The sequence below is a fragment of the Alsobacter sp. SYSU BS001988 genome, from assembly GCF_054796215.1.
This window is the reverse complement of the sequence record NZ_JBTAMK010000019.1, coordinates 1-92264: the sequence shown is the minus strand read 5'-3', so window position 1 is coordinate 92264 and position 92264 is coordinate 1. Positions and strand designations below refer to the sequence as shown.

General features: G+C 69.8%; 80 protein-coding genes and 1 tRNA gene. 32 read left to right on the top strand and 49 right to left on the bottom strand.

The window, feature by feature from the left end; translation table 11 throughout:
* Positions 1-451: 451 nt before the first annotated feature.
* Both glgC and glgA read left to right on the top strand, forming a co-directional pair.
* On the top strand, positions 452-1756 hold the full coding sequence (glgC, locus tag ACYVO7_RS23285; protein WP_460452159.1) for a glucose-1-phosphate adenylyltransferase: 1305 nt from the start codon (positions 452-454) through the stop codon (positions 1754-1756).
* Positions 1753-3195, top strand: coding sequence for a glycogen synthase GlgA (gene glgA, locus ACYVO7_RS23280; RefSeq protein ID WP_460452153.1), 1443 nt, complete (start codon positions 1753-1755; stop codon positions 3193-3195). The genes glgC and glgA overlap by 4 nt, the downstream gene beginning before the upstream one ends.
* 686 nt (positions 3196-3881) lie before the next feature.
* On the opposite strand, the gene ACYVO7_RS23275 is transcribed toward glgA, so the two are convergent.
* From ACYVO7_RS23275 to ACYVO7_RS23235, 9 genes are all read right to left on the bottom strand, one after another.
* The gene (locus ACYVO7_RS23275) at positions 3882-5207 is read right to left on the bottom strand and encodes an NAD(P)/FAD-dependent oxidoreductase (RefSeq protein WP_460452152.1); all 1326 of its coding nucleotides are present in this window, start codon (positions 5205-5207) and stop codon (positions 3882-3884) included.
* 120 nt (positions 5208-5327) lie between these two features.
* Positions 5328-5804: an Lrp/AsnC family transcriptional regulator gene (locus ACYVO7_RS23270; RefSeq protein ID WP_460452151.1), complete on the bottom strand. Its 477-nt coding sequence runs from the start codon at positions 5802-5804 to the stop codon at positions 5328-5330.
* 35 nt (positions 5805-5839) lie between these two features.
* Positions 5840-7501: an ABC transporter ATP-binding protein gene (locus tag ACYVO7_RS23265; protein ID WP_460452158.1), complete on the bottom strand. Its 1662-nt coding sequence runs from the start codon at positions 7499-7501 to the stop codon at positions 5840-5842.
* Positions 7501-8337 carry an ABC transporter permease gene (locus tag ACYVO7_RS23260; RefSeq protein ID WP_460452150.1) on the bottom strand — a complete coding sequence of 279 codons (837 nt, stop codon included), beginning with the start codon at positions 8335-8337 and terminating at the stop codon, positions 7501-7503. Before ACYVO7_RS23260 ends, ACYVO7_RS23265 begins: the two co-directional genes overlap by 1 nt.
* A 2-nt stretch (positions 8338-8339) precedes the next feature.
* Positions 8340-9290, bottom strand: coding sequence for an ABC transporter permease (locus tag ACYVO7_RS23255; protein WP_460452149.1), 951 nt, complete (start codon positions 9288-9290; stop codon positions 8340-8342).
* A gap of 84 nt (positions 9291-9374) precedes the next feature.
* Positions 9375-11024 (bottom strand): ABC transporter substrate-binding protein, encoded by a 1650-nt coding sequence (locus tag ACYVO7_RS23250; protein ID WP_460452148.1) that lies wholly within the window; start codon positions 11022-11024, stop codon positions 9375-9377.
* A 35-nt stretch (positions 11025-11059) separates the two neighbouring features.
* Positions 11060-11818: an HAD-IA family hydrolase gene (locus ACYVO7_RS23245; protein ID WP_460452157.1), complete on the bottom strand. Its 759-nt coding sequence runs from the start codon at positions 11816-11818 to the stop codon at positions 11060-11062.
* Positions 11819-12011: 193 nt separating this feature from the next.
* Positions 12012-13385 carry an aminotransferase class III-fold pyridoxal phosphate-dependent enzyme gene (locus ACYVO7_RS23240; protein ID WP_460452147.1) on the bottom strand — a complete coding sequence of 458 codons (1374 nt, stop codon included), beginning with the start codon at positions 13383-13385 and terminating at the stop codon, positions 12012-12014.
* A gap of 14 nt (positions 13386-13399) precedes the next feature.
* Positions 13400-14257, bottom strand: coding sequence for a GNAT family N-acetyltransferase (locus ACYVO7_RS23235; RefSeq protein ID WP_460452156.1), 858 nt, complete (start codon positions 14255-14257; stop codon positions 13400-13402).
* Between the two features lie 275 nt (positions 14258-14532).
* Here ACYVO7_RS23235 and ACYVO7_RS23230 point away from each other — a divergent pair, with 275 nt between their 5' ends.
* Together ACYVO7_RS23230 and ACYVO7_RS23225 are read left to right on the top strand one after the other, a co-directional pair.
* Positions 14533-15201 carry a haloacid dehalogenase type II gene (locus ACYVO7_RS23230; protein WP_460452146.1) on the top strand — a complete coding sequence of 223 codons (669 nt, stop codon included), beginning with the start codon at positions 14533-14535 and terminating at the stop codon, positions 15199-15201.
* Between the two features lie 10 nt (positions 15202-15211).
* Entirely contained in the window at positions 15212-16492 is a 1281-nt protein-coding gene (locus tag ACYVO7_RS23225; protein WP_460452145.1) for an NAD(P)/FAD-dependent oxidoreductase, read from the top strand.
* Between the two features lie 40 nt (positions 16493-16532).
* Here ACYVO7_RS23225 and ACYVO7_RS23220 read toward each other — a convergent pair whose 3' ends face one another.
* From ACYVO7_RS23220 to ACYVO7_RS23200, 5 genes are read right to left on the bottom strand one after another with little or no spacing between them, the layout of a single operon-like run.
* Complete coding sequence (locus ACYVO7_RS23220) at positions 16533-17984, bottom strand: NAD-dependent succinate-semialdehyde dehydrogenase (protein WP_460452144.1); 1452 nt, start codon at positions 17982-17984, stop codon at positions 16533-16535.
* A 16-nt stretch (positions 17985-18000) separates the two neighbouring features.
* Positions 18001-19041: a tartrate dehydrogenase gene (locus ACYVO7_RS23215; protein WP_460452143.1), complete on the bottom strand. Its 1041-nt coding sequence runs from the start codon at positions 19039-19041 to the stop codon at positions 18001-18003.
* A gap of 11 nt (positions 19042-19052) precedes the next feature.
* Positions 19053-20516 (bottom strand): aldehyde dehydrogenase family protein, encoded by a 1464-nt coding sequence (locus ACYVO7_RS23210; RefSeq protein WP_460452142.1) that lies wholly within the window; start codon positions 20514-20516, stop codon positions 19053-19055.
* A gap of 10 nt (positions 20517-20526) precedes the next feature.
* Positions 20527-20880: a cupin domain-containing protein gene (locus ACYVO7_RS23205; protein WP_460452141.1), complete on the bottom strand. Its 354-nt coding sequence runs from the start codon at positions 20878-20880 to the stop codon at positions 20527-20529.
* A 23-nt stretch (positions 20881-20903) separates the two neighbouring features.
* A complete protein-coding gene (locus ACYVO7_RS23200; RefSeq protein ID WP_460452140.1) occupies positions 20904-21827 on the bottom strand; it encodes a 2-hydroxyacid dehydrogenase in 924 nt (307 codons plus the stop codon).
* A gap of 315 nt (positions 21828-22142) precedes the next feature.
* On the opposite strand from ACYVO7_RS23200, the gene ACYVO7_RS23195 reads away from it, so the two are divergent.
* Positions 22143-22991 carry a GNAT family N-acetyltransferase gene (locus ACYVO7_RS23195; RefSeq protein ID WP_460452155.1) on the top strand — a complete coding sequence of 283 codons (849 nt, stop codon included), beginning with the start codon at positions 22143-22145 and terminating at the stop codon, positions 22989-22991.
* Here ACYVO7_RS23195 and ACYVO7_RS23190 read toward each other — a convergent pair.
* A complete protein-coding gene (locus tag ACYVO7_RS23190) occupies positions 22984-24129 on the bottom strand; it encodes an NAD(P)/FAD-dependent oxidoreductase (protein WP_460452139.1) in 1146 nt (381 codons plus the stop codon). The genes ACYVO7_RS23195 and ACYVO7_RS23190 overlap by 8 nt on opposite strands.
* 201 nt (positions 24130-24330) lie before the next feature.
* Between ACYVO7_RS23190 and ACYVO7_RS23185 the strand changes: the two genes are divergently transcribed.
* From ACYVO7_RS23185 to ACYVO7_RS23170, 4 genes are read left to right on the top strand one after another with little or no spacing between them, the layout of a single operon-like run.
* The gene (locus ACYVO7_RS23185; RefSeq protein ID WP_460452138.1) at positions 24331-26409 is read left to right on the top strand and encodes a hydantoinase/oxoprolinase family protein; all 2079 of its coding nucleotides are present in this window, start codon (positions 24331-24333) and stop codon (positions 26407-26409) included.
* A gap of 5 nt (positions 26410-26414) precedes the next feature.
* Positions 26415-28403: a hydantoinase B/oxoprolinase family protein gene (locus tag ACYVO7_RS23180; RefSeq protein WP_460452137.1), complete on the top strand. Its 1989-nt coding sequence runs from the start codon at positions 26415-26417 to the stop codon at positions 28401-28403.
* A complete protein-coding gene (locus ACYVO7_RS23175; protein WP_460452136.1) occupies positions 28400-28732 on the top strand; it encodes a (2Fe-2S)-binding protein in 333 nt (110 codons plus the stop codon). Before ACYVO7_RS23180 ends, ACYVO7_RS23175 begins: the two co-directional genes overlap by 4 nt.
* The gene (locus ACYVO7_RS23170) at positions 28723-30111 is read left to right on the top strand and encodes an FAD/NAD(P)-dependent oxidoreductase (protein WP_460452135.1); all 1389 of its coding nucleotides are present in this window, start codon (positions 28723-28725) and stop codon (positions 30109-30111) included. The genes ACYVO7_RS23175 and ACYVO7_RS23170 overlap by 10 nt, the downstream gene beginning before the upstream one ends.
* A gap of 4 nt (positions 30112-30115) precedes the next feature.
* On the opposite strand, the gene ACYVO7_RS23165 is transcribed toward ACYVO7_RS23170, so the two are convergent.
* Positions 30116-31015: a LysR family transcriptional regulator gene (locus ACYVO7_RS23165; RefSeq protein WP_460452134.1), complete on the bottom strand. Its 900-nt coding sequence runs from the start codon at positions 31013-31015 to the stop codon at positions 30116-30118.
* 644 nt (positions 31016-31659) lie between these two features.
* Here ACYVO7_RS23165 and ACYVO7_RS23160 point away from each other — a divergent pair.
* Positions 31660-31950 (top strand): hypothetical protein, encoded by a 291-nt coding sequence (locus ACYVO7_RS23160; RefSeq protein WP_460452133.1) that lies wholly within the window; start codon positions 31660-31662, stop codon positions 31948-31950.
* A 25-nt stretch (positions 31951-31975) separates the two neighbouring features.
* Here ACYVO7_RS23160 and ACYVO7_RS23155 read toward each other — a convergent pair whose 3' ends face one another.
* Together ACYVO7_RS23155 and ACYVO7_RS23150 are read right to left on the bottom strand one after the other, a co-directional pair.
* Complete coding sequence (locus ACYVO7_RS23155) at positions 31976-32146, bottom strand: hypothetical protein (RefSeq protein ID WP_460452132.1); 171 nt, start codon at positions 32144-32146, stop codon at positions 31976-31978.
* A 329-nt stretch (positions 32147-32475) separates the two neighbouring features.
* Positions 32476-32551, bottom strand: a tRNA-Glu gene (locus ACYVO7_RS23150).
* Between the two features lie 143 nt (positions 32552-32694).
* Here ACYVO7_RS23150 and ACYVO7_RS23145 point away from each other — a divergent pair.
* Positions 32695-33684: a DMT family transporter gene (locus ACYVO7_RS23145; RefSeq protein WP_460452131.1), complete on the top strand. Its 990-nt coding sequence runs from the start codon at positions 32695-32697 to the stop codon at positions 33682-33684.
* On the opposite strand, the gene recJ is transcribed toward ACYVO7_RS23145, so the two are convergent.
* From recJ to coaD, 13 genes are all read right to left on the bottom strand, one after another.
* A complete protein-coding gene (gene recJ, locus ACYVO7_RS23140) occupies positions 33681-35477 on the bottom strand; it encodes a single-stranded-DNA-specific exonuclease RecJ (RefSeq protein ID WP_460452130.1) in 1797 nt (598 codons plus the stop codon). The genes ACYVO7_RS23145 and recJ overlap by 4 nt on opposite strands.
* A gap of 79 nt (positions 35478-35556) precedes the next feature.
* Positions 35557-39042, bottom strand: coding sequence for a DNA polymerase III subunit alpha (gene dnaE, locus ACYVO7_RS23135; RefSeq protein ID WP_460452129.1), 3486 nt, complete (start codon positions 39040-39042; stop codon positions 35557-35559).
* A gap of 402 nt (positions 39043-39444) precedes the next feature.
* On the bottom strand, positions 39445-40137 hold the full coding sequence (locus ACYVO7_RS23130; RefSeq protein ID WP_460452128.1) for an ABC transporter ATP-binding protein: 693 nt from the start codon (positions 40135-40137) through the stop codon (positions 39445-39447).
* 5 nt (positions 40138-40142) lie between these two features.
* Positions 40143-41435 (bottom strand): lipoprotein-releasing ABC transporter permease subunit, encoded by a 1293-nt coding sequence (locus ACYVO7_RS23125; RefSeq protein WP_460452127.1) that lies wholly within the window; start codon positions 41433-41435, stop codon positions 40143-40145.
* A 7-nt stretch (positions 41436-41442) separates the two neighbouring features.
* Positions 41443-42765: a proline--tRNA ligase gene (gene proS / locus ACYVO7_RS23120; RefSeq protein WP_460452126.1), complete on the bottom strand. Its 1323-nt coding sequence runs from the start codon at positions 42763-42765 to the stop codon at positions 41443-41445.
* A 627-nt stretch (positions 42766-43392) separates the two neighbouring features.
* Positions 43393-43623, bottom strand: coding sequence for a DUF1467 family protein (locus ACYVO7_RS23115; RefSeq protein ID WP_460452125.1), 231 nt, complete (start codon positions 43621-43623; stop codon positions 43393-43395).
* Positions 43624-43654: 31 nt separating this feature from the next.
* Entirely contained in the window at positions 43655-44059 is a 405-nt protein-coding gene (gene mce, locus ACYVO7_RS23110; protein ID WP_460452124.1) for a methylmalonyl-CoA epimerase, read from the bottom strand.
* 32 nt (positions 44060-44091) lie between these two features.
* On the bottom strand, positions 44092-44388 hold the full coding sequence (locus ACYVO7_RS23105) for an FAD assembly factor SdhE (protein ID WP_460452123.1): 297 nt from the start codon (positions 44386-44388) through the stop codon (positions 44092-44094).
* Positions 44389-44570: 182 nt separating this feature from the next.
* A complete protein-coding gene (gene tgt / locus ACYVO7_RS23100) occupies positions 44571-45725 on the bottom strand; it encodes a tRNA guanosine(34) transglycosylase Tgt (protein ID WP_460452122.1) in 1155 nt (384 codons plus the stop codon).
* Complete coding sequence (gene queA / locus ACYVO7_RS23095; protein ID WP_460452121.1) at positions 45722-46852, bottom strand: tRNA preQ1(34) S-adenosylmethionine ribosyltransferase-isomerase QueA; 1131 nt, start codon at positions 46850-46852, stop codon at positions 45722-45724. Before queA ends, tgt begins: the two co-directional genes overlap by 4 nt.
* Before the next feature lie 173 nt (positions 46853-47025).
* Positions 47026-47493, bottom strand: a complete 468-nt coding sequence (locus ACYVO7_RS23090; RefSeq protein WP_406857460.1) for a peptidylprolyl isomerase — start codon at positions 47491-47493, stop codon at positions 47026-47028.
* A gap of 67 nt (positions 47494-47560) precedes the next feature.
* Positions 47561-48124 (bottom strand): peptidylprolyl isomerase, encoded by a 564-nt coding sequence (locus tag ACYVO7_RS23085; protein WP_460452120.1) that lies wholly within the window; start codon positions 48122-48124, stop codon positions 47561-47563.
* 95 nt (positions 48125-48219) lie between these two features.
* On the bottom strand, positions 48220-48750 hold the full coding sequence (gene coaD, locus ACYVO7_RS23080; RefSeq protein WP_460452119.1) for a pantetheine-phosphate adenylyltransferase: 531 nt from the start codon (positions 48748-48750) through the stop codon (positions 48220-48222).
* Between the two features lie 156 nt (positions 48751-48906).
* Between coaD and ACYVO7_RS23075 the strand changes: the two genes are divergently transcribed.
* Positions 48907-50682: a potassium/proton antiporter gene (locus tag ACYVO7_RS23075; RefSeq protein WP_460452118.1), complete on the top strand. Its 1776-nt coding sequence runs from the start codon at positions 48907-48909 to the stop codon at positions 50680-50682.
* Positions 50683-50742: 60 nt separating this feature from the next.
* Positions 50743-53481: a DUF2339 domain-containing protein gene (locus ACYVO7_RS23070; protein WP_460452117.1), complete on the top strand. Its 2739-nt coding sequence runs from the start codon at positions 50743-50745 to the stop codon at positions 53479-53481.
* A 6-nt stretch (positions 53482-53487) separates the two neighbouring features.
* Here the strand turns inward: ACYVO7_RS23070 and ald are convergent, their stop codons facing one another.
* On the bottom strand, positions 53488-54606 hold the full coding sequence (gene ald / locus ACYVO7_RS23065; protein WP_460452116.1) for an alanine dehydrogenase: 1119 nt from the start codon (positions 54604-54606) through the stop codon (positions 53488-53490).
* 134 nt (positions 54607-54740) lie between these two features.
* Here ald and ACYVO7_RS23060 point away from each other — a divergent pair, with 134 nt between their 5' ends.
* The 3 genes from ACYVO7_RS23060 to dxs all read left to right on the top strand — a co-directional run bounded on the left by ACYVO7_RS23060 (position 54741) and on the right by dxs (position 57847).
* Entirely contained in the window at positions 54741-55202 is a 462-nt protein-coding gene (locus ACYVO7_RS23060) for an Lrp/AsnC family transcriptional regulator (RefSeq protein ID WP_406857454.1), read from the top strand.
* Positions 55203-55513: 311 nt separating this feature from the next.
* Positions 55514-55780 carry an exodeoxyribonuclease VII small subunit gene (locus tag ACYVO7_RS23055; protein WP_460452115.1) on the top strand — a complete coding sequence of 89 codons (267 nt, stop codon included), beginning with the start codon at positions 55514-55516 and terminating at the stop codon, positions 55778-55780.
* 117 nt (positions 55781-55897) lie between these two features.
* Complete coding sequence (dxs, locus tag ACYVO7_RS23050) at positions 55898-57847, top strand: 1-deoxy-D-xylulose-5-phosphate synthase (RefSeq protein ID WP_460452114.1); 1950 nt, start codon at positions 55898-55900, stop codon at positions 57845-57847.
* Positions 57848-57849: 2 nt separating this feature from the next.
* Here the strand turns inward: dxs and ACYVO7_RS23045 are convergent, their stop codons facing one another.
* Positions 57850-58437 (bottom strand): NUDIX domain-containing protein, encoded by a 588-nt coding sequence (locus tag ACYVO7_RS23045; RefSeq protein ID WP_460452113.1) that lies wholly within the window; start codon positions 58435-58437, stop codon positions 57850-57852.
* A 107-nt stretch (positions 58438-58544) separates the two neighbouring features.
* Between ACYVO7_RS23045 and ACYVO7_RS23040 the strand changes: the two genes are divergently transcribed.
* The 3 genes from ACYVO7_RS23040 (at position 58545) to ACYVO7_RS23030 (ending at position 61593) form a co-directional block, all read left to right on the top strand.
* On the top strand, positions 58545-58907 hold the full coding sequence (locus tag ACYVO7_RS23040; protein ID WP_460452112.1) for a hypothetical protein: 363 nt from the start codon (positions 58545-58547) through the stop codon (positions 58905-58907).
* Between the two features lie 167 nt (positions 58908-59074).
* On the top strand, positions 59075-60787 hold the full coding sequence (locus tag ACYVO7_RS23035; RefSeq protein ID WP_460452111.1) for an outer membrane protein assembly factor BamB family protein: 1713 nt from the start codon (positions 59075-59077) through the stop codon (positions 60785-60787).
* 215 nt (positions 60788-61002) lie between these two features.
* Complete coding sequence (locus tag ACYVO7_RS23030) at positions 61003-61593, top strand: c-type cytochrome (RefSeq protein ID WP_460452110.1); 591 nt, start codon at positions 61003-61005, stop codon at positions 61591-61593.
* A 27-nt stretch (positions 61594-61620) separates the two neighbouring features.
* On the opposite strand, the gene ACYVO7_RS23025 is transcribed toward ACYVO7_RS23030, so the two are convergent.
* Entirely contained in the window at positions 61621-62139 is a 519-nt protein-coding gene (locus tag ACYVO7_RS23025; protein ID WP_460452109.1) for a superoxide dismutase family protein, read from the bottom strand.
* 145 nt (positions 62140-62284) lie between these two features.
* Between ACYVO7_RS23025 and ACYVO7_RS23020 the strand changes: the two genes are divergently transcribed.
* The 5 genes from ACYVO7_RS23020 to ACYVO7_RS23000 all read left to right on the top strand — a co-directional run bounded on the left by ACYVO7_RS23020 (position 62285) and on the right by ACYVO7_RS23000 (position 67792).
* On the top strand, positions 62285-63079 hold the full coding sequence (locus tag ACYVO7_RS23020) for a TlyA family RNA methyltransferase (RefSeq protein WP_460452108.1): 795 nt from the start codon (positions 62285-62287) through the stop codon (positions 63077-63079).
* On the top strand, positions 63072-64346 hold the full coding sequence (locus tag ACYVO7_RS23015) for a class I SAM-dependent RNA methyltransferase (protein WP_460452107.1): 1275 nt from the start codon (positions 63072-63074) through the stop codon (positions 64344-64346). Before ACYVO7_RS23020 ends, ACYVO7_RS23015 begins: the two co-directional genes overlap by 8 nt.
* Positions 64347-64351: 5 nt before the next feature.
* The gene (locus tag ACYVO7_RS23010; protein WP_460452106.1) at positions 64352-65758 is read left to right on the top strand and encodes an FAD-binding oxidoreductase; all 1407 of its coding nucleotides are present in this window, start codon (positions 64352-64354) and stop codon (positions 65756-65758) included.
* A gap of 91 nt (positions 65759-65849) precedes the next feature.
* Positions 65850-67517 (top strand): flagellar hook-length control protein FliK, encoded by a 1668-nt coding sequence (gene fliK, locus ACYVO7_RS23005; RefSeq protein ID WP_460452105.1) that lies wholly within the window; start codon positions 65850-65852, stop codon positions 67515-67517.
* Positions 67514-67792 (top strand): EscU/YscU/HrcU family type III secretion system export apparatus switch protein, encoded by a 279-nt coding sequence (locus ACYVO7_RS23000; protein ID WP_460452104.1) that lies wholly within the window; start codon positions 67514-67516, stop codon positions 67790-67792. The genes fliK and ACYVO7_RS23000 overlap by 4 nt, the downstream gene beginning before the upstream one ends.
* Here the strand turns inward: ACYVO7_RS23000 and ACYVO7_RS22995 are convergent.
* The 6 genes from ACYVO7_RS22995 to ACYVO7_RS22970 all read right to left on the bottom strand — a co-directional run bounded on the left by ACYVO7_RS22995 (position 67773) and on the right by ACYVO7_RS22970 (position 73619).
* The gene (locus ACYVO7_RS22995; protein ID WP_460452154.1) at positions 67773-68171 is read right to left on the bottom strand and encodes a GNAT family N-acetyltransferase; all 399 of its coding nucleotides are present in this window, start codon (positions 68169-68171) and stop codon (positions 67773-67775) included. The genes ACYVO7_RS23000 and ACYVO7_RS22995 overlap by 20 nt on opposite strands.
* An 86-nt stretch (positions 68172-68257) precedes the next feature.
* Entirely contained in the window at positions 68258-68983 is a 726-nt protein-coding gene (locus ACYVO7_RS22990) for an SOS response-associated peptidase (RefSeq protein WP_460452103.1), read from the bottom strand.
* A 48-nt stretch (positions 68984-69031) separates the two neighbouring features.
* Entirely contained in the window at positions 69032-70018 is a 987-nt protein-coding gene (locus ACYVO7_RS22985; protein ID WP_460452102.1) for a magnesium transporter CorA family protein, read from the bottom strand.
* Positions 70019-70085: 67 nt separating this feature from the next.
* A complete protein-coding gene (locus tag ACYVO7_RS22980) occupies positions 70086-70967 on the bottom strand; it encodes an SDR family oxidoreductase (protein WP_460452101.1) in 882 nt (293 codons plus the stop codon).
* Between the two features lie 10 nt (positions 70968-70977).
* A complete protein-coding gene (locus ACYVO7_RS22975) occupies positions 70978-71853 on the bottom strand; it encodes an SDR family NAD(P)-dependent oxidoreductase (RefSeq protein ID WP_460452100.1) in 876 nt (291 codons plus the stop codon).
* On the bottom strand, positions 71850-73619 hold the full coding sequence (locus ACYVO7_RS22970) for an acyl-CoA dehydrogenase (RefSeq protein ID WP_460452099.1): 1770 nt from the start codon (positions 73617-73619) through the stop codon (positions 71850-71852). Before ACYVO7_RS22970 ends, ACYVO7_RS22975 begins: the two co-directional genes overlap by 4 nt.
* A gap of 140 nt (positions 73620-73759) precedes the next feature.
* Here ACYVO7_RS22970 and ACYVO7_RS22965 point away from each other — a divergent pair, with 140 nt between their 5' ends.
* Positions 73760-74782: an L-threonylcarbamoyladenylate synthase gene (locus tag ACYVO7_RS22965; protein WP_460452098.1), complete on the top strand. Its 1023-nt coding sequence runs from the start codon at positions 73760-73762 to the stop codon at positions 74780-74782.
* Between the two features lies 1 nt (position 74783).
* Here the strand turns inward: ACYVO7_RS22965 and ACYVO7_RS22960 are convergent, their stop codons facing one another.
* Together ACYVO7_RS22960 and ACYVO7_RS22955 are read right to left on the bottom strand one after the other, a co-directional pair.
* Positions 74784-74987, bottom strand: a complete 204-nt coding sequence (locus tag ACYVO7_RS22960) for a hypothetical protein (protein ID WP_460452097.1) — start codon at positions 74985-74987, stop codon at positions 74784-74786.
* Positions 74988-75058: 71 nt separating this feature from the next.
* Positions 75059-75490 (bottom strand): DoxX family protein, encoded by a 432-nt coding sequence (locus ACYVO7_RS22955; RefSeq protein ID WP_460452096.1) that lies wholly within the window; start codon positions 75488-75490, stop codon positions 75059-75061.
* Between the two features lie 86 nt (positions 75491-75576).
* Between ACYVO7_RS22955 and ACYVO7_RS22950 the strand changes: the two genes are divergently transcribed.
* Positions 75577-76536, top strand: a complete 960-nt coding sequence (locus ACYVO7_RS22950; protein ID WP_460452095.1) for a LysR family transcriptional regulator — start codon at positions 75577-75579, stop codon at positions 76534-76536.
* A gap of 4 nt (positions 76537-76540) precedes the next feature.
* Here the strand turns inward: ACYVO7_RS22950 and ribB are convergent, their stop codons facing one another.
* The 5 genes from ribB to fabI all read right to left on the bottom strand — a co-directional run bounded on the left by ribB (position 76541) and on the right by fabI (position 85141).
* On the bottom strand, positions 76541-77848 hold the full coding sequence (gene ribB, locus ACYVO7_RS22945; RefSeq protein WP_460452094.1) for a 3,4-dihydroxy-2-butanone-4-phosphate synthase: 1308 nt from the start codon (positions 77846-77848) through the stop codon (positions 76541-76543).
* Between the two features lie 67 nt (positions 77849-77915).
* Positions 77916-79028 (bottom strand): chorismate synthase, encoded by a 1113-nt coding sequence (aroC, locus tag ACYVO7_RS22940; protein WP_460452093.1) that lies wholly within the window; start codon positions 79026-79028, stop codon positions 77916-77918.
* A gap of 284 nt (positions 79029-79312) precedes the next feature.
* The gene (locus ACYVO7_RS22935) at positions 79313-83416 is read right to left on the bottom strand and encodes a Pls/PosA family non-ribosomal peptide synthetase (protein WP_460452092.1); all 4104 of its coding nucleotides are present in this window, start codon (positions 83414-83416) and stop codon (positions 79313-79315) included.
* Between the two features lie 300 nt (positions 83417-83716).
* The gene (locus ACYVO7_RS22930) at positions 83717-84304 is read right to left on the bottom strand and encodes a histidine phosphatase family protein (protein WP_460452091.1); all 588 of its coding nucleotides are present in this window, start codon (positions 84302-84304) and stop codon (positions 83717-83719) included.
* Positions 84305-84310: 6 nt separating this feature from the next.
* The gene (fabI, locus tag ACYVO7_RS22925; RefSeq protein WP_460452090.1) at positions 84311-85141 is read right to left on the bottom strand and encodes an enoyl-ACP reductase FabI; all 831 of its coding nucleotides are present in this window, start codon (positions 85139-85141) and stop codon (positions 84311-84313) included.
* A gap of 372 nt (positions 85142-85513) precedes the next feature.
* Here fabI and ACYVO7_RS22920 point away from each other — a divergent pair, with 372 nt between their 5' ends.
* Both ACYVO7_RS22920 and ACYVO7_RS22915 read left to right on the top strand, forming a co-directional pair.
* Positions 85514-87376 carry a potassium transporter Kup gene (locus ACYVO7_RS22920; protein WP_406858555.1) on the top strand — a complete coding sequence of 621 codons (1863 nt, stop codon included), beginning with the start codon at positions 85514-85516 and terminating at the stop codon, positions 87374-87376.
* A gap of 123 nt (positions 87377-87499) precedes the next feature.
* Positions 87500-87778, top strand: coding sequence for a hypothetical protein (locus tag ACYVO7_RS22915; RefSeq protein ID WP_460452089.1), 279 nt, complete (start codon positions 87500-87502; stop codon positions 87776-87778).
* 26 nt (positions 87779-87804) lie between these two features.
* On the opposite strand, the gene ACYVO7_RS22910 is transcribed toward ACYVO7_RS22915, so the two are convergent.
* The gene (locus tag ACYVO7_RS22910) at positions 87805-88782 is read right to left on the bottom strand and encodes a DnaJ C-terminal domain-containing protein (protein WP_460452088.1); all 978 of its coding nucleotides are present in this window, start codon (positions 88780-88782) and stop codon (positions 87805-87807) included.
* 187 nt (positions 88783-88969) lie between these two features.
* The gene (locus tag ACYVO7_RS22905) at positions 88970-89329 is read right to left on the bottom strand and encodes an RT0821/Lpp0805 family surface protein (RefSeq protein ID WP_460452087.1); all 360 of its coding nucleotides are present in this window, start codon (positions 89327-89329) and stop codon (positions 88970-88972) included.
* A 185-nt stretch (positions 89330-89514) separates the two neighbouring features.
* On the opposite strand from ACYVO7_RS22905, the gene pdxH reads away from it, so the two are divergent.
* From pdxH to ACYVO7_RS22885, 4 genes are all read left to right on the top strand, one after another.
* The gene (gene pdxH / locus ACYVO7_RS22900; RefSeq protein ID WP_460452086.1) at positions 89515-90117 is read left to right on the top strand and encodes a pyridoxamine 5'-phosphate oxidase; all 603 of its coding nucleotides are present in this window, start codon (positions 89515-89517) and stop codon (positions 90115-90117) included.
* A gap of 67 nt (positions 90118-90184) precedes the next feature.
* Positions 90185-90946 carry an SDR family NAD(P)-dependent oxidoreductase gene (locus ACYVO7_RS22895; RefSeq protein ID WP_460452085.1) on the top strand — a complete coding sequence of 254 codons (762 nt, stop codon included), beginning with the start codon at positions 90185-90187 and terminating at the stop codon, positions 90944-90946.
* Positions 90927-91412 (top strand): NUDIX hydrolase, encoded by a 486-nt coding sequence (locus ACYVO7_RS22890; protein WP_460452084.1) that lies wholly within the window; start codon positions 90927-90929, stop codon positions 91410-91412. Before ACYVO7_RS22895 ends, ACYVO7_RS22890 begins: the two co-directional genes overlap by 20 nt.
* Positions 91409-92056, top strand: a complete 648-nt coding sequence (locus tag ACYVO7_RS22885) for a TIGR02301 family protein (protein ID WP_460452083.1) — start codon at positions 91409-91411, stop codon at positions 92054-92056. The genes ACYVO7_RS22890 and ACYVO7_RS22885 overlap by 4 nt, the downstream gene beginning before the upstream one ends.
* Positions 92057-92264 lie beyond the last annotated feature (208 nt).

Sequence of the window (92264 nt, the reverse complement as noted above, 5' to 3'; positions counted from 1 at the left end):
GGTGCGACCGAGCTGCTGGTCCACCGCCTCATGCGGCTGCTCGGCGTGACCCAGGACGCGATGTGGGCGCGCCACGCTAACCTGCTTTGATGACGCGGGATCGCTCTTCCGACGATCCCGCCGTGTCCGCGCGGTCTAAACCGAGGCGGCCGCAGGGCGATCCGAAAACTCGCGCTAGATTCGCTAGTGCCCGAGCTGCCGAACGAGACACTTGGCCCCAAAGCGCCGTTGCTGAAGCCAGGCAGCGGGCGGATCGTGAAAGTGCCGCTCTCGCGCTCGGCTGCGGAAGGGTCGAATGAACCTAACCGAAACTCAAGCGGCTTAGCAGCTGCATTATCCGGCGGTCGATCGATTGGTGAAGCTTCTCATCAGACACGACTGTCACCTGAGCTGGTATGCTGCCCCTGCACAGCCCGAAGGTGTCTGTGCGCGCACGAACTGGGAGGAAGCGATGGCCGTTCAGGAACTGCGGTCCGTGTCCGAGGCGCGGTGGCGCAGCGCGCCGCTGGCTCGCCACGCGATGGCGTACGTGCTCGCCGGCGGGCGCGGCAGCCGGCTGCTGGAACTGACTGACAAACGCGCCAAACCCGCCGTGTATTTCGGCTGTAAATCCCGGATCATCGACTTCACTCTGTCAAACGCGCTCAATTCAGGCATCCGGCGCATCGGCGTCGCTACCCAGTACAAGGCCCACAGCCTCATTCGACACATGCAGCGCGGCTGGAATTTTCTCCGTCCCGAGCGCAACGAGAGTTTCGACATCCTGCCCGCGAGCCAGAGGCTATCCGAGGATGTCTGGTACCGCGGCACCGCGGACGCCGTCCACCAGAACGCCGACATCATCGCGAGCTACGACCCGAAGTTCATGGTCGTGCTGGCGGGCGACCACATCTACAAGATGGATTACGAGCTCATGCTCCAGCAGCATGTCGAGCAGGGGGCCGACGTCACGGTGGCCTGTCTCGAAGTCCCCATCGTGGAAGCCGCGGGTTTCGGAGTCATGCATGTGGACGAGCATGACCGCATCATCTCGTTCTTGGAAAAGCCCAAAGATCCGCCCGCCATGCCGGGGCGCCCTGACGTCGCCCTGGCGAGCATGGGCATATACGTGTTCGAGACACGCTTCCTGATGGACTTGCTGCGCCGCGACGCTGAAGATCTCGCCTCCAGCCATGATTTCGGCAAAGACATCATTCCCTCCATCGTTGCCAGCGGCAAGGCGGTCGCCCATCATTTCGCGCGCTCCTGCGTGCGCTCGCGCGTGGAAGCGGCGCCCTACTGGCGCGATGTCGGCACCGTGGATGCCTACGCGGAAGCCAATTTGGATCTTGCCGATCCCCGTCCGGAGCTCGACCTCTATGATCGTGACTGGCCGATCTGGACGTTCAGCGAGATCGTACCGCCTGCAAAGTTCGTTCACGACGAGGACGGGCGCAGAGGAATGGCGGTGTCCTCGCTGGTGTCCGGCGGCTGCATCATCTCCGGCGCCACCCTGCGGCGTTCACTCTTGTTCACCGGCGTCAACGTGCACTCCTACGCGCAATTGGAGAACGTTGTGGCCCTCCCTTACGCCCAGATCGCTCGCTCCGTCCGCTTGCGCAACGTGGTCGTGGACCGCGGCGTCGAAATTCCCGAAGGCCTCGTCGTAGGCGAGGATCCCGACCTTGACGCCGCGCGCTTCCGCCGCACGGAGAGGGGCTTCTGCCTGATCACCCGACCGATGATTGAGCGGCTTGTGAGCGCGACGAGCGCATGAGCTTGCGTATCTTGGCCGTCGCCTCCGAAGTTTTTCCGCTGGTCAAGACGGGCGGTCTGGCCGACGTGGCCGGCGCGCTGCCGCAAGCCTTGCGAACGAAGGGCGTCGAGGTTACGACCTTGATGCCCGGCTATCCGGCCGTGCTCAAAGCTCTCCAGGGCGTCGAACCCGTGTCGGCGTCCAAGGACGTCTTTGGGGGACCTGCGCGCCTGTTGCGCGCCCGCTCAGCAGGCCTCGACCTCCTGGCGCTGGAAGCGCCGCATCTCTACGATCGCCCGGGCGGCCCGTATGCTGACGCGTCTGGACGCGACTGGCCTGACAACGCCCTGCGCTTTGGCGCGCTCTCCTGGGTGGCGGCGCAGATCGGTCTTGGCCGGACGCCGTTGCCGACGCCCCAAGTGGTGCACGCCCACGACTGGCAGGCCGGTTTGGCGCCGGCCTATTTGCACTATGCCAGCGAGGAGCGGCCGGGGACGGTGATGACCATCCACAATTTGGCTTTTCAGGGCCGCTTCGCGCCGGAGCTGCTGGGCTCCTTGCGCCTGCCGCCGGAATCCCTCCAGATCGACGGCGTCGAGTATTTCGGCGGCGTCGGCTTCCTCAAAGCCGGGCTTCGATTCGCCGACCGCATCACGACCGTGTCGCCCACCTACGCCCGAGAAATACAGCAACCCCAGGCAGGCATGGGCTTAGATGGCCTCCTGCGGCACAGGTCGGATCGGCTTTCTGGAATATTGAACGGAATCGACGTCGGCGTCTGGAACCCCGCCTGCGATCCGCATCTGCCTGAGCCTTATGACTCCACCAGGTTGGAAGGCAAGGTCAAGGCCAAGCAGGCCTTGCAGCGGCGCCTTGGCCTGAGGCCGGATCCGCATGCGTTGCTGGTGGGAGTGGTGAGCCGTTTGTCTTGGCAGAAAGGGCTCGACCTCTTGCTTGCTGTGCTTCCGCATATGGTGGCCAAGGGTGGCCAGCTCGCGCTGTTAGGCGCAGGCGAAGCGAATCTGGAGGAAGGCTATCGCCGGGCCAGCGCCACATGGCCCGGCTCGGTCGGATGTGTGTTCGGATACGACGAAGCGCTTGCCCACCTCATTCAGGGCGGGTCGGATTTCATCTTAGTTCCATCCCGCTTTGAGCCTTGCGGTCTCACTCAGCTTTGCGCGCTGCGCTACGGCTCACCCCCGATCGTCACCCGCGTTGGCGGCCTGGCGGATACAGTGATAGACGCGAATGACATGGCTCAGAGAGCCGGCGTGGCCACCGGCATCGTGGCCCGCGACATCGACGCGGGGGCCTTGCAGGACGCCATTGACCGGGCCGCAGCCATTTTTTTCAGCCCCGCTGATATGGCTGTACTGCGCGGTAACGCCATGGCGGCTGATGTTTCATGGAATCGCCCCGCCCAAGCCTATCGGCGCCTTTATGAAAAGATCATTGATTGAATCCGAAGATACGTTCAGTCAGGAAGACCGACCTGCCTCAAGCCTGCACATGCGATATCGAGCGCCCGCTCGAAGGCTGAACCGCACGAGTGTCACCGACGGTGAGACCTGGGTAACTTTGCTGAAGCTTCTGAACTGACGCCCTGACCTCGCTCGTTCGTCCGTCAAGCGCGTAGACAGCCGCAAGGTTTCGATTGATCCAGATCGCCTTAGGGTTAGTGAGACGTGCTTTCTCTAGCCACTTTGTCGAGATCCCGTAACGACCCGCGACAAAGTGAGCAATGCCAATTCCCGCATGAATACTGAACGCCTGCGTATCAAAGGGGCTCAGCCCCAGTGCATTTTCGAAATGTACGTCTCGGGGTCCTCGGAGAATTTTCGCAACCAGCCACTGCGGCTCCACGTCAGGGCCGAGTCCGATAATGCCGAGATTCGGTCGAAGCTCGTTCCCGGATTGCCGGCGCGTGGTCCCCGCCGGCAATGACAAGCGACTGAGGTTCAACCGTGACGCTTTCGCGCCCCTAGTGTCGCGGGTACCGGTTGTCTCGCAGGAACGCGGCCGCGCCCTGCGCTTGGACCTGGACGGCGACGAGTCGGGCTCCGCTATCGCGGGCCGCTTGGGTCGCGGCCGGCCAGCTCAATGACGCTGAGGTGGTACCCACGTCGCCGAAAAGTCACCATTGGAGCTAGAAGTCGGCCACCTTGCCCCTGGCCGAGGCCGCGAAACGGCGGGGGTGATAAGGTTCGGGGTCGACTAGCGGCTCCGCCCCGGTGATGAGGTCGGCGATCAGATGCCCCGCGCCGGGGCCGATGCCGAACCCATGGCCGCTGAAGCCTGCGGCGAGAATGAAACCGGGCACGGGTTCGATTTCGCCTATCGCTGGGACGCCGTCCGGCGTGCTGTCTATGTAACCGGCCCACGCGGCGGTGATCGGGGCAGATGAAAGCGCAGGCAAAAGCTCCACCGCGCGCTGGTGCGTCAGGCGGATCTGCCTTTCGTCCACGGCGGGATCCAGGATGCGGCAGGACTCCATCGGTGTGGGAGCGTCCAGCCGCCAGCGGGACAGCGTTTCGTGTCCGGCCCGCCAGGCCTGAAGGCCCCCCGGCGCGAGGCTGCGCCAGCGCTTGGCGAACATGGGTCCGAAATGACGCACGAAGCGAAGCTGTTGCAGGGTCGGGTCGACGCGCGCCCCACCGCTGATCGCAAGGGTGTAGCCGTCGTTCCCGCGACGGGTGACGGATACGGCCCTCGTGTGCAAGGCGTCGGGAATGGCCTGGTCTCCCGGCCCCACCGCGAGGATGGACGATCGGATCGTAGCCTGGGGAAATCGGACCCCAAGCTGGTTGCAGAAGGAGGACGCCCAGGCTCCGCCCCCCATCACGACCGTGCGGGTGCGGATGACGCCGGCCTCGGTGACCACTGCGCTGACCCCTCCGCCGGTGAGCTCCAGGCCACGGGCGGCGCAGCCTTGAAGCACGGCGCCGCCGTGTTTCATCACGCCAAGGGCGGTGACCGGAACGGCCCGGCTCGGATCGGCGACGCCGTCCGTGGGCGAAAACACCCCGCCCTTCCAGCGCCGCCCCGTGGCGGAGCCCCGCCGGGAGGCCTCGTCGCCGTCCAGCATTTGCGTCGTGACGCCAACCTGGCGGGCGAAGGCGCCCCACCGGGCCCAGCCCGCCAGCTCCGCTTCGTCATTGCTGAGGTACAGCAGCCCGCAACGGCGAAAGCCCACGTCCTCGCCAAGATCGGCCGCCAGTTCGTCCCAGAGCGACAGGCTCTTGGTGGCCAGGGGCAACTCGCGGGCGTCACGGTTTTGCTGCCGGCACCACCCCCAGTTCCGGCTGGACTGCTCGGCCCCGACACGCCCCTTCTCGACCAGCGCCACTTTCAGCCCGCGCCTGGCGAGGTAGTAGGCCGTGAAGGTCCCGACCACCCCACCGCCGATCACTACGACGTCCGCCTCGCGCGGTAAGGTGGGCGTGGCGTCGATCTGCTTCAACGGGGCATGCATGGCGAATCTCCGGAACAGCGCCATCCTAGCGAAACCCGGAGGGAGCATGCCCTGCAGTGAACCTGCGGCGCGGCATTTTGTGTCGACGCCTGAGCGACGAACGGCAGTTCCCACGTCCGATCAGCGATCAAACAAAGTGGCGAGCGGGACGCGGTTCTTCACCACCGGCGATTTCAGGACCACGAAGCTGAAATACTTGTCGATACCGACGTCCTGGTCGATCAGCCGCTCCATGATGGACTGGTACTCGGCGATGCTGGCCGTCACGAACTTCACCAGATAGTCGTAGCCGCCCGAGATGAGGTGGCACTCCATCACCGAGTCGAGCTTCTCGACCGTCGCGACGAAACGGGCGAAGTCGATCTGCCGGTGATTCTTGAGGGTGACTTCGGTGAAGACCGTGAGCGCCTGGCCGAGCTTGGCCACGTTGATCGTGGCCGAATAGCCCGTGATATAGCCCTCGTCCTGCAGCTTTCGGACGCGGATCAGGCAGGGGCTTGGCGACAGGTTCACGATGCCGGCCAGCTCCACGTTGGTGATGCGGCCGTTCTTCTGCAGCTCGGCGAGGATCTTGACGTCGATCTGGTCGAGTTTCATGCAAACCGCGCCACCCTGAGTGCGCCCCGGACGTGTTACCGCCTGGCCAGCGCGGCGACAAGCTCGGGGTCGCGTTCAATGGAATCCAGCCAGCTGGGATCCAGCTTCGGCACGGAGGCGAAAAGAAGTTTAGTGTAGGGGTGATGGTCGCGCGCCCCTATGTGCGACCGGGGCATCTGTTCGATCTTTTCGCCCGCAAACATCACCGCGATCTCGTCGCACACGGCCTGCACGGTGGGAAGGTCGTGGCTTATAAATACATAGCAGAGACCCAGCTCACGTTGCAGTTCCTTGAGCAGGTCGATGATCGCCGCCGCCACGACGGTGTCGAGCGCCGAGGTGATCTCGTCGCACAGGATGATCCGGGGATCGGCCGCGAGCGCGCGGGCCAGGTTGACGCGCTGCTTCTGGCCACCCGACAGCTCCGGGGGGCGGCGCTCCCGCAAGGCGCGCGGAAAGTGCACCATGTCGAGCAGGGCGTCGACGCGAGACTGAGCGTCACGGCCCTTCAGGCCATGGTAGAAATCGAGCGGCCGTCCCAGGATCTCGGCTATCGACTTGGCCGGGTTCAGGGCCGTATCGGCAGATTGAAAGACGATCTGGATCTGCCGTAGTTGCTCGCGCGTACGGTCCTTCGCGGCGCGCGGCAGTGGCTTGCCATCGAACAGGATGGCCCCGGACGCCGGCGGGAGAATGCCCGCGATAGCGCGGGCCAAGGTCGATTTCCCGCAACCGGACTCGCCGATCACGCCGAGGTTGCGCCCGGCTTGCAGGCTGAGGCTGACGGACTTGACGATGGTGATCGTCGGGGACCCGTCTGAGTTCAGGGCGCCGTAGCCTGCCACCACGTCGCGCAGCTCGAGCACGGGTTGCGCCGCCGTGGCCTCGGTGGACGCAGCTTGCGCGTCCACGCTTGGCCGAAAAGCCGCGAGGAGTTCGCGCGTGTAGGGGTGGGCTGGCGCGGACAGGATCTCCGCCGTTGCGCCGATCTCCTGGACCTGACCGCCGCGAAGCACCACGATCCTATCCGCGATCTGGGCCACCACGGCCAGGTCGTGCGACACGTACACGCCCGCGATCCGCCGCTGCTTCATCACGGCTTTGAAGGCGCGCAGCACCTCTATCTGCGTTGTGACGTCCAGAGCGGTCGTCGGCTCGTCGAAAATAACCAGCTTGGGATCGCCGATCAGCGCCATGGCGGCGGAGAGACGCTGTAGTTGCCCCCCTGAGACCTGATGCGGGTAGCGCTGGCCGATGGTTTCGGGATTGGGAAGGGAAAGCGCCCGGAACAGGTCGACCGCGCGGGCGCGCGCCTCCGCGTCGGGCATCAGGCCGTGAATGCGCGCGACTTCGACGACCTGGTCAATCACACGCATGGCCGGATCGAAGGCCGCTGCAGCGCTTTGGGGGACGTAGGCGACTTCCGTGCCGCGCACCCGCGCGCGCTCCTTCTCGCTAAGCGCCACCATGTCGCGGCCGTTCACGCGCACGGATCCGCCGTGGATCTCGCATCCGGCGCGGGCATAGCCAAGTAACGTGAGCGCGATCGTGGTCTTGCCCGACCCGCTCTCGCCGATCAGGGCGACGATTTCGCCGGGCGCGATATCGAAGTGGACGCCCTTGATGATCTCGACGCGACGGCCTGAGTCCGTGGTCGCGCCGACCTTGAGATCCCGGATTTCGACCAGATTGCCCATCATGCGCCCCGGTCCCGGATCTTCTTCGGCAAATTGTCGATCAGCAGGTTGACGCTGATGGTCAGGCTGGCGATCGCGATGGACGGGAACATGACGGCGGGCGCCCCGAACGGCAGGCCGCTGATGTTCTCCCGCACCAGCGCGCCCCAGTCGGCGTTGGGGGGCTGCACGCCAAGGCCCAGGAAGGACAGGCCGGACAGGAGCAGGACGATAAACACGAACCGCAGGCCCACATCGGCGAAGACCGGACCCAGGATGTTGGGCAGGATCTCGGACCGAATGATGTAGAAGACGCCCTCGCCTCGAGCCCTTGCTACCGTGATGAAGTCCATGGTGTTGACGTTTACAGCCAACGCGCGCGCGAAGCGATAAGAGCCCGGCGTGTAGATCACCGCCATGGTGAAGATCAGCACCGGGATCGACGAGCCCACGCCGGCTACGACCACGAGGCCGAAAAGCTTGCTCGGGATCGAATTCAGGGCGTCGAGGAAGCGGCTCAGCACGGTGTCGAACCAGCCGCCCGTCACGGCGGCCGCCATGCCTAGCGTCACGCCTGTGAAGCACGCGATGGAGACCGCCGCCAGTGAGATGCCGACGGTGTAGCGCGTGCCCAGGAGGATGCGCGAGAGCATGTCCCGGCCGAGATAGTCGGTTCCCATTGGGAATTCGCGCGACATCGGGCCGAAATAGTCCAGATCGACCATGTCGCCGACCCCGTGCGGCGCCAATTGCGGCGCTAATAGCGCCACCACGCTCCAGAACAGGATGACGGCGAACGCCAGCAGCCCGACCGGGTTGACGCGGTAATGCATCGGAAGGGTGATCGCACGGGCCATGATCAGCGCAAACGGGGGTTGGATAGGATCGCGATGACGTCCGCGATCGTGATCAGGAGCAGGTAGACGAGGCAGAAGATCATCGCGCAACTCTGAATCAAGGGCAGGTCGCGCGTCGACACGGCATCCACCATGAGCTTGGCGATGCCCGGATAGTTGAAGATCGTTTCCACGATGATGACGCCGCCCAGCAAATACGACAGGGAAAGCGCCACCGCGTTGATGATCGGGCCCAGTGCGTTGGGCAAGGCATGCCGCAGCACGATGCGGGTGGGAGACGCGCCCTTGAGGCGCGCCATTTCCACATAGGGCGTATCCAGGGTCTCGATCATGGCGGCGCGTGTCATGCGGATCATCTGCGCCGAAATCACGAATGCGAGGGTGATCACCGGCATCGCGAAGATGCGCAGCAGGTCCAGGAACGAGCTCGCCTCGCGAGCCACCGACAGCGCCGGCAGCCATTTCAGGTGGACCGCGAACAGCAGCACCGCAGAAGTAGCCACCATGAACTCCGGCACGGAGATCACCGCAATCACCCCAAACGTCAGCAGGCGATCGAACAGGCTGCCGCGCAGAACGGCGGCGCTGATCCCGAGCCCGAGCGCGATCGGCACCGAGAACAGGGTGGTCACACCTGCTAGCTTCAGTGAATTCAGCAGACGCGGCCCGATCAGTTGGGCCACCGGCATGTTGTTCGCGTAGGATCGGCCGAGATCGCCGGACGCCAGGCCGCCCAACCAGCGTACGAACCGCAGCAATGCGGGGTCGTTGAGGTGCATCGCAGCCCGAAGGCCCGCAACCGCCTCAGGCGTCGCCGCTTGCCCAAGCAGCACTTCGGCCACGTCGCCCGGAAGGATCGCGGTCGCGCAGAAGACCGTAAAGGCCACCACGACGAGCGTGAACAGGGCGACAAGCAAGCGGCCGCCGACGAGGGACCAGACGAAGCTGTTCATGAGCGGTATCGGCCTGTCTCCTGCTCGGGAAGGCGGTCCGGGAGGCGGCGACGTTGTCGCCTCCCGGCATGCAAGAGACGGACCTCAGGCCGTCAGCCAGACATACTCGGCGAAGGCGTAGCCCATCATGCCGCCGAGCGGATTCGGCTCGAGGCCACGCAATTTGGAGGAGAGCGCGTCCACGTTGGAGATCCAGACCGGAATGGCTGTGCCCGCCTCGTTGGCGATCATGGCCTGCATCTCGCCGTAGATCTGCTTGCGCTTACCCTGATCCAACAAGCCGCGGGCTTCCACCAGCATGCGGTCGAACTTCTCCGACTTGTACTGGCTTTCGTTCCAGGGGGCCGATGTGGCGTACAGCAGCGAGAACAGGATGTCGGGCGTCGGCCGCGGGTTGATGTTGCCGAAGTGGACTGGCGCCTTCAGCCAGTAGTTTGACCAGTAACCGTCGGAAGGGACCTTCTTGACGTCGAAGTTCATGCCGATGTTGGCCCCGGCCTGCTGCAGCACGACAGCCATGTCGACCGACGACGCGGCCGCGTCGGAGGCCACCACCGGGATGGACTGGCCAAGCACGCCTGCCTTCTGGAACAGTGACTTCGCCTTGTCCGGATCGAACGCTTTCGGCTTCAGTTCGGCGTTGAAGTAGGGATGCGACGGCGGCACCGGCTGGTCATTGGCGATCTCGGCCAGGCCGCGCAGCGCCGACTTCTGGATCTGCTCGCGATTGAGCAGGTGCTTCACGCCCTCGACGAAGCCGGCCTTGTCGCCGGGCGCCATGTCGAGGCGCATGTTCAGATTGGTGTAGTTGCCCGACGTCGTCTTGGACAACACCACGCCGGGCTGGCTCTCGACCAAGCGGATCGAGCGCGGATTGATCGCGCCGGCAAGCTGGATGTCGCCCGACAGGAGGGCGTTGACGCGCGCCGGGTCATCAGGAATGGCGAAGAACTCGAAGGATTCGAGATGCGCCTTCTGACTCTTCCAGTAGTTCTTGTTTCTGAGCCCGACCGAGCGCACGCCCGGCTCGAACGTTTGGCACGTGAAAGCGCCCGTGCCGTTGGCCTTCGAGAAATCCGTGGTCCCTTCGGCGATAATCATGAAGTGGTGCGTGCCCAGGATGATGGGCAGGTCGGCGTTCGGGCTGTCCAGCGTGACTTCGACCGTGAGGGCGTCGACCGGCTTGACGTCGGTGATCTGCTTGGCGATTGAGTTGACCTTGGAGCCGACTGCCGGATCGAGGTGGCGTTTGAGCGAGTAGACCACGTCGGCGGACGAGAGCGTCTTTCCGCTGTGGAAAGTCACGTCCTTGCGCAGCTTGATGGTCCAGACCTTGGCGTCCTTCGTATCAAAGCTCTCGGCGAGCTCCATCTGGGCCACGCCGGCCTTATCGATGAAGGTGAGCCGGTTATAGAACGCGCAACAGCGCACGTAGTCGGTCGATAGGGACGCCTTGGCGGGGTCGAGCGTGTCGGCCGTGGAGGACGACCAGCCCGCCGCTCTCAGGTTGCCGCCCGAAACGGGCGTCTGGGCGACGGCGGCGGTGGCGCGCCCGAGCACGGCGGCACCAGCCGCCGTCGCCATGCCGCCCGCCAGCAGCATCTGAATCAGCTCACGCCGCGTAGCGCCGCGGCGGATCGCGTTCTCGACCATGGCGTCGTCGCGCTTGGTCCAATTGGCGTTTGTGTTGTCGGTCACGAGGTTCCCCTTCCTTCTGTCGTTGACTTCCCCCATGGGGCGCGGACGCCCCCCGGCTTCTTTCGTGGCGTTCAGGCCGTCGCCATGCCGTCCACGGCGTCGGCGAGTTCGCCCAAGGACGTGAAGTGGTAGTCAGGCTCGGTGAAGCGCTCGGGTTCGATGGTGCCACCGTAGCCGGGTTGTGCGTGCCGACGCTGGATCCAGCAGTTGGTCATGCCTAGCGACCGGGAAATCCCAATGTCGTGATATTGGCTCTGGGCCACGTGGAGGATCTCGTCCCTGCGGCCGCCCTCGCCTTCCACGAACGCGAACACCTGCTCGAAGAAGGCTGGGTCCGGCTTTTCCGTGCCGGTGTCGTCCGTCGTGAACGATGAGTGGAAGGGGCGCCCGAGCGCATTCGCGAAATGCTCGTAGGCCCAACGCTGGGCGTTGGTCATGGCGATGAGCTTGTAGCGCTTGGCGAGCCTGGCGAGCGCCTGGGCGCTGTCCGGAAAGCCCTTCCACGATGCCGCGGAGTCCCGAAGCCGCTCGCCGTGGCGCTGCTCGGCCGGCAGGCCGATCTTTGGGGCGATGCTCAGGTAGACGCGGGCAAGGTCGTCAGGGAAGCGCTGCGCCTCGGGCGAGTAGCGCGCCTCGCGGTAGAAGCCCAGCGCCTTCTCGCCATCGAGCGCCACGCCGGATTCAGCCGCGATCGCCGCCAGGCAATCCTTGATGCCGCCCTCGAAGTCGATCAGCGTGCCGACCACGTCGAAAGTCATGTATCGGAATGAGCTCAAGCTCTTTGCCACGTGCAGTCCCCTGCCATTGGTTCCCGGCCGCGCCCGCCGCATAATCTGCGCAGGTCTTCGCGAAGATCTGCTCGCCAAGCCGGACCGCCCTTTGGGCGTTCGGGGCCGAGCCCGTGATGCAACCGTCAGATCAGTGTCTCAGTCAGGCGCTGCGGGAGTCGCTGAAACTGCGGAGCCCCGCAGCAGAAAATTCTGTATTCGCCCGCCCGCCGATATAACGGCGACGTAACCCAGATCAGGCCATGGCGGCCCGGACGTCCGGATCCTCCAAGGTTTCATCCAGGGTCATGCGCGTGCGCTCCACGATAGCGTCGATTTCGGCGTCAGTGCAGCACAAAGGCGGAGCATAGCCCAGCACGCCGTTCGCGAAGGCGCGGATCACCAGTCCATTGTCCCAGGCCCGGTCGAAGATCCGGCGGGCCGGCGCAGCCGCTGCGGGTAGCGGCGTTTTGCGCGCCTTGTCGGTCACGAGCTCAATGGCGGCCAGCATGCCGCGCCCGCGCACCTCGCCCACCAGCGGGTGGTCGGCAAGGCCGTTCAGGCCCGCCATGAGCCGCGCGCCCGCCTTGCGGCCGTTGGCGAGCAGGCCGCCCTCATAAAGTCGAAGCACCTCGAGGGCGACGGCGGCGCTCACCGGATGGGCCGAGTAGGTATAGCCGTGCCCCACTGTTCCGTCGCCGGCCGCGTCCGCGATCGTTTCGTAGACGTGGTCGGAGATGAACACAGCGCCCATCGGCACGTAGCCGGAGGTGAGGCCCTTGGCGGTGGTCATCAGGTCGGGCACGATCCCCTCGTCGTCGCAGGCGAAGAGCGGGCCGGTGCGGCCGAATCCCGTGATGACCTCATCGGCCACGAACAGGATGTCGAGGTCTCGGCAGAGCTCGCGCATGGCCTTCATCCAGCCGGGCGGCGGCACCAGCACGCCGCCGGAGCCCTGGATCGGTTCGACATAGAATGCGGCGACGCGGTCCTGCCCGAGTTCCTCGACCTTGGCGCGCAGCGCCGCCGTGGAGGCCGCGATGATGGCCGCCGCGCCCTGCCCGGCAGGGTTCCGGTAGGAGTAGTGCGACGGAATCTTATGCTGCCAGCTAAACGGTACGCCGAAGCCCTGGTGGAAGACCGGGAGCGCCGTCAGGCCGGCCCCGACGGTGGACGAGCCGTGGTAGCCCTGCTCCACCGAGATGAACTGGTCCTTCTCCGGCTTGCCACGCGCGATCTGGTAGTAGCGGACGAAGCGCACGGTGCTGTCCACGGCGTCCGAGCCGCCCAGCGTGAAATAGACGTGGTTCAGGTCTCCCGGCGCGCGCTCGGCGAGTTCCGCCGCAAGCCGAATGGCGGGCTCGGAGCCGAGGCCGAAATAGCCCGTTGCATAGGGCAGTTCGCGCATCTGCTTGGCGGCGGCCTCTACGATGCTGTCGACGCCGTAGCCGACGTTCACGCACCACAGGCCCGCAAAGCCGTCCACCATGGTATGGCCGGTCGAGTCCGTCAGCGTGGCGCCCTTTGCGGACTTCAGCACGCGCACGCCGGCCCGCTCGTGGCCACGGTAGGACGCCACCGGATGGACCAGGTGGAGGCGGTCGAGTTCGACCAGGGAGTTGCTGGACATAGGTGTCTCCGGTTTCAGCCCAAAGCCTGGCTGGCGAGAGCAAAAGTCTGAAATGGGGTGGCCCGGCGCGGCCGCGCATGTCGAACCATCGTGACGCCGCCGCCGACAACCGGGAGGCCCAGGCTGGCGAGCCAGGCCCCGAGTTCCGGGTCTGGCGTATCGACGCGGACGAGGCCGGCGCCCTTGCGGGCGAACGCGGCCGCGACGAGCGATCGAGCCGCGTCCTGCGATGAGGCGACAACCGGCCCGACGACTTCGCCGCGCCCGAAGGCCCGCAGGCCCGCAAACCCCAGGACGACGTCGCCATCGCGCAAGACCGCAAGGGAGCCTGCCGCGGCTAGGACGCTCAGCAGCAAGCTGCGGTCCATTCCGCAAGCGGCGCGATCGCAGGCCGCAACCCGGTCGAGGTCGCTCCCTGCGTGCAGCCATTGAACGACGTCCTCTCCCGGAGCGAACGACGAAGTGAGGCCCTGATGCTGCCAGATCTGGCCCGTGGCCTGGAAGCCGAGCTTCTCGTACAGCGGCAGGCCATCTTTCGTGGCGATCAGGCGCTGTTCGCCGCCGGCGGCGGCGTCGAGCGCCGCAGCCATCAGGCGGCGGCCTACCCCCTGCCCTCTCAGGCTCTCGTCCACGATGACCATGTTGATCGTCGCAACATCGTCTCCGTAGAGCGTGGCCAGCGCGGTTCCGACCAGACGCCCGTTCGCCAATGCGCCGAAGCCTCGGCTCAGCCACAGCACGAGCTCCCAGTCCTCGAGCCGGTGGGGCCATCCGGCCTGACGCGAAAGGGCGACCGCGCCGCTCAGGTGCTCCGGACCAAGAGCGGCGATCGTCACGGGGGGCCGAAGAGAATGTGCAGTCCGGTTCGTCATGATGCCGAAACGGTAGCGCCGAGCGACCGACTGTTTGCGCTCCATTCCGCCTTGGCGGCGCAAGGTTGCGTCTTTCCGAATGGTCCGCGCCGCAGTTTATGCCAGGCTCACGGGGCGCTCGCGGCCAAGCCTTCCGGACGCGACGCAACTCTCTGCGGCTCCGCTTTTGCGATACAGCAGGATCTGCGTTCGTCGGGCCGCTATTCCGGCGATGCCTCTTTCCGGGGGCTCCTATCCTTCCGGGGATCCGTCGGACCTAGCCAAGGACGCCCGTCATGACCAGCTTTCGGCCCAAATACATCACGTTCGACTGCTACGGCACGCTGACCAACTTCCAGATGGCCGAAGCCGCGCGCGAGATCTACGGGCCCGCGCTGGACGAGCCCCGGATGGCGCTGTTCATCAAGAACTTCGCGGCCTATCGGCTGGACGAAATCCTCGGAGCCTGGAAGCCGTACGGGGAGGTGGTGCACAACGCCGTCGAGCGGACCTGCCGCAAGAACGGCGTGCCTTTCCGCCCCGAAGACGCCCGGGCGATTTATGAGCGCGTGCCGAGCTGGGGTCCTCACCCCGACGTGCCGGCGGGCCTCGCCAAAGTCGCCAAGGAGATCCCGCTGGTGATCCTCTCCAACGCGTCCAACGACCAGATCATGCACAATGTCGAGAAGCTCGGCGCGCCCTTCCACAAGGTCTTCACCGCGCAGCAAGCCAACGCCTACAAGCCGCGTTTCCAGGCTTTCGAATACATGTTCGACATGCTCGGCTGCAATCCGGAGGACGTGATGCATTGCTCGTCCTCGTTCCGCTACGATCTGATGTCGGCCTATGACCTGGGCATCAAGCACAAGGTCTGGGTCAATCGCGGCCATGAGCCGGCCAACCCCTATTACGACTACGTCGAGATCAAGGGCATCTCCGACCTTCCCGGCGTCCTGGGCCTCTGAGGATCACGCCATGCGCTTTGCGTCCTACTGGCACGACACCGCGCCCGCCTTCACGGGCGGTACCGCCGGGCCGGCCGAGGGAACCTACGACGTCGCCGTCGTGGGCGGCGGCTTCACCGGCCTGTCGGCGGCGCGCACGCTCGCCATGTCGGGCGCGAAAATCGCGCTTCTGGAGGCCGGCACGGTGGGTTCGGGCGCCTCGGGCCGCAATGGCGGCCATCTCAACAACGGCGTTTCGCACTCGTTCGCGGCCGCCAAGGCGCATCTCGGCGGCGAGCGCGCCACCGCTCTCTACCGAGCCTTCGACGCCTCCGTCGATTTTGTCGAGGCCACGGTCGCCGAAGAACGCATCGATTGTAACTTCAAGCGCGTCGGGAAGCTGAAGCTCGCGTCCAAGCCGGCGCATTTCGCCGCGATCGCCCGCAATTTCGAGATCGTAAACCGGGAGGTCGACCCCGACACAGCCCTTCTCACCCGAGCCGACCTGGCCGGCGAAGTGCGCTCGGACGCCTTCCACGGCGCGATGCTGTCCAAGAAGAGCGCGGTCGCCCATATGGGCCGCCTCGCGGTCGGCCTCGCCGAGGCGGCCGTGCGGCGCGGCGCTACCGTGTTCGAGAACGCGCCCGTCACGGCGTTGCGGCGCGACGGCGGCAAACGCGTGCTCGAGACGCCGCGGGGCGCAGTCCGGGCCGGCGAGGTGCTGGTCGCCACCGGCGCCTACACGTCGGGCGCCTTCGGCTGGTTTCGCCGTCGCATCGTCCCGGTTGGAAGCTTCATCCTCGCCACGCGCCCGCTCACGGACGCGGAGATCGCCGCCGCCATCCCTCGCGAGCGGACATTCGTGACGTCAATGAACATCGGCAACTACTTCAGGTTGTCACCGGACCGACGCCTGATGTTCGGCGGCCGCGCGCGTTTCTCGGCGGTTTCGAACCAGCAATCGGACGCCAGGAGCGGCGCGATCCTGCAGGCCAGCCTCGCCGAAATCTTTCCACAGCTCGCACACGTTCCGGTCGACTATTGCTGGGGCGGTCTCGTCGACATGACGAAGGATCGCTTCCCGCGCGCCGGGCGCAACGATGACGGCCTCTGGTACGCGATGGGCTATTCGGGCCATGGCGCGCAGATGTCGGGCTACCTGGGGTCGCTGATCGCGGAGGCCATGCTCGGCAAGGAGGACCGGAACCCGCTCAAGGGACTGGGCTGGCCGGCGGTGCCCGGCCATCTCGGGCAACCCTGGTTCCTGCCCATGGTCGGGCTCTACTACAAGCTCCTCGACCGGTTTCAGTAGAGCCCCGTCAAAGGGGCGGCTCGCGAGCCGCCCCTTCGGGTCAGTCCAGCCCGCCCATGTGGAAGCTCTTGGTCTCGAGGTATTCCTCGATCCCGACCTGGGCGCCCTCTCGGCCCAGCCCGGACTGCTTGACGCCCCCGAAGGGCGCGACCTCCGTCGAGATGGCGCCCGTGTTGAGCCCCACCATGCCGAACTCCAGCGCCTCGCCCACGCGCCAAGCGCGCTTCAGGTTCTCCGTGTAGAAGTAGGCCGCCAGCCCGTAGGGCGTGCCGTTCGCGATGGACAGAGCCTCGGCCTCGGTTTCGAAGCGAAACAGCGGCGCCACGGGGCCGAATGTTTCCTCGCCGGCCAGCAGCATGTCCGTGTTCGCGTCCCCAAGGACCACCGGGGGGGTGTAGAAGCCGCCATTCGGCGTCGCGGGCCGGATCGAGAGCGTTCTGGCGCCCTTGGCAAGCGCGTCGGACACGTGGCGCTCGATCTTCTCCAACGCGGAGGCGTTGATCATCGGCCCGATGTCGACGCCACCCTGCGTGCCGCGCCCGACCTTCATGGCCGACACCCGCGCCGAGAGCCGCTCCGCAAAGGCGTCGTAGATGGCGGAGTGGACCAGGATGCGGTTGGCGCAAACGCAGGTCTGGCCGCCATTGCGAAACTTGGAGGCGATGACGCCGTCCAAAGCCCGGTCTAGATCGGCGTCATCGAACACGATGAAGGGCGCGTTGCCGCCGAGCTCCAGGCTGAGCCGCTTGATGGTGTCGGCGGCTTGCCGCATCAGCAGTGCGCCCACGCGCGTCGAGCCCGTGAACGAGAGCTTGCGCACGGCCGGATTGCCAGTGAGTTCCGCTCCGATGCCGGCCGGCATGCCGGTCACGATGTTGATCACGCCCGCCGGGATGCCGGCCCGCTCGGCCAGCGCGCCCAGCGCAAGCGCCGAGAAGGGCGTCAGTTCGGAAGGCTTGATCACCACTGTGCAGCCCGCCGCCAGCGCGGGCGCGACCTTGCGGGTGATCATCGCGTTAGGGAAATTCCACGGGGTCACGATCCCGCATACGCCGACCGGTTCCTTGAGCACCAATATGCGGCGGTCCGGGGTCGGCGACGGGATGGTCGAGCCGCCGATCCGGCGCGCCTCTTCGGCGAACCATTTCACGAAGGACGCGCCGTATCGGATCTCGCCCTTAGCCTCGGCCAGCGGCTTGCCCTGCTCGGTGGTGAGGATCAGCGCCAGCGCGTCGATCTCGTCCAACATCAAGGAATGCCAGCGCTCCAGCAGGGCGGCGCGCGCGGCGTGCGTCTTCGCCCGCCACGGCCCGAAGGCTGCCTCGGCCGCCGCGATCGCGTCCCGCGCGTCCGGTGCGCCGGAATTCGGTACGACGCCGATCACCTCGCCGGTGGCCGGGTCGATGACGTCGAGGGCAGCGCCGCTGCGCGCGTCCCGCCAGGCCCCGTCGATCAGGTTTTGTTGCCGCAGCAGTCCGATCTCGCTCAACATGGTCGCGTCTTTCGGTTCAAAGGGCGGCGAGCACGGCGGCCGTGATCGCCTCCGTCCGGTTCTTGCCCGGCACGGCGCCGATCCCCGAGGCCGTGGTCCGCTCGATCGCGGCCAGGAGTGCCCGCGCCGCCTCCGCTTCGCCGAGATGATCCAGCATCATTGCGCCGGACCACATGGCGGCGATGGGGTTGGCGACGCCCAGGTGGGCGATGTCAGGCGCGGAACCGTGCACCGGCTCGAACATGGACGGGGCCGTCCGGTCCGGGTTGATGTTGGCGGACGCCGCGTAGCCCAGTCCGCCCTGGATGGCGGCGCCGAGATCCGTCAGGATGTCGCCGAACAGGTTCGACGCCACGACCACGTCCAGCGTCTCGGGCGCCATCACCATCCGGGCCGCCATGGCGTCGATGTGGTAGCTCGTGACCTCGACGTCTGGATACTCGGCCGCGAGACGGTGGGTGATGTCGTCCCAGAACACCATCGAGTACTTCTGCGCGTTGGACTTCGTCACCGAGGCGAGCTTGCCGCGGCGCTTTCGCGCCTGCTCGAAGCCGTAGCGCAGGATTCGCTCCACGCCCTTGCGGGTGAACACGGAAGTCTCGACGGCGACCTCGTCGTCGCCACCCTGATGCACCCGGCCGCCGGCTCCGGCGTACTCGCCCTCGGTATTCTCGCGGATGCAGAGGATGTCGAAACCCTCCCGGCGCAGCGGTCCCTGGACGCCGGGGAGCAGCCGATGCGGGCGGACATTGGCGTATTGCACGAAGGCCTTGCGGATTGGCAGCAACAGGCCGTGAAGGGACACGGCGTCCGGCACGGTCGCCGGCCAACCCACGGCCCCGAGCAGCATCGCGTCGTAGCGGCGCAGCGTCTCTATGCCGTCGGCCGGCATCATCGCGCCGGTCTCCTTGTAGGTGGCGCAGGACCAGGGGAACCAGTCGCCCTGGAGCGCAATGCCGTGCGCCTTCGCGACGGCCTGCAGCGCCTGCCAGGCGGCCTCGGTCACGTCGCGGCCGACGCCGTCGCCGGGGATGAGGGCAATCGAGTGGGTCGTCATCGCGTCATCCGTCACTGGAGAGAAATGAGCACGCTCTTGCTGCGCCGGTTTGCCTGGTACGCCTCGCGGCCGAGGTCCTTGCCGATGCCCGATCCCTTGAAGCCGCCCGTGGGCAGGATGTGGTCTCGGGACCGGCCGTAGCGGTTCACCCACACGGTGCCGGCGTGCAGCCGCCGCGTGACGCGAAGCGCGCGGGAAAGATCGCGGGTGAACAGGCCAGCCGCGAGGCCGTAGCTCGGGTGATCGGCCAGCCGCAGCGCTTCGTCCTCGTCCGCGAAGGTCTGAACAGTCAGCACAGGCCCGAAGATCTCGTCCGTCACGGCCGGCGAGCTGGCCTCCACGCCGGCGAGCACCGTCGGGGCGTAGAAGGAGCCATCGCGGTCGAGCCGCTGGCCGCCGACGAGCGCCTCCGCGCCCGTCGCCAAGGCGCCGCGGACGATGCCGTCGATGCGTCCCAGCTGGCGCTCCGAGATGATCGGCGCAAAGGCGGTTGCGGCGTCCCACGTCGGTCCGGGGCGGATCGTGCGCAGCCGGGCGATGATCTTTTCGACGAGAGCGTCGGCCACGGGCGCTTCGACCACGAGCCGCGTGCCCGCCACGCAGGCCTGTCCGGCATTGGCCATGACGCTTCCGGCGATGCTGGCGGCGGCTAGGTCGATGTCCGCGTCGGCGAAGACGACTTGCGGGCTCTTGCCCCCGAGCTCGAGCGTCATGGGCTTCACGCCCGAGCGGGCGATGTTGGCCATGATGGCTGCGCCGGCCGCCGTGGAGCCCGTGAAGCTCACCTTGGCCACGTCCGGATGCGCCACCAGGGCCGCTCCGGTGGTCGGGCCGTCGCCGAGCACGACCGCGACGAGCCCCGGCGGCAGCCCGGCCTTAACCGACAACTCGGCCATTCGCAACGTCGCGAAAGGGGTCAGCTCCGAGGGCTTGAGCACGACGGCGTTGCCGGCCGCGATCGCCGGCGCGATCTTCCACGCCGCCATGGACAGCGGGAAGTTCCAGGGCGTGATGGCCCCCACCACGCCATGGGGCTCGCTGGTGATCAGGCCGAGGTTGTCCTCCGCGGTCGGCGCGACGGCGCCGCCCTCCTTGTCGGCGAACTCTGCGAAAAAGCGGATCTGCTCAACCGTGACGGGCAGGTCGCCGGCGAGCAGCTCGCTGATGGGCCGGGTGGAGGCGACGGCCTCCAGGCGCGCCAGGCTCTCCGCCTCAACTTCGATCAAGTCGGCCCAGCGATGCAGCGCCCGCGTCCGTTCCCGTGGTCGGATCCCGCCCCAGTTGCTTTCGGCCAGCGCGACGCGGGCCGCAGACACGGCCGCGTCGACCGTGCTGGCGTCCGCGATCGGGCATTGCGCGAAATCGCGTCCGTCGGACGGGCGTCGCAGCGAAACGACGCCTTCGGCCCGCACGATCCGGCCCCCGATGAGGTGGGCGGCCGGACATTCCACCGAGGCAGGGTCGAAGCTCGCCATTGCGCGCGCCTCAGCCAACCACGACGTAGATCTTGCGGACGGTCTCGATGGTGCGCCAAACGCCGCGGAAGCCCGGCTTCATCACGAAGCTGTCCCCCTTGCGGTAGGTGGCCGGTGCGCCATCCTCCTCGGTGATCTCCACGACGCCGTCCAGGATGTGGCAAAACTCGAAGGTTTCGCCCTTGAGCGACACCGTTTCGCCGGGTGAGGCCTCCCATACGCCCGTCCGCACGGTTCCGTCGCGCGCGCTGTCCTGGGCCCATGTGCGGAAGGCGGGATCTCCGGAGATCAGTCTTTCCGGCGCCGCCTTGGACAGGACGGCCTCGGAAGACGGGGCCGGATCAATGGTTTTGAGAAGGCTCATCAAAGGTCTCCTTGGCGGGTGGATCAGTAGCCGCGCGCCCGGTCGACGAGGCCGACCATCGCTTGGCCGGCCTCATGGCGGCGGATGTTGTCGAGCACCGCGCGCGCGGCGCCTTCGGCTTGCGTGACGCTGGCGATATGGGGCGTGACGATCACGCGCGGGTGACGCCAGAGCGGGTGCTCGGGCGGCAGCGGCTCGGGATCCGTGACGTCGAGGACCGCGCCCGACAGATGGCCGGCGTCAAGCGCCGCCAGCAGAGCGTCCTGGTCCAGCTGCGGCCCTCGGCCGATATGGGCCAATGCGGCCCCCGCCGGCAGCTTCGCGAACAGGTCCGCGTCGAGCAGGCCGCGCGTTTCGGGCGTCAGCGGCAACAGGCCTACGAGGATGTCGGTCGCAGCCAGGAAAGTTTCGAGGCCCTCTGCGCCGTGATGGCAGGCCACGCCCGGGATGCTGCGCGCCGCACGGCTCCAGCCGGCCAGCGGGAAGCCGAACGGCTTAAGGCGATCGAGCACCGCCTGGCCGAGCAGGCCAAGGCCCAGCACACCGACCCGGCGATCGGGGGCTTGCGTCGTCGCCCGGGCGCGCCATTCGCCGCGGCGCTGCTGGTCGAGGTAGCCCGGAAGGTCGCGGTGCAGCGCCAGGACGGCGAGCGTGGCGTATTCCTGCATCATGCGAACGATGCCGTCCTCGACCATCCTGACGACCCGCACGTGCTCCGGCAGCATGTCGAGTCGGAGCTGGTCGACGCCCGCCCCGATCGAGAAGAGCACTTCGAGATTCCGGTACCGGGCGATGTCCTCCGGAAGAGTCCACGACAGCAGATACCGGACTGCATCCGGATCCACCTGACTCGGGTCTGTCAGGAAGGTGAGTTCCGGCCGCCCGCGCGCAAAAAGTTCTACAAACACACGGGCCCGCTCGGCGTCCGAGGTAAAGAGAAAAGCCACAGCGAAAGCTCCCGCAGCCCGGCCGGGCGCCATTGCGGCGCCGCTGCTCGGCGACGGCGCACCTTCGCCGCTCCCGGGCGGCATATTGCTTCAAAGCACCGGCGCGGCGCGGCAGATCGCGCCGAAATAGGTCGTGATCGCAGTGGCGGAGGGCTGCAAGGATCTGCGAAGCCGAAATCAGTGCAATGTGCCGGCGCTGCGCCAATCCGCAGCGCATGATTTCGCGCCGACTTTGCTAACAAGGTTGCGGGAGCTGGGACGAAGGCAGGCCAGGCCGTGACGCTTACAACCGAACTCGCGCTCGAAACCTACAAGATGCGCATCGGGGACATCCGCGATGTCGAACTAGGACGACTACACGCACTGTCCATGGCGGTGCGCTGGCCGCATCGGGAGGCGGACTGGGAGATGCTGCTCGGCTTCGGGCATGGGCTTGCGGCCAGCGACGAGATTGGGCGCGTGCTGAGCACCGCCATGTGGTTCGCGCATGGCGAGGACTTCGCCACCATGGGGATGCTGATCACGTCGCCGCGCCTGCAGACCCATGGCGCAGGCCGCTGGCTGATGGAACACGTGATCGCCCAAACAGCGCCGCGTCGTCTCGGGCTCAATGCGACCCGCGCCGCCCAGCCGCTGTACCGCTCCATGGGCTTCAAGGACGAGGCGACCGTCTATCAATGCCAGGGCGAAGCGCGGCTTTCCGCCGACGTGAAACCGACGGGCATGCTGCGGCCCATCGCCCCCGCCGACATGGACGCGATCGCGGCGCTCGACCGAGAAGCTTTTGGGGCTGACCGCGGCAGGCTTCTCGACCTGCTGGCAGGGATGTCCGAGGGTTTGGTGCTCGAGCGCGACGGCGCGGTGGTCGGCTATGGACTTTGCAGGCCCTTCGGCCGTGGCTACGTCGTCGGTCCGCTCGTGGCCACGACCGACGAGGATGCGGTCGCGCTCGCGGCGCCGCACATCGCAGCTCATGCGGGGTCCTTCGTTCGCCTCGACACCCGGAGCGAAGCAGGCCCCTTCGCCGAACTGCTCGTTCGCGCAGGGCTGCCTGTGTTCGACACCGTGACGACCATGTCGCTCGCCTCGTCTCCCTGGCTTCCGATCGCGCTTTCGGCTGGAGCCCCGCGCATCTACGCCTTGGCCAGCCACGCGCTTAGCTAGCCGCCGCTGACGCGGCCGCCGTGGCGCTGGCGAACCGGTCGATGCGAAAATCGGCGAGCGGGATATCGGCGACGCCGCCGGTGGCGATCAGTTCCGCCATGACGTCGCCCACGCCCGGACCGAGCTGGAAGCCGCTGCCCGAAAACCCGAACGCGTGGAACAGGCCGGGCGTGGTAGCCGACGGCCCCATCACGGGCAGCAAGTCCGCCAAGTAGCCCTCGCAGCCCGACCAGGTCCGGATCACGGTGGCGTCGACCAGCGCCGGAATGAGGCGCAGGAGCGCGCGAAGCTGGCCCGGAAGGCGTGCTGGATCCGCCTTGGCCCGGCCGGGGTCCAGGTCGACATGGGTTCGCTCGGCCGCTCCGCCGAACACGATGTTGCCGCGCTCAACCTGCCGGAAGTAGCAGTCGGTCCCGGGCCTGCGCGTCCAGATGCCGACCACCGGCAAGACGCGATGGGGCAGAGGTTCCGTAACGCCCATCTGCGGGCCGCGAGCGGTGATCGGCACGTCCTCGCCGAACTGGGCGGCCACGCGGCCGCCCCAGGCGCCGGCCGTATTCAGCAGCGCCTCCGCCTCGAAGACGCCTTTGGACGTCTTCACCCGAAAGCCCGACCCCGTGGTCTCGATCGCGCCTGCCGCGCAACCCTCGACGATCGTGGCTCCCAGCCGGGTCGCCGCGTCGGCGAAGGCCGGCGCGATTAGGCGCGGGTTGCCGCAGCCATCTTGGGGCGAGAACGAGGCGCCTATTGCGTCGGGGCCGAGACCCGGAAAACGGGCCCGGATCTCGTTGGGACCCAGTTCCTCCAGGTCGAGTCCCCAGGGGCGCGAGGCCTCGGCGAAGCCCCGCATGTCGGCCAGCGCGTCCTCCTCGAAGATCAGTCGGAGGTGCCCGGTGACGCGGAATTCCACATCCCGTCCGAGCATGGCTTGCGCTTCGCCCCATAAGGCCCTGGAGCGATGCGCGAGCGGGAGTTGCGGCAGGTAGCGGCCGGTGCGGCGGACATTGCCGAACGACGCCACGGTCGCCCCGGAGCCGACGCGGTTGCGCTCCAAAACCGTGACCCGCACGCCGCGCCGGGCGAGGAAATAGGCCGCAGCCGTTCCCATCAACCCTCCCCCAAGCACGAGCACGTCCATCCGCGACCCCGACCTGCGCCTCTTTTTCAGTCGAGCAGGCTGGCCCGGTCCCGCCCGGAGGTCAAAGACAGGAACGAGGGCCGCCCATAAGCCCGGCCTATGGGCGGCGTATAAGCCGGACTTATGCCTTTGCCCCGCTTGCGTCTTGGACCCTCCCGCCGGCCGCGTGCCAGCTTTCCGGGCCCGGAACGAGGATCGGACATGAGCGAAACAGCATCCAGCGCGGAGCGGCAAAGCGCCGCCGATTGGAAGATCGGCGTGGACATCGGCGGCACCTTCATCGATTTCTGCGCGCTGGAGACCGGCTCGGGCCGCATGGCCTCCCTCAAGGTGCTGACCACCCCGGATGACCCCGGGGCGGAACTGATGACGGGGCTGGCCCTGCTCCGGGAGCGCGACGGGCTCGATCCCCAGGCGGTGACGCGCTTCGTGCACGGCACGACCGTCGGCATGAACACCGTGATCCAGCGCAAGGGCGCTGCGCTGGCCCTCTTCACCAACGCGGGATTCGAGGACGTCATCGAGCTCGCCCGGCTACGCATGCCGGAAACCTATTCGCTGTTCTGTTGCCGCTCGGACCAACTGGCCTCGCGGGACATGATCTTCGGCATTCCGGGGCGGTTGCGGGCGGATGGCTCGGAAACCCTGCGGCCGGACCTCGGCAAGGTCGCCGAGGCGGTCGTGACCGCGAAGGCGAGAGGAGCCCTCGGCGTCGTCGTCGCGTTTCTGCACGCCTGGCGCAACGACGCCCATGAGGCGCTCGTGAAGGCCGAGATCGCGCGGCTCGCGCCGGAGCTCTTCGTGTTCACGTCGGCCGAGGTCTGGCCGGTGATCCGCGAATATGAGCGCACCTCGACGGCCATCCTGAACGGCTATGTCCACCCGCGCGTCGCCGGCTACCTGACGGCGCTGGAGGAGCGGCTTGCCTCGAGCGGCGTGCCGACGCGGCCGCTGCTCACCAAGTCGAACGGCGGCGTCATGAACGCCGCCGAAGGCAAGCGTTCCTGCGTCAAGATGCTGCTGTCCGGCGCGGCTTCGGGCGTGATCGGCGCCGCGTGGCTTGCCCGTCAGGCGGGCGAAAGCCGTATTCTCACGCTCGACATCGGCGGCACCTCGTCGGATTTCGCCCTGATCATCGACGGCGAGGCCCAGTTCGGCGCCGGCGAGATGATCGGCGAGTTTCCGCTCTACATCCCCTCGGTCGCGGTGAGCTCGATCGGGATCGGCGGCGGCTCCATCGCCAGCGTGGATGCGCAGCGCGTGCTGCGGGTCGGCCCCGAATCCGCCGGCTCGACTCCCGGGCCGGCCTGCTACGGCCGCGGCGGCGTTCGCCCGACGATCACGGACGCCATGGTGGTGTGCGGCTGGCTCGGCCATAGCCAAATGGCCTACGGCCAGCTCCAGATGGATGTGGGGCTTGCCCGCGCGGCGGTCGCGAGCTTGGCGGAGCAGCTCGGCCGACCGGTCGACGCGACCGCCCAGGCGATCGTCGACATCGCGGTGTCGGAGCTGTTCGTGGAAGTCGAGAAGCTGGCCTCGCGGGCCGGCGTGGACCTGCAGGATTTCGCCCTGATGCCGTTTGGCGGCGGCGGCCCCATGTTGGGCGCCTTCCTGGCACGCGAAATCGGAATGGCGCGCGTGCTCGCGCCGCGGCGGCCGGGCGTCGTCTCCGCGCTCGGCGGCCTTGTCGCCGACCTCCGCGGCGACTTCATCCGCACTCTTGTCGCCGAGCTCTCACCCGAACTCCTGCCGTCCCTGTACGCCGCCTTCGCGGCCATGGCGGCCGAGGGACAGGAGTGGCTCAAGGCGCAGGGGCACAGCGGCCCGGCCGACCTGCTGCTCTTCGCCGACATGCGCTACGCCGGCCAGAGCTACGAAATCGAGATCCCGCTGCAGCCCGCCTGCCTTCGCGATGGCGACGTCACCGCGGTGGCCAGCCGCTTCCACGAGGGTCACGCGCGCCTCTACGATTTCGACGATCCGGATGGCCGCATCGAGGTCATCAGCCTGCGGCTGTCGGCCATCGGCGCCGGACCCGCCGTCGCGTTTGCGACCGAGGAGGAGGTCGAGGCCGTCGCCCGCCCGGTTCGCGCCATCGAGGTCCACATCGACGGGGCGAACAGGCCGGTCGACCTTTATCTTCGGTCAGACCTTCGGCCGGGCGATCGCTTCCAGGGCCCGGCCGTGGTCGCCCAAGAGGACACCACCTGCGCGATCCCGGCCGGCTCGAAGCTCAGGGTCGACCGTCATCTCAACCTTCACCTGATCTTCGCGGAGTGACGCCCATGTTCGACCGCATGAACTTGCAGGTCCTGGCCAATCACGTCCGCGCGGCGGCCGAGAACATGGCCCACACGCTGCAGCGCACCGCCCACTCGGCCTTCGTCAAGGAGACCGAGGACTTCACCGTCATGCTGATGAACCGGAAGGGTGAGACGTTCGGGGTTCCGATGGAGCTCGGCGCGACCTGGTATCCGGGCCTCACCTATGGGCGCGCCATCGCGATGGTGGAGGACTACAAGCCGGGCGACATCGCGTTCACGAACGACCCCTATTCCTGTTACGTCGCCACCCACGCGCCCGACACCCACCTGTGGAAGCCCATTTTCCACGAGGGCGAGATCGTCGCCTGGACGGGCGGGCACATCCACAACACCGACATGGGCGGCGCCGTCCCGGCCTCGCTCTCGCGCGCGCTCACGGAGATCCACCAGGAGGGCATCCGCTTCCCGCCGATGAAGCTCGTCAACGAGGGCGTCTACGACGAGCAGATCCTGCGGATCATGACCACCAACGTGCGCAAGCCGGACCTCAACGTCGGCGACATCAAGGCTCTCGTCGGCGCGCTCAATACGGGCGAGCGGAAGGTCTTGGCGATGATCGAGAAGTTCGGCCGCGACGCCTTCCTGGACGGAGTGGAGGCGCTGCTGGACCATGCCGAGGCGCAGGCGCGCGACATGCTGCGCGCCATGCCGGACGGGGTGTGGGAGTTCGCCGACTACGCCGACGAGGACTCGGTCGAGGCCAATCCCTGCCGCCTCAACGTCACGCTGACGATCCGCGGCCACGAGGCGGTGCTGGACTTCACCGGCTCCGACCCCCAGCTCGCGTCGTCGCTCAACGTTCCCTCCGGCGGCGACCCGCGGCACACGATCCTGCTGGTCGGCGTCTACTACGTGCTCTACACGCTCAACCCCAAGATCCTGCTCAACACGGGGCTGACGCGCCCCTTCACCTGCATCACCCCGGAAGGCACGGTGCTCAATCCGGTGTTCCCGGCCGCGGTGGGCATGCGCTCCCTCACCTGCGCACGGCTGCGTTCTGTGATCTTCGGCGCTTTCTCGCAGGTGCTGCCGGACCGCCTCCCGGCCGCTCCGGCGGGCAACAACTGCATCGTGAACGTCATGACGACGGACGAGCGCACCCGGCGTACCGTGATCGCGGCCGTCAACCCGGTAGTGGGCGGCGGCGGCGGCATGCCGCACCGGGACGGCGCAAACGGTTCCGGAGCGGACGCCGCCTATCTCAGGAACACGCCCATCGAGATCACCGAAACCGAAACGCCCGTCGAATTCATCCGCTACGGGTTGGCCAGGGACAGCGGCGGCGCCGGCCGCTGGCGTGGCGGGCTCGCGACCGAGATGGCGTTTCGCGTCTTCGCGCCGGACAGCCGCATCACGGCCCGCAACAGGGACCGGAGCTTCTTCCGCCCCTGGGGCGTGCTGGGCGGACGGGCCGCCGGGCTGTCCGACATGGTCGTCAACCCTGGCTCGCCCGACGCGCGGCGCCTCGGCAACATCGACACGGCCGTTCTCCAGCCCGGCGACGTGCTGGCGATCCGCTCCGCCGGCGGCGGCGGCCGCGGCGACCCTCGCGAGCGCGAGCCCTGGCGCGTCGCCCGGGACGTTGCGCGAGGCTACGTCTCGGCCGCGGCGGCCGAAACCGAGTACGGGATCGTCCTGCGGGACGGCGAGGTCGACGAGGCCGCCACGGCGGCGCTGCGCGGCGCGCAGGTTCCTCATCGCGGGCACTTCCACTTCGGTCCCGAGCGCGAGGGCTACGAGGCGCAGTGGACGCGCGATGCCTACGCCGCGCTGACCGCCATTCTGGCGGGACTGCCGATCCACTGGCGCTTCTTCACGAAGACGGAGATCTTTCGCCGCATGAAAGGCCGGGCTGGCGCGCAGGGCGTCGCGCAATCCTTTGCCGAGGCGCGGGCTCGCTTCCCGAACCTGCCCGCGCCGGCCACGACAATCCGCGAGGCGGCCGAATGAGCGAGGCCGGCCCGGCGGCCCGTCTGGTCCGGCCGGCGGCCCGTCTGGTCCGGCTTTCAGAGCTCGACCGGCCGCCCGTGAGCTTCACGCTCGATGGTGCGCCGCGCCATGCGCTCGCGGGCGACACGGTGCTGACCGCGGTTCTGTCGGTCGCACCCGCGCTGCGGCGCTCCGAGTTCGGCGGCGAGGCGCGCGCGGGCTTCTGCCTCATGGGAGCCTGCCAGGATTGCTGGGTCTGGCAGGAGCGAGGCCCCCGCCTGCGCGCCTGCGCGACCCTGCTGTCGGACGGCATGCGCCTCCTCACCGCGGCGCCCGGCCAATGGCCATGAGCGGAACGCCCCATCGCGTCGTGGTCGTGGGCGCCGGCCCGGCCGGCATCCGGGCCGCCGAGACCCTCGCCGCCGCCGGGCTCGGCCCGGTGGTGATCGACGAAGGCGTTCGCGCCGGCGGCCAGATCTACCGGCGGCCGCCGGATGGATTCAAGCGCCCGTCCGGGACGCTCTACGGCTCTGAAGCCGGCAAGGCGGTCGCCCTGCACGCCGCCTTCGACGCCATGGCGGCCGCGGGACGATTGCAGCACCGGCCCGGCAGCTCCGTTCTGGCGGTCGCGGACGGACGATTGCAGGTTCTCGGTCCGGAAGGCGCGTCCTGGATGGCGTTTGATCGCCTGATCCTCGCCACCGGGGCGACGGACCGGCTGGCGCCCGTGCCGGGCTGGGAACACGCAGGCGTCTACAGCCTCGGCGCGATGCAGATCGCCCTCAAGGCGCAGGGCGCGGCCTTTGGCCGGCGCATGGTCCTCGCCGGATCAGGGCCGCTGCTGACGCTGCTCGCCTCGCAACTGCTGAAGGCGGGCGCGGGCGTCGCCGCCGTTCTCGACACGGCTCCGCTCGGAGCGCAGCTGCGTGGCTTTCCCGGCCTTCTGTCGCGCCCGGCCCTGGCGCTGCGCGGTGCCGCCATGCGGGCCACCTTGGGGCGGCTCTACCATCCGGGCGCGCAGCTCGTCGCGATCGACACGGACGACCAAGGGCCGGCCTGCATCCGCTGGCGCGACGCTGCGGGGCGCGAGCGCCACACGCCCTGCGACGCGGTGGGGCTCGGCTGGCACCTGCGTCCCGAGACGCTGCTCGCCGAACTCGCCGGATGCGCTTTTGATTGGGACGAGGCCTGGCGCCAGTGGCTGCCCCGCGGAGACGCTTTCGGCCGGGCCGCCCCGGGCGTCTATCTGGCGGGCGATGGTTACCGGTTGCTCGGGGCCGACGGCGCCGAAGTCTCCGGCCGGCTTGCCGCGTCGGCTTGCCTGTCCGACCTCGGCCTGCCCGCGCCCGACGCCTCCCGGGACATGAAGCACCTTTCCCGGATCGAAGCCTTCGCCAAAGGGATCGCCCGCGCTTTTCCGTGGCCAGCCGGAATGGTGAGCGCCCTCCCCGACGAGGCCGTCGTCTGCCGCTGCGAGGCGGTCACGGCTGGCTCGATCCGCGAGGCTGTCGCGCATGGCGGAGCCGAAGCGAACCGCGCCAAGTCGATTTGCCGCGCCGGCATGGGGCGGTGTCAGGGTCGTTACTGCCAGTTGTCCAGCGCCGAGATCATCGCCGCGACGGTCGGCTTCAGCTCGCCCGAAGCGGCTGGACGACTGCGTGGCCAAGCGCCGGCTCGCCCCGCGCCCGTGTGGGCGCTCGCGACCGAGCCCCCGGCCGAAGGGTCCTAAGCCCCTACCGGCCAGAGCTCCAGCCCAGGGCCGCGCAGGCGCGCCTCAGATGGTCGCGCATCAGCTCGTGATTGCTGGACAGAAGGTGATCCTTGCGCGTCAGGAGCGCGATCGGCACCCGGATGCTTGGCGCAAAGGGGCGCTTGACGACCCCGGGGAAGTGCTCCCACGGCAAAAGCCCGTCCACCAGCGCAACGCCCAGTCCCTCCCGCACGAAAGGCAGCGCCGTGATCGACAGGTCGATCTCGATTGCGGGCGCATAGGTCAGCCCCTCGGCCTCGACCACCGCCGTCACGAGTCGAGCCGGAAGCGTGTCCGCCCGATAGGAAATCAGCGTTTCCTCGAGAAGGTCCCGAAAGTGGATCAATTCGCGTCCGGCGAACCGGTGTCCCTCCGGGATCACGCACACGAGCTCGGCATGGCCGATCGTCTCCACCTGGATCTCGTGCTGCGGCAGGTCGTTCATCGCGATGCCGAGCGACACCTCGTTGTTGCGCAGCATGTCGACGATGCTCGCGATCGGGGCGATGAGCGTCCGCACCACGATTTCGGGATGCTCCTCACGGAACCCGGCCAGCGCCCGCGGCAGGATCGACATCGATGGCGGGGCCGAGGCGGCGAGACGCACCAGGCCGGTGCGCCCTTGCCGCATGTCCACGGTGCGGCGACGCAGGGCGCCGAGCTGCGCGAAGATCTGCTCGGCCTGCGGGAAGATTTCATCCGCCTCCTGCGTCGGGATGAGACGGCCGCGTACCCGGTCGAACAGCTTGAACCCGAGCTGGTCCTCTGTGTGCAGCAGAATCTGGCTCAGGGCCGGCTGCGAAATGTTGAGCATCGCGGCCGCACCCGTCACGGTGCCGCATCGCATCAGGGTGCAGAAAACTTCGAGCTGTCGGGCGCGCATCGATCGGTCCGTTGGGCGCGAACGTCATACTGCGGGTCGGATAGCGCGCCAATCAGCGTAGCTTGAATCGGATCGGCCGAGCCGTCGCGTTCTATCGTCAGTCGGATAGCGCGGCGCGCGCCGCCTTACAGCTTGGAGCACAGCCGGTAGGCTTCGTGGATAGAGGAGTAGATGTCGCGGCTCGCGACGGCGTCGCCGATGCGATGCAGGTCGAAGTTCCCGGGCGCCCTCCCGGTTCGCTCAGCGCCGCTTTCGCGGCGATGAGCCAGCGGGGATCCGTGACGCCATGATTGGCCGCACGGCCGCGCAGGTCGTCGTAGACCTCCGTCAGGGGGGCTGTCCCATGTTCAACCACGACCTGCTTGGTCTTGGGTGGTCATCCGGTTCCGCTGCGCCGGCTGCCAGCGTCGAGGGGACAACCCGCCTGGCTGCCTGTGTCGCGCGTTTTGGCGCGGCTGCGACATTGGGCGAGCTCCTCCGGGTGTGGAGGTCGCGATGCCCGCGCAACTCCGAGGCAAGGCACAGGAAGCCGCAGAAGTACGGTCTGAAGTGAATTGGCACGATCGGCGACCTGGGCGACCCGCCGCCGCCCGACCTGCCGCCCAGCCTCAGGGAATGGACTGTCATCGAAGGAGGAAAGGCCGATGATGCAAGCGAAGCCAAAACAGGCCGGCGCCGCGGCTGAGGGCCGGCGCGTGACGTATTGTGTCGCGCTGCCCTTCTCGCGCGGAGAGGACGGTGAGCTCGCCGCGGGGGAAGCAGCGGAGTTTCAGAGTTCGGGGGCTGCCACCGGCGGCGCCCGGGCACTCGCGCGCAAGCACGGCGGGGCGGTCGCATTCTCCAGAACGGGAGATCCGAGCGTCGGCGAGTTCGAGGACGCATTGGTCCTTTTGCGGATCGGGGACGTTCCAGCCGATCTGACAATGCCTGAGTGATCGAATACCGGTAACCTAGAAGTCATCAGACCTCGATCGAGGTCTTCCGTTCAGTCGAGCCGCAGGCGGAGATAAGGGCCACCATCTCGGCCGGGCTTTCGATGATAACAGGAACGGCGCGTGCCCCACGGTCGCGCATCCAAGCAAACCGGTGTCTTCCGTCGTTTAAACCGAGAACCCCGTCCTGGAAGGTCACGCTCGGCATCTCGACCCGCCATCTCCCGAGAGAAGCCAATGACCGAATTTGTCGTACTTGTTGCGAGAGCCTGGCGCGCCTGTTGGCAGGTAGTAGGCCGGTCCGTCGCCGATCCACAATCGGTCAGCTTTGGCGACGTCAAGCCAAACCACGACCTCATTCTCTGCGCGCGGATCTGGCACCCACGAAACCAGCATCATGTTCGCAGACATAGTGGCTCACTCGTTCGACCGGCCAAGCGGCTTCAAGGCGTCATGCGTTATCGGCCAGCCGTCGCAGCTTGCAGCAACGATTTCGACAACGAAAACTGTTGAGAGAGGGGAAAACGTTGGCGCGCCCAACGGGACTCGAACCCGTGTTTTCGCCGTGAAAGGGCGACGTCCTAGACCGCTAGACGATGGGCGCAGCGCGAGGGGGCTTATAGGCGGGATCGGGGCTGCCGACAAGCCTTCTCGGCGAGGCCCGCGGCCGCGGGCCGGACCCTCCCCAAGCGGCCGATAAACCACTAGACAGGCGATCGGACGGGGCTGGAAACGCAGAGGATCGCCGTGGACGAGAGAGCTGGCGCGAGGCGCCCGGCGGGCGGAGGCTCCGCGGTCAACGGCGGCGCCGCGGAGGCGCGGGAGATCCCGGCCGCGGGTCGGCCCGCGGCCGAATCGGCGGGGTCGCCCGGGCTCGGCATCCTGATGATGCTGGTCGGCATCTTCCTGTTCGTCTGCAACGACGTGATGGGCAAATGGCTCGTCGCCACCTACAGCGTCGGGCAGGTGCTGCTGATCCGCAGCCTGTTCGCTCTGGTCCTCTTGGCGCCGATGATCCGCCGCGAGGGCCTGCGGCCGATCCTGAACCCGCCCCGCCCCGGGCTGCAGCTGCTGCGGATCGTCTTCTCCACCCTGGAGGTCGCGGCCTTCTACTGGGCCGTCGCCTATCTGCCGCTGGCGGACGTTGTGACGTTCTACCTCTCCGGGCCGATCTGGGTGACGGCGCTGGCCGGGCCCCTCCTCGGCGAGAAGGTGGGCTGGCGGCGCTGGACCGCCGTGCTGGTCGGCTTCGCGGGCGTGGTGATCGCCATGCGGCCGTCGCAGGCGGCCTTCGGGCTGCCGGCCCTCACGGCCGTCGCGGGCAGCCTGCTGTTCGCGCTTTTGATGATCACGACGCGGCGGCTGCGGGAGACGAGCGGCGTCACGCTGGTCACCTGGCAGGTGCTGGGCGCCCTCGCCTTCGGCGCCGTCGCCGCGCCGTTCCACTGGGTGACGCCGACGCCGAAGGACTTCCTGCTGCTCGGCATGCTGGGCGTGGTGGCCACCGTCGCGCATGTCTGCGTCAACCGGGCGCTGGCGCTCGCGTCGGCGGCGGTCGTCGTGCCCTACCAGTACACCCAGATCGCCTGGGCGATGCTGCTGGGCTGGCTCGTGTTCGGCGACCTGCCGGAGGCCGCCGTCTTCGCCGGCTCGGCCGTGATCGTGGCGGCCGGGCTCTATATCTTCCTGCGCGAGCAGGCGCTCGCCCGCAAGGCCGCGGCCAGGGATCCGTCCTAGGGACGGCTGGCCGGCCGGCCGATGTCGGCGAGGCGCAGCTGCACGCGTTCGGCCCCCTGCCAGCGGTCGACGGCGAGCTGGCCGGCGGCGTGCACCACCTCGCCGCGCGCCTCGAACAGCGCCTTGCCGAGCGGCTGGCCCACGGCCCGGAAGGCGATTCCGTCCAGCGTAGCGCCGTCGCCGGATTTGAGTCGCACGCGCACATGGCCGCGCCCCACCTCGACGGCCTCGACGAGCCGGTGCGAGGGCAGCGCGAAGGTCGGCTCGGGATGGCCAGACCCGAACGGCCCGGCCGTCTCGATCCGGCCCAGGAGGTCGAGCTTGGCGCCGCCCGCCGTGATGGCGGCGTCGATGGACAGGCCCTTGTCGGCCCGCGCCTGCGCCACCGCGTCCGAGAGCCGCTCCTCCAGGAAGGCGGCGAGGTCGGGCAGGCGCTCGCGCGCCAGGGTCGCGCCGGCCGCCATGGCGTGGCCGCCGCCCTTGACGGCGATGCCGGCCTCCACCGCGGCCCGCACGGCCCTGCCGATGTCGACCCCGGCGACGGAGCGGGCCGAGCCCGCGCCGATCCCGTTCGCCCCGAACGCGAAGGCGAAGGCCGGGCGGCCGAAGCGCTCCTTCAGGCGCGACGCGACGAGGCCGACCACGCCCGGGTGCCACGCGTCGGAGCCGACCGCGATCACCGACGCGCCCTCCTCGTCGACGCCGACCTGGCCGAGCGCCAGCCCCTCCCCTTCGGCCACCATGGCCTGCTCGATGACCTGCCTCTCGCCGTTGAGGCGGTCGAGGGTGGCCGCGATGGTCCCGGCCTCGGCCTCGTCCTCGCTCATCAGCAGGCGCGCGCCCAGCGCCGCGTCGCCGATGCGGCCGCCGGCGTTGATGCGCGGGCCGAGCAGGTAGCCCAGGTGGTAGGGGCGCGGCGGACCGTCGAGGCGCGCGACGTCCGCCAGCATGCGCAGGCCGACGCGCCCGCGCGCCTTCATGACGGCGAGGCCCTGGCGCACGAAGGCGCGGTTGAGCCCGACCAGCGGCACCACGTCCGCCACCGTGCCGAGGGCGACGAGGTCGAGCATGGCCATGAGGTCGGGCTCGCCGCCCTTCGCCCAGAAACCGCGGCGGCGCAGCTCGCGGTTGAGCGCCACGAGGGCGACGAAGACCACGCCCGCGGCGCAGAGCGAGCCCAGGCCCGACAGGTCGTCTTGGCGGTTCGGGTTGACGATGGCGACGGCCGGCGGCAGATCCTCGGGCGCCTGGTGATGGTCGATCACCACGGCGTCCATGCCGAGCCGGCGGGCTTCGCCCAGCGGTTCGTGGCTGGTGGTCCCGCAGTCCACCGTGACCAGCAAGGTCGCGCCGGCCGCCGCCAGGGAGCGGATGGCCTCGCTGTTGGGACCGTAGCCTTCGATGAGCCGGTCCGGGATGTGGATCCGCACCGGAACGCCGCAGGCCTGCAGATAGGAGGCCAGCAGCGCCGAGGAGGCGGCGCCGTCGACGTCATAGTCGCCGAAGACGGCGACGCTTTCGCGCCGCGCGACCGCGTCGGCGAGCCTGGCGGCGGCGGCGTCCATGTCGATCAGCGTCGAAGGGTCGGGCAGCAGGGTGCGCAGCCGGGGCTCGAGGAACCCCGGAGCGTCGATGGAGGCGACGCCGCGGCCCGCCAGGACGCGGGCGAGCACGTCGTCGAGGCCATGCTCCTGCACGATCGCGAGGGCGGCGGCCTGGCCGGCGTCGTCCAGCCGGTCGCGCCAGCGCCTGCCGGTGGCGGAGCGCTCGATGCCGAGAAAGGGACGGATCATGCGTCTGGCATAGCGCATGCGCCCGAGTCGGGGAATCCGCCCGCGCGGCGCGTCCACCGGAAAAGGCGGGCGCGCGCCCTCAGGCGAACTCGACCGCCACCACGCCCGGCACGGCCTTCAGCGCGCCGGCGACCTGCGGCGTCGCCTTGTAGCGGCCCGGCAGCTTGACCTCGACCTCGCGCTGGCCGTCCTCCAGCATCAGGACCAGGGCGATTTCGCCGTCGCCGCGCTCGCGCAGGCGCTCGGCGATGCTGCGGACCGGCTTGTCGTCGCGCAGGAACACCCGCATCGAGGATTTCAGCTTCTCGGCCGCGACCTCCAGCGGCTCGGCCGTGCCGATGCGCGCGCGCACCTCGTCGCCCTCGGCCGAAGCCTGCAGGGTGAGCACCACGGCCCGGCCGGGCTCCAGCAGGTCGCGATACTGGTTCAGCCCCTCGGAGAAGATGATCGCCTCGAAATGGCCGCTCTGGTCGGACAGCGCGAAGATGCCCATCTTGGATCCGGACTTGGTGCGCCGCTCGCTGCGGTCGAGCACCGTGGCGGCGACCCGCCCCATCGAGGCGCCGCCCCGCACGGCGCGGGCGAAGTCCGACCAGCGCTGCACCCGCAGCCGCTCCAGCACGTGGCCATACTCGTCGAGGGGATGGCCGGTGAGGAAGAAGCCGATGGCGTCATATTCGCGCTGCAGCCGCTCGGAGGCGAGCCAGGGCTCGTAGGGCGGCGTGCGGATGACCTCGACATGGCCGGCGCTGCCGAAGATGTCCGCCTGGCCGGCGGCCGCTTCCTCCTGGGCGCGGTTGGCGTGCGCCATGACGCCGTCGAGCAGCGCCATGCAGCGGGCCCGGTCCGGGTCGAGCTCGTCCAGCGCGCCGGCGGCGATGAGGCTCTCCAGCGTGCGCTTGTTCGCCAGGCGCGGGTTGAGGCGCCGGGCGAAGTCGGAGATGTCGCGGAAGGGCCCGTCCCTGCGGGCCGCCACCAGGCTCTCGACGGCGTGCGCGCCCACGCCCTTCACGGCGGCCAGCGCGTAGCGGATGGCGTAGCCGCCCGCGCCGTCGGGATGGACCTCGAAGGTGACGCCCGAGCGGTTGAGGCTGGGCGGCTCGACCCGGATGCCGAGCCGCTGCGCCTCGCGCCGGAATTCGGAGAGCTTGTCGGTGTTGGACATGTCCAGCGTCATCGACGCGGCCAGGAACTCCACCGGGTAGTTCGCCTTCAGGTAGGCGGTCTGGTAGGCGACCAGCGCGTAGGCGGCGGCGTGCGACTTGTTGAAGCCGTAGTCGGCGAACTTGGCCAGGATGTCGAAGACCTCGTCGGCCTTCTGTTGCGGCACGCCCTGCTTCACGGCGCCGGACACGAAGCGCACGCGCTGCGCGTCCATCTCGGCCTTGATCTTCTTGCCCATGGCGCGGCGCAGCAGGTCGGCCTCGCCGAGCGAGTAGCCCGACAGGATCTGCGCGGCCTGCATCACCTGTTCCTGGTAGATGATAACGCCTTGGGTCTCCTTCAGCACCGGCTCCAGCAGCGGGTGGATGAAGTCGGGCTCCTCCTCGCCGTGCTTGCGGGCGCAGTAGACCGGGATGTTGGCCATGGGCCCCGGCCGGTAGAGCGCCACGAGCGCGATGATGTCCTCGAACCGGTCGGCGCGCATCTCGACCAGCGCCTTGCGCATGCCGGCCGATTCCACCTGGAACACCGCGACCGTCTCGCCGCGCCCCAGCATCTCGAAGGTCTTCTTGTCGTCGATCGGGATCGCGGAGAGGTCGATGTGGATGTTGCGCTGCTTCAAGAGGTTCACGGCCGTCTTCAGCACCGTGAGGGTCTTCAGGCCGAGGAAGTCGAACTTCACGAGCCCGGCCGGCTCCACCCATTTCATGTTGAACTGGGTGACCGGCATGTCCGACTTCGGGTCGCGGTAGAGCGGCACGATCTGCTCGAGCGGCCGGTCGCCGATGACGATGCCGGCGGCGTGCGTGGAGGCGTGGCGGTAGAGGCCCTCCAGCTTCTGCGCCACCACCAGCATGCGGGCGACGACCGGGTCTTCGGCGGCGGCGGCCTGGAGCTTGGGCTCGCCCTCGATGGCCTGGGCCAGCGTCACCGGGTTGGCGGGGTTCTGCGGCACCAGCTTGGTCAGCTTGTCCACCTGCCCGTAGGACATCGACATCACGCGCCCGACGTCGCGCATGACGCCGCGGGCGAGCAGCGAGCCGAAGGTGATGATCTGCGCCACGCGGTCCTGCCCGTAGCGCTGCTGCACGTAGCGGATCACCTCCTCGCGGCGGTCCTGGCAGAAGTCGACGTCGAAGTCGGGCATCGACACGCGTTCGGGGTTGAGGAAGCGCTCGAACAGCAGGCCGAAGCGCAGCGGGTCCAGGTCCGTGATGGTCGTCGCATAGGCGACCAGCGAGCCGGCGCCCGATCCGCGGCCGGGCCCGACCGGGATGTCCTGCGCCTTCGCCCACTTGATGAAGTCCGCGACGATCAGGAAGTAGCCTGGATATTTCATCCGCTCGATGACGGAGAGCTCGAAGTCGAGCCGCTGGCGGTAGTCGTCCTCGGTGAGCCCCGGCGCGATCCCGTGCGCCTCGATCCGGCGCGTCAGGCCCTCCTGGGCTTGGCGGCGCAGCTCGGCCGCCTCCTCGGCGACGACCAGCGCGGGGTCCTCGTGGTCGCCGGTGGTGAAGCGCGGCAGGATCGGCTTGCCGGTGCGCGGCCGATAGCTGCAGCGCATCGCGATCTCGATGGTGTTGGAGGCGGCCTCCGGCAGGTCGCGGAAGATCTCCACCATCTCGGCGCGCGTCTTGAAGGCGTGGTCCGGCGTCACCCGCCGCCGCTCCGGATCCGACACCAGCCGACCGTCCGCGATCGCCAGCAGGGCGTCGTGGGCCTCGTAGTCGTCCGGCTTCGGGAAATAGGGCTCGTTGGTCCCCACCAGGGGCAGGCGCCGGGCGTAGGCGAGATCGATGAGGTCGTTCTCGACCCCGCGCTCGCTGTCGACGCCATGGCGCTGGATCTCGACATAGAGCCGGTCGCCGAAGGCCTGCGCCAGCAGGTCGAGCCGCGCGCCCGCGAGGTCCAGCTGCCCGGCCGCAATGGCCTTGTCGATGGGGCCGTCCGGTCCGCCCGTCAGCGCGATCAGGCCCTGCGAGCAGGCCAGCAGTTCGGCGACCTGGACATGCGGCGGCTCGCCGGGCGCGGGGCCCATATAGGCGCGGGACGCCAGGAGCATCAGGTTGGCGTAGCCGGCCGCGTCGGCGGCCAGCAGGACCAGCGTGGGCCTGGTCGGGACCGTCAGCCCCCTCCCCGGCTTGTCGTCGCCCATCTCCACCGAGAGCTCGACGCCGGTGATGGGCTGCACGCCGGCGGCCGACAACTTCTCGGAGAATTCCAGGGCGCCGAACAGGTTGTTGCTGTCCGTCAGGGCCAGCGCCGGCATGCGGTCCTTGATGGCGAGCTTCTTCAAATCGTCGATGCGCAGCGAGCCTTCCAGCAGCGAGAAGGAAGAGTGCACGTGCAGGTGCACGAAACCGACATCGCCCAGAACCCGACTCACGCTGAAGCCTCCCATCGCCGCGGCAGCACTCTCTCCGCCCTCGCGGGTGCGGTCCAGCGGACCGCGCGCCGCGGCTGTTGACGAGGGACGGTCCCGTTCCTTTTCCCGGCGCCCCGCTGCAACGGCGCCACCCCGCCCGCCGGCCGGCTCGTCGCAGGGGGCGCTTCATCTCAGGCAGGGAAGGCGTTGGCCCAGACCAGGATGGTGGCGGCGAAGGAGCTCAGGGCGGCGAGCTCGGCGATGTCGGCGATCAGCGTACGGACCATGATGTGCCTCCGTTCTCTTGATGAACCCATCATGTTCCGTTTTTGTTCGCTGCGCAACGGCGTCCCGCGACGACGGCCCCCTCGGGCGCGGAACTCCTCTTTCAGTGGTTAATCGGGCCGCCCGGCGGCCGTTAACGCCGGGCGGAACGCCTCAGGCGAGCTCGACCACGACGCCGTCCCGGATGGTCACGCGCCGGTCCATCTGGGCGGCGAGGTCGAGATTGTGGGTCGCCACGATGGCGGCGAGCCCCGTCTCCTTCACCAGCCGGGTGAGGATGTCGAAGACGTGCCGCGAGGTCTTCGGGTCGAGGTTGCCGGTCGGCTCGTCGGCCAGCAGAACGCGGGGCGCATTGGCCACGGCGCGGGCCAGCGCGACGCGCTGCTGCTCGCCGCCGGAGAGCTCGGCCGGACGATGCTTCAGCCGCTCGCCCAGTCCCAGATAGGTGAGGAGGCCGGTCGCCCTCTCGACCGCGTCCCGCCGGGCGAGCCCGCGGATGAGCTGCGGCAGCATGACGTTCTCCAGCGCGGTGAACTCGGGCAGGAGGTGGTGCGACTGGTAGACGAACCCGATCGCGTTGCGGCGCATCGCCGTGCGCTCGTCGTCCGCCAGCGACACCGTGCCGACCTTGTCGACATAGACCTCGCCGGCGTCGGGCTTCTCTAGCAGGCCGGCGATCTGCAGCAGGGTCGATTTGCCCGTCCCGGACGGCGCGATCAGGGCGACGGACTGCCCGGCCCACACCGCGAGATCGGCCCCGCGCAGGATCTCCAGCGCGCCGGCACCTTCCTTGAAGCGGCGCTGCACCTGGTAGAGATAGAGCGCCGGGTAGTCGTCCTTGGCCATCGCGGTCACTCGTACCGGAGCGCCTCGACCGGATCGAGCCGGGCGGCGCGCCACGAGGGATAGAGGGTCGCGATCAGCGACAGGACGAGGGCCAGGGTCACGATGGTCATGACCTCGTGCGGGTCGACCTCCGAGGGCAGCCGGCTGAGGAAGTAGAATTCGGCCGGAAACAGGTTGGTGTTGGTCATCCGAGACACGAAGGCCCGGATGGTCTCCACATTCATGCTGACCAGCAGCCCCAGCAGGAAGCCCGCGAAGGTGCCCACCACCCCGATGGCCGCTCCGGTGATCAGGAAGATGCGCATGATCGCGCCCCGCGTCGCCCCCATGGTGCGCAGGATGGCGATGTCGGCGCTCTTGTCCTTCACCAGCATGATGAGGCCGGAGATGATGTTCAGCGCCGCCACCAGCACGATCAGCATCAGGATCAGGAACATGACGTTGCGCTCGACCTCGAGCACGCCGAAGAACGTCTTGTTGCGCTGGCGCCAGTCCGACAGGATCATCGGCCGGCTGATCGACTTCTCCAGCTCCGCCTTCACGGCGTCGATCTGGTCGGGACGGGACAGGAAGACCTCGATGGCGGTGACGTCGTTGTCCCGGTTGAAATAGGCCTGGGCCTCCGTCAGCGGCATGTAGACGAAGCCCGCGTCGAACTCCGACATGCCGACCTCGAACACTGCCGCGACCGGATAGCTCTTGATCCGGGGGGCGACGCCGAACGGCGTCTCGGCGCCCTTCGGAGCGGTCAGCGTGATGGTGTCGCCCGGCCGGATGAAGAGCTGCTCGGCCAGCCTGCGGCCGATGGCGACGCCGCCCGCCGTGTCGAAGCCTTCCAGCGTGCCCTGCCGGACCGTGCCGCCGATGGCCGGGATCTGGGTGATGTCCTGCCCGCGCACGCCGCGCACCAGCACGCCCGCGGCCGCGCTCGGCGAGGAAGCCAGCGCCTGCCCTTCCACCATCGGGAACGCGAATTTGACGCCCCGGACGGCGTTGGCCTGGTCGGTGACCTCGGCGAAGTCCGTCATCGGCTTGTCGATGCCGGCGATGAAGACGTGGCCGTTGATGCCGACGATCTTGTTGAGCAGTTCCGAGCGGAAGCCGTTCATCACCGACAGCACGATGATGAGCGTCGCGACGCCCAGCATGATTCCCGCGAAGGAGAAGCCGGCGATCACCGAGATGAAGCCCTCGCGCCGGCGCGCCCGCAGATAGCGGCCCGCCACCATCCACTCGAAGCCCGCGAAGGGCCGCGTCCCGCGGGGGCCGGCTTTGGGTTCGACCGCGCCTGCCCTCATGCGCGCCTCAGGCCGTCAATCGCACGACGGCGTCCTCGACCGAGACGAGCGAGCGCTCGCCGGTCGCGCGCCGCTTCAGCTCGACCTTGCCCTCGGCCAGGCCCTTGGGGCCCACGAGCACCTGCCAGGGCGAGCCGATGATGTCGGCGGTGGCGAATTTCGCGCCCGGCCGTTCCTCGCGGTCGTCATAGAGCACGTCGACGCCGCGCGCGCCGAGCGCGCGATAGATCGTCTCGCAGGCGCCGTCCGTGCCGCTGTCGCCCACCTTCAGGTTCAGGAGCGAGACGTTGAAGGGCGCGATCGCGTCCGGCCAAACGATGCCGGCCTCGTCGTGCGACGCCTCGATCAGGGCCGCCACCAGGCGGGACGGGCCGATGCCGTAGGATCCCATGTGGACGGGCCGCTCCTGCCCGTCCGGGCCGGCGACCACGGCGCGCATCGGCTCGGAGTATTTCGTGCCGAAATAGAAGATGTGGCCCACCTCGATGCCGCGGGCCGACACCTGCCGGTCCGCCGGGACGGCCGCATAGGCGGCCGCGTCATGCATCTCGCTGGTGGCCGCATAGGGCGCCGTGTAGGCGTCGAAGATCGCCTGCAGGCCGGCCGCGTCCTCGAAATTCGTATCGGCGGGCGGGATCGGCAGGTCCAGGATGGACTTGTCGCAATAGACCTCGCTCTCGCCCGTGGAGGCCAGGATGATGAACTCGTGGCTGAGGTCGCCGCCGATGGGGCCGGTGTCGGCGCGCATCGGGATGGCGGTGAGGCCGAGCCGGTCGAAGGTCCGCAGATAGGCGGCGAACATCCGGTTGTAGGAGTGGCGCGCGCCGGCCTGGTCGAGGTCGAACGAATAGGCGTCCTTCATCAGGAACTCGCGCGAGCGCATGACGCCGAAGCGCGGCCGCACCTCGTCGCGGAACTTCCACTGGAGGTGATAGAGGTTCAGCGGCAGGTCCTTGTAGGACCGCACCGACCCCCGGAAGATCTCGGTGATCATCTCCTCGTTGGTGGGGCCGAACAGCATCTCCCGGTCGTGCCGGTCCTTGATGCGCAGCATCTCCTTTCCGTAGGCCTCGTAGCGGCTGGATTCGCGCCAGAGGTCGGCGGACTGGATGGTCGGCATCAGGAGTTCGATCGCGCCCGCGCGATTCTGCTCCTCGCGCACGACGGCGCTGATCTTGTTGAGCACGCGCAGTCCCAGCGGCAGCCAGGCGTAGATGCCGGCGGCCTCCTGCCGGATCATGCCCGCGCGCAGCATCAGGCGGTGCGAGACGATCTCCGCCTCGCGGGGGGCCTCGCGGAGGATGGGCAGGAAGTAGCGGGTGAGGCGCATGTCGGTCCAGGGCGGGCTAGAATGGGATATGCGAGAAGGCGCGGCGGTTCTCCGGCTTTTCGCTCCGCTCCATCAAAACCATCGTCAACCAAAAGACAAGCGATCCCGACCGGCGCCCTGCGGACCGAACCGGACCGACCCGGCCGGCGGCCCTGCATCTTTTCGCGTCGATCCATGCACAAAGAGATGACAGCGCCTTTTTGTTTCGCTATGAGTCTTCTACACAACAACAGGCCCACCCCGAACCAACGGGGAAAGGGTTCGTGGTCCAAGTCTTGGGAGGAAGACGGCCAAAAAGCCCGAGAAGGGCGACTGAACAGGACATTGCCCGGCGCCAGCAAGGCTGACGAAATGTTCTGTTCAAATAAGAAGACTAAAACAAAAGGCAAGACGAAAGTCTTGCCTTTTTCTTTTTGCGCAACTCCCAGTTGCAACACGATCGAGCTCTCGAATCTTCCCGGCCGCGCCGCCGCGCGGCTTGCGTCCGCGCCGAGATCGGGAGCCGCGAGCGGCTGAGCGGCGGGCCGCCGCAGCGGCCCGCGACGTCGCGGACGGCGTCGGCGGCGCCCGCGATTCAGGCGCCGCATGGACGCGCCGGCGGCGAATCGCCCCGCAGGGCGGAGCGCCTCAATAGTCGACGTAGACGATCATCACCCAGGCGAGCGCAAAGACCGGAATCGCCGCCAGCGTGGTCAGGACGACCTTGCGTCCCATGCGCGGCAGCATCGGCGCCCCGGGTTCGGTGCCGTCGGCGACCTCGCCGGCCTCGTGCTGGCTGCGGACGCCGAGCGGCAGGATCGCGAACAGCGTCAGCCACCAGATGATGAAGTACAGCGCCAGCGCGCCCGAGATGCTCATGGTGACACTCTCGTCCGGGCGCGCGCCCGGCTCAGGCCTGCTCGAGTTCGACGAGCGCGCCGTTGAAATCCTTGGGGTGCAGGAACAGCACCGGCTTGCCATGCGCGCCGATGCGCGGCGAGCCGTCGCCCAGCACGCGCGCGCCCGTCGCCTTCAGGCGGTCGCGGGCGGCCAGGATGTCGTCCACCTCGTAGCAGAGATGGTGGATGCCGCCGTCGGCGTTCTTCTCGAGGAACTTGGCGATGGGCGAGTTCTCGCCCAGCGGCTGCAGGAACTCGATCTTGGTGTTGGGCAGGTTGACGAACACCACCGTCACGCCGTGCTCGGGCTGGTCGGTCGGAGGGGAGACGTCGGCGCCCAGCGTGTCGCGATAAAGCCGCGACGCGGCCTCGATGTCGCGGACCGCGATGGCGACGTGGTTGAGCCGGCCGATCATGCGCTGTTCCCCTCTTCGCGGCGTCCGCCGCCTCAGACGTTGATCGGCCCCAGATGGGTGTGGAACGCCTTGATGCGACGGAACACCGGCGTGTCGTAGTTGGCGGGCGTCGGCGCCTCGCCGGTGAGCCACGTCAGGATGTCGCGGTCCGGGGCCTCGATCAGGTGCTCGTAGACGTCGAGCTCGGCGTCGGTCAATTGGTCGATTTGCGCATCGGCGAACTGGCCCATGATGAGGTCCATTTCGCGCATGCCGCGATGCCAGGACCGGAACAGCACCTTGCGGCGGCGCGGGTCGAGGTCGGCGCTGGTGCGCGTGGTGCCGGTCATGAGGCGGACTCCGATGGTCGTTGTGGCCTTCTATAACCGCGCCGCCCTCGCCTGTCATGGCGCAGGTCGCCGCGGGAGACCTTCTCCCCGGCACGGGGAGAAGGCGGCGCGAAGCGCCGGATGAGGGGAGCGGCTGGACCACCCTCGCCCCAGCCCTCCCCGTGGGGGCCGACGAAGCCGCCCTACCCCGCCCAGGGCTCCAAATCGCCGCGCGTCCAGCCGTCCTTGGTCTCCGCCGCGAAGTCGTCGTAGCGGCCGTCCGCGATGGCCTTGCGCATGCCGGCGGTGAGGTCCTGGTAGTAGGCGAGGTTCACCCAGGTGAGCAGCATCATGCCGAGGATCTCGCCCGCCTTCACGAGGTGGTGCAGATAGGCGCGGCTGTAGTCGCGGGCGGCCGGGCAACTGGACTGCTCGTCGATCGGGCGCGGATCGTCGGCGTGGCGGGCGTTGCGCAGGTTGATCTTGCCGAAGCGCGAGAAGACCTGACCGTGGCGGCCGGCGCGGGTGGGCATCACGCAGTCGAACATGTCGACGCCGCGCCGCACGGCCTCGATCAGGTCGTCCGGCGTGCCGACGCCCATGAGGTAGCGCGGCTTCTCCTTCGGCAGATGCGGCTCCACGGTCTCGATCATGGCCAACATGACGTCCTGCGGCTCGCCCACCGCGAGGCCGCCGATCGAATAGCCCTTGAATCCCATGTCGGCGAGCGCCTTGGCGCTGCGCACGCGCAGATGGGGGACCGCGCCGCCCTGCACGATGCCGTAGAGCGCCCGGCCCGGCTGCTCGCCGAAGGCGACGCGCGAACGCTCAGCCCAGCGCAGGCTGAGCTCCATGGCCCGCTCGGCCTCCGCGTCCGAGCAGGGCAGCTTCACGCATTCGTCGAGCTGCATCTGGATGTCGGAGCCGAGCAGTCCCTGGATCTCGATCGAGCGCTCGGGCGTGAGCACGTGCTTGGCGCCGTCCACGTGGGAGCGGAAGGTCACGCCGTTTTCGTCGAGCTTGCGCAGCTGGGCCAGCGACATCACCTGGAAGCCGCCCGAGTCGGTCAGGATCGGGTACGGCCAGTTCATCATCTTGTGCAGCCCGCCGAGGCGGGCCACGCGCTCCGCGCCGGGGCGCAGCATCAGGTGATAGGTGTTGCCCAGCACGACATCCGCGCCGAGGGCCTTCACCTGCTCGGGATACATGGCCTTGACGGTGCCGGCCGTGCCCACCGGCATGAAGGCCGGCGTGCGGATGACGCCGCGCGGCATGCGGATCTCGCCCGTGCGGGCGGCGCCGTCCGTGGCCGACACCGTGAAGGTGAAGTCCTCGACGGGAGCGTCCACGGGGATCATGAGGCCTTCTCCGCAAAGTTGTCGGAGGAGGCTCGTCGCTCCCCGTCAGGAGAGTGAGGGAACAGCAGGCTGGCGTCGCCATAGCTATAGAAGCGGTAGCCTGTCGCGATGGCGTGCGCGTAGGCGGCCCGCATCGACTCCAGGCCGCTGAAGGCGCTCACCAGCATGAACAGCGTGGAGCGCGGCAGGTGGAAATTGGTCATCAGCGCGTCCACGGCCCGGAAGCGGTAGCCGGGGGTGATGAAGATCGAGGTCTGGCCCTGCCACGGCGCGAAGCGGCCGTCCTCGGACGCGGCGCTTTCCAGCAGGCGCAGCGAGGTGGTGCCGACGGAAACGATCCGCCCCCCAGCTTCGCGTGTGGCGTTCAGCTCCGCGGCGGCCTCGGCCGAGATCATCCCCCACTCGGCGTGCATCTTGTGGTCGCCGGTGTCGTCCGCCTTCACGGGGAGGAACGTGCCGGCCCCGACATGGAGGGTGAGCCGCGTCAGGCCGACGCCGCGCGCGGCGAGGCGCTCGGTCAACTCGGGGGTGAAATGCAGGCCGGCCGTCGGGGCGGCCACCGCGCCCTCATGCTCGGCGAACAGGGTCTGGTAGTCGCTGCGGTCGCGGTCGTCCTCGCCGCGCTTGGCCGCGATATAGGGCGGCAGCGGGATATGGCCGATACGCGCGATCGCCTCGTCCAGAACGGGGCCCGTGAAGGCGAAGCGCAGAAGCACCTCGCCGCCCTCCCCCTTCTCGACCACCTCGGCGTCCAGGCTGGCCAGTAGGCAAGCCATGCTCTCGCTGTCCTCGCCGAAGCGGATGCGCTCGCCGACCGCGAGGCGCTTGGCGGGCCGCACGAAGGCGCGCCAGAGGTCCGGCCCCTCGCGCAGGTGCAGGGTGGCCTGGATATGCGCGACGGCGTCTCCGCGGACCCGAACGCCGTCGAGGCGCGCCGGGATCACGCGGGTGTCGTTGACCACCAGCCGGTCGCCCGGCTGCAGCAGGTCCGGCAGGTCGCGGACGACGCGGTCAGCCAGCGCCGAGCCGGGGCGCACGACGAGCATGCGCGCGGCGTCGCGCGGCTGCGCGGGGCGCAGCGCGATCGATGCTTCGGGGAGTTCGAAATCGAAGAGATCGACTTTCATGCGGACTCTGAATGAGCGCCTTGGAGGTGCGCGTTCCCTCTCCCGCACCGGGGCAGGGTCAGGGAGGGGCCGGGAGCGCGCCGGAACGCAAAGGGGCGCCCTGCCCCGGCGCCCCCTCTGTCCGCTTCGCCGACATCTCCCCCGCTGCGCGGGAGAGACTGGCGCGTCGAGACTCAGGCCGCTTCGTCGGCCATGCGCGCCGTCACGATCTTGTCGGGATCCTTCACCGGCTCGCCGCGCTTGATCTTGTCGACATTGTCCATGCCTTCCACGACCTTGCCCCACACCGTGTATTGACGGTCGAGGAAGCGGGCGTCGTCGAAGACGATGAAGAACTGGCTGTCGCCGGAGTTCGGGTCCTGCGAGCGCGCCATGGAGCAGACGCCGCGCACATGCGGCTCGGCGTTGAACTCCGCCTTCAGCTTCTTGCCGGACCCGCCCATGCCGGTGCCGGTCGGGTCGCCGGTCTGGGCCATGAAGCCCTCGATGACGCGGTGGAACGGCACGCCGTCATAGAATTTCGACCGCGCCAGTTCGGCGATGCGGGCGACGTGGCCGGGGGCCAGATCGGGGCGCATCTCGATGACCACGCGGCCCTGGGTGGTCTCCAGGATGAGGGTGTTGGAGGGGTCGCTCGCCATGAATGTGGCTCCTTCCTTGATGGGTTCGGCTTGGCGGGGGCGATGCTTTCGCCCGTGTCGTGGGTCGTTACTTCGCGTCGGCCAGGAGGCGCAGGCTGACGATCTTGTCCGGGGCCTTCACCTGCCCGTTGGCGTTGGGGTCGCCCTTCTTCACCTTGTCGACCACGTCCATGCCGGACACCACCTCGCCGATGACCGTGTACTGGCCGTTCAGGAAGCTCGCGTCGTCGAAGCAGATGAAGAACTGGCTGTTGGCCGAGTTCGGCGAGTTGGCGCGCGCCATCCCGAGCGTGCCGCGCTTGAACGGCTCGCGGGAGAACTCCGCCGGCAGGTTCGGCAGGTCCGAGCCGCCCGTGCCGGTGCCGGTCGGGTCGCCGGTCTGGGCCATGAAGCCCGGGATCACGCGATGGAAGACGATGCCGTCATAGAAGCCGCGCTTGGTCAGCGCCTTGATCTGCTCGACATGCTTGGGGGCGAGGTCGGGCCGCAGCCGGATCGTGACCTTGCCGTCCTTGGTGGTCATCACCAGCGTGTTTTGCGGGTCGGCGGCGGGTTGGCCTTGCGCCTGCGCGGGGGCGACCGCCATGAGGCTGGCCGCAAGGGCGAAGGCGGCGACGAACAGTCTGATCATGAAACCTCCCGATGAAGCAGGGACCGATGGCGACGGGCGGACCGGGTCTCGCTCCGGCCCATGCCGGGCGGCGATCCCCGGTTCGTGCGTCGAACTCACGCTTTGCCGGCGAATTTGGCTTTCAGCCGCGCCGCGACGCCTTCCGGGACGAAGCGCGAGACGTCTCCGCCCATCGCGGCGATCTGGCGGACGAGCGTGGCCGTGATGGGGCGGACCATGGGCGAAGCTGGCAGGAAGACGGTCTGGATGTCGGGGGCCATCGCCTCGTTCATCCCGGCCATCTGCATTTCATAGTCGAGATCCGTGCCGTCCCGCAGGCCGCGGATCAGCATGGAGGCGCCGACGCGGCGGGCGGCCGTGATCGCCAGGTCGTCGAAGGTGACGACCTTGAGGCCGGCGCCGGCCTCCCGGGCCACGTCGGCGCACTCGGCCTCGATCAGCGCCTTGCGCTCGTCGGCCGTGAAGAGCGGCGCCTTGCCGGGATGGACGCCGATCGCGACGACGAGTTCGTCCGCCAGCCGGCAGGCGTTGCGGACGACGTCGATATGGCCGTTCGTGATCGGATCGAACGAACCGGCGTAGAAGGCGATGCGGGACGGCCGGGGCCGGACGGGAGCGGAGGACATGCCGCAAGCTCTATCGCGCGCGCCTTGCAGCGGCAAGCGCGGCGGGCGTCCCGCGCCGGGGCCGGCCCTCTCCGCCAAACGAAACTCGCCGGGAAACTTTTGCAAAATCCGTCCCGAGCGGTTGTTCAGGCCGCGCCGGGCCCCGATAGTGCCGGTATGAACGCCCTCTTCGCCGCGCACGCCACTCTCCTCTTCGCCGCCGCCGCCGCCCTGATCGGCATTCTGTCCAGCCTGGCCGCGTCCCGCTTCGGCGTGCCGATCCTGCTCGTGTTCCTCGCCGTCGGCATGCTGGCGGGCGACAGCGGCCCGGGCGGGGTGGTGTTCAACGACTACGGCCTCACCTATCTGGTCGGCTCCGCCGCCATCGCGATCATCCTGTTCGACGGAGGGCTGCGCACCCGCGCGGCGACGATCCGCTCCGTCCTCGCCCCGGCCGGCGTGCTGGCCTCCGCGGGCGTGCTGCTGACGGCGGCCATCACGGGCGGCGTCGCCCGGCTGGCGCTGGGGATCGACTGGGTCCCGGCCCTGCTGATCGGCGCCATCATGGCGTCCACCGACGCGGCGGTGGTGTTCTTCCTGTTGCGCACGGGCGGGCTGCAGCTGAAGCGGCGCGTCGGCGCGACCCTGGAGGTGGAGTCCGGCACCAACGACCCGTTCGCCGTGCTGCTCACCGTCATCCTGGTCGAGATCGCGCTGGGCGGTCCCGGCGCCGACGCCGCCCATATCGTGGTGGCGATCCTGCGGGAGGCGTCGCTCGGCGTCATCATCGGGGTGGCGGGCGGGCTCGGCCTCGTCTTCGTGCTCAACCGCCTGAGCCTCCCGGCGGGCCTGCATCCCGCCTTCGTGGTCACGGCGGCGCTGGTGGTGTTCTCGCTGACGCAGATCCTGGGCGCGAGCGGCTTCCTGGCCGCCTATGTGGCCGGCCTCGTCGTCGGCAACCGGCCCGTGCGCGCCTATGCGTCGATCGCCAGCTTCCACGACACGGCGACGTGGCTGTGCCAGATCGCGCTCTTCACCCTCCTGGGCCTGCTGGTGTCCCCGAAGCTGATCCTGCCGGTGCTCGGGCCGGCGCTCGCCATCGCGCTGGTGCTGATCGTCGTCGCCCGTCCCGTGGCCGTGTTCCTGTGCCTGACGCCGTTCCGGTTCTCGCGGCGCGAGATGGCCTTCGTGTCCTGGGTCGGGCTGCGCGGCGGCGTCTCCATCTTCCTCGCCACCATCCCGACGCTGGCCGGGCTGCCGGGATCGGAGATCTATTTCAACGTCGCCTTCGTGGTCGTCGTGGTCTCGCTGATCGTGCAGGGCTGGACGATCGGCTACGCCGGGCGGCGGCTCGGCGTGGCGCTGCGCGATCCCGCGCCCGAGGTCCAGCGCATCGACATCGACCTGCCGGGCCAGCTCGACGCCGAGCTGGTGGGCTATCCGTTGCTCGAACAGAGCCCCGCGAGCCGGCACAGGGCCATGCCGCCCTGGGTGAAGCCGGTGCTCGTGGTGCGCGACGGGCGCGTGCTGGAGCCGGGCGAAGCCGGCCCGCTGCTGCCGCGCGACTACGGCTACTTCCTCGCGCCGACGTCGCGGCTGGCCCGCCTCGACCGGTTCTTCGCCGTGGACGGCGCCGCGCCGGAAACCGAGGCGATGGCGGAGTTTCCCTTCGACGGCAGCCTGAGCGTGGGCGCGGTGGCGGACCTCTACGGGCTCGACGTCGGCTCCGACGAGCGCGCCATGTCGATCGCCGAGCTCTTCGCCCAGCGCCTCGACGACGCGCCGCAGGAGAACGACCGGGTCGACCTCGGCGCCGCCAGCCTCATCGCCCACAACGTCGTCGACGAGAAGGTCCGGCTGGCGGGCCTGATCCTCGAGGCCGGCCCGGAGGACGAGGAGGCCGCGGCCAAGGCCGAACCATGGTGGAGCCGCCTCTTCGCACGGATCGGTTGAAGTTGCGCTAAGCTTCCGCTGGAGAAGCGAGCGGACCGGCGAGTCGAAGCGGGGGTGGACATGGAGTTCGTTCTTCTCATCCTGCTGGCGCTGGCGATCCCGGCGCTCGGCGTGATCGGGTTTTTCCGGACGCTCTCCCTGGCGCGCCGGATCGAAACGCTGGAACGTGGGCTGGCGGCGCTCGAGGCCCGCTCGACCTTCTCGGCGAGCGAGGGGCCCCAAACGCTCCCCGCGCAGCCTCCCGCAGCGGAGCCCGAAGCCGCGCCGGCGGTCGAGCCCGAAGCCGCGCCGGCCGCGGAGCCGGAGGGCGAAGCCGCGCCAGAGCCCCGCCTCGACGCCCCGCAGCCCGAAGGCTTCGACGTCGCGCCGCCGGGGCCGGTCCGCGCCGCTCCCCAGCGGCCGCGTTCGCTGGAGGAGACGATCGGCGCGCGCTGGGCGGTCTGGCTGGGCGGCCTGGCGCTGGCGCTGGGCGGGCTGTTCCTGGTCCGCTACACCATCGAGCAGGGCCTCGTCGGCCCGGGCGCCCGCATCGTCCTCGGAACGCTGTTCGCGCTCGCCCTCGTCGGAGCCGGCGAGCGGATGCGCCGCTCGGAGCGCGCGGCGGGCGACGCGATCTTCTCCATTCCGGCCGCCAATGTGCCGAGCATCCTCACCGCCGCCGGCATCGTGACCGCGTTCGGAGTCGCCTACGCGGCGCACGCCCTCTACGGCTTCGTCGGCCAGACGCTCGGCTTCATCCTCATGGCGGCGATCGCGCTGGCTGCGCTCGCCGCGGCCGCCCTGCACGGTCCGGCGCTCGCCAGCCTGGGGCTGGTCGGCGCCTTCGTGGTCCCGCTGCTCGTGTCGAGCGAGGAGCCCCGGGTCTGGCCAGTCGTGTTCTACCTGATCGTCGTCGCCGCGGCGGGCTACGCCCAGGCGCGCCTGCGGCGCTGGCTCTGGCTCGCCCGCGCCGCCGCGCTGGGGGCCGGGACATGGGGCGTCGCCTTTATTGGGATCGGCGATCCCTGGCTCGCCTGCGCGACGCATATCGTGGTCCAGACGGCGCTGGCCGCCTTTTTCCTGGCGCTGGAGCCCTATCGGGGCCAGCCTGACGCGCAGGGCGCGCCCGACCTCTTCGCGCTCACCGTCCTGGCCGCTTTCGCGGCCCTGGCCGGCCTCGCCCTGCAGGAGCCCGGGCTCGGCGCGGTCCGCCCGGTCCTGGGCGGCTTCGCCTTCGCTGTCCAGCTGGCGACGGCGCTGGCCGTCGCGCCCGCCTCCGGGGCGGCGATCCTGGCCGCCGCGGTCGCCTGCGCGACGCTGTGGGGCTGGCCGGTCCTCGCCGAATCCGCCGCCGAGAGCCCCACGGTGCTGCCCGGCGGGCCCTCGCGGCCGCCGATGCCGGACGCGCTTTGGCTCTTCCTCACAATGGGGGCCGTCGCCGGCTCCGCGCTCGGCGCGCTGGGCTGGACGCGGCTGATGCGCAGCCCGTCCTTGCCGGCCCTCGCCTCCGGCCTGATCGCGGCGGCGGCGACCGCGGGCCCGCTCGCTTTGCTCGTCGTGGCGTGGCGGCGCGTGTCCGGCTTCGACGCCTCGATCCCCTTCGCGCTCGTGGCGGGGCTCCTCGCCCTCGGCGCCGTGACGGCCGCCAGGCTCCTCCGGGACCATGCGCAGGAGGGAGGCGCGGCGGCCCGCGTCGGCCTGGAGGCGTTCGCGGCGGGCGCGATCGCGGCGCTGGCCATCGGACTGACGATGATCCTCGACAAGGGCGCGCTCACCGTGGCGCTCGCGCTCGCGGCCCTGGGCGCCGCCTGGGTCACGACCCGCGAGCCCGTGGGGTCCTTGCGCTACGCCGTCGCCGCGCTGGGCGCGATCGTCGCCGGACGCCTCGCCTGGAACACCATGCTGGTGGCCGGGGACGTCGGCTCGGTTCCGGTCTTCAACTGGCTGCTCTGGGCCTATGGCGTCCCCGCCCTCGCCTTCGGGTTCGCCGCGCGGCTGCTGCGGCGCCAGAAGGACGACCAGGTCGTCGCCCTCTGCGAGGCGCTGACCCTCGCCCTCAGCGGCCTGCTGGTATTCCTGGAGATCCGGCACGCCCTCACCGGGAGCCTCCGCTCGCCCCGGACGGACCATCTCGAAGTCGGGCTGCAAGTCTTCGCGGCGCTGCTCTTCGCGATCGTGCTGGTCAGCCTGGAAGCGTTCCGGCGCAGCGCGGCGCTGCGGATCGGGAGCTACGTCTTCGGCGGGGCGGCGCTCGCCGGCGGCCTCCTGGGACTGCTGATCCTGGAGAACCCCGCCTTCGGCGGCGGCAAGGTGATGGGCGGCGCCGTGTTCAACTCCATCCTGGCCGCCTATCTGTTGCCCTCGCTGGCCGCCTTCGCCCTGGCGCGCCGGGCGCGGGGCCGCCGGCCCTGGTGGTTCGAAGCCTGCGCGTCGGCGCTGGCCTTCGGGCTGCAGTTCCTGTGGCTCGTGCTGGAGGTGCGCACGCTCTTCCAGGGCGCCGACATCGGCGTCCTGCGCCGCACCAGCCCGGGCGAGCTCTACGCCTATTCGGCCGCGTTCCTGGCCGTGGGCCTCGGGCTGCTGGCCTATGGGGTGCTGCGCCGCTCCACCACGGCGCGGCTGGCTTCGGCCGCCTATATCCTGCTGGCCGCCGTCAAGGCGTTCCTGGTCGACATGAGCGGGCTCGAGGGCCCGCTGCGCGCGCTCTCCTTCATCGGGCTCGGGCTGGCGCTGGTGGGGATCGGCCTCGTCTACCAGAGATGGGTGTTCGGCCGGGCCGATCGCGGGGGCCGCGACGCCGGCCCGGCGCCGGCTTCATGAGACGGTTCAGAGTCCCAGCATGCGCTCGGCGCTGACATAGGGCAGCCCATGCGCCTCCGCCACCGGCTGGCAGGCGATCTGGCCCTCGTGCACGTTCAGCCCGTCGCGCAGATGCGGATCGTCCGTGAGCGCCTGGCGCCAGCCCTTGTCGGCCAGCGCGAGCAGGAACGGCAAGGTGACGTTGTTGAGCGCGAAGGTGGAGGTGCGCGCCACCGCGCCCGGCATGTTGGCCACGCAGTAGTGGACCACGCCGTCCACCACATAGGTCGGGTCGTCATGCGTGGTGGCGTGCGAGGTCTCGCAGCAGCCGCCCTGGTCGATGGCGACGTCCACGATCACGGCGCCGGGCTTCATGGTCTTCAGCATGTCGCGGGTGACGAGCTTGGGCGCCGCCGCGCCCGGCACCAGCACGCAGCCGATGACGAGATCGGCGCGCTTGACGAGTTCGCGCACGGCGTCGCGGGTGGAGAACACGGTGCGCAGTCCCGTGCCGAACTGGCTGGCGAGGCGTCGCAGCGCGTCGGCCGAGCGGTCCACCACCGTGACGTTCGCCCCCATGCCGAGAGCGATGGTGGCCGCGTGCGTGCCGGAGACGCCGCCGCCGAGCACGAGGACGTCGGCGGCCGGAACGCCCGGGACGCCGCCCAGCAGCACGCCGCGGCCGCCCGCCGCCTTCTCCAGGCAGTGCGCCCCGACCTGCGGGGCGAGCCGGCCGGCGACCTCCGACATCGGCGTCAGCAGCGGCAGCCCGCCGCTGGGCGAGGTCACGGTCTCGTAGGCGATGCAGGTCGCCCCGGAGGCGACGAGGTCCCGGGTCTGCTCCAGGTCCGGCGCGAGGTGGAGATAGGTGAACAGCGTCTGGCCGCGCCGCAGCCGCGCGCGCTCGTCCGGCTGGGGCTCCTTCACCTTGACGATGAGGTCCGCGCCGGACCAGACCGCGTCCGCGTCGGCGACGATATCGGCGCCCGCGGCGGCGTAGTCCTCGTCCGGGATGCCGGAGCCGAGGCCCGCGCCGGTCTCCACCAGCACAGTATGGCCGTGATGGACCAGCTCCGCCGCCGAGGACGGCGTCAGCCCGACACGGTATTCGTGGTTCTTGATCTCCTGCGGAACACCCACGCGCATGGTCGCCTCCCTGGCGGAAAATACACGGAAAGCTTACGCCGCGCCCCCGGCGCAACCGACGAAACAGGCCTTCGCAGGGGGCGCTTCTCAGCATAGAATTGCGCCCCGGCGCTGAGGGGGCGCAAAACATGCGAATGCCTGATCTGGATGCGCGGGATCGTGCGATCCTGAAGCTGCTGCAGCAGGACGGCAGGATCACCAACGCGGACCTCGCCGACCGCGTGCATCTCAGTCCGTCCGCCTGCCTGCGCCGGGTCAAGATCCTGGAGGATTCCGGGCTCGTGAAAGGCACCGTGATGCTGCTGGACGAAGCGGCGGCGGGCCTGCCGGGGACCGCCTTCGTGTTCGTCACCCTGGACCAGCAAGGGCGCCAGAGCCTGGACGCCTTCGAGGCCGCCGTGGCGCGCCACGCCGAGATCCTCGAATGCTACCTGCTGGCCGGCACGGCCGACTACCTGATCCGCGTGGTCTTCGCCGACACGGCCGATTTCGAGCGCATTCACCGCAGCGTGCTCACGACGCTGCCCGGGGTCGTGCGGGTTCAGTCCACCCTGGCGCTCAGGACCGTGAAGCGAACGACGGCGCTGCCTGTCTGAGGCTCCGTCGGGTTGGCGCCCGCGAGCCCGACAGCGCAGGAGGGAGTGGGACCCGAAATGGCGGATCGTGTGTTGCTCGGCATTCTGGAGCAACAGAACGCGTCGCTTTCTCACGGCAGCGACCGAATCCGAGCTTCGTCTCGACCAGATCGAGCGGCGCCTCGATCTGGTCAAAGCTTAGGCCTGCGCCTCCCGTCAGGATCATTCCGAGTGCGCGCTCCTCCCGACGGCTGAGCAGCCGCGGCTGCGCCCCGCCCGACTTGCAACGTCCGGCGCGGCGGCCGATATAGGGCGCCACAAGGGAGACCTCCGTGACCGACGCCCAGCCGACCGCAGCCGCCGCCGACATCGCCGCCATGCCGTTCGAGACCGCGCTCGCCGAACTCGAGACGATCGTCGGCCGCCTCGAGCAGGGCAACGTGCCGCTGGAGGACTCGATCGCCATTTATGAGCGCGGCGAAGCTTTGAAGAAGCATTGCGAGGCGCTGCTGCGCAAGGCCGAGGCGCGGGTGGAGAAGATCACGCTGGGCGCCGACGGCCGCGCCCGCGGAACCGAGCCGCTGGACGTGGACCGCTGACGGCGCGGCTTCGATTCGCCCCTGCGACTCTGGATCGATTGTGAGCCACGGCGGTTTTCGTTTAATGAGTGATCAGATCAACGGGGATTGCGCGCTACTCCCCCGACGGGCCCCGACGTGACGCAAGCTCCCTCCTCTCACGCCTCCCGGACGCCGCTCCTCGACCAGGTCGACATCCCTGAGGACCTGCGCCGCCTGGACCAGTCCCAACTCCGCCAACTGGCGGACGAACTGCGGCTGGAGACCATCGACGCCGTGTCGGTGACCGGCGGCCATCTGGGCGCGGGGCTCGGCGTGGTCGAGCTGACGGTGGCGCTGCAATACGTCTTCGACACGCCGGGCGACCGGATCATCTGGGACGTCGGCCACCAGGCCTATCCGCACAAGATCCTGACGGGACGCCGCGACCGGATCCGCACGCTGCGCCAGGGCGGCGGCCTCTCCGGCTTCACCAAGCGCTCGGAGAGCGAGTACGACCCCTTCGGGGCGGCGCATTCCTCCACCTCGATCTCCGCCGGCCTCGGCATGGCCGTCGCGCGCGACCTCGACGGGCGCAAGAGCAACGTCGTGGCCGTGATCGGCGACGGCGCCATGTCGGCCGGGATGGCCTATGAGGCGATGAACAACGCCGGCGCGATGGACAGCCGGCTCATCGTCATCCTGAACGACAACGACATGTCGATCGCCCCGCCGGTCGGCGCGATGTCGGCCTATCTGTCGCGGCTCCTCTCCGGCCGCACCTATCTGACGCTGCGCGACATCGGCAAGCATGTCACCGGGCGCCTGCCCAAGCGGCTCGACCGCACGATCACCCGCGCGGTGGAGCATGCGCGCGGCTTCCTGACGGGCGGCACGCTGTTCGAGGAGCTCGGCTTCACCTATGTGGGGCCGATCGACGGGCACAATCTGGAGCATCTCCTGCCCGTGCTGCGGAACGTGCGGGACGGCCAGGCCGGCCCCGTGCTGATCCATGTGGTCACCCAGAAAGGCAAGGGCTATCCGCCCGCCGAGGCCTCCGCCGACAAGTATCACGGCGTCAACACCTTCGACGTGGTGACCGGGGCGCAATCGAAGCCGAAGGCCAACGCGCCGTCCTACACGCGCGTCTTCGCCGACAGCCTGATCAAGGCCGCCCGCGAGGACGACCGCATCATCGCCATCACGGCCGCCATGCCGTCCGGCACGGGCCTGGACCTGTTCGGCAAGGAGTTCCCGAAGCGCACCTTCGACGTGGGCATCGCCGAACAGCACGCCGTCACCTTCGCGGCCGGCCTGGCGACGGAGGGCTACAAGCCGTTCTGCGCCATCTACTCCACCTTCCTGCAGCGGGCCTACGACCAGGTCGTGCATGACGTGGCGCTGCAGAAGCTGCCCGTGCGCTTCGCGCTGGACAGGGCCGGCCTCGTCGGCGCCGACGGCGCGACGCATGCCGGCAGCTTCGACGTCGCCTATCTGGGCTGCCTGCCCGACATGGTGGTGATGGCGGCCGCCGACGAGGTGGAGCTCGTCCACATGGTGGCGACCGCAGTGGCCTATGACGAGGGTCCGATCGCCTTCCGCTACCCGCGGGGCGAAGGCGTCGGGCTGGAACTGCCCGAGCGCGGAGTGCCGCTCGAGATCGGCCGGGGGCGCATCGTGCGCGAAGGTACGCGCGTCGCCCTGCTGTCGCTGGGAACGCGCCTCGCCGAGTGCCTGAAGGCCGCCGACGACCTCGCCGCGATGGGGCTGTCGACCACCGTCGCCGACGCGCGCTTCGCCAAGCCTTTGGACGCCGCGCTGATCGAGCGCCTCGCGCGCGAGCACCAGGTGCTCGTCACCATCGAGGAGGGCTCCGTCGGAGGCTTCGGGTCCTTCGTCCTGCACCACCTCGCCGACGTCGGCGCCCTCGACAAGGGCCTGCGCGTCCGCTCGATGGTGCTGCCCGACGTCTGGCTGGACCACGACAAGCCCGACCGCATGTACGCCCGCGCCGGGCTCGACGCGAAGGGCGTCGTCGCCAAGGTCCTGGAGGCGCTCGGCCGCGACGAGACCTCGGCCGCCGCGAAGGCGGCCAGCCTGATCGCCTGACCTCAGGCGAAGAGGTCGGGCCGGCGCACCTGCAGCGACAGGATCAGCATCAGCGTCTTCACGTCCGTGACCTCGCCGCGGGCGGCCTGGGCCGCGAGGTCCGCCAGCGGAATCTCCAGCACGGTGATGTCCTCGTGCTCCTCGGCGAGCCCGCCGCCGTCCCCCACCCTGTCGCGCTCGCCATAGGGCGCGAGGAAGAAGTCCATCCGCTCGGTGGAGATGCCCGGCATCGTCCAGCCCCTCACGACGGGCTCCAGGGCGGAGAGCCGGAGGCCGCACTCCTCCATGGCCTCGCGGCGGGCGCAGTCCTCGGGGTCATCCTCGTCCAGCAGGCCGGCCGGCGCCTCGGTGACGAAGGCTTCGCCTCCGGCGACGAAGGCCGGCGGCCGGAACTGGCGGATCAGGATCGCCGTCTTGCGCTGCGGATCATAGGGCAGCACGCAGACGGCGCGGCCGTGGTCCTCGATCTCGCGGTTCACCACGGCGCCGTTGGGCAGCCGGATCCGGGCGATCACGAAGGTGCTCCAGCCGTCGTGGACGATCTTGCGGTCGAGCACGGCGGGGCCGCTCTCCGTCTGATCAGCGCGCATCGGGGGACCTCCAACCGGTTTCGGGTCGTGACATGCCGACGCCATCGGGCGGATTTGCGGCGGCGGCCGTAAGGTGCTGCACTGCCGTCGAAATGAGGGGGGACGAGATGCGATTGAGACGATCGATGGGTCTGGCGGCGGTGGCGCTGGGCTGCGTGCTGGGGGCGTCGCCGGGGCAGTCCGCCGAGCGCGGCGGGACGCGGCTGTGGAACCTCACGGGCGTGACCCTGACCCAGGTCCGGCTGGCGCCCGCCGGAACGACGCGCTGGGGGCGCAACCAGTGCGAGAACGACCGCGACGGCACGGTGGACTTCGACGAACGGCTGCGCATCACCGACGTGGCGCCCGGCGTCTACGACGTGCAGGTCAAGGACGAGGCCGGGCGGGTCTGCCTCGCCAGGGGGGTCTCCGTGAAGGCCGGCGAGATTTTCGCCGTGCACGAGAACGATCTCGTCGACTGCACGCGCTGACCTCGTCCGGAGGCTCGCGGACGCGCTGTCGCGCCCCGAATCGTCGCGGCGCGACAGCGTGAACCCAAGTTGACACCCGGCGGGATCGAGGCGCAGCATCGGCCTCGCAGGCGAGCTCAATCGCCGCACGTGCGCAGGCTCCGCCCGCGCCAGGGGAGGACTCGAGGATGATGTCGAGAAAGCGCCAGTTCATGGCGGTCGGCGCCTTTGCGCTCGCGACCAGCCTTGCGGCATCAGGGGCCGTCCGGGCTCAGGAAGTGAAGGCCGCCTCCAAATGGGGCGACATGAACACCGTGAGCCAGGACCTCCTGAACCGCGCCGCGGGCGACGGCAACAACTTCCTGCACACAAACGGAAACTACCAGCAGACCCGCTACTATCCGAACCGCCAGATCAACGTCTCCAATGTCGGCAAGCTGCGCCCGGCCTGGATCTTCCAGACCGAGGTGAAGGAATCGCTGGAGACCAGCCCGATCGTGGTCAACGGGGTCATGTATGTGACCACCTCCTTCAACCACGCCTACGCGCTGGACGCGCGGACGGGCGAGGAGCTCTGGCACTACAAGCACAAGATGGGGCCGATCACCGTCTATTGCTGCGGCCCGAACAATCGCGGCGTCGCCGTGCACGGCGACATGGTCTACATGGCCACGCTCGACGCCAAGCTGGTGGCGCTCGACGCCAAGACCGGCAAGCCGGTCTGGGAGACCCAGATCGCCGATCCGGAGCTCGGCTACAGCGAGACGATGGCCCCCACGGCCGTCGACGGGAAGATCCTGATCGGCACCAATGGCGGCGAATACGGCATCCGCGGCTTCGTGAAGGCCTATGACGCCAAGACCGGCAAGCTGCTGTGGACCTTCAACACGGTGCCGGAGAACTCCGTCGGCGTCTGGGCCACGAAGGACGCGACCGGCCGCGACATGCACCGCAACATCGAGGCCGAGAAGGCCCAGCTCGCCAAGACGGGCGACCCCTTCAAGACGCTCGGCGGCGGCGTGTGGCAGAACCCGGCCGTGGACCTCGAGACGCGCCGGATCTACTTCGTGGTCGGCAATCCCTCGCCGGACCTCGACGGCTCGCTGCGCCCTGGCGACAACCTCTACACGGACTCGCTCGTTTCGGTGAACCTGGATACGGGGCAGTATGTCTGCCACCTCCAATACATCGCGCACGACGTCTGGGACCTGGACTCGGTCAGCCCGCCGGTGATCACCACCGTGGCCGACAAGGACGGCAAGCCGATCAAGGGCGTGCTGCACGCCGGCAAGACCGGCCATGTCTATGTCCACGACGCCAAGGACTGCAGCCTGATCCGCTTCTCCGAGGCCATGGTGCCGCAGGAGAACATGTGGGTGCTGCCGACCAAGGAAGGCGCGCGCATGCTTCCCGGCGCCAATGGCGGCGTCGAGTGGTCGCCGATCGCCATCAATCCCAACCTGAACCTCAGCTACGCCATCAACCTGCACCAGCCGATGACGTATCACGTGGAGAGCTCGAACTACCCGGCCGGCAAGCTGTGGCTCGGCGGGGCGTTCAAGGTGATCCCGACCGAGGAGCAGTGGGGCAACGTCACGGCGGTGGACTACAACACCGGCAAGATCCGCTGGCAGGTGAAGACCGCGCAGCCCATGATCGGCGGCATCCTGGCGACCGCCGGGGGGCTGGTGTTCACCGGCGAGGCGAACGGCCTGTTCAAGGCCTATGACGCGGAGACCGGGTCGACGCTCTGGAAGTTCCAGGCCGGCGCCGGCGTGAACGCGCCTCCGTCCTCCTACACGGTCGACGGCAAGCAGTATGTGGTGGTCGGCGCGGGCGGGAACACCCAGATCGACTACAAGCGCGGCAACAGCATCATCGCCTTCACGACGGCGGACTGAACGGCCGAGCCCGACACGCTGGAGCATGCTGCGAACAGGTGGAAACCGACTTTCGCGTCGAAGCATGCGACCACGAGGACACGAGAGCATGCTGTGTTTCCGTCGAAACGCGGCATGCTCTCAATCAGGACGGGGCCGCCGCTCGCGGCCCCGTTCCGTTACGGAGCCTTCGCCGAACCTCCATCCCCCGATCCCGCTTCCCCCGAGATTCCAGCATGAGCCACTTTCCGCTCCGCGCCGCGGCCCTGCCCCTTCTGGCGCTGCTCGTTCCTTCCGCTCTTTCGTCCGCGTCCGCGGCCGCTGAAGACATCGAGGAGAAGGCCCAGGTCTGCGCCTCCTGCCATGGCGAGGCCGGCGCGCCGGTCGACAAGTCCTACCCGCTGATCTGGGGCCAGCATCAGGGCTACCTCTATCTGCAGCTGCGCGACTTCAAGCTCGGCCAGCGCAAGAACGAGATTATGAACGGCATCGCCAAGGATATGTCGCGCGAGGACATGATGGGGCTGGCCGAGTATTTCTCGAAGAAGACCTGGGTGAACCTCAACCAGCCCCGGGCGTCGCCGGAGGAGGCCAAACGGGCCGAGGCCGCCGTCACGGCCGGCCAGTGCGGCTCCTGCCACGGCGCGGAGGGGCTGGGCGACAGCACCAATCCGCGCATCGCCGGGCAGCGGCGCGAATACATCCTCAAGACTCTCCAGGATTTCCGCGCCCGGACGCGCACCAACAATCCCTGGATGAGCGACATCACCAACACGCTGGCGCCGGAGGACCTGGAAGCCCTGGCGTCCTACATGGCGGGCCGCTGAGAGCGGCCCGCGCCGGTCCGGAACGCCCTATTTGATGACCGCGCAGGCCAGCCTCGCCCCGGCGTTGCCGATGGGCTGGGCCGTGTGGTCGTCCTCCGCCGCATGGATCACGAAGGCCGAGCCGTCCGCGTCCTTGAGGCCGTTGGGCCCCGTGAGCCGGGCGAAGGGCGTGAACAGCTCGGCGTTCACCGACCCGTCGGCGGCGGCGTAGAGGTTCGGCAGGTCGCCATTGTCGGGCCCCTCGGCGTTGAGCAGGCCGTGCTTCCTGGCGTCATGGTTCACATGCGCCTTGGAGTTCATGAACTTGTCGGTGTCGCTGCAATCGCCCACGGCGTGCATGTGCGCCCCGTGCCAGCCCGGCGGCAGCGCCCCGGCCTTCAGGGAGACCCGGACGACGACGCCCGCGCCCGAGCCGCGCAGCCGGATGGAGCCGATGGCCGCGCCCTTGTTGTCGATCACCGGAGCCTCGGCGACCTCCTGGGCTGCGGCGCTCGAAGAGGCCGCCGCAAGCGCGACGGCGATCATGGAAAGGGCGATACGGTGCATCGGAAACCTCGCGGGTCGGGGGGTGCGGGAGAGGAGCGCCGGTCAGGGTCGCGCGGAGGGCCTTCGCGACGCGCCCCGGCATGCTATACGAGCGGCCGCCGCGGCGCCCAGCGCCTGCGCATCCCCAGCCGCATGTGACGCACGAATGTCCGACGCCCGCTCCCTGCCGACACAGCCGCCAGCCGCGTCCCCGCGGCGGGCCGACCTGGCGTTGGTCGAGCGCGGCTTCTTCGAGAGCCGCGCCAAGGCGCAGGAGGCGATCGCGGCCGGCCTCGTCGCCGTCGACGGCAGGCCCGTCCGCAAGCCGTCGGAGACGATCCCGCCCGGCGCCGCGGTCACGGCCGAGCCGCCCTATCCGTGGGTGTCGCGCGGCGGGCTGAAGCTCGCCGCCGCCCTGGAGCGTTTCGGTTACGACCCCGAGGGGCGGGCTTGCCTGGATGTCGGCGCCTCCACGGGCGGCTTCTCGCATGTGCTGCTGTCGGCCGGCGCGCGCCGCGTCTGCGCGATCGACGTCGGCCACGGCCAGCTGCACCGCACGGTGCGGGACGACCCCAGGGTGGCCTCCCTGGAAGGCCGCGACGCCCGGACGCTTGCGGCCGAAGACCTGGGCGAGGCGCCCACGCTCCTCACGTTCGATGTGAGCTTTATCTCGCTGAGGCTTGTCATGCCTCATGTTCTTTCGCTTGCGGCGGCCGACGCCGCCGTGGTGGCGTTGGTCAAGCCGCAATTCGAGGCCGGCCGCTCCCATGTCCGCAAAGGCCTCGTGAAGGATCCCGCCATCCACCGCGCGGTCTGCGCCGGCGCTCGGGATCTCGTCGCGTCGCTCGGCTGGCGTTGCGACGGCGTCATCCCCTCGCCCGTCGCCGGGGGCGACGGCAACCTCGAATTCCTGATCGGGGCCCGGCGCGGCGCCTTTCCGGCGGAGCCCCATCATGCTTGAGCGCCTCACCATCGACCGGCTGGGCCAGCGGGGCGACGGCGTGGCCGTGACCCCGAACGGCGTCGTCTTCGTGCCCTACGCGCTGAGCGGCGAGACCGTCACGGCTGAGGTCGAGGATGGCCGCGGGCGGCTCGTCTCGATAGAGACGGCCTCGTCCGAGCGCGTTCCGGCGCCCTGCCCTCTTTTCGGCGTGTGCGGCGGCTGCGCCGTCCAGCATCTCGCGCCGGCCGCCTATGCGGCGTGGAAGACCGAGCAGGCCGCGGCCCCGCTGCGGCAGGCCGGGCTCGAGGTCACCCTTTCCCCGCTCGTCGAGGCGCATGGCGAAGGCCGCCGCCGGGCGACGTTCCACGCCCGGCGCATCGCCGACGCGGATGGCCGCACGCGCACCGCCGTGGGCTTCATGGCCGCCCGCACGCACGATCTCGTGCCGATCCCCGCCTGCCCGCTTCTCGTCCCGGCCCTCGACAGGGCGCCCGAGGTCGCGCTCGCGTTGGCCGAGGCCTGCGCCAAGAGCGCCAAGCCGCTCGACATCCAGGTCACGGCCACGCAGGGCGGCCTCGACGTCGACCTGCGCGGCCACGGGCCGGCTTCGCCGCGGCTGAAGACCGATCTCGTGGCGCTTGCGGAGCGCCTCGGGCTGGCCCGTCTGTCGATCCATGGCGACGTCATCTCGGCGCGGACCCCCGCTTTGGTGGCGATCGGCCCGACCCTGGTCGAGCCGCCCGCCGGCGGGTTCCTGCAGGCCACCCAGGCCGGCGAGGACGCCCTCGCGCGCCTCGTGCTGGAGGCGCTCGGCAAGCCCAAGCGCGTCCTGGATCTCTTCGCCGGCGTCGGGCCCTTCGCGCTGCGCATCGCCGAGCGCGCCGCCGTGCACGCCGTCGAGGCCGACGCCGCGGCCCTGGAGGCCCTCTCGGCCGCCGCGCGGCGCACCCAGGGGCTCCGCCCCGTGACGGTGGAGGCCCGCGACCTCTTCCGCCGGCCGCTGCTGGGGCCGGAGCTGGCGACCTATGACGCGGTGGTCTTCGATCCGCCCCGCGCCGGGGCGGAGGCGCAGGCGCGCCAGCTCGCCGCCTCGCAGGTCCCCACCGTCGTGGGCGTCTCATGCAGCCCGGCCACTTTCGCGCGCGACGCCGCCATCCTGGTCGGAGGCGGCTATGCGCTGGAGGCCGTGACGCCAGTCGACCAGTTCCTCTTCTCGGCCCATGTCGAGCTCGTGGGCGTGTTCCGCCGCCCCCGCGCCAGCCGGGCCCGTCGCACCTTGGGATAACGCCGATGCAGCAGGACCCCGCCGTCACCCAGCTCGCCGCGATCGTGGGCGACAAATACGCCATCGCGGACCCCGCCGAGATGGCGCCCTATCTGGTGGAATGGCGCGGCCTCTACCGCGGCAAGGCGCGCTGCGTGGTGCGGCCGGGCTCCACCGCGGAGGTCTCCGCCGTGCTGGCGCTGGCCAACGCCGAGGGGTGGCCCATCGTGCCGCAGGGCGGCAACACCGGCCTCGTGGGCGCGCAGGTTCCGCACGAGACCGGCGACGAGATCGTGCTGTCGCTGAACCGCATGGACCGGGTGCGCGAGGTCGACCCGCAGTCCGACACGCTGGTGGCGGAGGCCGGCGTCACGCTGCTGCGCGCCCAGCAGGCCGCCGAAGCGGCGGACCGCCTGTTCCCGCTCTCGCTGGCGTCGGAGGGCACCTGCACGATCGGCGGCAATCTCGGCTCCAACGCCGGCGGCACCGCCGTGCTGGCCTATGGCAACGCCCGCGACCTCGTGCTGGGGCTGGAGGTGGTGCTGGCCGACGGCCGGATCTGGAACGGCCTCGGCAAGCTGCGCAAGGACAACACCGGCTACGACCTGAAGAACCTGTTCGTCGGCTCGGAGGGCACGCTGGGCGTCATCACGGCCGCGGTGCTGAAACTGTTCCCCCGCCCGCGCCAGATGGTGACGGCGCTGTGCGGCCTTACCGATCCGGCCGCCGCGCTCGACCTCCTCGGCCGCGCCAAGGCGATGGCGGGCAACGCCGTGACCACCTTCGAGCTGATCCCGCGCCTCGGGATCGAGATGTCGGTGAACCACATGGGCTGCCGCGACCCTCTGCAGGGTCCGCATCCCTGGTACGTGCTGGTCGAGCTCTCCTCGCCGCGCGACGAGGGGCTCGAGGAGGCTATGGAGGCGCTGCTGGGCGAAGCGATGGAGGCCGGCGGCGTCGGGGACGCCGTGATCGCGACCTCGCTCGACCAGCGCAACGCGCTGTGGAAGCTGCGCGAGACCCTGTCGGAGGCCCAGGGCTTCGAGGGCGGCTCGATCAAGCACGACATCGCCCTGCCGATCGCCGGGATCCCGCGCTTCATCGAGGAGACAAACGCGGCCCTGGAGCAGGCGATGCCCGGGTGCCGGCCCCTGCCCTTCGGCCATCTCGGCGACGGCAACCTGCACTACAACGTCACCCAGCCGGTCGGCATGGACAAGGCCGCCTATCTGGGGCGCTGGGACGAGATCAACCGCGTCGTGCATGGGCTGACGACGCGCTATGGCGGGTCGATCTCGGCCGAGCACGGCATCGGCCGGCTCAAGCGCAAGCTGCTGGCCGAGGTGAAGGATCCGGTCGCGCTGGAGATGATGAGGGCGATCAAGGCGACGCTCGACCCCAAGGGCGTCCTGAACCCCGGCAAGGTGCTCTGAGGCGATTCCAGGGCGGCCTTAACCGGCTGGGAACCCGGACATGGCTTGATCGGACGACCGCGCGCCCTTGCGTGCGCGCCGGAGCCGCGCCGTGACCGTCGCCAGCCTCGCCCTGCAGAACGCCCCGTCCGCCGCCGGCGCCGAGCCGGCGCTCGCGGCGCTGCAGGCCGGCGACGAGATCGCCGCGCGCGTCGCCGCCATCAGCGAGGCTGGCCTCGCCCGCCTCCTCACCGCGTTCGGCGCCCTGGACATGCCCGCCTGGGACGGTCTGGCCCCGGGCGCGTCGGTGAAGCTCGTCGTCGAGACGGCGGGGTCGCAGCCGACGCTGCGGCCGCTCCCCGACCCGACCGGCGCGGCCCGCGCCAGCCCGGCGCTTCCCGCCGCCGTGACGCTGGCCGTCCGCGAGGAGGCTGCGCCGCCCGGCCGCGTCGAGGCGGGAGTGGAACGGTCCGCCGCATCGACCGCCGATCCGGCCGCCGCTTTGGCGGGCGCCGTGGCGCGGGCGGCCGGCCGGCAGCAGGCGCCGGCCGAGTTGCTGTCCACCCTCCGCGCGCTCCTCGCCGACCCACAGGCTGCAGCCGCCGCGCTGCCCGCCGCGGCCCAGCCGCTGCTGCGAGCGCTGCTGTCCTCGGGCCTCGACGCCGCCGCGCCCATCGACGCCTCGACCGTGCAGGCGCTGGTGCGCCAGTCCGGCGTGTTCCTGGACGCGCGCCTCGCCGCCGGCGCGGGAGCCTCCTCCCGCGACGCCAAGGCGCTCCTGCTCGCGCTCGGCGCCATCCTGGAGAAGGTCGCTCCGCCGCCTCAGGCGTCGACGACGCCCCTCGCCGCGCCGGCCGCCTCCATGCCCCAAGCCGCGGCGCCCGCGGCCCTTCCCGCCGCGGCGCCCGCCGACGGGAGCGCCGCCCGCCCGGTCCCAGGCGGGCCGGAGCCCGCGGGCGACCCGGCCGGGCCGGCCCTCCGCGATGCGTCCGGCGGGAACCAGCTGGCCGATCCGCGCGGGATCCCGCGCTCCCCGGTCGGCGACGCGCGCCTGCTCGTCACGGCCCTGAAGGCGGCGCTCGGCCAGGGCCTCGGCCCGGCCCGCGAGACGGCGTCCGGGCCGTCGGACCCGCCGGATCCGGCATCGCCCGCTCGCCTGCAGGGCGCGGCGGAGCCCAGGGCCGGACAGGCGGGCGGCCGCGCCGGCCCGCCCCGAGCCGACGCCGCGCCCCGCTCCGAGCCGGCTGTCGCGCTCCCCGACCTGGGGGACCGGTCTCCCGGCGAGGTCGCCCGGACCCTGCACGGGCAGGTGGAAGCCGCGCTCGATCGCATCCGCCTGTCGCAGGCGGCCGCCCTGCCGCGCGACGACGCCCGCCCGGCCGATGGCGCGCCGGGCCGGCCGGCGCAAAATCCCGCCTGGGTGATGGACGTCCCCGTCCTGCTGCCGCGCGAGACGGCCAACGCCCAGCTGCGCATCGCGCGCGAGGGCGGCGGATCCGGCCGGGCCGGCGCCCCCGACGGGCGCTGGAGCATCGAATTCGCGATCGAGACCAGCGAGGCCGGGCCGGTCCACGCACGCCTGACGCTGGGCGGGACGCGCCTCGGCGTCACCCTGTGGGCCGAGCGCAGCCAGACGCTCGCGTCGCTCCGGGTCGGGGCGGACGCGCTCAAGCGGGCGCTCGACGACGCGGCCTTCGACACGTCGGAGATCGCCGTGGTGGCGGGCGCGCCGCGCCGTCCGGCTCCGGCGGCCGGCGTCCTCCTGGACCAGCGCTCATGACCACGGTGTCGCCCCGCAAGCTCGCCGTCGCGCTGGAGTACCGCAAGGGCGAACAGAGGGCCCCGCGCGTCACCGCCACGGGCCGGGGCGCGGTGGCGGAGCGCATCGTGGCGGCCGCCGAGGAACACGGCGTCGCCATCGAGGAGAACCCGGCGCTGGCCGAGGCGCTGTCCAGGGTGCCGCTCGACGACGAGATCCCCGAGGCCCTCTACCGGGCGGTGGCGGAGGTGCTCACCTTCGTGCTGCGCGCGACGCTCAGCGGCCGTCGGGGCTGACCAGTGCGGCCGGCGAGGCCACGTAGGACCACGGCCCGACCTCGTCGGACCCGCCGGGGGTGACGCTCCAGCCCTGGCTCCGGTAGAAGGCCAGCGCGTTCAGGTTGCCCTGCTGGCACTTCAGCCAGACGCGCGGGCCGAGGATGTGGAGCGCATGCGAGAGCAGCGCGCGGCCGATCCCCCGCCGATGCAGGCCCGGATCGACGAAGAGCAGGTGGATGAAGCGCTCCGGCAGCCACAGCGACAGGAACCCGGCGACCCGCCCCTCCAGCTCGGCCACGTAGACGGCCTCCCCGAGCGAATCCCGCTCGAAGTCGTCCGTCCGAAAGATCGACGGCGGGCACCAGGTGAAGGCGACGCGGCGGGCGTCGACATAGATCTCGGCGCAGGCCTGCAGGTCCGCCCGGACATAGGGGCGGATCGCCAGCCCGGCGGGCGCGGCGGCGGGATGCTGGACGGCGGCGCTCAGAACAGGCTCCCCTGGGCGGGCGGCTCCGGCTCGCGGCGCCGGGGCGCCGGGCGGGCGGTTTTGGCCGCGACGACCGTCAGCCTCGCCCGCTCCGGCGCCGGCAGGCTGGGGTCGCAAGGCTCCACGGCCAGGAGATCGTCCGCACAGGGCCGGACGAGCGTCAGCGCCGCGCGGGGATCCTCGCCGGCGCAGTCGAGCCAGGTCCGGAAATCGCCGGGCTCGATCACGACCGGCATGCGCTCCTGCAGGGCGCAGACCGCGCCATTGGCGTGCGTGGTGACGATCAGGGCGGTGTCGATCTCGCCGCCATCCGGCGACACATAGGTCTCCCACAGCGCGGCGAGCCCCATGGTCGCGCCGTCGCGCCGGCTGATCCGGTGCGGACGCCTGGCGGCGCCGGGCCCCCGGCTCCACTCATAATAGGCGTCGGCCGGGACGAGGCAGCGGCGCCGGCGGATCGCGTTGCGGAAGGCCGGCTTCTCCGCCAGCGTCTCGCCGCGGGCGTTGATCAGCAGCGGGAACGCGCCCGGGTCCTTCGTCCAGGCCGGAATGAAGCCCCAGCGCACCAGCCGGAACGCCGGACGGCCCCGCTCCTGGGTCACGATGGCGATCGGCTCGGTCGGAGCGACATTGGCCCGCGGCGGGAAATTCGGCTGCTCCTCATAGCGGAACAGCGCGCGAACCTGCTCGGGCGAGGCGGTCAGGGCGAAGCGGCCACACATGCGCGAAGTCTGGGCTCTGGAGGCGGATTCCGCAACCGCGCGAGTCGCCTAGAGCCATCTCTTCCAGCGGAAGAAGACATAGGGCAGCACGCCGGCCATCACCATCATGGCCAGCGCCATCGGATAGCCCAGGCGCCAGTCGAGCTCGGGAATGAGCTTGAAGTTCATGCCGTAGATCGAGGCGATCAGCGTCGGCGGCATGAAGATGACGGCCATCACCGAGAACAGCTTGATGATGTTGTTCTGCTCAAGATTGACCAGCCCCAGGGTGGCGTCGAGCAGGAACTGGATCTTCTGCGACTGGAAGGTGGCGTGCTCCTCCAGCGACTGCAGGTCGCGCAGGGTGGTGCGGACCTCCTCGCGCAGCTCCATCGGGACCCGCGCGGTCCGGTAGCTCACCGAGAGGAACAGCAGCAGCCGCTCGATCGAGACGAGGCTCTCGCGGATCTTGGAGATCAGGTCGCCATGGCGCCCCAGGCTGCGCAGGGTGTCCTGGTGCTCGGACTGGCGCGATCCCGGGTCCGGGCGCGCCTCGAAGACGGCGCGCGACAGGGCGTCCAGCCGCGCCCCGGTCTCCTGGAGCACGTCTGCGGCGCGATCGATGATCGTCTCCACCAGCCCGGCCATCACCGCCTCGGCGTTGGCGGCGCAGCCCTCCGGCCGCGCGATGCGGTTGGTGAACATCTGGAAGGCCTTCGGCTCGGCGTAGCGCACCGAAACCATCGTGCGGTCCTTCAGGATGAAGGTGAGGCCCGTGATCTCCGGCACGGTCTCGACATTGTAGACGACCCGGGCGGTCATGTAGCGCGCGCCATGCTCGGTGTAGAGCAGCTCGGACGGCTCGATGTCGCTCATCTCCTCGCGCGTCGGGATGCTGACGCCGAGGAAGTCCTCGACCGTCCTGTCCTCCTCGCGGGTGGGCTCGACCAGGTCGATCCACAGGGCATCGGACGGGATGGCTTCGCCGTCCTGCAGCAGCCGCTTCTCGAAGCGGCAGCCGGGTCCCGCTTCGGAGGCGCGATAGACGATGATCATGGCGCCGCCTCCCCTACGCGCGGTCCCTTGCGGGGCGTCTGGCCAAGACCACGCCGATGCGCGCCGGTCAAGCCTCGACCGGGTCCAGGCTGGCCGGACCCACGCTGTCGGCCGGGACGAAGAAGTCGACGAAGAGGCGCTGCGTGGGGTCCACGCGGTAGTGGTCGAACTCGGTGACGCCCTCGGAGGCCAGGAAGCTGTCGTCGATGAGGAACCGGCCCGTGAACTCCCGCGACGGCTTCTGGAAGACCAGATGCGCGGCGTCCGCGACGATCTCGGGCGTGCGGCTGGCGCGCACCAGCGAGTCGCCGCCCAGCAGGTTCTTCACCGCCGCGGTCGCGATGGTGGTGCGCGGCCAGAGCGCGTTCACGGCGATCCCCTGCTGGCGCAGCTCGCCCGACAGGCCGAGCACGCACAGGCTCATGCCGAACTTCGCCATGGTGTAGGCGAGATGCGGGGCGAACCACTTTTCCTGCATGTCCAGCGGCGGCGAGAGCATCAGGATGTGCGGGTTGGCCGCCTTGGCGAGGTACGGGATGGCGTATTTGGACACCATGAACGTGCCGCGCGCATTGATCTGGTGCATCAGGTCGAAGCGCTTCATGTCGGTCTGGGTGGTCGGCGTGAGCTGGATGGCCGAGGCGTTGTTGACCACGATGTCGAGCCCGCCGAACTCCTCCACGGTGCGGCCGATCGCGGTCTGCACGGAGGCTTCGTCGCGCACGTCGACGACCAGCGGCAGCGCCTTGCCGCCGGCCTTCTCGATCGCCTCCGCCGCGGTGTAGATCGTGCCCTCCAGCTTGGGATGGGGCTCGGTCGTCTTCGCCGCGATGGCGATGTTGGCCCCGTCGCGGGCGGCCTTCAGGGCGATGGCGAGGCCGATCCCCCGCGACGCGCCGGTGATGAACAGCGTCTTGCCTCCCAGGGGGCCTGCGGCGGTGTCGGACATGGCGCGCTCCTCAGCGTGATCTCAAGGGCGCGGTCGCGCCGGGCGGGGCGTAGCGGGGCGGCCGGGTGCCGTCCGCGTCGGTGAAACCATAGGCGCGGGCGAGGTCCGCGACGAACAGCGACCGCGCATTGTGGCGGGCGACGTCCGGATCCGCCGCGAGCGCCGCGACGGCGCGCCCGGCGTAGAGCGGCGTCTCGGTCGCCTGGGCGGCGAGGCCGGCCGAGACCGTGCGCTCGGTGCGCACATAGCCGGGCGACAGGTGCAGGCAGGCCAGCCCGTGGGGAGCGAGTTCGGCCGCCATGGCGGCGCTGGCCCTCAGCGTGGCGGCCTTGCCGAGGTCGTAATAGACGTCGCCGGCCGACCCCTCGCCGACGTCGAAGCCGAGCGCGACGATGAGGCCGCGCCGGGCCGGGATCATCACCGGCGCGAAGGCGCGGGCCGTGGCCAGCAGCGCATAGGCCCCCGTCTGGATCGCGACCTCGTAGCCGCCGAGCGACCGCTCGTAGAACGGCGTCCCGAAGGCCGCTCCGTCGGCGTAGCGGGCGCCGTCGAAGCCCTCCGCGCCGCCCCAGACGGAGCACGCGACCAATGCCGGCGGGCCGAACCGGCGCGTCACATAGGCGGCGAACTCGTAGAGGGCGCGCGGATCCGTATGGTCGCAGACATAGGGGTAGCCGCGGCCGCCGGCCTCCTCGACCGCCTCGGCCGCATCCTCCACGGTCTCGCGACGCCCCTCGGTGCGCGCGCCGAAGCGCGTCGAGCGGGCGCTGCAGATCACGACGGCGCCCGCCTCCCCCAGCGCGACCGCGACGCCGCGGCCGACGCCCCGCGAGGCGCCCGCCACGATGCAGACCTTGCCGGAGAGCGGCCGGGCGTCCGTGATCACGCGGCGAAGACCAGGGCGCCGTCCGCGACCGCGCCCGCGCCGTCGACCACCGCGCGCTCCAGCGCCGGCGCGTCGGTGGCGACCTGCTCGGCGAAGAAGCGCGCCGTGGCCACGCGCGCGGCGCGGCCATGCTCGTCGGGGATCAGGGCCTCGGCGGCCAGCGACGTCCCGCCCTGGGCCAGGGCGAAGAGCTTCAGATAGTCCGTCGCGCCCGCCAGGGCCTCGTCAGGCCGCGTCCCTAGCACGCCCAGCATATGGGCGGTGGCGCGGTCGAGGCTGTCGACGGCGTCGCGCAGCCGCTCGCCCATGCGGCCGAAGCCCGGATCATTGGCCTTCGCCACCTCGGCCACGGCCTCGCGCATGCCGGCGATCAGCGCCCGCACGGCGTCGCCGCCGGAGAGCGGCAGCTTGCGGGTGACGAGGTCGATGGCCTGGATGCCGTTGGTGCCCTCGTAGATGGTGGCGATGCGGGCGTCGCGCAGATGCTGCGCCGCGCCGGTCTCCTCCACGAAGCCCATGCCGCCATGAACCTGCACGCCCATGGACGCGACCTCGACGCCGATGTCGGTGGAATAGGCCTTGGCCACCGGAGTCAGCAGCGCGGCGCGCTCGGACGCCGCCCGGCGGGCCGTCTCGTTCGTCTCGCGGTGGGAGCGGTCCAGCGCCTCGGCGACGAGGTAGCACAGGGACCGGGCCGCGCCGGTCTGCGAGCGCATGCGCAGCAGCATGCGCCGGACGTCGGGATGCTGGATGATCGGGCTCATGCCCTCGCCCTTGTGGCCGGGCGCGCGGCCCTGGCGGCGATCCTGGGCGTAGCGGAGGGCCTGCTGGGTGGCGCGCTCGGCGATGGCGACGCCCTGCAGCCCGACATTCAGGCGGGCGTTGTTCATCATCGTGAACATGCAGGCGAGGCCGCGGTTCTCCTCGCCGATGAGCCAGCCCACCGCGCCGCCCTGGTCGCCATACACCATGGTGCAGGTCGGCGAGGCGTGGATGCCGAGCTTGTGCTCGATGGAGTGGCAGCGCACGTCGTTGGCCGCGCCCGGCGTCCCGTCCGGGTTCACCAGAAATTTGGGCACGAGGAACAGCGAGATGCCGCGCGTGCCGGCCGGCGCGTCGGGCAGCCGGGCGAGCACCAGGTGGACGATGTTGTCGGTGAGGTCGTGGTCGCCATAGGTGATGTAGATCTTCTGCCCGAAGATCCGGTACGTGCCGTCTCCGGCCCGCTCGGCCTTGGCGCGCAGGGCGTTGAGGTCCGAGCCGGCCTGGGGCTCGGTGAGGTTCATGGTGCCCATCCACTCGCCCGAGACGAGCTTGGCGAGGTAGGTCCGCTTCAGCTCCTCCGAGCCGTGGGCGTGCACGGCCTCGATGGCGCCGGCCGTCAGAAGCGGCCCGAGCGCGAAGGCGAAAGAGGCCGAGTTCCACATTTCCACGCAGGCGGCCTGGACGAGTTGCGGGAGCCCCTGCCCGCCGAATCCCGGATCGGCGGTGAGGCCGTTCCAGCCCGCTTCCGCCCAGGCCCGGTAGGCCTCCCGCCAGCCCGGCGGCGTGACCACCTTGCCGTCCACGATCCGCGAGCCGATCTTGTCGCCCACCGCGTTCAGCGGCGCGATCACGTCGCCGGCGAACCTGCCCGCCTCCTCCAGGATGGCGGCCGCCATGCCCCCGTCGAGCTCCGGGGCGAGGCCGTCGGCGGACAGCCGGTCGAGCCCCGCCGTATGGCGCAGGGTGAACAGCATGTCCTCGACAGGAGGGCGGTAGCTCATCGGTCGTCTCTCCCCATATTCGGGCCTTCGCCCAGGGCCGCATCGCCCTGTCGGCGCGGTCGGCGCCATTGGCGCGCATCATAGTCCGCGTGCTAAGCGAAGCCGACACAGAAATCCCGCAGACCGAAGGTAGTTTAGACGTGAACGATACGTCGTCAACTCGGGAAACCCTCAGGCTGGAGGCCGACGCCGCCGGGGTGGCCCGGGCGGCCGGTATCCTGCGCGCCGGCGGGCTCGTCGCGTTTCCGACCGAGACGGTCTACGGGCTGGGCGCCGACGCCACGGACGGCAAGGCCGTGGCCGGCATCTACGCCGCCAAGGGCCGGCCGAGCTTCAACCCGCTGATCGCCCATGTCCCGACGCTCGACGCCGCCCTGGCGCAGGGCCGGTTCGACGCAGCCGCGCTGGCGCTGGCGCGCGCCTTCTGGCCGGGGCCGCTGACGCTGGTCGTCCCCACGGCGCCGGGCTGCACGGTGTCGGACCTCGCCACGGCCGGGCTGGACAGCGTCGCCCTGCGGTCGCCGGCCCACCCGGTCGCGCGGGCGCTGCTGGACGCCGTGGGGCGGCCCGTCGCGGGCCCCTCCGCCAATCGGTCGGGACGCGTCAGCCCGACGACGCCGGCCCATGTGCTGGGCGACCTCGACGGTAGGATCGACGCCGTGCTGATGGGCGGCTCGACGGCGGTGGGACTGGAATCGACCATCGTGGCGTGCCTGGGCGACGGCCCTGTTCTGCTGCGCCCGGGCGGCGTTCCCAGGGCCGCGCTGGAGCAGGCGCTCGGGCGGCGCCTGGAGACGGCGCCGGCCGCGGACCATGGGCCCGCCGACAGCGAGGCCCCGGTCGCGCCCGGGATGCTGGCCTCTCATTATGCGCCCAAGGCCGGCGTGAGGCTGGAGGCGACGCGCATCCGGCCGGGCGAGGCGGCGCTGCTGTTCGGCCCTGCCGGGGTCGAAGGCGTCGGCGGCGCGCGCGCCGTGCTCAATCTTAGCCCGACCGGCGACCTCGCAGAGGCGGCCGCCCATCTCTTCGCCATGCTGCGGGACCTCGACGAAACGGGCGCCACGACGATCGCCGTGACGCCCGTTCCGGATGATGGTCTGGGCGAGGCGATCAATGATCGCCTGCGCCGCGCCGCGGCCCCTCGCCCGGGGCCGGGCGAGTGAGCTACAGGCCCGCCTCGGAGATCAGCTTGCCGGTCTTCGAGCAGCGGCCGGTCACCAGCGCGACGATCCGCTCGCCGAGGCTGTGGTCTGCGCAGGCGTCCTGCGACGTGGTCGTCTCAAAGCCGTCCAGTTTGGAAAAGGCGTGGGCGGGCGCGCCGGCCTGAAGGTCGGCGCCGTCCAGATCGGAATAGGGGATGTCAGTCATAAGGCGAAATCCAAAAGCGTGAGCCGCCTCGCTTCGCAGCGGGGCGGCCCTGGGGAAGAACTGGAGATAGGTCAGGCGGTCTGCGCGGCAAGGCGCGGCGCGAAAGAAGTCGGGGTCGGGCGGAGCGCGAAGGCGCCGTCGCCGCCGAGGATCAGCGTCACGGTCGCCAGGATCAGGAAGGCCGGGTACTCCCAGCCGCCATTCGCCGCCGTTAAGAGCCAGCCATTGCCGGAATGCACCATGAGGGCGCCGAGCAGCACCGGCAGGAGCAGCACGCCGACGAGGCGGCTGTACAGTCCGAGCACGAGCGCGACGCCGCCGACGACCTCGGCCGCGATGACCGGCAGGGCCATGAAGGACGGCAGCCCGACCTGGGCCAGGAAGCCGGCGAAGCCCGGCACGGTGAAGACGAACACCTTCAGGGCGGCATGGGCGATGAACATGACGCCGAGCGAAACGCGCAGGAGAAAGAGGCCATAGGGAGCGGTGCGGGGGTCGATCATGATGGTTGTTCCTCAAGGGCGGCCCCGGAAGTCCAGGGCGGCGGCGTTTGGTGGAGGCACAATGCTCTTCTCCTTTTCGCAATTCCATGGCACAAGGCGAAAGAACTACCTTGCAGGAGCGCAAGTTGAACCCGATCCCCTGGGACGATTTCCGCCTGGTGAAGGCGATCGCGGACACCCGATCCCTGACCGGCGCGGCCGATACGCTGGGCGTCAATCACTCCACCGTGTTCCGGCGGCTCGCCGAGATCGAGAAGCGCGTCGGGCTCTCGCTGTTCGAGCGGCACCGCACGGGCTATGGGCTGACGCCGGCCGGCGAGGAGATGGCCGCCCTCGCCGAGCGGATGGACCGCGACGTCGTCGCCTTCTCGCGCAAGCTCGCCGGGCAGGCGCTGACCCCCTCGGGCGAGGTGCGGGTCACCACCAACGACACCCTGCTGGTGCATCTGCTGATGCCGGTCATCGCCCAGTTCCGGCAGCTCTATCCCGACATCCGGGTCGATATGGTGCTGTCCAACCAGGCGCTGAACCTGTCCAAGCGCGACGCCGACATCGCCGTGCGGGCCACCGACAACCCGCCCGAGACCCTGGTGGGGCGACGGGTCGCCAGCATCGTCTGGGCGGTCTATGGGCGGCGCAGCGAGTTCCCGGCCTCCAGTCCCGGCGCGCCGGTGGAGGAGCGCGAGCTCTATGACCGGCCCTGGGTGTCGCTGGGCGACCAGTTCGGCCACCTCAAGGCGGCCCGCTATGTCCGCGAGCACGTCCCGGCGGAGCGCGTCGCCATCAAGATCAACACGGTGCTGGGCCTGACCGAGGCCGTCGCCGAGGGGATCGGGGTCGGCCCCCTGCCCTGCTTCATCGCCGACCGGCGGCCGGACCTCGTGCGACTCACCGCCCTCAACCCGGACTTCTCGGCCGGGCTATGGCTGCTCACCCATCCGGACCTGCGCGCCTCGCCGCGCATCCGGGCCTTCCTCGACTGCGCCGCGGGCGAGATCGTCAAGATGCGGCCGCTGCTGGAGGGCGACCGCCCCTGGGCGGGGTGAGCGCTCAGGCGTCCAGCGGCTCGGTCCCGACCAGTTCGATGCCGAAGCCGGCTAGGCCGACATAGGAGCGCGGCGTCGAGGAGAGGTTCACGATCGAGCTGACGTCGAGGTCCCGCAGGATCTGGGCGCCGAGGCCGATCTCGCGCCACTGGCGCTGGCGCGCCGCCTCGGTCGGCGACAGGCCCGTCTCCAACTCCTGCACCGGCACCCCGGCGGTGCCGTCGCGCAGATAGACCAGCACCCCCCGGCCGGCGGTCTTGAACCGCTGCAGGGCGGCGTGGATCGCCTTGCCGCCGCCGAAGGTGTCGGCGATGACGTTGGCGCGGTGAAGCCTCGTCACCATGGCGCGGCCGTCGCCGATGGAGCCGTACACGAAGGCGAAGTGGTGCACCGGGTCGTAGGGCGTCACATAGGCGAAGCCGGTGAGTTCGCCGATCTCGGTCTTCACCGGGAAGGTGGCGACCCGCTCGACGAGCTTCTCGCGGGCCTGCCGGTAGGCGATGAGGTCGGCCACCGAGATCCGGCGCAGATTGTGCTTGGCCCCGAACTCCTCGATCTGAGCGCCGCGCATCACCGTGCCGTCGTCGTTGGCGAGTTCGCAGATGACGCCGACCGGCGGCAGGCCGGCCAGCTTGCACAGGTCCACCGCCGCCTCGGTATGGCCGGAGCGCATCAGGACGCCGCCGTCCTTGGCGACGAGCGGGAAGACGTGGCCGGGGCGCACGAAGTCGCTCGCGCCCATATTGCCGTTGGCCAAGGCCCGCACGGTGTTTGCGCGCTGCTCGGCCGAGATGCCGGTCGTCAGCCCGTGGCGGACGTCGACCGTGATGGTGAAGGCGGTGCCGAGCGGCGCATCGTTGCTGGCCACCATGGGGGTGAGGTGCAGCCGGCGGGCCTCGCCGCTGGTGAGCGGCGCGCAGACGATCCCGCAGGTGTTGCGGATGATGAAGGCCATCTTCTCCGGCGTGCACAGCGACGCCGCGCAGACGAGGTCGCCCTCGTTCTCGCGGTCGTCGTCGTCCGTGACGATGACGATCTCGCCGCTCGCAAGCGCCTCGATGGCTTCGGTGACCGAGTGGGACATGGCGCGCTCCTCGAGCGAGGGGGTCGGCAGGACCGTGGGGAGGTTGATGAAGTCGTTCGGGGTCACGGCGCCTCCGGTGGCCCTGGAGATCAGCTCGGCCGTCTCCCGTGACATCCAGACGGTGTCGTTGTTGCAGAGCTGGGTGACGGCGGCCGGCGACACGCCGATGCGCTGCGCAAACACGTTGCGCGCCATGCCTTTCGTCCGCAGCCACTCGCCGAGCTTCATGCCGGACCGTAACCCGACCAGAAATTCAGCGCCACTGAATTTTGCGCAAATGAAGTTCTGCTGAAATTCAGCGCGGAATGGGCCAGGCGCTCGTGTCGCCCACCTGTCCGCGGTGGCGCAGGAACTGGTCGGCGACGACGCAGGCCACCATGGCCTCGCCCACCGGCACCGCCCGGATGCCCACGCAGGGATCGTGGCGGCCCTTGGTGAAGATGTCCGTCTCGCCGCCCTTGCGGTCGACGGTGAGCCTCGGGTTCAGGATGGAGGAGGTCGGCTTCACGGCGAAGCGCGCCACGACGGCCTGGCCGGTCGACACGCCGCCGAGCACGCCGCCCGCATGATTGGACAGGAACAGCGGCTTGCCGTCATTCCCGTAGCGCATCTCGTCGGCGTTCTCCTCACCGGTGAGTTCGGCCGCGCCGAAGCCGGCGCCGATCTCGACGCCCTTCACGGCGTTGATGCTCATGAGCGCCCCGGCGATCTCGCTGTCCAGCTTGCCGTAGATCGGCGCGCCGAGGCCGGGGGGCACGTTCTCCGCTACGATCTCGATGACGGCGCCGATGGACGATCCGGCCTTGCGGACCCCGTCCAGGTAGTCCGCGAAGACCATCGCGGCCGTCGCGTCCGGGCAGAAGAACGGGTTGCGGGAGACCTCGTCCCAGTCCCACCTGCTCCTGTCGATCCGGTGCGGCCCGATCTGGACCAGGGCGCCGCGCACGACGAGCCCCGGCACGACCTTGCGGGCCACCGCGCCGGCCGCCACCCGGGCCGCCGTCTCGCGCGCCGAGGAGCGCCCGCCGCCGCGATAGTCACGGATGCCGTATTTCACGTCATAGGTGAAGTCGGCGTGGCCGGGGCGGTACTTGTCCTTGATCTCCCCGTAGTCCTTCGAACGCTGGTCGACGTTCTCGATCATCAGGGCGATCGGGGTTCCGGTCGTCACCTGCACGCCGGACTCGTCGGGGAAGACGCCGGAGAGGATCTTGACCCTGTCCGGCTCCTGGCGCTGCGTCGTGAAGCGGGACTGCCCGGGGCGGCGCTTGTCGAGGTCGGCCTGGATGTCCTCGGCCGTCAGCGGGATCCGCGGCGGGCAGCCGTCGATGACGCAGCCCAGCGCCGGGCCATGGCTCTCGCCGAAGGTCGTGACGCGGAAGAGATGGCCGAAGGTGTTGTGCGACATGGCGGCGGACCCGGAGAATGGCTCCGCGTCTTAGAGCATTTTGGGGGATGGGGAAACGGCGGGTCGGCGGCGCCATGGGCTACCGTGTAGCTCCTGAGAGCCTGACATCCTCCACGCCCCTCATCCTGAGGAGCCATGCGGCTTCGCATGGCGTCTCGAAGGACGAGGGGTCCAGAGCGCACGACCGTGGAGCCTGCTGGAGTCCCTCGTCCTTCGAGACGCATCGCCAAGAGGCGATGCTCCTCAGGATGAGGGGGTGTTGAACGTGCGAGCAGGCTAGCCCCTCAGGCCGCCACCCGCACGGGCTCCGAAGCCATGGTGGGAGCGGCCGCAACCGCCACCGGCATGGCGGGCGCGCCGGCCCAGCTGGTGTGGGCGGGGATGTTCTCGCCCTTCATCACGATGGTGAGCTGGCCGAGGCGGGCGAAGTCGCCGACCGTGCTGTCATAGAGGACCGTCGTGCCCCAGCCGACATGGACGCCGCGCTTCACCTCGATGCGTCCGACCTTCATGATGCGGTCCTCGTAGAGGTGCGTCTGCAGGCAGGCGCCGAGATTCAGGGTGGCGAAGTCGCCGATCTTGACGCAGTCGAACTCGGTGATGTCGGTGAGGTCCATCCAGACGCCCTTGCCGATCTTGGTGCCGTAGAGCCGCAGCACCATGGGCAGGAACGGCGTGCCGCGCAGGAACTCGACCGAGGCCTTGCCGACGAGGCCGCCATAGAGCACCGCCACCGCCTCGGTCCGCATGGCCCAGAAGGACCACATCGGCTTCATAGTGGGCTTGTAGACGCCCATCAGCAGCCACTTGACCACGACCGAGACGGCGATCAGCGCGAGCGCGATGACGATGCCCGCCGCCAGGAAGATGGCGGTCGCCTTGCCCCACTGGCCGCTGGTGATCGGGCTCTCCATCAGGTCGGCCGTGATGTAGCCGCAGGTGATGAAGGTGGCGGTCGGCAGCGAGGTGTGCAGGGTCTCGAAGATGGTGCGGCCGAACACCCACCATTTGGAGGGGCGATAGGTCGACTGCGCGTTGGCGTTCACCTTCTGGCGGGCCGGGATCAGCATGGCCGGGCTGCCGAAGGAGATCTCGCCGCTCTTGACGTGCAGGCTCGCCGGGATGGTCGACTTCACGCCGATCAGGCAGTCGTTCTCGAGCACGGAGCCGGGCGGGATCACCGAGTCGTTGCCCATGAAGACGCGGTCGCCGGTCTTGACGGGCTCCAGGATCATCCAGCCGTTGCGGATCTCCTCGTCGCCCAGCACGGCCTCGTCGCCGACGAAGTTGTCCTCGCCGAGCTCGACCAGGTCGTAGCGACCCGCGAGATTGGTGGAGACCTCCGTGCCGCGGCCGATCTTGGCGCCGAGCAGGCGGTACCAGTGGCGCATGAACACGGTGGCGTAGAGCGACGACACGGTCTCGAGGGTCACCTCGGTGGCGAGGCCCACCATCCACTTGCGGACATAGAACCAGCTGTGGATCGAGTAATGGCCCGACTTCACCCGGGTCGGCATGATCGTCCAGCGCAGCGCCACGATGATGGCGACGGCGACCACGATCAGCGCCATGGCGGTCGGCCAGGCGAGGAAGGGCAGCGTCGCCCAGCTGACGCTGTAGTCGACCTGGCCGTCGATGAGGCCGTCGAGATTGTAGAGGATGTAGAAGGCCGGGAAGATCGGCACGAGGCCGAGCATCAGCATGACGATGTAGGAGCCCGCATAGGTCGCGTTCTGCAGCGCGCGGGTGACCGGGGTCACGGTCGGGAATTCGGGCATCGAGGCGCGGTCGACCTCGCCGGTCTTGCGGGCGGGCGAGCCGGTCCAGGTCTCCCGGGCCGGGATGGTCATGCCGGGCGCGACGGAGGTGAGGTCGCCGACCTGGGCGCCCTCCTCCACCACGCTGTCGGGGCCGAACGAGCAGGACGAGCCCGTATAGGCGTCGTCGCCGATGGTGATCGGGCCGATCACGAACTCGTCGCCGATCGCGACCGCGTTGGCGAACTTGGTCTTGATGCCGAGCGTGGCGCGGTCGCCGATGCTGATCAGGTCGATGGCGCCGGCCTCGAAGTCCGAGATCATGGCGTCCTTGCCGACCTTCGCGCCGAGCATGCGCAGGTAGACGCGCATCAGGGGCGAGTTCTGCAGGAACTTCAGCGTGGTGACCTGGATCATGCGCTGCACGAACCAGACGCGGAAATAGTAGACGCCCCAGAGCGGGTAGCGGCCCGGCTTGGTGCGGCCGAGCACGGCCCATTTCAGGGCGACGATCAGCGCCTTGGTGCCGAGATTCAGCGCCACGTAGACGCCGAGCAGCACCGGCACCTCGGCCAGCAGGCTCGGGTCGTCCTGCAGCAGGAACACGGAGGCCAGGAACAGGCCGAGCCACTGGATGGTGACGAGGCCCAGGATGAACGGCATCGCGACGCCCTGCGCCAGGCCGCACAGGAAGCGGCGGCGGAAGGACGGGGGCTCGAAGGAGAGGTCCGCGTCGGCCGTCACGGCGCGCGCGTCGATGGCGGCGCCGATGGCGCGCAGGGTGCGCTGGCCGTAGACGTCCTGCAGGGTGACGCTCTCCAGCCCGCGGTTCTGGCGCACGGCCGAAATGAAGCGGGCGGCGATCAGCGAGTGGCCGCCGAGCTCGTTGAAGAAGTCCGCGTCGAAGGGCAGGCTCTGGCCGGGGAACACCGACTGGGCGGCCTCCAGCAGCTTGGCCTCGGTGGCGGTGCGGGCCGGCTCCTGCTCGTCGGCGGGGCCAGTCGCGCTGGCCAGCGGCATGGCGCGCAGGGTCTTGCGGTCGACCTTGCCGGAGATCAGGCGCGGCAGCGTCGAGGCGAGCTCGAAGCGCGACGGCACCATATAGGACGGCAGGCGCTCGGCCAGCGCCAGGCGGACCTGCATGCGGTCGAGCTTGCCCTCGCCTTCCGGCACGATGAAGGCGACCAGCCGGTCCAGCCCGTCGTCCTGGCGCAGCACGACGGCGCACTGGGCGACGCCCGGCAGCGCGTCGAGCTTCACCTCGATCTCGCCGAGCTCGACGCGGAAGCCGCGGATCTTGACCTGGTCGTCGATGCGGCCGTGGAAGACGATGTTGCCGGCCGGGTCGACGCTCACGGCGTCGCCGGAACGATAGAGAATCGGGTCGGAGCCGTCGGTCGCGAAGGGGTTGGCGATGAACTTCTCGGCCGTCAGCTCGGGCCGTTTCAGGTAGCCCTGCGCGACGCCCGGGCCGCCGATCAGCAGCTCGCCCTGCACGCCGGGCGGCAGCAGGGTGAGGTCCTCGGAGGCGACGTAGCAGCTGTAGTTGGCGATCGGCCGGCCGATGGTGACCGCCTCGCCGGCGACCGCCTCCCAGGCGGTGGCGACCACGGTCGCCTCGGTGGGACCGTAGGTGTTGAAGATGCGGCGGCCGTCGCGCGCCCATTTCTGCACGATGGAGGCCGGCAGCGCCTCGCCGCCCAGGATGATGACGCGCAGGCTCGGGATGTCGCGCGCGAACAGGCCGAGCAGGGTCGGCACGGTGTCGATCGCCGTGACGCCGGCGTCGGCGATGACGTCGGCGAGCCTGTCGGTCTCGGCCATCACCTCGGGCGTCGCCACCCAGAGGGTCGCGCCGGCCAGATAGGGGACCCAGATCTCCTCCATCGAGAGGTCGAACGCCACCGAGGCGCTCTGGAACATGACGTCGTCGGCGGTGAGGCCGAACAGGGCGTTAGCGGCGCGCAGGTAATGAGCGATGTTGCGGTGGCTGACCACGATGCCCTTGGGCGCGCCGGTCGAGCCCGAGGTGTAGATCATGTAGGCGGGATGGTCCGGCGTCAGGCCGCGCTGGCGCGGATCGAGGGCCTCGCCGGTCTGGCCGGCGGCCAGCGATCCGGAGGTTTCGACGGGAACGCCGGCGCCGGCGGCCTGCGTCGCGAAGGCGTCGCAGGTGAGGATCAGCCTCGCGCCCGAATCGGACAGGCAGACCGCGATGCGGTCGATCGGAGCGTCGGCGTCGAAGGGCAGCCACGCGGCGCCGGACTTGGCGACGGCGATCTGGGCGACGAGCAGCTCGGACCCGCGCGGGGCCCACAGGCCGACCACGTCGCCGGGGCCGACGCCCCTCGCGGCGAGGCCGCGGGCGATGGAATTGGCGCAGCTCTCGATCTGGGCATAGGTCAGGATCTCGCCGCGGCAGACCATGGCGGCCTTGTCCGGCGTGCGGGACACGGTCGCCTCGAAGATCTCGGAGAGAACCTCGTCGCGCATCAGGTCCGGCCTGGCCTCGCCGCGCAAGATGGCGGGCGATGCGGCCTGGTCCTGACGGAGGTTGGGACCATCGAGCGCGGGATGCCCGGCGCCGATGGCGCTGGCGATGGCTACGAGGTCGGTCGGCGCCCGATTCATCTCTCGCTCTCCCGTCGCTCCGGTCGCCATCGGCCATGGCTCGTCGTTCGGAGGACTCTCCGTCGAACGGCCCTGGTTCTCGATGGCGCCCCGCAACGCCCGCTTCCCCTGGTCCCGGGTGGTCGCCCAAGACGGGCGATCCGGGGTCGCAACCCAGCACACGTGGGCTATCGCGACCCTGACTTTATGCGACCGGACGGCTGAACCCACGATGAACGAAGCTGAACGGAGCCGTTCAGGAAGCCGGCCCCGCAAGACGAGGCGAATCAGCCTCTTAGGGCGCCCTGCCGTAGGGGCCGGTCAGGTCCAGGCGAAGCGGCCGTTCTCGAAGAGCAGCACCCGCCCCTGCCAGATCTCGACGCTGGGCGCCACCAGGTCGGACACGCCGCACAGCAGGTGCAACAGCGCCCGGGCGACGCCGCCATGGGCCACCACGACCTGCTCGCCCGCCAATTCCTCGGCGAAGGGCCGGATGCGCTCGGCCAGCATGGCGTAGCTCTCGCCCGCCGGGGGCACGAAGCGCCACTTGTCGGCCTTGCGCTCCTCGGCGGCGTGGGGAGCCACCTTGCGCAGGTCGCGCCAGGTGTGGCCTTCCCAGTCCCCGAAGGAGATCTCCTTGAGGCGCGGGTCCAGCGCGTAGGCCATGGGATCGAGCCCGATGGCGCGGCGCGCCCGCTCGGCCGTGTCCCGCGTCCGCCACAGCGGGCTCACGACCCAGGGCAGCGTCCCGGCCTGGGGAGCCAGCCTGAGCAGGCGCTTGCCCGCCTCGCCCGCCTGGTGGCGGCCGCGTTCGTTGATCGGGATGTCCTGCTGTCCCTGGAGCCGGCCCTCGGCGTTCCAGTCGGTCTCGCCGTGGCGGATGAAGAACAGCCGATACGGCGAAGCCATGCGGGCTCAGGCCTTGTCGAGCGTGATGTCCGGCGCGTCCGGGTTCTTCATGCCGACGACGTGGTAGCCGGCGTCCACATGCAGGATCTCGCCCGTCATGCCGCGCGCCATGTCGGACACCAGATAGGCGGCGGTGTCGCCGACCTCCTCGGTCGTGACGGTGCGGCGCAGCGGGGCGTTGTACTCGTTCCAGCGCAGGATGTAGCGGAAGTCGCCGATGCCGGAGGCGGCCAGCGTCTTGATCGGTCCCGCCGAGATGGCGTTGACGCGGATGTTCTTGGGGCCGAGATCCGCCGCGAGGTAGCGCACGGACGCCTCGAGGGCGGCCTTGGCGACGCCCATGACGTTGTAGTGCGGCATCCACTTCTCGGCGCCGTAGTAGGTGAGGGTCAGCATCGAGCCGCCCGTCGTCATCAGCTTCTCGGCGCGCTGGGCGACGGCGGTGAAGGAGTAGCAGGAGATCAGCAGCGACTTGGTGAAGTTCGCCTCGCTGGTGTCGACGTAGCGGCCGGTCAGCTCGTCCTTGTCGGAGAACGCGATGCAGTGGACGACGAAGTCCAGGCCGCCCCACAGCTTCTCCACCTCGGCGAACACGGCGTCGACGCTGGCCGCGTCGGTCACGTCGCAATGGCCGACGACCGCGGCGCCGAGCTCGGCGGCCAGCGGCCTCACGCGTTTCTCCAGCGCCTCGCCCTGATAGGTGAAGGCCAGCTGCGCGCCGTGCTGATGCGCCGCGCGGGCGATGCCCCAGGCGATCGAGCGGTTGTTGGCCACGCCCATCACGAGTCCCCGCTTGCCCGCGAGGAGGTTCGAAGCCCGGGAGTTTTGATCAGTCATGTCAACCGTTCGTCGTGTCGGGTGGGCCGCTGCGGCGTCGGCATCAATAGCGGAACCCCCGCGCAAGCGAAAGCGCCCCCGCGTTCGTCGCTGTGGGCGACGCCTGCGAGCGCGCCGCCGTCACGCTTATTCGCAGATGGCGCTTGCCAGCCTGACCGGAACCATTTTGTGTGGACCGGGGTGGGGTGGATGGAAACCTGATCCGGTGGTGCTATAAGCGCCGCCGCCCGGTTGGAACCGGGTTGGTCATGCAGCATTCTCCCAAAGCTCCTTCAGGGCGGTGCTCAAGAGGCGAGGTCATCCGTGAACGAGAGCGCGGCGGCGCAAGGAGCGGGGCACGGGACGAGTCACGGCCACGGACAGCGGAATCTCATCGGCCTGACGGTCGGCAGCATCGGCGTGGTGTATGGGGACATCGGGACCAGTCCCCTCTACGCCTTCCGCGAGGCGCTGCTGGCCGCGGCCGGCGCCCACAACCAGCCCGGCGCCCATCCCGAGGTCCCGCGCGAGACGGTGCTGGGCGTCCTGTCGCTCATCGTCTGGGCGCTGCTGCTCGTCGTCACCGCGAAATACGTCCTGATCCTGCTGCGCGCCGACAACAACGGCGAGGGCGGGACGCTCTCCCTCATGGCGCTGGCGCAGCGCACCCTGACCAAGGGGCGCTCCTTCGTGCTCGGCCTCGGCGTCATCGGCGCGTCGATGTTTTACGGCGACTCGGTGATCACCCCGGCCATCTCGGTGCTGTCGGCCGTGGAAGGCATGAAGCTGATCACCCCGGCGCTGGAGCACTATGTGGTGCCGATCACGGTCGGCATCCTGGTGCTCCTCTTCGCCGTCCAGAGCCGCGGCACCGCCAAGGTGGCGGCTGCCTTCGGGCCGATCATGATCGCCTGGTTCGCGGTCCTGGCGGCGGGCGGGATCAGCCACATCAGCGACGACCCGGGCGTCGTGCTGGCGCTGAACCCGAGCCACGGCTTCCTGTTCGTGCTGAAGCACAAGGTCATCGGCCTGGTGACGCTCGGGGCGGTGTTCCTGGCCGTCACCGGCGGCGAGGCGCTCTACGCCGATCTCGGCCATTTCGGCCGGCGTCCCATCCAGATCGCCTGGCTCGGGCTCGTTCTCCCCTCGCTGGTGATCAATTATTTCGGCCAGGGCGCCCTGGTGCTGTCGCACCCGGAGGCGATCGAGAACCCGCTGTTCAAGCTCTATCCGGACTGGGCCATCATCCCGGTCGTCGGGCTGGCCACCGCCGCCACCGTCATCGCCAGCCAGGCGGTGATCACGGGCGCCTTCTCGCTGACCCGCCAGGCGGTGCAACTCGGCCTGCTGCCGCGCATCGACATCCGCTTCACGTCCGAGACCCATTCGGGGCAGATCTACATCCCGCGGATCAACACGCTGCTTCTGATGGGCGTGCTGATCCTGGTCCTGCTGTTCCGGTCGTCGAGCTCGCTGGCCTCGGCCTACGGCATCGCGGTGACGACCACGATGGTGGTGGACGCGACCTTGGCCTTCATCGTCATCTGGCGGCTCTGGTCGTGGAAGCCCTGGGCGGCGGCCCTGCTGGTGGCGCCCTTCCTGCTGATCGACTCGACCTTCCTGGCCGCCAACCTGCTGAAGCTGTTCGACGGCGCCTGGGCGCCGCTGGTCTTCGCCTCCTGCCTGATCCTGCTCATGGCGACGTGGCGCAAGGGCACGCGCATCCTGGCCGACAAGACGCGCCGCTCGGAGGTGCCGCTCGAGATGCTGGTGCGCAACCTGGAGAAGAAGCCGCCGCACCGGGTGCAGGGCACGGCCGTGTTCCTCACCAGCGATCCGGACTATGCGCCCACCGCCCTGTTGCACAACCTGAAGCACAACAAGATCCTGCACGAGAAGAACGTGATCCTGACGGTCTCGACCGCCGACACGCCCCGCGTGCGGGAGGACGAGCGCATCGCGATCTCGCCGGTGAGCGACCACTTCTCGCGGGTGAAGATGACGTTCGGCTACATGGAGAGCCCCAACGTGCCGCGGGGCCTCGCCATCGCGCGCAAGCTCGGCTGGACCTTCGACATCATGTCGACGTCGTTCTTCGTGTCGCGGCGCTCGATCAAGCCCGCGGCGCAGTCGGGCATGCCGCTGTGGCAGGACAAGCTCTTCATCGCGCTGGCTCGCAACGCCAGCGACGCCACGGACTTCTTCCAGATCCCGACCGGCCGCGTCGTGGAGGTCGGGACGCAGGTGACCGTCTGAGGCGCGCTCAGATATCGGCGGGCCGTTCCGGCCTCGAAACCGCGATCTCGTCAGAACGGTCTGGTCGGGCGGTGGGCGAATTTCTTAGCCGATCAAGCTTTTCCTGGCGCCCACCGAGAGGGCGTGCTGGCCTTCCACATCTCCAACAGGCACATGGACCTGTCGCCGATTCTGGCCAACGCCGCGGCCAGCCTCGGGACGCAGGCCTGGCGGCGCGGCGACGAGCAGACCGAGCCCTTCGAGAACATCAAGAGGGCGCCGGCGGTCGCCGTCCTTTTGACCCGCACCGCCGTGGCCGCAAAGGCCGCACAGGCGCAAGGCTGGAAGCCGTTGCCGCCGGATCCCTCGGTCCAGCCCTGGACCGACGACCACACGAACCTGATGTCCGTGCTGTGGCGCTAGGCTAGACGGCGGCTTCAGCGCGCCTCCTACAGATCCTTGCGGGGGTCGAAGGTCTGCTCCTCGGCCCAGCGCCGCATCAGCTCCTCGAGCGCGGCGTCCTTTTCGGGAGGCAGCACGATCTCGACGGTGACCAGGAGATCCCCGGCGCCGTCCGGCGCGGGCAGGCCCTTGCCGCGCAGCCGCAGCGTGCGGCCGCTGGACGAATAGGCCGGGATCGAGAGCTCCACCGCGCCGTCGAGCGTCGGAACCCGCACCTTGGCGCCCAGCACGGCCTCGTCGAGGCGCAGCGGCAGGCGGATGCGCAGGTCCTTGCCCTCGACCGCGAAGCGCCGGTCCGGCTTGACCTTGATGGTGACGAGGACGTCGCCGGCGGCGCCGCCCCAGGCGCTCGGATGCCCCTGCCCTTTCAGGCGGATGACCTTGCCGTCCGTGACGCCGGCCGGCACCGAGACCTCGACCTCCTTGCCGGAGGGCAGCTTGACGCGCGCCTTGGCGCCCTTGACGGCCTCCGCGAGGGAGAGCGTCGCCTCCGTGTGGGCGTCCTCGCCGGCCGGGCGCTTGGCGCCCTGGCGGCCGCCGCGCTGGCCGGCGCCGGCGAACAGGTCCGCGAACATGTCGGACGGGTCGAAGCCGCCCGGCCCGCCGCGCGAGCGAAAGCCCCCGGTCCCGGGCTCGAAGCCGAAATTGAACCCCTCGAAGCCGGCCCCCCGGCCCGCGCCGAAGCCGGCCCCCGCGCCGGCGCCGCCGCCATGGGCGAAGCCTTCGAAGCCGGCGTAGCGGGGCTTGCCCTCCGCGTCGATCTCGCCGCGGTCGAACTGCTTGCGCTTGGCGTCGTCGCCCAGGATCTCGTAGGCGGTGGTCAGCTCGGTGAACTTCTCGCGCGCCTTCGGGTCATTCGGATTGCGGTCCGGATGCCACGTCTTGGCGAGCTTGCGGTAGGCCTTCTTGATGTCGGCTTCCGCGGCGGAGCGCGGCACGCCGAGAACATCATAGGGATCGCGCATCGTCTTCATTCTCCTCACGAGGACGGAGCTGGCGCGCTCCGGTCCCGCCGGACAGGGCGGCCTGGCCGGACCGTCATGAAACTCCAGGCGGCATGTGGGGTGAGTGTTGCCGATTCGCAACGCCTGCGCCGCTGCTGGGCCAACTATAGCGTCGATCGGGCCGGAATGGGGGAGAAAGGGCGGCCGCTCAGCCGGGCGGCGGAGCCGACTTCGCCTTCTGAACGGTCCACTCGCCCGCCCCGAGCCGGCAGGCGGCCCCGACCAGCTTCTCCTCCCGGCCCTGCACCCGGACGCTGGCCTTGAACGCGCGGCAGACCTCGTCGTTGCGCACATAGGCGGCGCCGACGGCCTCGAACGCGCCCGAGCCGCCCGTCTCGGAGTTCGTCCACGCCGCCACGGGCGACTTGCGCAGCGGATCGAGCGCCTGCCCCAGAGCGGGCGCGGCCAGCCTCCAGTCGACGTCGTCGATGACGGGGCTCAGCGGCGAGGCCTTCCGCTCCACCGAGCTGGTGATCTCGGGATCGAAGCCCAGGCCCGGCAGGGTCATGGAGCATCCGGACGCGGCCAACGCAGCCGCAAGGGCTGCGCCGAATACGGCGAGGCGGGTGAGAAGGCGGCTTTCGCCGCTTTCTTCGCGGCGTCGCTGTCCCATATAAGTCGAAGCGTCGGCTCGGCGGGACACTCGCATCCTCGTCAACTCGGCATGGCGGCATTAGATCGGCGGAACCGTTAATGGCAGGTGACTTCACGGGCGCGGACGACCCCTTCGTCCTGTTTGCGGAGTGGTTCGCGCAGGCCGGGGAGTCGGAGCCCAACGACCCCAACGCGATGGCGCTGGCGACCGTCGACGAGAGCGGCCTGCCGGATGTGCGCATGGTGCTGCTGAAGGGCTACGACCAGGACGGCTTCGTGTTCTACACCAACACCGAATCGGCCAAGGGCCGGGAGCTCGCGGGCGCCCCCAAGGCCGCCGTCGTGTTCCACTGGAAGAGCCTGCGCCGCCAGGTGCGGGTGCGCGGCCCGGTGGAGCGCGTGACCGACCAGGAGGCCGACGCGTATTTCCAGAGCCGGCCGCGCGACAGCCGCATCGGCGCCTGGGCCAGCCGGCAGTCGCGTCCCCTGGAGTCGCGGTTCGCGCTGGAGAAGGCGGTGGCGACCTATGCGGCGAAATTCGCCATCGGCGAGGTGCCGCGCCCGCCGCACTGGACGGGGTTCCGCATCCGGCCGGTGCAGATGGAGTTCTGGCAGGACCGTCCCTTCCGGCTGCATGACCGGCTGACCTTCCGCCGGCCCGAACCGGCAGGCGACTGGAGCCGCGAACGTCTATATCCTTGATGCAACGCGGACGGTCCGCCGCGGCGCCCGACTGGGTCGCCGGGCCGAACGCCCCACAGGACGCCCCATGCCCAACTCCGCCAAGGACACCTCCAACGGCCCCCGCCGCGCCATGCTGCTCACCGGAGCGAGCCGCGGCATCGGCCACGCCACCGTGAAGCGCTTCTCCGCCGCCGGGTGGCGCGTGATCACCTGCTCGCGGCATCCCTTCCCCGAGAACTGCCCCTGGGAGATGGGCCCCGAGGACCACATCCAGGTCGACCTCGCCGATCCCGCCAACACCGAGGCGGCGATCGCGGAGGTGAAGAACCGCCTGGAAGGCGGCCGCCTCGACGCGCTCGTCAACAATGCGGGCATCTCGCCGAAGGGCCGCGACGGCGCCCGGCTCGGCACGATCGAGACCTCCATCGCCGACTGGCAGCGCGTGTTCCAGGTGAACTTCTTCGCCCCGGTGATGCTGGCGCGCGGCCTGATGGACGAGCTGAAGCGCGCCAAGGGGTCGGTGGTCAACGTCACCTCGATCGCGGGATCCCGGGTGCACCCCTTCGCCGGGGCCGCCTACGCGACCTCCAAGGCGGCGCTGGCCGCCCTGACTCGCGAGATGGCGGCCGATTTCGGCCCGCACGAGATCCGGGTGAACGCGATCTCGCCCGGCGAGATCGACACCGCCATCCTGTCGCCCGGAACGGACAAGATCGTCGCCCAGATCCCGATGCGCCGCCTCGGCACGCCCGAGGAGGTCGCCAAGGCGATCTATTTCCTGTGCACGGAACAGTCGAGCTATGTCCACGGCGCCGAGATCCACATCAATGGCGGCCAGCACGTCTGAGCCGGCCGAGGCCGAGTCCCGCCTCTATCCGTCGCGCCCCTTCCTGGCCGCGAGCGTCGCGGTGTTCCGGGACGGCAAGGTGCTGCTGGCGACGCGCACGAAGCCGCCTTCGGCGGCGCTGTTCTCGCTGCCCGGCGGCCTGGTCGAGCCCGGCGAGACGCTCGAGGAGGCCGCCCTGCGCGAGCTCGAGGAGGAGGTGGGCTGCGCCGCGAAGATCGCCGGCTTCGTGCGCCATTCGCAGGTGATCGAGCGCGACGGCGCCGGCCGGGTGCTGCGGCATTTCGTCATCGCCACCTTCGCGGCCCGGTGGGTCTCGGGCGAACCCGCGCCGGGTCCGGAGGCCGGGGCCGTGCTGTTCGCCGACCCTCAGGACATCGCCGCCCTGCCGACCACGCGCGGCCTGGGCGAAGTCGTGGACCTCGCCTGGCGCGTGCTCGGCGGGGCGGACGCGGGAGCTTCGCCATGACGGCCCGTCTCCTGTCGCGGGCCGGTCCCTCGGCCGGCCTGGCGCTGGCGCTCCTGGCGGCGACGCCGGAGGGCGCCGCGGCGCAGTTCTACTGGCCGTGGGAGACGCCGCCGCGCCCCGCGCCGCAGATCATCATCCAGCGGCCGCCGCCGCGGCAGTCCTATGGGGGCGTGCCCTACGGCGCCGCGCCGGCCGCGCCGTCCGCGCCCCGGCACGGCGTCATCCGCCACGGCGGCGCGCCGAAGCGGGGCGAGGCGCGCGCGACGCCGCGGCCCAGCGAGGCGAAGCCGCCGCCGCCCAAGCCGCAGGAGGAGGCGGCCCAGCCCGCGCCGGAGGCCCCGCCCCCGCCCTATGAGCCGCAGATGCTGCGCCTGTCGGAGCTGATGGGGGCGCTGGCCTTCCTGCACCCGCTCTGCGGCGGCGAGACGGAGACCGAGTGGCGCAGCCGCATGACGGCCCTGATCGACGCCGAAGCGCCCGCCCCCCAGCGGCGCGAGCGCCTGGCGGGGGCGTATAACCGCGGCTTCAGGGAGTACTCCGTCACCTATCGCCGCTGCACGCCGGCGGCCGAGACGATCATCAGCCGCTACCTCGCCGAAGGCGGCCGCCTCACCCGCGAGCTCTCCAGCCGCTTCGGCGGCTGAGAGCGCGGCGCGTCAGGCGACCGGAAGGCCGCAGCCGGCCCCCTCGCCCCGGAACGGGGAGATGGCTGGGGTGATGGATCGGCCGGTCATCCCCTCATCCGGCCCTTCGGGCCACCTTCTCCCCGTGCCGGGGAGAAGGAAGCGCGTTCAGCTCCGCGGCCTTTCGGCCCGGAGGTGGAGGGCGGCGCGGAGCGGCGTCGCTGGGGGC

What these genes read in the sequence shown, in the direction of transcription:
- glgC (WP_460452159.1), top strand. Translation starts at nt 452, where the DNA reads ATGGCCGTTCAGGAACTGCGGTCCGTGTCCGAGGCGCGGTGGCGCAGC.
- glgA (WP_460452153.1), top strand. Translation starts at nt 1,753, where the DNA reads ATGAGCTTGCGTATCTTGGCCGTCGCCTCCGAAGTTTTTCCGCTGGTC.
- ACYVO7_RS23275 (WP_460452152.1), bottom strand. Translation starts at nt 5,207, where the DNA reads ATGCATGCCCCGTTGAAGCAGATCGACGCCACGCCCACCTTACCGCGC.
- ACYVO7_RS23270 (WP_460452151.1), bottom strand. Translation starts at nt 5,804, where the DNA reads ATGAAACTCGACCAGATCGACGTCAAGATCCTCGCCGAGCTGCAGAAG.
- ACYVO7_RS23265 (WP_460452158.1), bottom strand. Translation starts at nt 7,501, where the DNA reads ATGGGCAATCTGGTCGAAATCCGGGATCTCAAGGTCGGCGCGACCACG.
- ACYVO7_RS23260 (WP_460452150.1), bottom strand. Translation starts at nt 8,337, where the DNA reads ATGGCCCGTGCGATCACCCTTCCGATGCATTACCGCGTCAACCCGGTC.
- ACYVO7_RS23255 (WP_460452149.1), bottom strand. Translation starts at nt 9,290, where the DNA reads ATGAACAGCTTCGTCTGGTCCCTCGTCGGCGGCCGCTTGCTTGTCGCC.
- ACYVO7_RS23250 (WP_460452148.1), bottom strand. Translation starts at nt 11,024, where the DNA reads ATGGGGGAAGTCAACGACAGAAGGAAGGGGAACCTCGTGACCGACAAC.
- ACYVO7_RS23245 (WP_460452157.1), bottom strand. Translation starts at nt 11,818, where the DNA reads ATGCGGCGGGCGCGGCCGGGAACCAATGGCAGGGGACTGCACGTGGCA.
- ACYVO7_RS23240 (WP_460452147.1), bottom strand. Translation starts at nt 13,385, where the DNA reads ATGTCCAGCAACTCCCTGGTCGAACTCGACCGCCTCCACCTGGTCCAT.
- ACYVO7_RS23235 (WP_460452156.1), bottom strand. Translation starts at nt 14,257, where the DNA reads ATGACGAACCGGACTGCACATTCTCTTCGGCCCCCCGTGACGATCGCC.
- ACYVO7_RS23230 (WP_460452146.1), top strand. Translation starts at nt 14,533, where the DNA reads ATGACCAGCTTTCGGCCCAAATACATCACGTTCGACTGCTACGGCACG.
- ACYVO7_RS23225 (WP_460452145.1), top strand. Translation starts at nt 15,212, where the DNA reads ATGCGCTTTGCGTCCTACTGGCACGACACCGCGCCCGCCTTCACGGGC.
- ACYVO7_RS23220 (WP_460452144.1), bottom strand. Translation starts at nt 17,984, where the DNA reads ATGTTGAGCGAGATCGGACTGCTGCGGCAACAAAACCTGATCGACGGG.
- ACYVO7_RS23215 (WP_460452143.1), bottom strand. Translation starts at nt 19,041, where the DNA reads ATGACGACCCACTCGATTGCCCTCATCCCCGGCGACGGCGTCGGCCGC.
- ACYVO7_RS23210 (WP_460452142.1), bottom strand. Translation starts at nt 20,516, where the DNA reads ATGGCGAGCTTCGACCCTGCCTCGGTGGAATGTCCGGCCGCCCACCTC.
- ACYVO7_RS23205 (WP_460452141.1), bottom strand. Translation starts at nt 20,880, where the DNA reads ATGAGCCTTCTCAAAACCATTGATCCGGCCCCGTCTTCCGAGGCCGTC.
- ACYVO7_RS23195 (WP_460452155.1), top strand. Translation starts at nt 22,143, where the DNA reads ATGCGCATCGGGGACATCCGCGATGTCGAACTAGGACGACTACACGCA.
- ACYVO7_RS23190 (WP_460452139.1), bottom strand. Translation starts at nt 24,129, where the DNA reads ATGGACGTGCTCGTGCTTGGGGGAGGGTTGATGGGAACGGCTGCGGCC.
- ACYVO7_RS23185 (WP_460452138.1), top strand. Translation starts at nt 24,331, where the DNA reads ATGAGCGAAACAGCATCCAGCGCGGAGCGGCAAAGCGCCGCCGATTGG.
- ACYVO7_RS23180 (WP_460452137.1), top strand. Translation starts at nt 26,415, where the DNA reads ATGTTCGACCGCATGAACTTGCAGGTCCTGGCCAATCACGTCCGCGCG.
- ACYVO7_RS23175 (WP_460452136.1), top strand. Translation starts at nt 28,400, where the DNA reads ATGAGCGAGGCCGGCCCGGCGGCCCGTCTGGTCCGGCCGGCGGCCCGT.
- ACYVO7_RS23170 (WP_460452135.1), top strand. Translation starts at nt 28,723, where the DNA reads ATGGCCATGAGCGGAACGCCCCATCGCGTCGTGGTCGTGGGCGCCGGC.
- ACYVO7_RS23165 (WP_460452134.1), bottom strand. Translation starts at nt 31,015, where the DNA reads ATGCGCGCCCGACAGCTCGAAGTTTTCTGCACCCTGATGCGATGCGGC.
- ACYVO7_RS23160 (WP_460452133.1), top strand. Translation starts at nt 31,660, where the DNA reads ATGATGCAAGCGAAGCCAAAACAGGCCGGCGCCGCGGCTGAGGGCCGG.
- recJ (WP_460452130.1), bottom strand. Translation starts at nt 35,477, where the DNA reads ATGATCCGTCCCTTTCTCGGCATCGAGCGCTCCGCCACCGGCAGGCGC.
- dnaE (WP_460452129.1), bottom strand. Translation starts at nt 39,042, where the DNA reads ATGGGAGGCTTCAGCGTGAGTCGGGTTCTGGGCGATGTCGGTTTCGTG.
- ACYVO7_RS23130 (WP_460452128.1), bottom strand. Translation starts at nt 40,137, where the DNA reads ATGGCCAAGGACGACTACCCGGCGCTCTATCTCTACCAGGTGCAGCGC.
- ACYVO7_RS23125 (WP_460452127.1), bottom strand. Translation starts at nt 41,435, where the DNA reads ATGAGGGCAGGCGCGGTCGAACCCAAAGCCGGCCCCCGCGGGACGCGG.
- proS (WP_460452126.1), bottom strand. Translation starts at nt 42,765, where the DNA reads ATGCGCCTCACCCGCTACTTCCTGCCCATCCTCCGCGAGGCCCCCCGC.
- ACYVO7_RS23115 (WP_460452125.1), bottom strand. Translation starts at nt 43,623, where the DNA reads ATGAGCATCTCGGGCGCGCTGGCGCTGTACTTCATCATCTGGTGGCTG.
- mce (WP_460452124.1), bottom strand. Translation starts at nt 44,059, where the DNA reads ATGATCGGCCGGCTCAACCACGTCGCCATCGCGGTCCGCGACATCGAG.
- ACYVO7_RS23105 (WP_460452123.1), bottom strand. Translation starts at nt 44,388, where the DNA reads ATGACCGGCACCACGCGCACCAGCGCCGACCTCGACCCGCGCCGCCGC.
- tgt (WP_460452122.1), bottom strand. Translation starts at nt 45,725, where the DNA reads ATGATCCCCGTGGACGCTCCCGTCGAGGACTTCACCTTCACGGTGTCG.
- queA (WP_460452121.1), bottom strand. Translation starts at nt 46,852, where the DNA reads ATGAAAGTCGATCTCTTCGATTTCGAACTCCCCGAAGCATCGATCGCG.
- ACYVO7_RS23090 (WP_406857460.1), bottom strand. Translation starts at nt 47,493, where the DNA reads ATGGCGAGCGACCCCTCCAACACCCTCATCCTGGAGACCACCCAGGGC.
- ACYVO7_RS23085 (WP_460452120.1), bottom strand. Translation starts at nt 48,124, where the DNA reads ATGATCAGACTGTTCGTCGCCGCCTTCGCCCTTGCGGCCAGCCTCATG.
- coaD (WP_460452119.1), bottom strand. Translation starts at nt 48,750, where the DNA reads ATGTCCTCCGCTCCCGTCCGGCCCCGGCCGTCCCGCATCGCCTTCTAC.
- ACYVO7_RS23075 (WP_460452118.1), top strand. Translation starts at nt 48,907, where the DNA reads ATGAACGCCCTCTTCGCCGCGCACGCCACTCTCCTCTTCGCCGCCGCC.
- ACYVO7_RS23070 (WP_460452117.1), top strand. Translation starts at nt 50,743, where the DNA reads ATGGAGTTCGTTCTTCTCATCCTGCTGGCGCTGGCGATCCCGGCGCTC.
- ald (WP_460452116.1), bottom strand. Translation starts at nt 54,606, where the DNA reads ATGCGCGTGGGTGTTCCGCAGGAGATCAAGAACCACGAATACCGTGTC.
- ACYVO7_RS23060 (WP_406857454.1), top strand. Translation starts at nt 54,741, where the DNA reads ATGCCTGATCTGGATGCGCGGGATCGTGCGATCCTGAAGCTGCTGCAG.
- ACYVO7_RS23045 (WP_460452113.1), bottom strand. Translation starts at nt 58,437, where the DNA reads ATGCGCGCTGATCAGACGGAGAGCGGCCCCGCCGTGCTCGACCGCAAG.
- ACYVO7_RS23040 (WP_460452112.1), top strand. Translation starts at nt 58,545, where the DNA reads ATGCGATTGAGACGATCGATGGGTCTGGCGGCGGTGGCGCTGGGCTGC.
- ACYVO7_RS23035 (WP_460452111.1), top strand. Translation starts at nt 59,075, where the DNA reads ATGATGTCGAGAAAGCGCCAGTTCATGGCGGTCGGCGCCTTTGCGCTC.
- ACYVO7_RS23030 (WP_460452110.1), top strand. Translation starts at nt 61,003, where the DNA reads ATGAGCCACTTTCCGCTCCGCGCCGCGGCCCTGCCCCTTCTGGCGCTG.
- ACYVO7_RS23025 (WP_460452109.1), bottom strand. Translation starts at nt 62,139, where the DNA reads ATGCACCGTATCGCCCTTTCCATGATCGCCGTCGCGCTTGCGGCGGCC.
- ACYVO7_RS23020 (WP_460452108.1), top strand. Translation starts at nt 62,285, where the DNA reads ATGTCCGACGCCCGCTCCCTGCCGACACAGCCGCCAGCCGCGTCCCCG.
- ACYVO7_RS23015 (WP_460452107.1), top strand. Translation starts at nt 63,072, where the DNA reads ATGCTTGAGCGCCTCACCATCGACCGGCTGGGCCAGCGGGGCGACGGC.
- ACYVO7_RS23010 (WP_460452106.1), top strand. Translation starts at nt 64,352, where the DNA reads ATGCAGCAGGACCCCGCCGTCACCCAGCTCGCCGCGATCGTGGGCGAC.
- ACYVO7_RS23000 (WP_460452104.1), top strand. Translation starts at nt 67,514, where the DNA reads ATGACCACGGTGTCGCCCCGCAAGCTCGCCGTCGCGCTGGAGTACCGC.
- ACYVO7_RS22990 (WP_460452103.1), bottom strand. Translation starts at nt 68,983, where the DNA reads ATGTGTGGCCGCTTCGCCCTGACCGCCTCGCCCGAGCAGGTTCGCGCG.
- ACYVO7_RS22985 (WP_460452102.1), bottom strand. Translation starts at nt 70,018, where the DNA reads ATGATCATCGTCTATCGCGCCTCCGAAGCGGGACCCGGCTGCCGCTTC.
- ACYVO7_RS22980 (WP_460452101.1), bottom strand. Translation starts at nt 70,967, where the DNA reads ATGTCCGACACCGCCGCAGGCCCCCTGGGAGGCAAGACGCTGTTCATC.
- ACYVO7_RS22970 (WP_460452099.1), bottom strand. Translation starts at nt 73,619, where the DNA reads ATGAGCTACCGCCCTCCTGTCGAGGACATGCTGTTCACCCTGCGCCAT.
- ACYVO7_RS22960 (WP_460452097.1), bottom strand. Translation starts at nt 74,987, where the DNA reads ATGACTGACATCCCCTATTCCGATCTGGACGGCGCCGACCTTCAGGCC.
- ACYVO7_RS22955 (WP_460452096.1), bottom strand. Translation starts at nt 75,490, where the DNA reads ATGATCGACCCCCGCACCGCTCCCTATGGCCTCTTTCTCCTGCGCGTT.
- ACYVO7_RS22950 (WP_460452095.1), top strand. Translation starts at nt 75,577, where the DNA reads ATGGCACAAGGCGAAAGAACTACCTTGCAGGAGCGCAAGTTGAACCCG.
- ribB (WP_460452094.1), bottom strand. Translation starts at nt 77,848, where the DNA reads ATGAAGCTCGGCGAGTGGCTGCGGACGAAAGGCATGGCGCGCAACGTG.
- aroC (WP_460452093.1), bottom strand. Translation starts at nt 79,028, where the DNA reads ATGTCGCACAACACCTTCGGCCATCTCTTCCGCGTCACGACCTTCGGC.
- ACYVO7_RS22935 (WP_460452092.1), bottom strand. Translation starts at nt 83,416, where the DNA reads ATGAATCGGGCGCCGACCGACCTCGTAGCCATCGCCAGCGCCATCGGC.
- ACYVO7_RS22930 (WP_460452091.1), bottom strand. Translation starts at nt 84,304, where the DNA reads ATGGCTTCGCCGTATCGGCTGTTCTTCATCCGCCACGGCGAGACCGAC.
- fabI (WP_460452090.1), bottom strand. Translation starts at nt 85,141, where the DNA reads ATGACTGATCAAAACTCCCGGGCTTCGAACCTCCTCGCGGGCAAGCGG.
- ACYVO7_RS22910 (WP_460452088.1), bottom strand. Translation starts at nt 88,782, where the DNA reads ATGCGCGATCCCTATGATGTTCTCGGCGTGCCGCGCTCCGCCGCGGAA.
- ACYVO7_RS22905 (WP_460452087.1), bottom strand. Translation starts at nt 89,329, where the DNA reads ATGACCCTGCCGGGCCTGGGCTTCGATCCCGAGATCACCAGCTCGGTG.
- pdxH (WP_460452086.1), top strand. Translation starts at nt 89,515, where the DNA reads ATGGCAGGTGACTTCACGGGCGCGGACGACCCCTTCGTCCTGTTTGCG.
- ACYVO7_RS22895 (WP_460452085.1), top strand. Translation starts at nt 90,185, where the DNA reads ATGCCCAACTCCGCCAAGGACACCTCCAACGGCCCCCGCCGCGCCATG.
- ACYVO7_RS22890 (WP_460452084.1), top strand. Translation starts at nt 90,927, where the DNA reads ATGGCGGCCAGCACGTCTGAGCCGGCCGAGGCCGAGTCCCGCCTCTAT.
- ACYVO7_RS22885 (WP_460452083.1), top strand. Translation starts at nt 91,409, where the DNA reads ATGACGGCCCGTCTCCTGTCGCGGGCCGGTCCCTCGGCCGGCCTGGCG.